General features: G+C 57.6%; 110 protein-coding genes, 1 tRNA gene, 5 pseudogenes and 2 riboswitches (1 of these 118 only partly in view). Of the genes and pseudogenes, 56 read left to right on the top strand and 60 right to left on the bottom strand.

Annotated features, from left to right (window positions below):
• Window positions 1-657, bottom strand: the beginning of a protein-coding gene (locus MGEO_RS03705; RefSeq protein WP_085635370.1) for a primosomal protein N'. 1,542 nt of this gene lie to the left of the window's left edge; only the first 657 of its 2,199 coding nucleotides appear in the window; its start codon is at window positions 655-657; its stop codon lies beyond the left edge, outside the window.
• 79 nt (window positions 658-736) lie between these two features.
• Between MGEO_RS03705 and fsa the strand changes: the two genes are divergently transcribed.
• From fsa to pssA, 7 genes and pseudogenes are all read left to right on the top strand, one after another.
• Complete coding sequence (gene fsa / locus MGEO_RS03700) at window positions 737-1,390, top strand: fructose-6-phosphate aldolase (RefSeq protein ID WP_085635369.1); 654 nt, start codon at window positions 737-739, stop codon at window positions 1,388-1,390.
• Between the two features lie 168 nt (window positions 1,391-1,558).
• Window positions 1,559-2,263, top strand: coding sequence for a DUF484 family protein (locus tag MGEO_RS03695; RefSeq protein ID WP_085635368.1), 705 nt, complete (start codon window positions 1,559-1,561; stop codon window positions 2,261-2,263).
• Window positions 2,260-3,186: a tyrosine recombinase XerC gene (locus MGEO_RS03690; RefSeq protein ID WP_085635367.1), complete on the top strand. Its 927-nt coding sequence runs from the start codon at window positions 2,260-2,262 to the stop codon at window positions 3,184-3,186. The genes MGEO_RS03695 and MGEO_RS03690 overlap by 4 nt, the downstream gene beginning before the upstream one ends.
• Before the next feature lie 85 nt (window positions 3,187-3,271).
• Window positions 3,272-3,891: pseudogene (locus tag MGEO_RS21915) on the top strand (FMN-binding negative transcriptional regulator).
• Window positions 3,892-4,005: 114 nt separating this feature from the next.
• A complete protein-coding gene (locus MGEO_RS03680) occupies window positions 4,006-4,611 on the top strand; it encodes a glutathione S-transferase (RefSeq protein WP_085635366.1) in 606 nt (201 codons plus the stop codon).
• A gap of 88 nt (window positions 4,612-4,699) precedes the next feature.
• Window positions 4,700-5,362, top strand: a complete 663-nt coding sequence (locus MGEO_RS03675) for a phosphatidylserine decarboxylase (protein WP_085635365.1) — start codon at window positions 4,700-4,702, stop codon at window positions 5,360-5,362.
• Window positions 5,359-6,129 carry a CDP-diacylglycerol--serine O-phosphatidyltransferase gene (pssA, locus tag MGEO_RS03670; protein ID WP_085635364.1) on the top strand — a complete coding sequence of 257 codons (771 nt, stop codon included), beginning with the start codon at window positions 5,359-5,361 and terminating at the stop codon, window positions 6,127-6,129. Before MGEO_RS03675 ends, pssA begins: the two co-directional genes overlap by 4 nt.
• An 18-nt stretch (window positions 6,130-6,147) precedes the next feature.
• Here pssA and MGEO_RS03665 read toward each other — a convergent pair whose 3' ends face one another.
• On the bottom strand, window positions 6,148-6,816 hold the full coding sequence (locus tag MGEO_RS03665; RefSeq protein ID WP_085635363.1) for an outer membrane protein: 669 nt from the start codon (window positions 6,814-6,816) through the stop codon (window positions 6,148-6,150).
• 218 nt (window positions 6,817-7,034) lie between these two features.
• Between MGEO_RS03665 and petA the strand changes: the two genes are divergently transcribed.
• From petA to MGEO_RS03650, 3 genes are read left to right on the top strand one after another with little or no spacing between them, the layout of a single operon-like run.
• Complete coding sequence (petA, locus tag MGEO_RS03660) at window positions 7,035-7,613, top strand: ubiquinol-cytochrome c reductase iron-sulfur subunit (protein ID WP_085635362.1); 579 nt, start codon at window positions 7,035-7,037, stop codon at window positions 7,611-7,613.
• Between the two features lie 12 nt (window positions 7,614-7,625).
• Entirely contained in the window at window positions 7,626-8,972 is a 1,347-nt protein-coding gene (gene petB, locus MGEO_RS03655; RefSeq protein ID WP_085635361.1) for a cytochrome b, read from the top strand.
• A 17-nt stretch (window positions 8,973-8,989) separates the two neighbouring features.
• Complete coding sequence (locus MGEO_RS03650) at window positions 8,990-9,778, top strand: cytochrome c1 (RefSeq protein WP_085635360.1); 789 nt, start codon at window positions 8,990-8,992, stop codon at window positions 9,776-9,778.
• A gap of 75 nt (window positions 9,779-9,853) precedes the next feature.
• On the opposite strand, the gene MGEO_RS03645 is transcribed toward MGEO_RS03650, so the two are convergent.
• Genes MGEO_RS03645 through MGEO_RS03635 form a run of 3 tightly spaced genes read right to left on the bottom strand, consistent with a single transcriptional unit; the run spans window position 9,854 to window position 13,027 of the window.
• Window positions 9,854-10,561 (bottom strand): thiamine ABC transporter ATP-binding protein, encoded by a 708-nt coding sequence (locus MGEO_RS03645; protein ID WP_233139619.1) that lies wholly within the window; start codon window positions 10,559-10,561, stop codon window positions 9,854-9,856.
• Window positions 10,545-12,062, bottom strand: coding sequence for a thiamine/thiamine pyrophosphate ABC transporter permease ThiP (locus tag MGEO_RS03640; protein ID WP_085635359.1), 1,518 nt, complete (start codon window positions 12,060-12,062; stop codon window positions 10,545-10,547). The genes MGEO_RS03645 and MGEO_RS03640 overlap by 17 nt, the downstream gene beginning before the upstream one ends.
• Window positions 12,038-13,027, bottom strand: a complete 990-nt coding sequence (locus MGEO_RS03635; protein ID WP_085635358.1) for a thiamine ABC transporter substrate-binding protein — start codon at window positions 13,025-13,027, stop codon at window positions 12,038-12,040. Before MGEO_RS03635 ends, MGEO_RS03640 begins: the two co-directional genes overlap by 25 nt.
• A gap of 35 nt (window positions 13,028-13,062) precedes the next feature.
• A riboswitch (TPP riboswitch) is annotated at window positions 13,063-13,164 on the bottom strand.
• Window positions 13,165-13,349: 185 nt separating this feature from the next.
• On the opposite strand from MGEO_RS03635, the gene aroC reads away from it, so the two are divergent.
• Window positions 13,350-14,453, top strand: a complete 1,104-nt coding sequence (aroC, locus tag MGEO_RS03630; protein WP_085635357.1) for a chorismate synthase — start codon at window positions 13,350-13,352, stop codon at window positions 14,451-14,453.
• Window positions 14,454-14,460: 7 nt separating this feature from the next.
• Here aroC and MGEO_RS03625 read toward each other — a convergent pair whose 3' ends face one another.
• Window positions 14,461-15,333 (bottom strand): DMT family transporter, encoded by an 873-nt coding sequence (locus MGEO_RS03625; protein ID WP_085635356.1) that lies wholly within the window; start codon window positions 15,331-15,333, stop codon window positions 14,461-14,463.
• A 197-nt stretch (window positions 15,334-15,530) separates the two neighbouring features.
• Here MGEO_RS03625 and MGEO_RS03620 point away from each other — a divergent pair, with 197 nt between their 5' ends.
• Window positions 15,531-17,021: a type VI secretion system contractile sheath domain-containing protein gene (locus tag MGEO_RS03620; RefSeq protein ID WP_085635355.1), complete on the top strand. Its 1,491-nt coding sequence runs from the start codon at window positions 15,531-15,533 to the stop codon at window positions 17,019-17,021.
• Window positions 17,022-17,118: 97 nt separating this feature from the next.
• Here MGEO_RS03620 and MGEO_RS03615 read toward each other — a convergent pair whose 3' ends face one another.
• Together MGEO_RS03615 and MGEO_RS03610 are read right to left on the bottom strand one after the other, a co-directional pair.
• The gene (locus tag MGEO_RS03615) at window positions 17,119-18,222 is read right to left on the bottom strand and encodes a site-specific DNA-methyltransferase (RefSeq protein ID WP_085635354.1); all 1,104 of its coding nucleotides are present in this window, start codon (window positions 18,220-18,222) and stop codon (window positions 17,119-17,121) included.
• Between the two features lie 115 nt (window positions 18,223-18,337).
• Window positions 18,338-19,018: a ribonuclease HII gene (locus tag MGEO_RS03610; protein WP_269845874.1), complete on the bottom strand. Its 681-nt coding sequence runs from the start codon at window positions 19,016-19,018 to the stop codon at window positions 18,338-18,340.
• Between the two features lie 99 nt (window positions 19,019-19,117).
• On the opposite strand from MGEO_RS03610, the gene MGEO_RS03605 reads away from it, so the two are divergent.
• A tRNA-Phe gene (locus MGEO_RS03605) sits at window positions 19,118-19,192 on the top strand.
• Window positions 19,193-19,381: 189 nt separating this feature from the next.
• Here MGEO_RS03605 and MGEO_RS03600 read toward each other — a convergent pair.
• Complete coding sequence (locus tag MGEO_RS03600) at window positions 19,382-20,413, bottom strand: endonuclease/exonuclease/phosphatase family protein (RefSeq protein WP_233139611.1); 1,032 nt, start codon at window positions 20,411-20,413, stop codon at window positions 19,382-19,384.
• 26 nt (window positions 20,414-20,439) lie between these two features.
• Window positions 20,440-20,988 (bottom strand): hypothetical protein, encoded by a 549-nt coding sequence (locus MGEO_RS03595; protein WP_085635351.1) that lies wholly within the window; start codon window positions 20,986-20,988, stop codon window positions 20,440-20,442.
• A gap of 78 nt (window positions 20,989-21,066) precedes the next feature.
• Here MGEO_RS03595 and MGEO_RS03590 point away from each other — a divergent pair, with 78 nt between their 5' ends.
• Both MGEO_RS03590 and MGEO_RS03585 read left to right on the top strand, forming a co-directional pair.
• Window positions 21,067-21,639, top strand: a complete 573-nt coding sequence (locus MGEO_RS03590; protein ID WP_085635350.1) for a Crp/Fnr family transcriptional regulator — start codon at window positions 21,067-21,069, stop codon at window positions 21,637-21,639.
• A 147-nt stretch (window positions 21,640-21,786) separates the two neighbouring features.
• Window positions 21,787-22,419: a tyrosine-type recombinase/integrase gene (locus tag MGEO_RS03585; protein ID WP_085635349.1), complete on the top strand. Its 633-nt coding sequence runs from the start codon at window positions 21,787-21,789 to the stop codon at window positions 22,417-22,419.
• Between the two features lie 198 nt (window positions 22,420-22,617).
• On the opposite strand, the gene MGEO_RS03580 is transcribed toward MGEO_RS03585, so the two are convergent.
• Complete coding sequence (locus MGEO_RS03580) at window positions 22,618-22,890, bottom strand: hypothetical protein (RefSeq protein ID WP_085635348.1); 273 nt, start codon at window positions 22,888-22,890, stop codon at window positions 22,618-22,620.
• A 151-nt stretch (window positions 22,891-23,041) separates the two neighbouring features.
• On the opposite strand from MGEO_RS03580, the gene MGEO_RS21115 reads away from it, so the two are divergent.
• The 3 genes from MGEO_RS21115 (at window position 23,042) to MGEO_RS03570 (ending at window position 24,646) form a co-directional block, all read left to right on the top strand.
• Window positions 23,042-23,260, top strand: a complete 219-nt coding sequence (locus MGEO_RS21115) for a hypothetical protein (protein WP_158090972.1) — start codon at window positions 23,042-23,044, stop codon at window positions 23,258-23,260.
• A 233-nt stretch (window positions 23,261-23,493) separates the two neighbouring features.
• Window positions 23,494-23,979 carry a hypothetical protein gene (locus MGEO_RS03575; RefSeq protein ID WP_085635347.1) on the top strand — a complete coding sequence of 162 codons (486 nt, stop codon included), beginning with the start codon at window positions 23,494-23,496 and terminating at the stop codon, window positions 23,977-23,979.
• Between the two features lie 10 nt (window positions 23,980-23,989).
• Complete coding sequence (locus MGEO_RS03570) at window positions 23,990-24,646, top strand: hypothetical protein (protein WP_085635346.1); 657 nt, start codon at window positions 23,990-23,992, stop codon at window positions 24,644-24,646.
• A gap of 363 nt (window positions 24,647-25,009) precedes the next feature.
• Here the strand turns inward: MGEO_RS03570 and MGEO_RS03565 are convergent, their stop codons facing one another.
• Window positions 25,010-26,395 carry an IS1182 family transposase gene (locus tag MGEO_RS03565; RefSeq protein ID WP_085635345.1) on the bottom strand — a complete coding sequence of 462 codons (1,386 nt, stop codon included), beginning with the start codon at window positions 26,393-26,395 and terminating at the stop codon, window positions 25,010-25,012.
• A gap of 208 nt (window positions 26,396-26,603) precedes the next feature.
• Between MGEO_RS03565 and MGEO_RS03560 the strand changes: the two genes are divergently transcribed.
• The 5 genes from MGEO_RS03560 (at window position 26,604) to MGEO_RS03540 (ending at window position 33,195) form a co-directional block, all read left to right on the top strand.
• Window positions 26,604-27,011: a helix-turn-helix domain-containing protein gene (locus MGEO_RS03560; RefSeq protein ID WP_085635344.1), complete on the top strand. Its 408-nt coding sequence runs from the start codon at window positions 26,604-26,606 to the stop codon at window positions 27,009-27,011.
• A 332-nt stretch (window positions 27,012-27,343) separates the two neighbouring features.
• On the top strand, window positions 27,344-28,291 hold the full coding sequence (locus MGEO_RS03555) for a hypothetical protein (RefSeq protein ID WP_085635343.1): 948 nt from the start codon (window positions 27,344-27,346) through the stop codon (window positions 28,289-28,291).
• Complete coding sequence (locus MGEO_RS21110) at window positions 28,292-29,281, top strand: hypothetical protein (protein ID WP_143746231.1); 990 nt, start codon at window positions 28,292-28,294, stop codon at window positions 29,279-29,281.
• A 2,199-nt stretch (window positions 29,282-31,480) separates the two neighbouring features.
• Window positions 31,481-31,993 (top strand): hypothetical protein, encoded by a 513-nt coding sequence (locus MGEO_RS21105; RefSeq protein ID WP_143746230.1) that lies wholly within the window; start codon window positions 31,481-31,483, stop codon window positions 31,991-31,993.
• A gap of 254 nt (window positions 31,994-32,247) precedes the next feature.
• Window positions 32,248-33,195 (top strand): tyrosine-type recombinase/integrase, encoded by a 948-nt coding sequence (locus tag MGEO_RS03540; RefSeq protein WP_085635340.1) that lies wholly within the window; start codon window positions 32,248-32,250, stop codon window positions 33,193-33,195.
• A 304-nt stretch (window positions 33,196-33,499) separates the two neighbouring features.
• Here the strand turns inward: MGEO_RS03540 and MGEO_RS03535 are convergent, their stop codons facing one another.
• The 5 genes from MGEO_RS03535 to MGEO_RS03515 all read right to left on the bottom strand — a co-directional run bounded on the left by MGEO_RS03535 (window position 33,500) and on the right by MGEO_RS03515 (window position 37,174).
• Window positions 33,500-34,123 carry a CoA transferase subunit B gene (locus tag MGEO_RS03535; RefSeq protein ID WP_085635339.1) on the bottom strand — a complete coding sequence of 208 codons (624 nt, stop codon included), beginning with the start codon at window positions 34,121-34,123 and terminating at the stop codon, window positions 33,500-33,502.
• Complete coding sequence (locus MGEO_RS03530; RefSeq protein WP_085635338.1) at window positions 34,123-34,827, bottom strand: CoA transferase subunit A; 705 nt, start codon at window positions 34,825-34,827, stop codon at window positions 34,123-34,125. Before MGEO_RS03530 ends, MGEO_RS03535 begins: the two co-directional genes overlap by 1 nt.
• Complete coding sequence (locus MGEO_RS03525; RefSeq protein WP_085635337.1) at window positions 34,824-35,684, bottom strand: BKACE family enzyme; 861 nt, start codon at window positions 35,682-35,684, stop codon at window positions 34,824-34,826. Before MGEO_RS03525 ends, MGEO_RS03530 begins: the two co-directional genes overlap by 4 nt.
• 234 nt (window positions 35,685-35,918) lie before the next feature.
• Window positions 35,919-36,776, bottom strand: coding sequence for an alpha/beta fold hydrolase (locus MGEO_RS03520; protein ID WP_085635336.1), 858 nt, complete (start codon window positions 36,774-36,776; stop codon window positions 35,919-35,921).
• Window positions 36,773-37,174: a hypothetical protein gene (locus MGEO_RS03515; RefSeq protein ID WP_085635335.1), complete on the bottom strand. Its 402-nt coding sequence runs from the start codon at window positions 37,172-37,174 to the stop codon at window positions 36,773-36,775. The genes MGEO_RS03520 and MGEO_RS03515 overlap by 4 nt, the downstream gene beginning before the upstream one ends.
• 246 nt (window positions 37,175-37,420) lie before the next feature.
• Here MGEO_RS03515 and MGEO_RS03510 point away from each other — a divergent pair, with 246 nt between their 5' ends.
• The gene (locus tag MGEO_RS03510) at window positions 37,421-38,296 is read left to right on the top strand and encodes a dioxygenase family protein (protein ID WP_085635334.1); all 876 of its coding nucleotides are present in this window, start codon (window positions 37,421-37,423) and stop codon (window positions 38,294-38,296) included.
• Between the two features lie 106 nt (window positions 38,297-38,402).
• Complete coding sequence (locus MGEO_RS03505; RefSeq protein ID WP_085635333.1) at window positions 38,403-39,293, top strand: LysR family transcriptional regulator; 891 nt, start codon at window positions 38,403-38,405, stop codon at window positions 39,291-39,293.
• 30 nt (window positions 39,294-39,323) lie between these two features.
• Here MGEO_RS03505 and MGEO_RS03500 read toward each other — a convergent pair whose 3' ends face one another.
• The 12 genes from MGEO_RS03500 to MGEO_RS03445 all read right to left on the bottom strand — a co-directional run bounded on the left by MGEO_RS03500 (window position 39,324) and on the right by MGEO_RS03445 (window position 51,102).
• A complete protein-coding gene (locus MGEO_RS03500; RefSeq protein WP_085635332.1) occupies window positions 39,324-40,022 on the bottom strand; it encodes an ABC transporter ATP-binding protein in 699 nt (232 codons plus the stop codon).
• A complete protein-coding gene (locus MGEO_RS03495; protein ID WP_085635331.1) occupies window positions 40,015-40,758 on the bottom strand; it encodes an ABC transporter ATP-binding protein in 744 nt (247 codons plus the stop codon). The genes MGEO_RS03500 and MGEO_RS03495 overlap by 8 nt, the downstream gene beginning before the upstream one ends.
• The gene (locus MGEO_RS03490; protein WP_085635330.1) at window positions 40,751-41,755 is read right to left on the bottom strand and encodes a branched-chain amino acid ABC transporter permease; all 1,005 of its coding nucleotides are present in this window, start codon (window positions 41,753-41,755) and stop codon (window positions 40,751-40,753) included. Before MGEO_RS03490 ends, MGEO_RS03495 begins: the two co-directional genes overlap by 8 nt.
• 4 nt (window positions 41,756-41,759) lie before the next feature.
• A complete protein-coding gene (locus tag MGEO_RS03485; RefSeq protein ID WP_085635329.1) occupies window positions 41,760-42,629 on the bottom strand; it encodes a branched-chain amino acid ABC transporter permease in 870 nt (289 codons plus the stop codon).
• A gap of 58 nt (window positions 42,630-42,687) precedes the next feature.
• Complete coding sequence (locus MGEO_RS03480; protein WP_085635328.1) at window positions 42,688-43,860, bottom strand: ABC transporter substrate-binding protein; 1,173 nt, start codon at window positions 43,858-43,860, stop codon at window positions 42,688-42,690.
• 42 nt (window positions 43,861-43,902) lie between these two features.
• The gene (gene benD / locus MGEO_RS03475; RefSeq protein WP_085635327.1) at window positions 43,903-44,682 is read right to left on the bottom strand and encodes a benzoate diol dehydrogenase BenD; all 780 of its coding nucleotides are present in this window, start codon (window positions 44,680-44,682) and stop codon (window positions 43,903-43,905) included.
• On the bottom strand, window positions 44,679-45,701 hold the full coding sequence (gene benC / locus MGEO_RS03470; protein WP_085635326.1) for a benzoate 1,2-dioxygenase electron transfer component BenC: 1,023 nt from the start codon (window positions 45,699-45,701) through the stop codon (window positions 44,679-44,681). The genes benD and benC overlap by 4 nt, the downstream gene beginning before the upstream one ends.
• 71 nt (window positions 45,702-45,772) lie before the next feature.
• Window positions 45,773-46,300: a benzoate 1,2-dioxygenase small subunit gene (benB, locus tag MGEO_RS03465; RefSeq protein WP_085635325.1), complete on the bottom strand. Its 528-nt coding sequence runs from the start codon at window positions 46,298-46,300 to the stop codon at window positions 45,773-45,775.
• A gap of 12 nt (window positions 46,301-46,312) precedes the next feature.
• Window positions 46,313-47,701, bottom strand: a complete 1,389-nt coding sequence (gene benA, locus MGEO_RS03460) for a benzoate 1,2-dioxygenase large subunit (RefSeq protein ID WP_085635324.1) — start codon at window positions 47,699-47,701, stop codon at window positions 46,313-46,315.
• Window positions 47,702-47,773: 72 nt separating this feature from the next.
• Complete coding sequence (locus MGEO_RS03455) at window positions 47,774-48,937, bottom strand: muconate/chloromuconate family cycloisomerase (protein ID WP_085635323.1); 1,164 nt, start codon at window positions 48,935-48,937, stop codon at window positions 47,774-47,776.
• 165 nt (window positions 48,938-49,102) lie between these two features.
• A complete protein-coding gene (locus MGEO_RS03450; protein WP_085635322.1) occupies window positions 49,103-50,386 on the bottom strand; it encodes a D-amino acid dehydrogenase in 1,284 nt (427 codons plus the stop codon).
• Window positions 50,387-50,485: 99 nt separating this feature from the next.
• Window positions 50,486-50,571, bottom strand: a riboswitch (glycine riboswitch).
• A 48-nt stretch (window positions 50,572-50,619) separates the two neighbouring features.
• On the bottom strand, window positions 50,620-51,102 hold the full coding sequence (locus MGEO_RS03445; protein WP_085635321.1) for a MarR family winged helix-turn-helix transcriptional regulator: 483 nt from the start codon (window positions 51,100-51,102) through the stop codon (window positions 50,620-50,622).
• A 153-nt stretch (window positions 51,103-51,255) separates the two neighbouring features.
• Here MGEO_RS03445 and MGEO_RS03440 point away from each other — a divergent pair, with 153 nt between their 5' ends.
• Genes MGEO_RS03440 through MGEO_RS03425 form a run of 4 tightly spaced genes read left to right on the top strand, consistent with a single transcriptional unit; the run spans window position 51,256 to window position 55,378 of the window.
• On the top strand, window positions 51,256-52,446 hold the full coding sequence (locus MGEO_RS03440; RefSeq protein WP_085635320.1) for a M20 metallopeptidase family protein: 1,191 nt from the start codon (window positions 51,256-51,258) through the stop codon (window positions 52,444-52,446).
• A gap of 28 nt (window positions 52,447-52,474) precedes the next feature.
• Window positions 52,475-53,533 (top strand): TRAP transporter substrate-binding protein, encoded by a 1,059-nt coding sequence (locus MGEO_RS03435; protein WP_085635319.1) that lies wholly within the window; start codon window positions 52,475-52,477, stop codon window positions 53,531-53,533.
• A 55-nt stretch (window positions 53,534-53,588) separates the two neighbouring features.
• Window positions 53,589-54,089 carry a TRAP transporter small permease gene (locus tag MGEO_RS03430; protein ID WP_085635318.1) on the top strand — a complete coding sequence of 167 codons (501 nt, stop codon included), beginning with the start codon at window positions 53,589-53,591 and terminating at the stop codon, window positions 54,087-54,089.
• Window positions 54,086-55,378, top strand: coding sequence for a TRAP transporter large permease (locus tag MGEO_RS03425; RefSeq protein WP_085635317.1), 1,293 nt, complete (start codon window positions 54,086-54,088; stop codon window positions 55,376-55,378). The genes MGEO_RS03430 and MGEO_RS03425 overlap by 4 nt, the downstream gene beginning before the upstream one ends.
• A gap of 540 nt (window positions 55,379-55,918) precedes the next feature.
• On the opposite strand, the gene MGEO_RS03420 is transcribed toward MGEO_RS03425, so the two are convergent.
• Entirely contained in the window at window positions 55,919-56,713 is a 795-nt protein-coding gene (locus tag MGEO_RS03420; RefSeq protein WP_143746229.1) for a methyltransferase domain-containing protein, read from the bottom strand.
• A 499-nt stretch (window positions 56,714-57,212) separates the two neighbouring features.
• Between MGEO_RS03420 and MGEO_RS03415 the strand changes: the two genes are divergently transcribed.
• Complete coding sequence (locus MGEO_RS03415; RefSeq protein WP_211297963.1) at window positions 57,213-58,082, top strand: LysR substrate-binding domain-containing protein; 870 nt, start codon at window positions 57,213-57,215, stop codon at window positions 58,080-58,082.
• A 535-nt stretch (window positions 58,083-58,617) separates the two neighbouring features.
• Here the strand turns inward: MGEO_RS03415 and MGEO_RS03410 are convergent.
• Window positions 58,618-60,624, bottom strand: coding sequence for a BTAD domain-containing putative transcriptional regulator (locus MGEO_RS03410; RefSeq protein ID WP_085635314.1), 2,007 nt, complete (start codon window positions 60,622-60,624; stop codon window positions 58,618-58,620).
• A 406-nt stretch (window positions 60,625-61,030) separates the two neighbouring features.
• Entirely contained in the window at window positions 61,031-61,915 is an 885-nt protein-coding gene (locus tag MGEO_RS21670; RefSeq protein WP_332908299.1) for a GlxA family transcriptional regulator, read from the bottom strand.
• 275 nt (window positions 61,916-62,190) lie between these two features.
• On the opposite strand from MGEO_RS21670, the gene MGEO_RS03400 reads away from it, so the two are divergent.
• Together MGEO_RS03400 and MGEO_RS03395 are read left to right on the top strand one after the other, a co-directional pair.
• On the top strand, window positions 62,191-63,000 hold the full coding sequence (locus MGEO_RS03400; RefSeq protein WP_085635312.1) for a class I SAM-dependent methyltransferase: 810 nt from the start codon (window positions 62,191-62,193) through the stop codon (window positions 62,998-63,000).
• Between the two features lie 399 nt (window positions 63,001-63,399).
• Window positions 63,400-63,846, top strand: a complete 447-nt coding sequence (locus MGEO_RS03395; protein WP_085635311.1) for a zinc-dependent peptidase — start codon at window positions 63,400-63,402, stop codon at window positions 63,844-63,846.
• Here the strand turns inward: MGEO_RS03395 and MGEO_RS03390 are convergent.
• The 3 genes and pseudogenes from MGEO_RS03390 to MGEO_RS03380 all read right to left on the bottom strand — a co-directional run.
• Window positions 63,765-63,962 (bottom strand): annotated as a pseudogene (locus tag MGEO_RS03390) (CDGSH iron-sulfur domain-containing protein); the annotation flags it as partial. The gene MGEO_RS03395 and the pseudogene MGEO_RS03390 overlap by 82 nt on opposite strands.
• Before the next feature lie 66 nt (window positions 63,963-64,028).
• Window positions 64,029-64,751, bottom strand: a complete 723-nt coding sequence (locus tag MGEO_RS03385; RefSeq protein WP_085635310.1) for a hypothetical protein — start codon at window positions 64,749-64,751, stop codon at window positions 64,029-64,031.
• Between the two features lie 10 nt (window positions 64,752-64,761).
• Complete coding sequence (locus MGEO_RS03380; protein ID WP_085635309.1) at window positions 64,762-65,133, bottom strand: cupin domain-containing protein; 372 nt, start codon at window positions 65,131-65,133, stop codon at window positions 64,762-64,764.
• 243 nt (window positions 65,134-65,376) lie between these two features.
• On the opposite strand from MGEO_RS03380, the gene MGEO_RS03375 reads away from it, so the two are divergent.
• Window positions 65,377-65,568, top strand: a complete 192-nt coding sequence (locus tag MGEO_RS03375) for a DUF1127 domain-containing protein (RefSeq protein ID WP_085635308.1) — start codon at window positions 65,377-65,379, stop codon at window positions 65,566-65,568.
• A 75-nt stretch (window positions 65,569-65,643) separates the two neighbouring features.
• On the opposite strand, the gene MGEO_RS21830 is transcribed toward MGEO_RS03375, so the two are convergent.
• Window positions 65,644-65,778, bottom strand: a complete 135-nt coding sequence (locus MGEO_RS21830) for a hypothetical protein (RefSeq protein WP_269845873.1) — start codon at window positions 65,776-65,778, stop codon at window positions 65,644-65,646.
• A 157-nt stretch (window positions 65,779-65,935) separates the two neighbouring features.
• Window positions 65,936-67,555, bottom strand: a complete 1,620-nt coding sequence (locus MGEO_RS03370) for a tetratricopeptide repeat protein (protein WP_085635307.1) — start codon at window positions 67,553-67,555, stop codon at window positions 65,936-65,938.
• 103 nt (window positions 67,556-67,658) lie between these two features.
• Here MGEO_RS03370 and MGEO_RS03365 point away from each other — a divergent pair, with 103 nt between their 5' ends.
• From MGEO_RS03365 to MGEO_RS03335, 7 genes are all read left to right on the top strand, one after another.
• Window positions 67,659-67,958 (top strand): hypothetical protein, encoded by a 300-nt coding sequence (locus MGEO_RS03365; protein ID WP_085635306.1) that lies wholly within the window; start codon window positions 67,659-67,661, stop codon window positions 67,956-67,958.
• 183 nt (window positions 67,959-68,141) lie between these two features.
• On the top strand, window positions 68,142-69,788 hold the full coding sequence (locus MGEO_RS03360) for a tetratricopeptide repeat protein (protein ID WP_085635305.1): 1,647 nt from the start codon (window positions 68,142-68,144) through the stop codon (window positions 69,786-69,788).
• A gap of 79 nt (window positions 69,789-69,867) precedes the next feature.
• On the top strand, window positions 69,868-70,746 hold the full coding sequence (locus tag MGEO_RS03355; protein WP_085635304.1) for a class I SAM-dependent methyltransferase: 879 nt from the start codon (window positions 69,868-69,870) through the stop codon (window positions 70,744-70,746).
• 236 nt (window positions 70,747-70,982) lie between these two features.
• Window positions 70,983-71,396 (top strand): GFA family protein, encoded by a 414-nt coding sequence (locus tag MGEO_RS03350; protein WP_085635600.1) that lies wholly within the window; start codon window positions 70,983-70,985, stop codon window positions 71,394-71,396.
• Complete coding sequence (locus MGEO_RS03345; RefSeq protein WP_085635303.1) at window positions 71,359-72,168, top strand: methyltransferase domain-containing protein; 810 nt, start codon at window positions 71,359-71,361, stop codon at window positions 72,166-72,168. The genes MGEO_RS03350 and MGEO_RS03345 overlap by 38 nt, the downstream gene beginning before the upstream one ends.
• Window positions 72,169-72,436: 268 nt before the next feature.
• Entirely contained in the window at window positions 72,437-72,724 is a 288-nt protein-coding gene (locus tag MGEO_RS03340; RefSeq protein WP_085635302.1) for a DUF1330 domain-containing protein, read from the top strand.
• 79 nt (window positions 72,725-72,803) lie between these two features.
• Window positions 72,804-73,574, top strand: coding sequence for a DUF6639 family protein (locus tag MGEO_RS03335; protein ID WP_085635301.1), 771 nt, complete (start codon window positions 72,804-72,806; stop codon window positions 73,572-73,574).
• 87 nt (window positions 73,575-73,661) lie between these two features.
• Here MGEO_RS03335 and MGEO_RS03330 read toward each other — a convergent pair.
• Window positions 73,662-74,240: pseudogene (locus tag MGEO_RS03330) on the bottom strand (IS3 family transposase); the annotation flags it as partial.
• 167 nt (window positions 74,241-74,407) lie between these two features.
• Between MGEO_RS03330 and MGEO_RS03325 the strand changes: the two are divergent.
• From MGEO_RS03325 to MGEO_RS03305, 5 genes are all read left to right on the top strand, one after another.
• A complete protein-coding gene (locus tag MGEO_RS03325) occupies window positions 74,408-75,136 on the top strand; it encodes a tyrosine-type recombinase/integrase (RefSeq protein WP_233139595.1) in 729 nt (242 codons plus the stop codon).
• Between the two features lie 145 nt (window positions 75,137-75,281).
• The gene (locus MGEO_RS03320; protein ID WP_085635299.1) at window positions 75,282-75,674 is read left to right on the top strand and encodes a nuclear transport factor 2 family protein; all 393 of its coding nucleotides are present in this window, start codon (window positions 75,282-75,284) and stop codon (window positions 75,672-75,674) included.
• Window positions 75,671-76,687: an NAD(P)H-dependent amine dehydrogenase family protein gene (locus tag MGEO_RS03315; RefSeq protein WP_143746228.1), complete on the top strand. Its 1,017-nt coding sequence runs from the start codon at window positions 75,671-75,673 to the stop codon at window positions 76,685-76,687. The genes MGEO_RS03320 and MGEO_RS03315 overlap by 4 nt, the downstream gene beginning before the upstream one ends.
• A 306-nt stretch (window positions 76,688-76,993) precedes the next feature.
• Window positions 76,994-77,311 (top strand): DMT family transporter, encoded by a 318-nt coding sequence (locus MGEO_RS03310; RefSeq protein ID WP_085635599.1) that lies wholly within the window; start codon window positions 76,994-76,996, stop codon window positions 77,309-77,311.
• An 18-nt stretch (window positions 77,312-77,329) separates the two neighbouring features.
• Window positions 77,330-77,962 (top strand): cysteine hydrolase family protein, encoded by a 633-nt coding sequence (locus tag MGEO_RS03305; RefSeq protein ID WP_085635297.1) that lies wholly within the window; start codon window positions 77,330-77,332, stop codon window positions 77,960-77,962.
• Between the two features lie 561 nt (window positions 77,963-78,523).
• Here the strand turns inward: MGEO_RS03305 and MGEO_RS03300 are convergent.
• From MGEO_RS03300 to MGEO_RS03265, 8 genes and pseudogenes are all read right to left on the bottom strand, one after another.
• Window positions 78,524-78,985, bottom strand: a complete 462-nt coding sequence (locus MGEO_RS03300; RefSeq protein WP_085635296.1) for a hypothetical protein — start codon at window positions 78,983-78,985, stop codon at window positions 78,524-78,526.
• Window positions 78,986-79,185: 200 nt separating this feature from the next.
• Window positions 79,186-79,944, bottom strand: coding sequence for a hypothetical protein (locus MGEO_RS03295; RefSeq protein ID WP_085635295.1), 759 nt, complete (start codon window positions 79,942-79,944; stop codon window positions 79,186-79,188).
• 69 nt (window positions 79,945-80,013) lie between these two features.
• A complete protein-coding gene (locus MGEO_RS03290; RefSeq protein WP_085635294.1) occupies window positions 80,014-80,904 on the bottom strand; it encodes a metallophosphoesterase family protein in 891 nt (296 codons plus the stop codon).
• Entirely contained in the window at window positions 80,894-82,318 is a 1,425-nt protein-coding gene (locus tag MGEO_RS03285; protein ID WP_085635293.1) for a hypothetical protein, read from the bottom strand. The genes MGEO_RS03290 and MGEO_RS03285 overlap by 11 nt, the downstream gene beginning before the upstream one ends.
• An 11-nt stretch (window positions 82,319-82,329) precedes the next feature.
• A complete protein-coding gene (locus tag MGEO_RS03280; protein ID WP_143746227.1) occupies window positions 82,330-82,989 on the bottom strand; it encodes a protein-tyrosine phosphatase family protein in 660 nt (219 codons plus the stop codon).
• A 173-nt stretch (window positions 82,990-83,162) separates the two neighbouring features.
• Window positions 83,163-83,342 (bottom strand): hypothetical protein, encoded by a 180-nt coding sequence (locus MGEO_RS21665; protein ID WP_085635291.1) that lies wholly within the window; start codon window positions 83,340-83,342, stop codon window positions 83,163-83,165.
• Window positions 83,343-83,378: 36 nt separating this feature from the next.
• Window positions 83,379-84,134, bottom strand: coding sequence for a heparan-alpha-glucosaminide N-acetyltransferase (locus MGEO_RS03270; RefSeq protein WP_085635290.1), 756 nt, complete (start codon window positions 84,132-84,134; stop codon window positions 83,379-83,381).
• Window positions 84,135-84,305: 171 nt separating this feature from the next.
• Window positions 84,306-84,931: pseudogene (locus tag MGEO_RS03265) on the bottom strand (IS5 family transposase); the annotation flags it as partial.
• Window positions 84,932-84,986: 55 nt separating this feature from the next.
• Here MGEO_RS03265 and MGEO_RS03260 point away from each other — a divergent pair.
• A complete protein-coding gene (locus tag MGEO_RS03260; RefSeq protein ID WP_143746226.1) occupies window positions 84,987-87,347 on the top strand; it encodes a DUF4214 domain-containing protein in 2,361 nt (786 codons plus the stop codon).
• Between the two features lie 174 nt (window positions 87,348-87,521).
• On the opposite strand, the gene MGEO_RS03255 is transcribed toward MGEO_RS03260, so the two are convergent.
• Window positions 87,522-89,186, bottom strand: coding sequence for a winged helix-turn-helix domain-containing protein (locus tag MGEO_RS03255; protein ID WP_211297964.1), 1,665 nt, complete (start codon window positions 89,184-89,186; stop codon window positions 87,522-87,524).
• 186 nt (window positions 89,187-89,372) lie between these two features.
• Here MGEO_RS03255 and MGEO_RS03250 point away from each other — a divergent pair, with 186 nt between their 5' ends.
• From MGEO_RS03250 to MGEO_RS21100, 3 genes are all read left to right on the top strand, one after another.
• Entirely contained in the window at window positions 89,373-90,851 is a 1,479-nt protein-coding gene (locus MGEO_RS03250; protein WP_085635287.1) for a tetratricopeptide repeat protein, read from the top strand.
• 134 nt (window positions 90,852-90,985) lie between these two features.
• Complete coding sequence (locus MGEO_RS03245; protein WP_085635286.1) at window positions 90,986-91,375, top strand: KH domain-containing protein; 390 nt, start codon at window positions 90,986-90,988, stop codon at window positions 91,373-91,375.
• Window positions 91,372-92,097, top strand: a complete 726-nt coding sequence (locus tag MGEO_RS21100) for a DUF6639 family protein (RefSeq protein ID WP_143746225.1) — start codon at window positions 91,372-91,374, stop codon at window positions 92,095-92,097. The genes MGEO_RS03245 and MGEO_RS21100 overlap by 4 nt, the downstream gene beginning before the upstream one ends.
• A 13-nt stretch (window positions 92,098-92,110) precedes the next feature.
• Here the strand turns inward: MGEO_RS21100 and MGEO_RS03235 are convergent, their stop codons facing one another.
• Window positions 92,111-92,725, bottom strand: coding sequence for a hypothetical protein (locus tag MGEO_RS03235; RefSeq protein WP_143746224.1), 615 nt, complete (start codon window positions 92,723-92,725; stop codon window positions 92,111-92,113).
• Between the two features lie 357 nt (window positions 92,726-93,082).
• On the opposite strand from MGEO_RS03235, the gene MGEO_RS03230 reads away from it, so the two are divergent.
• Window positions 93,083-95,647 carry an ATP-binding protein gene (locus tag MGEO_RS03230; protein WP_085635283.1) on the top strand — a complete coding sequence of 855 codons (2,565 nt, stop codon included), beginning with the start codon at window positions 93,083-93,085 and terminating at the stop codon, window positions 95,645-95,647.
• Window positions 95,648-95,837: 190 nt separating this feature from the next.
• Here the strand turns inward: MGEO_RS03230 and MGEO_RS03225 are convergent, their stop codons facing one another.
• A complete protein-coding gene (locus tag MGEO_RS03225; protein ID WP_085635282.1) occupies window positions 95,838-96,455 on the bottom strand; it encodes a TetR/AcrR family transcriptional regulator in 618 nt (205 codons plus the stop codon).
• 444 nt (window positions 96,456-96,899) lie between these two features.
• On the opposite strand from MGEO_RS03225, the gene MGEO_RS03220 reads away from it, so the two are divergent.
• The gene (locus MGEO_RS03220) at window positions 96,900-97,793 is read left to right on the top strand and encodes a glycerophosphodiester phosphodiesterase (RefSeq protein WP_085635281.1); all 894 of its coding nucleotides are present in this window, start codon (window positions 96,900-96,902) and stop codon (window positions 97,791-97,793) included.
• 320 nt (window positions 97,794-98,113) lie between these two features.
• On the opposite strand, the gene MGEO_RS03215 is transcribed toward MGEO_RS03220, so the two are convergent.
• Together MGEO_RS03215 and MGEO_RS03210 are read right to left on the bottom strand one after the other, a co-directional pair.
• Window positions 98,114-100,300 (bottom strand): xanthine dehydrogenase family protein molybdopterin-binding subunit, encoded by a 2,187-nt coding sequence (locus tag MGEO_RS03215; RefSeq protein WP_085635280.1) that lies wholly within the window; start codon window positions 100,298-100,300, stop codon window positions 98,114-98,116.
• 3 nt (window positions 100,301-100,303) lie between these two features.
• Window positions 100,304-100,768, bottom strand: a complete 465-nt coding sequence (locus tag MGEO_RS03210; RefSeq protein WP_085635279.1) for a (2Fe-2S)-binding protein — start codon at window positions 100,766-100,768, stop codon at window positions 100,304-100,306.
• Window positions 100,769-101,077: 309 nt separating this feature from the next.
• On the opposite strand from MGEO_RS03210, the gene MGEO_RS03205 reads away from it, so the two are divergent.
• Window positions 101,078-101,815, top strand: coding sequence for a dienelactone hydrolase family protein (locus MGEO_RS03205; RefSeq protein WP_085635278.1), 738 nt, complete (start codon window positions 101,078-101,080; stop codon window positions 101,813-101,815).
• A gap of 501 nt (window positions 101,816-102,316) precedes the next feature.
• Window positions 102,317-103,252, top strand: a complete 936-nt coding sequence (locus tag MGEO_RS03200; protein WP_085635277.1) for a PLP-dependent cysteine synthase family protein — start codon at window positions 102,317-102,319, stop codon at window positions 103,250-103,252.
• On the opposite strand, the gene MGEO_RS21325 is transcribed toward MGEO_RS03200, so the two are convergent.
• The 4 genes and pseudogenes from MGEO_RS21325 to MGEO_RS21910 all read right to left on the bottom strand — a co-directional run.
• Entirely contained in the window at window positions 103,234-103,377 is a 144-nt protein-coding gene (locus MGEO_RS21325; protein ID WP_158090970.1) for a hypothetical protein, read from the bottom strand. The genes MGEO_RS03200 and MGEO_RS21325 overlap by 19 nt on opposite strands.
• An 88-nt stretch (window positions 103,378-103,465) precedes the next feature.
• A complete protein-coding gene (locus tag MGEO_RS03195; RefSeq protein ID WP_085635276.1) occupies window positions 103,466-103,948 on the bottom strand; it encodes a hypothetical protein in 483 nt (160 codons plus the stop codon).
• Window positions 103,945-104,508: a hypothetical protein gene (locus MGEO_RS03190; RefSeq protein ID WP_143746223.1), complete on the bottom strand. Its 564-nt coding sequence runs from the start codon at window positions 104,506-104,508 to the stop codon at window positions 103,945-103,947. Before MGEO_RS03190 ends, MGEO_RS03195 begins: the two co-directional genes overlap by 4 nt.
• Window positions 104,509-104,624: 116 nt before the next feature.
• Window positions 104,625-104,752, bottom strand: a pseudogene (locus MGEO_RS21910) (chloramphenicol acetyltransferase); the annotation flags it as partial.
• Window positions 104,753-105,632: 880 nt separating this feature from the next.
• On the opposite strand from MGEO_RS21910, the gene MGEO_RS03175 reads away from it, so the two are divergent.
• Window positions 105,633-106,520: a M48 family metallopeptidase gene (locus MGEO_RS03175; RefSeq protein WP_143746222.1), complete on the top strand. Its 888-nt coding sequence runs from the start codon at window positions 105,633-105,635 to the stop codon at window positions 106,518-106,520.
• A gap of 207 nt (window positions 106,521-106,727) precedes the next feature.
• Here MGEO_RS03175 and MGEO_RS03170 read toward each other — a convergent pair whose 3' ends face one another.
• The 4 genes from MGEO_RS03170 to MGEO_RS03155 all read right to left on the bottom strand — a co-directional run bounded on the left by MGEO_RS03170 (window position 106,728) and on the right by MGEO_RS03155 (window position 108,969).
• Complete coding sequence (locus MGEO_RS03170; RefSeq protein ID WP_085635272.1) at window positions 106,728-107,054, bottom strand: hypothetical protein; 327 nt, start codon at window positions 107,052-107,054, stop codon at window positions 106,728-106,730.
• 5 nt (window positions 107,055-107,059) lie between these two features.
• On the bottom strand, window positions 107,060-107,530 hold the full coding sequence (locus tag MGEO_RS03165) for a hypothetical protein (protein ID WP_198948079.1): 471 nt from the start codon (window positions 107,528-107,530) through the stop codon (window positions 107,060-107,062).
• Window positions 107,531-107,609: 79 nt separating this feature from the next.
• Entirely contained in the window at window positions 107,610-108,380 is a 771-nt protein-coding gene (locus MGEO_RS03160) for a hypothetical protein (protein ID WP_085635270.1), read from the bottom strand.
• A 73-nt stretch (window positions 108,381-108,453) separates the two neighbouring features.
• Complete coding sequence (locus tag MGEO_RS03155) at window positions 108,454-108,969, bottom strand: DUF805 domain-containing protein (protein WP_085635269.1); 516 nt, start codon at window positions 108,967-108,969, stop codon at window positions 108,454-108,456.
• Between the two features lie 820 nt (window positions 108,970-109,789).
• Here MGEO_RS03155 and MGEO_RS03150 point away from each other — a divergent pair.
• Window positions 109,790-111,040 carry a tyrosine-type recombinase/integrase gene (locus MGEO_RS03150; RefSeq protein ID WP_085635268.1) on the top strand — a complete coding sequence of 417 codons (1,251 nt, stop codon included), beginning with the start codon at window positions 109,790-109,792 and terminating at the stop codon, window positions 111,038-111,040.
• Window positions 111,041-111,288: 248 nt separating this feature from the next.
• Here the strand turns inward: MGEO_RS03150 and MGEO_RS03145 are convergent, their stop codons facing one another.
• Window positions 111,289-112,710 (bottom strand): FAD-binding oxidoreductase, encoded by a 1,422-nt coding sequence (locus MGEO_RS03145; RefSeq protein ID WP_085635267.1) that lies wholly within the window; start codon window positions 112,708-112,710, stop codon window positions 111,289-111,291.
• Between the two features lie 130 nt (window positions 112,711-112,840).
• On the opposite strand from MGEO_RS03145, the gene MGEO_RS03140 reads away from it, so the two are divergent.
• Entirely contained in the window at window positions 112,841-113,566 is a 726-nt protein-coding gene (locus MGEO_RS03140; protein ID WP_085635598.1) for a winged helix-turn-helix transcriptional regulator, read from the top strand.
• The last annotated feature ends 308 nt before the right edge of the window (window positions 113,567-113,874 follow it).

Genomic DNA, 113,874 nt, shown 5'->3' with positions numbered 1-113,874 from the left:
GCCGTAGCTGCGCGTGGCGACTGAGGCGCGGAGTGTGGCGGCGGCTACGGTTTGATCTTCGGTCAGGGCTTTCCCGGCATAGTCCGGGTCGAGCGTGGGGAAGGGCATGTCGCGCGGGCTGTCTTCCTCGCGAACGGCTCCCTGTTTGACGAGGCCCTTGACGACCGAGGTGGTCACACCCGCTGCCTCGGCCAGTTCCTTGAGAGTGAGCGACAGACCGCCCATGTCACGCAGCACGTCGAGCACCCGGGTGCGGGCGTCAGTCATGCGGTCCGGGATGCCATCGCCCAAGCTGTAAATCTTGCGCATTGAAGGCGGATCGCCCAACCCCGGCGCACGGGTCGCCAGCCGCAGCATCGCGGGCATTGGCGTGAGCGTGTAGTCGCCTGCGCGGGTCAGAAAGGACATCAGCTCTTCACGCATGGGGGCAGCATCAAGCACGCGGATGACAGACCGGATTTTCGACAGGTCATAATCGCCCCGCCCCGGCCCCCAGACCAAGCCAAGCACCTTGCGCGGGCCAAGCGGCACCTCGACAAATGCGCCCAGATGACAGCCGCCTTCGGGCGCACGATAATCCAGCACCCGGTCCAGAGGCTGGGTGGTCAACACGCCGATCAGCGTGCCTTCATCAAAGAAACTGGATGTTAGCGCCATCACTTCGGGGTTTCAGTCCTCGTTGTCATGGGGTAAAGCCACCGGTAGGAAAGGCCAACCCATCAGAGGAGCGACTGACATGAAATTCTTTGTCGACACTGCGGAAATCGACGCCATCGCGGAACTGAACGATCTGGGTATGGTGGACGGCGTGACCACGAACCCGTCGCTGATCAAGAAATCGGGCCGGGACATTCTGGAAGTCACCAAGGAGATCTGTGACCTTGTGGACGGTCCCGTTTCGGCGGAAGTCGTCGCGCTCAAAGCCGAGGACATGATCGCGGAAGGCCGCAAACTGGCCGAGATCGCCGAAAACATCGCGGTCAAGGTGCCGCTGACCTGGGACGGTCTGAAGGCCTGCAAGACGCTCACCGACGAAGGCAAGATGGTGAACGTCACGCTTTGCTTCTCGGCCAATCAGGCGCTTCTGGCGGCCAAGGCCGGGGCGACGTTCATTTCGCCGTTCATCGGCCGTTTGGACGATCTGAACATGGACGGCTTGGACCTGATCGCGGATATCCGTGAAATCTACGACAATTACGGGTTCGAGACCAACATCCTTGCGGCGTCGATTCGCACCGCCAACCACATGAGCGAATGCGCCAAGATCGGCGCTGACGTGGCGACCGCCCCTCCGGGCGTGATCAAGGCGATGGCGAACCATGTGATGACGGACAAGGGGTTGGACCAGTTCGTCAAGGACGCGCAGGCGGCCAATATCAAGATCGTCTGACGTCTGCTTAGGACGCAGGCGGGTTCGAACCCGCTTGGGAACGCCCTGCGAAGGGCGTTCCTGCGCTTCTGCCACAGTTTTACCGGATGCCCGCATTTGGCCGAAAAAATGCGGGCATCTTTTTGTCTGTGCTGTTAGTGTCCTGCAAAATACAAACACGAGGAAGGCATGAGCAGCCCCCGTATCGACGACGACCTGCGCGAAACCATCATGACGCGCCCCGATGTGATTCTCGAGGATCAGGACCTGATGCGCGCCCTGATCGCCGCGAACGAGCGTGCGATGGGCGGCAATATCGTCGATCTGCGTGGAATTGCCATGGACCGTCTGGAGGCGCGGCTGGACAGGCTGGAGGACACCCACCGGTCCGTTATTGCGGCGGCCTATGAAAACCTTGCGGGAACCAATCAGGTGCATCGCGCCATTCTGCGGCTTCTCGATCCGGTGGATTTCGAGCCGTTCCTGCGCGACCTTGGCGGGGATGTGGCCGAGATCCTGCGTGTGGATGTGATCAAACTGGTTCTGGAGTCGGTGCAGAACGACGAAGATCCGGCCATCAAGCGTCTTGGATCGGTCCTGTCGGTCGCCGCGCCGGGATTTATCGACGATTACCTGACTGCCGGGCGCAATACGAATGTACGGCAGGTCACGTTGCGCCAGATCGAAACCGGCCAGCCCGAGATCTACGGCGACAAGGCGGACTGGATACGGTCGGAAGCCTGCCTGAAGCTGGATTTCGGACCCGGTCGTCTGCCCGGCCTGCTGGTCATGGGGGCCGAGGACCCGCACCAGTTCACGCCACAGCAGGGCACTGATCTTCTGACCTTCTTCACCGGTGTGTTCGAGCGCCAGATGCGGCGCTGGCTTTCGTGAGCGTGTTGATCTCTCCGGCGGCGCGAGACGCGCTGGAGGGGTGGCTCGCATCGAGCCGGGCGCTGAATGGAACCGCCGAAAACACGCTGACCGCCTATCGTGGCGACGTGGTGGATTTCATCGCGTTCCTGACGGACTACAAGGGAGAGGCGCAGGGGCTGGCCCCCCTGGCGCGGATCACCGTGCCTGACATGCGGGCGTGGATGGCGCAGACGCGCAGTGGCGGGGCCAGTGCGCGGTCGCTGGCGCGCAAGCTGTCAGCGGTCAAATCCTTCTATCGCTGGCTGGCCGAGCGCGAGGGCTTCGAACCGACCGCCGTACTGTCGACCCGTGCGCCGAAGTTCCAGAAAAAGCTGCCGCGCCCTTTGAACGAGGACGCCGCACGCGCAATGATCGACACTGTGGGCCAGCGATCGACACAGGACTGGGTCGGGGCGCGGGACATGGCCGTGGTGACATTGCTGTATGGCTGCGGGTTGCGGATTTCCGAAGCGCTGGGGTTGATGGGACGCTACCTGCCCTTGGGCGAAGCGGTGCGGATTGTCGGCAAGGGTGGGAAAGAGCGGGTGGTTCCCGTTCTGCCGATCGCGCGGCAAGCCGTGGCCCGTTACGTCCGGCTCTGCCCGTTCGACATGGAACCGGATGCGCCGATCTTTCGCGGCGTCCGGGGTGGAGCCCTCAACGCGCGGCTGGTTCAGAAGGTCACCGAGCAGGCTCGGATGCAGCTTGGTCTGCCCGCCACGGCGACCCCGCACGCGATGCGGCACAGCTTTGCAACACATCTGCTGTCCGCAGGCGGAGACCTTCGGGCCATACAGGAGCTGCTCGGGCATGCATCGCTTTCGACCACACAAGCCTATACCTCGGTCGACACGGTCCATCTGATGAAGGTCTACGAGGCGACACATCCCAAGGCGGGATGATTGTCACAGGTACAATTAAACTCGGGATTTTCACGCTGACCTGTGCAAGTTCTGCGGTGGTTCACTGCCGTTGCGAGACAGCCTCATGCACCCGAATCCTACCTTTCACAGCCACGATCACGCCAAGGATATCGCCTTTGTCCGCGCACGCGGTTTCGGCACTCTGGTGATGAACGGCGATCCGGTGCCGATGGTGGCGCATGTGCCGGTACTGCTCTCTGAGGACGGGCGCGAGGTTCTGATCCACCTGGTCCGGTCGAACCCGATTGCGCGGTCATTGAAAGCGCCGGGCCGGCACGGATCGCGGTGACGGGCCCGGATGCCTATATCTCGCCGGACTGGTACGGCATCGCGGATCAGGTGCCGACGTGGAACTATGTGGCTGTGCAGCTGACCGGGGTTCTGGAAATTTTACCACATGGTAAAATGCGTGAGGTGCTGGATGTTCAGTCCGCTTTTTACGAATCCCGGCTGGCCGGGAAAGCCCCCTGGACGACAGACAAGATGACGCCCGACGTGTTGGAGCGCATGATGCGGATGATCGTACCCTGCCGGATGGTGGTCGAGGACATCGCGGCGACCTGGAAGCTGGGGCAGAACAAGGATGATGCTGTTCGGGCGCGGGCTGCGGCGCAGGTGCCGGGCGGGATGGGCATGGAGCTTGAGGCCCTGGCGGCGTTGATGGCGGAGCCGCCCGTTTTGTGAGAAGCTCTTCCCGTCTACGGAAAGAAGCGATGCGTCGCCGCATCGCGACGGACGGCTTGGCAATCCTTGCACAACGGGATTAGCTGAAGCGTAACTTCTGCAGGGAGCAGCTTCATGCAACTACTTCGGTCGGGGCCATCCCCCTTTGTGCGCAAGGTACTCGTCACGCTTCACGAGACGAGCCAATATGATGACGTCGAACACATAGATGTGGCCACAACGCCTCTCACTCCGGATTCAAAGCTGATCGCAGCCAACCCGGTGGGCAAGATCCCCGCGCTTGTGCGGTCGGATGGGCCGACGATCTATGACAGCCGGGTGATTTGCCGGTTTCTAGACGCTCGAGCCGGCGGTGGGCTTTACCCCGAGCACCGCATCTGGGACACGCTCACGCTCGAGGCCACGGCTGACGGTATCCTCGATGCAGCGGTCCTGATGGTCTACGAGACCCGGTTCCGCCCGGAAGAAAAAGTCATGATGGAGTGGGTCGAAGGCCAGTGGGGCAAGGTCTCCCGCGCGCTGGATGCGCTCAACACCCGATGGATGAGCCATCTGAACGGGCGCATGGACATGGGGCATATCGCAGTGGCCTGTGCGCTGGGCTATCTTGATCTGCGCCACGACGCGCGGTCCTGGCGCACTGGGCGGGACGGGCTAGCCGCCTGGTTCGACACATTTTCCAAGCGCGACAGCATGGTCGCCAGCCAGCCGGACCCGTGATCCGCGACGCCAAGTCATGACAGCGGCGCTTGCGCGGCGGCGATCCCCGGTTTACCGACGCGCAACGCTTTGAAAGGATACTGCCGCCATGCGGATGACCGACACATTCATCAAGCCGATGCACCCCGAGGGCCGCAAGTTTGTTGCGATCTTCGCGGTGATCACACTCGTACTTTTCGCCATCGAGGATGTGCTGGGCTGGATCGGCGTTGGTCTGACGGTCTGGTGCTATTACTTTTTCCGCGATCCCGAGCGCGTGACGCCTGATGCGCCGGGGCTGGTGATCAGCCCGGCGGACGGGGTTGTGTCGCTGATCGAACCGGCGGTGCCGCCGCGTGAACTGGGCCTGCCGGAAGAAGCACTGACACGGGTCAGCGTGTTCATGTCGGTGTTCAACTGCCATGTGAACCGCGCGCCTGTGGCCGGAAAGGTGGAAAAGATCGCCTATAAGCCCGGCAAGTTCCTGAACGCCTCTTTGGACAAGGCGAGCGAGGACAATGAGCGCAATTCGCTGGTGATCCGGATGGAGGATGACCGCATCCTGACCGTCACGCAGATCGCCGGTCTGGTCGCGCGGCGGATCGTGAGCTTTACCCAGGAGGGAGCGGTTCTGGACCGGGGCGAACGGTTCGGGCTGATCCGGTTCGGCTCGCGTCTGGACATCTATCTGCCCGAGGGTGTCGAGCCGTCGGTGAAGATCGGCCAGACGATGATTGCGGGCGAAACGGTGATTGCGGACCTGTCAAAATGAGTGGCGAGCGCAATGGCGAAAAACTGACCCTGATTCAGCTGTTGCCCAACATGCTGACGGTCACGGCCATTTGCGCGGGTCTGACCGCGATCCGGTTCGGTTTGCAGGGAAACTACGAACTGGCCGTGCAACTGATCCTGCTGGCCGCGATTCTGGATGGCGTCGACGGTCGTCTGGCGCGCGCGCTTGGCAGCGACAGCAAGATGGGCGCGGAACTCGATTCGCTGGCGGATTTTCTGAACTTCGGGGTCGCTCCGGGTCTGCTGCTTTATGTCTGGGCACTCGATGACACGCGGCAGCTCGGCTGGCTGGCCGTTCTGGTTTACGCCGTGTGTGCCGTGACACGGCTTGCGCGGTTCAACGTGGCCCGAAAGGCCGAGAACGGGTCAGCGGAGAACGCGTATTTCATTGGAATTCCATCGCCGGCCGGGGCGATCCTCGTGATGCTGCCGATGTATGCGTCCTTTGCTTTTGACTCGCCGCAGATCATTCCGGACGTTCTGCTCGCCATCTACATCGCCGGTATCGGGTTTCTGATGATCGGGCGATTCCCGGTCTGGTCATTCAAGACCACGCGGATCAGCCAGCGCCGGGTGAAGATGTTCCTCGTCGGATTCGCTGCAATTGGCGCTGCGGTTGCGATCTATACGTGGATCGCGCTTGTCGTTCTGAGCCTGATCTACAGCGCTGCGGTGGTCTGGATGTTGCCAAGCTCACGGCGCGCGCTGGCGCAGGCTCAGGCGCAGACCAGCTCCAAAAACGACTGAAGTCCGTTTAATCTGTGATCAGAACTTGAGCGTCAGACCAACGTTCAGAGCGTTCGTCTTGATGTCGGTCTCAAGCGATCCGCCTTCGGGCAGGTCCACCGTGTTGCTGGAATACGTGAACTGGTATTCCCCGAAAACGGCGAAGCGATCATTCAGGTCATAGCTGACGCCCGCCGTCAGCCGCGCAGCGGGGCCAGTGATCTGAAGCTCGTAAGTATCGAGGCCAGTCGTTGTATCGACATCGACATGCGGCACGGCAATGCCGACGCCACCACCAACATAGGGCGTCACTGCGCCCGCGGCCCAGAGGCCGGGCCAGCGCTGGTAGGCATTGACTGTCAGGATGTTCAGGCCATCGGTGAATTCGAGATCGGAGAACCCGATCGCCTCGCGTTCATCTTCAGGCGCATAGACTTTGGCGTGCGTGAACTCGAGCCCAAAGCCGAGCTTTTCGTTCTTCCACCACGTTCCACGCACGCCGTAATACGGCGGCATCTCGAACGAGCGACCTTCCCAGCCTATCAGCGCGTCGATCTCTGCGCCCGTGCCGGGATAGTCGCCATAGACGCGGCTGTGCGGCGAGGTCTGCCAGCCTGAATAGACGGACAGCTCCATTTCGGCCATCGCCGGGGCCGCAAGGCCCAATGTGCCAATTGCAAGAATTCCTGACAGAATCGTTTTCTGCATGGATCGCCGTCCGTTTCCTTTTCGCGCGTGAGCTAACACGCCAACAGCGCACCGTCAGTGGCAATTGCCGCGACACTTCGGCGCTTATACCTAACGTAGGTGTTCTGGAGGTGGACGGCTAGGGGGTAGCCCGCTAAATAGCGCCTCGGAACGCTGCCCCTTGGGCGGCCTAACCCGTATTGTGGCCAGACGAACGGCCGATAAATGGAGAAAACCTCGTGTCCAACGCAGAACACCACGAAGGCACCCGGAGGGACTTCCTGTACTATGCAACGGCTGGCGCAGGCGCGGTTGCGACCGGTGCCGCGGTATGGCCTCTGGTCAACCAGATGAATCCGTCGGCAGACGTTTTGGCACTGTCCTCGATCCGTGTGGACGTGTCGGGCGTATCGGAAGGCTCCCAGATCACTGTAAAATGGCTTGGCAAACCGGTCTTTATCCGCCGCCGCACAGCCGAAGAGATCGAAGAAGCGCGCAGCGTCGACATTTCCGACCTTGTCGACCCGATTGCCCGCAACGCAAACATCGACGGTTCCGCAGAAGCGACCGATGAAAACCGCGCCCTGGACGAAACCGGCGAGTGGCTGGTTCAGATGGGCGTCTGCACGCACCTTGGCTGCGTTCCGCTCGGCAATGCCGGCGATTACGCGCTGGATGGCGGCGTTGGCGGCTGGTTCTGCCCGTGCCACGGGTCGCACTACGACACCTCGGGCCGGATCCGCAAAGGGCCAGCCCCGGAGAACCTTCCGGTGCCTCCTGCCGAGTTCGTCGACGAAACAACCATCCTGCTGGGATAAGGAGACGCGCGAATGTCTGGAATTCCTCACGACCATTACGAGCCGTCGACCGGCGGAGAAAAGTGGCTGCACAAGCGCCTTCCGATCGTCGGCTTGATGTATGACACCCTGATGATCCCCACACCCAAGAACCTGAACTGGATGTGGATCTGGGGCATCGTCCTGACCTTCTGTCTGGCGCTGCAGATCATCACCGGGATCGTTCTGGTGATGCACTACACACCGCATGTCGATCTGGCCTTCGGCTCGATCGAGCACATCATGCGCAACGTGAACGGCGGCGCGATGCTGCGCTACCTGCATATGAACGGCGCGTCGCTGTTCTTTATCGCGGTATACGCACACATCTTCCGCGGTCTCTACTACGGGTCGTACAAGGCCCCGCGCGAGATCACGTGGATCATCGGCATGCTGATCTACCTTCTGATGATGGGCACCGCCTTCATGGGTTATGTGCTGCCCTGGGGTCAGATGTCCTTCTGGGGTGCAACCGTAATCACCGGCCTTTTTGGTGCGATCCCGTTCATCGGTGAATCGATCCAGACATGGCTGCTGGGCGGACCGGCTGTGGACAATGCCACGCTGAACCGCTTCTTCTCGCTGCACTACCTCCTGCCCTTCGTGATTGCCGGTCTCGTGATCGTGCACATCTGGGCCTTCCACACCACGGGCAACAACAACCCCACCGGTGTTGAAGTGCGCCGCACGTCGAAGGCAGACGCCGAGAAAGATACCCTGCCCTTCTGGCCGTATTTCGTAATCAAGGACCTGTTCGCGCTCGCCGTGATCCTGGTGGTGTTCTTTGCCGTGGTCGGTTTCATGCCGAACTACCTTGGCCACCCGGACAACTACATCGAAGCGAACCCGCTGGTGACACCGGCGCACATCGTTCCGGAATGGTACTTCCTGCCGTTCTACGCGATCCTGCGCGCCTTCGACTCCGAAGTATGGGTCGTGATCGCGGCCAACTTCCTGACCGGCGGTATCGTCGACGCGAAGTTCTTCGGTGTTCTGGCGATGTTTGGCGCGATCATCGTGATGGCGCTGGTGCCGTGGCTTGATACATCCTCGGTGCGCTCCGGTCGCTACCGCCCGATGTTCAAGTGGTGGTTCTGGCTCTTCGTGGTGAACTTCTTCGTGCTGATGTGGGTTGGCGCAATGCCGGCAGAAGGCATCTACCCCTACATCGCCCTTCTGGGGTCCACCTACTGGTTCGCCTACTTCCTCGTGATCCTGCCGCTGCTTGGTGTGCTTGAGAAGCCGCTGCCGCAACCGGACACGATCGAAGACGACTTCAAGGCGCACTATGGCAAGTCCTCGACCAATGACGGCGCTGCTGCAGCGACCCCGGCCGAGTAAGAAAGGACAAGCGAACAATGCTTAAGAAACTTGCCCTCGCAGCCACATTGGCTCTGGCTCCCGTCTCCGGCGCATTTGCCGCCGGAGCATCGGGCCACGTCGAAAACTTCGACTTCTCGTTCGAAGGCCCGTTCGGCACCTTCGATCAGGCGCAGCTTCAGCGTGGACTGCAGGTCTACACTCAGGTGTGTTCCTCGTGCCACGGCATGCAGTACGTCCCGCTGCGGACCCTGCACGCGGAAGACGGCCCCGGCATGCCGGAAGATCAGGTCCGCGCCTATGCGGAGCAGTTCTTTGAAGTCTACGACGACGAGCTGGAGGACTTCCGTCCGGCACGTCCGACAGACAACTTCCCGGCCAACACTGCAGCTGGCGCACCGGACCTCAGCCTGATGGCCAAGGCCCGCGCCGGATTCCACGGCCCGTACGGCCTGGGCATCAACCAGTTCTTCAAAGGCATGGGTGGCCCCGAGTACATCGCATCGCTCCTGCACGGGTATACCGGTGAGGAAAAGGAAGAAGCCGGAACCATCCTCTACGAGAACACCGCGTTCCCGGGTGGCTGGATTTCGATGGCACCGCCGCTTTACGGCGATGACGTGGAATACTCCGACGGCACCGAAGCGACCATCGAGCAGCAGGCTCAGGACGTTGCGGCCTTCCTGATGTGGGCGGCTGAACCCAAGCTGATGGCCCGTAAGCAGGCCGGTTTTGTCGGGGTTCTCTTCCTGACGGTTCTGTCGGTTCTGCTCTACCTGACCAACAAGCGCCTCTGGGCGCCGGTCAAAGCCCGCGCGAAGGACTGATCCTCGCGGACAGACACACGAAAGCCCCGCCAATCCGGCGGGGCTTTTTTTGTGGATGGGATTTTCGGGTTCGGCCTAACCGGCCCCACCGAGATAGGCGCGCAGCCCGGGCGGCGGGTTGTCCAGAAGATGTCCTGTCGCCTCCGGAGCGCTGACGCGGCCTTCCTCGACAACGATGGTCTGCTCTGCGAACCGGCGCGCATCCTGCGGATCATGCGACACCAGCAAAACGGTCAAACCTTCCGCCTCTGCCACCTCGGAAACGAGGTCCAGCATCTCGGCCTTGAGCGACGGCCCAAGCGCCGCAAAAGGCTCATCCAAGAGCAATACAGGCCGTCCCTGCAACAGAACCCGGGCAAACGCAGCCCGGCTTTGCTGACCGCCTGACATCTCGGAGAGGCGACGCTCGGCGAACCCGGCCAGACCTACGCGCGCCAAAGACCCGTCGATACGCGCGGCATCCCCATCGCGCATCCGCCCAGTCGCGGGGTTTAGCGCCAGTGCAAGGTTTTGCCCGATGGTCAGATGCGGAAAGAGATTGGTGTCCTGAAACAGAATGCTGACCGGCCGTTCTGCCGGGGACAGTCGCGTGATGTCCCTGCCCTTCCAGCGCAAGGCACCAGACTGCACCGGCAGGAAACCAGCAATCACGTCGAGCAACGTGGACTTCCCCGACCCCGACGCACCGATGATCGCCACCCGCGCGCCTGCGTCGACCGTGAGATCAGCGGTGAGAGCAAACGTGCCGGATCGGGCTTCGATATGATCAAGCTGCAGAGCCAACGCGCCCTCCCCTGTCGAACATCCAGAACAGGCCCAAGCTGAGCAGCAGAAGCAACAGCGCGCCTCCAGCAGCCTGTTCCATGCGGTAGGCCCCCATCAACTGGTAGACCTTCAGAGGCAGTGTTGCACGGTCCGGGTCGGCAAAAAGCGCAATCACGCCAAGGTCGCCCATAGACAGAGCCGCCGTCAGGCCTGCGGCAAACCCCAATGGCCGCTTCAGGCGGGGCAGAAAGACCCAGCGGAGCCAGGCCCAGCCCGACAGCCCCAGAGCTGCCCGCAAGCGGGCGTAGTCGGCGCGGATCGCCTCTGCCTCGGGGCGCAGGATGCGCAGCACGAAGGGCAGGCTGACAAAGGCGTTGACCGTGGCGGTCACGTAGAGTGCGAGGTCGAACGGATTCGCGAAGGGGCGTACAATCAGGAACAGACCGATGCCCAGCACTAGGGGCGACAAAGCGATCCCGGCAAGGCCAAGCCATTCGCCCCAGCGGGTGGCCAAGGGCAGCGCCCAAAGCAGGCAGAGCGCGGTCGAGCCGAGCGCCACGAGGATCGAATGCCCCGCCGCCTGCCAGACTGATGCGCCCAGCGTCGTGATCCCGGCAAGGCCGTTGAGTGTGACCATTGCCAGCGGCGTCAGCAGGAACAGCGCCGCGAGGCCGATCCAGAACGCATCCGTACAGATTGCGCTCCGATCCGTACGGTCCCAGCGCGGAACACGACGGTCCAGCCCCTTGGCGGCAACCGGCACTGCGGTCACGCGCAACGCGATCAAACCGGCAGAGAGCGCGAGGCCCAATTGCAGAAGGCCGAGCATCGCCGCGCGGGCGAGATCGAAGTCAAACCGCATCGACTGGTAGATCGCCAGTTCCAGCGTCGTCGCCCGAGGCCCACCTCCCAGAGTGAGGGCAACAGCGAAGGACGAGAGACAGATCACGAAGATCACCGCGAACGCCCCAGGCACGATCCGGCGCAGCATCGGATATTCGATGGATCGCCACATGGCGCGGCGTCCCATGCCCAGTGTTGCCGCCAGGCGGAATTGCTCGGCCGGAATGGCCAGCCAACCCTGTAGGATCAGCCGTGTCGCCAAGGGCAGGTTGAAGAACACATGCGCAAGAAGCACCCCCTGCAGGCCGTAGATCTGCAATTCGGGCAGACCGAAAGGTTCCAACACGCGATTGAGAAGGCCGGATTGGCCGAACACGGCAAGCAGCCCCAGCACTGCCACGATCACCGGCAGGATGAACGGCGCGCCCAGTAGCGCCACCAACATCCCGCGCCCCGGGAAACTCCGCCGCGCCAGCGCGCGTGCAACAGGGATGGCGAAGAGCACACTGAGCAATGCCGACAGTGTGGCCTGCACCAACGTGAACCGCAGCGCCTGCCAGTCTGCCGGGCGGAACCCGCCGAACGCCTCGGCCCGCAGGATCACCGCCGTGACCGGGCCGATCACAAGACCGGCCACGGTCAATGCCGCGATTATTGAGACAGGGCGCGACGCCATTCCTCGACCGTTTCATCGCGCAACGCGGCGGCTTCGTCTTCTGAGTAGAAGAGCACCTTTTCCGGCAGGTTCAGTTCCTTGAACCCGTCCGGCCATTTCGAAGCATCGAGCTTGGCCGGGAAGGACCAGTTGCCGGTGGCGATCATGGTCTGGAACTCTTCGGAGAGCTGGAATTCCAGAAATTGATCCGCCAGTTCCGGCACATCTGTGCCTGCGACCTTGGCCGAGAGTTCGACCATGAAGTAATGCCCTTCCGGGAAGATCGCCGCTTTCTTGGTGCGGTCCTCTTCGGCGATGATGTGATAGGCGGGCGAGGTGGTGTAGCTCAGCACCATGTCCGCCTCCCCATCGGTGAAGAGACCATAGCTTTCCGACCAGCCCTTGGTGACGGTCAGGATCTTCGGGGCGAGCTTTTCCCAGACCTTTTCCGCCTCATCGCCATAGATCGCCTTGACCCAGAGAACGAGGGCGAGGCCGGAAATCGACGAGCGCGGGTCCTGGATCACGATCTTCAGGTCATCCGGAGCGTCCAGCAGCGCGTCAAAGCTGGCGGGAACGTCCGAGATCCGCTCTTCATTGTAGATGAAAGCGGTGTGGCCGTAATTGTAGGGCAGGAACACGTCATCGGTCCATTCGACCGGCAGGGTCAGGCTCGAGGTGTCCTGCCCATGAGGTGCGAAGAGACCGCTTTCGCGGGCGCGTTTGGTGACGTCGGTATTGAGGCCAAAGACGATATCCGCATCGGTCTGCGCGCCTTCAAGCAGGATCCGGGGCAAGAGATCACCAGGCTTGAACTGCAGATCGCAGGCGCATTGCGCCTCGAACATCTCTTCGATCCTCGGGCCGGGTCCCCACTCTGACACGATATAGTCACCTGCATAAACGGTCAGAACGGGTGTGTCCTGTGCGGCCACCAGAGTGGTCGAGGCAAGAAGTCCCGCAGCAAATGAAAGGGCCTGTTTCATGGCATCCTCCTGTTTTGCGGCGAGAGGGCAAAGCAGGAGCGTATCCAGACCTTCCCTCCGCCAGTGTTAACTGGTTCAGGTTCAACGGGTTCGCATCACGCATCTCAGCCGGCTGTCCGGCACCCCGAGGTACGGCAAGAGGTAGCCTTGCGCAGAGAAGTCTTCAAGGACAAACAGGTCCGATCTTCTCTGTTTCAAAAATACCTCGGGGAGCGCGAGGGGCAGAGCCCCTCGCACATGTCGGATGGGCGCAGCCCATTCGAAACACCTTGAGACCGGCCCCGCCCTGCCCTAGGACACGGTCCAAGCCAAGGAGACCGCCATGAGCCTGAACACATTCGGACATCTCTTCCGTGTCACCACATGGGGCGAAAGCCATGGGCCTGCGCTTGGCGCGACGGTGGATGGGTGTCCTCCGGGGGTGCCGATCGACGCGGGTATGATCCAGCACTGGCTCGACCGCCGGAAACCGGGGCAGAACAAGTTCACCACGCAACGGCGGGAGCCGGATGAGGTCAAGATCCTGTCTGGCGTATTCGAAGGCCAGACCACCGGCACGCCGGTGCAGCTGATGATCGAAAACACCGACCAGCGGTCCAAGGACTATTCCGACATCATGGAAAAATTCCGCCCCGGCCATGCGGATATAACCTACTGGCAGAAATACGGTATCCGCGACTATCGCGGGGGTGGGCGGTCCTCGGCGCGGGAAACGGCGGCACGGGTGGCGGCGGGCGGTCTGGCGCGCGAGGCGATCAAGGCGCTGCTGCCCGGCGTGCAGATCACCGGCTACATGACACAGATGGGCCCGCACCAGATCGACCGGGACCGGTTCGATTGGGACGAGATCGAGAACAACCCCTTCTGGGTGCCCGATGCCAAGGCGGCAGCGGAGTGGGCCGACTACCTAGACGGGCTGCGCAAGTCGGGCGAAAGCGTTGGCGCAATCATCGAAGTGGTGGCGCGCGGCGTGCCTGCGGGTCTGGGCGCGCCGATCTATGGCAAACTGGACACTGATCTTGCCGCAGCCATGATGAGCATCAACGCGGTGAAGGGTGTGGAAATCGGCGAAGGCATGGCCTCGGCCATGTTGACCGGGACGGAAAACGCCGACGAGATCTACATGGGGAATGACGGGAAGCCGAAGTTTTCCTCGAACCACGCAGGCGGCATTCTGGGCGGGATTTCCACCGGGCAGGACATCGTCGTGCGCTTTGCCGTGAAACCGACCTCGTCGATCCTGTCGACGCGCAAGACGATCACCAAGTCGGGTCAGGAAACCGAAATCATCACCAAGGGTCGTCACGACCCCTGTGTCGGCATTCGGGCAGTACCCGTGGGCGAGGCGATGATGGCCTGCGTGATCCTTGACCACCTGCTGCTGCACCGGGGTCAGATCGGCGAGAACCGGGGCAAGATCGGCTGAGCGCGGCTCAGGTCTTGACCGTCTGGCGGGATATCTGAACCGCCAGGATTCCGAAGGTGATGATGATCACACCGAGGATGTCCATGGTTCCCAGGCCTTCGGACAGGATCAGTGCGGCAATGGCGACACCGAGAAACGGGTTCAGGAAGTGGAAGGTCGCGGCTTTGACGGCTCCGATCCGGTTGACCAGCCAGAACCAGACCAGAGTTGCAGCCAGGCCGGGAACAAGCGTCGTGTAAATGAAGGCCAGCACGAGCTTTGCTGAAAGTGTTACGTCTGCGATCTCGAGCGCAAGGCCGAATGGCCAGAGTACCGCGCTGCCCACCAACATCTGCAGGCCGACGACCATCATGAAATTACCGCCGGAACTCGCGTTGCGCAGGGCCATCGTGGCGACCGTCAATGAGATCACGCCAATGATGCAGAGGCCGATCCCGTAGAGGTCGGCGCCCGAATTCAGCCGCGCGCCCATGATCAGCACAACCCCACAGAACCCTGCCACCAGCCCGACGATACCCAAAGGTGAAATGCGCTGACCAGCAAAGAGCCACCCTGCCACGCCAACCAGAAGCGGCATTGATGACGCGATAATCGCAGCAAGAGAAGCTTCGATCCGCTGCATGGCGACGAAGTTCAACCCCAGATACAAGGCATTCTGGCAGATGCCGAAGATGATTGTTGCCTTCCACTGACTGCGCGTGAGGCGCCAGCTTTGTCCCATCCACAGGGCAATCAGCACAGCCAGCGCGCCTGAGATCGCAAAGCGCAGGGCAAGTGCGATCAGCGGCGGCGCATCCGCCACGATGATCCGTGCCGAAGTGAAGGCTGAGGACCACATGACCGCAAAGGCCAGTCCCATCAGGATTGCGCGAATGTCCACCAGTCTCTCCGGGTGAGTTCTTGGCCCGTGATAGCGAGATCGCGGCAGAGGGTGAAGACACCCTTTGCGTTTTCACATCCACGCCGCTGATCGAGGGGCGCGGTTTCTGTTGGACAGGCAGTGTCCGCGTTTTTTCTGGATCGGTGCGCGCCAAGCGGTAGACTTGGACCATAGTTTAAACGCACTGGAATTTTCAGATGACCAACCCTTTGCAGTTTTCCATGGAACTTGGAGGCCCCGCCGAAAAGAAGCACGCGTCCGGCCGTGATCCCCTGCGCATTCTTTTGCTCAGCGACCTGGGCAGCACCTGCCGATCCCGAAGCGAGCATGCGCTGGAGCAGCGGCCAATGAAGACGCTCGATATCGACGCATTGGATGACCTTCTCGCAACGGAAGCGCCAACAGTCGACCTTTCGGCGGGGACATTCTCTCCCAAGGAGATCGACGATTTTCACGCAGACCATGTGCTGACGCAGTTTGAGATTTTTCAAACCCTGAAGGACCTGCGAAGCCGGTTGAAGGTGCCGTCGATGTTCGACGCTGCTGCGGCAGAGGTCCGAGCGCTCTTGAAAACCGGCACACCTGAACTCTCCGTGTCTGGGGACTCCGCCACGCCCGATGAAAGTGACACCGATACATTGGCGCGATTGTTTGGGCAGTCGCCGGAGGCCACGGCAGAGCGCGCGCCGCAATCTGGTTCCAGTTATCTGGATACGCTCCTGAGGGACGCAGTGGCCTCCCACATCGTGCATGAGGGCCCGCCAGAGGCTGATCATTATATCGCGGCAGTCGATGCGGCGGCGGCGGCACATCTGCGCGCCATTCTCCGTGATCCGGGCTTTCAACAGCTTGAGAGGGCGTGGCGTGGCGTGTCGCTCCTGGCCTCCGGGATCGAAACGGATGAGGACATTTCCATCCACCTGTGGAACGTGTCCGCTATGGAATTGATCGATGCGCTCGGACCGCAGGATCATCCTTTGGATCAAACCGTCCTGCACCGTCGGATCATTGACCAGAGACAGGATGAGCCTTTCACGCTTATCGTGCCTGATCTGATCTTCGACCCGTCGCCAGAACATCTGCGGCTCCTGGCCTCGTTGGGCGCAATGGCGGGACGCAGCGGCGCGCTGGTTCTTGCCGGGATTGAGCCGCACATGATCGGTGCGCCGTCCTGGAGCACAATCGCCAATGCGCCGGAAGCATTGGGCGAAGCCGATACAAACTGGGCGGCGCTGTGCAGCAGCCCGATGGGACAGCACATCGTCGCGCTTGGCCCGCGGTTTCTGATGCGGAGCCCGTACGGCAAACGCCGCGATCCGGTGGATGCTTTTTTCGATTTCGATGAAATGCCCAATCCCGGAACTGATCCGGACGCCATCCTCTGGGGATCGTCCGCTTTGATAGCGACAATGCTGATTGCGCAGTGCTTCGATACCGGTGGGTGGTCAGCCAAGCTGACAAACAACCTTGGATACGACGACCTGCCGTTGGTGAGCTACGAGGCCGATGGCGAACAGATGCTTCTGCCATGCGCCGAGGTTCTGCTGGCGGATCGGGTCGCCGAAGCGATACTGGCCGCTGGCCCGGTGCCCGTGGTTGCCGTGCGCAATCAGAACGCCGTTCGGTTGCCGTGGCTTCAGCCCATCTCGGGAACTGGTTCCGGTACTCTGGGCCCGTTTTCCCTGTAACCCAGTCGATCACCAAAAAACCCCGCCGTTGACCGGCGGGGCAAGGTGTAGTGCCGCGGGATCATGACCGCAGGCACCGGCGGTGTTCAGGTAGGTCTCAGGACATTTCCGAGCGGATTTGCTGGCGCAGCACGTCGATCGGGACTGTTTTTCCATCGCGCTTGAAACACCAGTAGGTCCAGCCATTGCAGCTTGGCGCGCCCTCAAGATGCGCCCCGACCTGATGAATCGAGCCTTTGATGTCATTACCGATCAGGGTGCCGTCAGCCCGGACTTTGGCCTTGTGGCGGCCGTTCATGCTCAAAAGCTCTTCACCCGGCCGCAGCATGCCGCGCTCGACCAGTTGACCGAAGGGCACACGCGGTTCGGCACGTTTGCTGGCCGACACCTCGAGCGAGGCCTTGTCGAGCCGTCGCACGGAGGCGATGCGCTTTTCAGCGACCTCGCGGTATTTTTCTTCGCGCTCGATCCCGATCCAGTCCCGGCCCAGCATCTTGGCCACGGCACCTGTCGTCCCGGTCCCGAAGAACGGGTCAAGCACCACATCGCCCGGCTTTGTCGAACCGACGAGCACCCGGTGCAGAAGAGCCTGGGGTTTCTGCGTCGGGTGCGCCTTGTCGCCCGCCGCATCCTTGAGCCGCTCGCCACCATTGCAGATCGGCAGAACCCAGTCCGAGCGCATCTGGATGCCTTCATTCAGCGCTTTCAGCGCTTCGTAATTGAAGGTGTATTTCGCGCCTTCCGATTTCGACGCCCAGATCATCGTTTCATGCGCGTTGGTAAAGCGCTTGCCCCGGAAATTCGGCATCGGGTTCGATTTCCGCCAGACCACGTCATTCAGAATCCAGTAGCCTTCGTCCTGAAGCGCTGCGCCCACGCGGAAGATGTTGTGATACGAACCGATGACCCAGATCGCACCATCCGGCTTCAGCAACCGGCGTGCCGCCTTGAGCCAGCCACGGGTAAACTCATCATAGGCGCGGAAGCTGGAGAACTGGTCCCACTCATCATCCACCGCGTCCACGCGCGAATTATCCGGGCGGTGCAATTCGCCCTTGAGCTGCAGGTTATATGGCGGATCCGCAAAGATCAGATCGACCGACGCGGCGGGCAATCCATTCATGATCTCGATGCAGTCCCCTGCAAGAATCGTGTTGATCGGCAGCGCCTCGGCGCTGTTCGGCTTGGTCATCTTTGTCATTCTCTGCCTATCGTCCCGGCGCGATTTCTGCGCTCTGTGATTGGTTCAAAAGATGAGTCAAAGCCGATTCGCGGTCAAATTCTTTTTTGAATCAAGTGCTTACGTTTTTATCTTGTCACAAGATATTGTGGACGGGTTTGAAAGAACGTCTATGGTGTGGGGTCACACCAAGATTTCGAAGGGCTTCTTTGTGACACTTGGTCGGGTATCCCATGTTGGTTTCCCAGCCATAGCCCGGACACTGTTGCGCCAAATCCCACATGATCGCGTCGCGCCTTGTTTTGGCCACAATTGACGCCGCTGCGATGCTGAGCGACAGGGTGTCTCCCTTCACGATGGGCGTGGCCGGCAGCGCGAGGTCGCGTGGAATCATGTTTCCATCGATCAGCACATGATCGGGGCGTTTCGGCAAAGCCTCGATAGCACGGCACATCGCAAGGTGGCTGGCGCGCAGTATGTTGATCTCGTCGATTTCCTCGACCGAGGCTTCGCCAATACCCACCTCTGCCTGCTGGGTGATCAGCTTCAGAAGGCCATCCCGTTTCCGCCGGGTCAGCTGCTTTGAATCCTGCACACCCTCTGGGATCAAGCCGGGCGACAGGATCACCGCCGCCGCAATCACCGGCCCGGCCAACGGCCCCCGCCCCGCTTCATCCACGCCCGCAACACGCGCCATTCCGCGGGCCATAAGTTCAGTCTCAAAACGAAAGCTCGGCATCATGCGCGCAGCTTGCCGATATGTTCTGAGATGGCAAGTGGGTGGAGTTACGCAAAGCCCACAGGCGTACAGCGACACCGCCAGGATCGCTTTTTGTATTTTCGCACCAAAACCCACTGGACACGCCCTAAACCGTCACATAGAACGCCGCCACCCGAACGATAATCGTTCACCCGTGCCCGGGTAGCTCAGGGGTAGAGCAGTGGATTGAAAATCCTCGTGTCGGTGGTTCGATTCCGCCCCCGGGCACCACTTTTCCGAGTTCGACGTACACGCGTAATCGGCCCACTCCTGATCCTCATTCCGGCCGCAAGCGCTGCGTCGCAGCCTCACCAACCAGCCATTCGCTGTGGGGCTCGATTTCAGTCGTATCCGAAGTCAGGTGTGCGGACCAAACTGCCGTTCGAACTGCCAACGCCAACGGCATCTATAGGATTTGGGCTACACTTTCAGAACAAGTGGGCAGTGATCTGAAACCTCAGGATCATGGATCACGTCAAAACTGTTCACCGCATCTTCACAGTCGATGAGCATATAGTCGGCAAAGCGTCCTGGCTTCTTGTATTGCGTATTGCGTGTGCTGTCGAAGCCGCGCTCCGTTACCAGTTCGGTCAGTCCGGCACTACTGAGGATCGAAAGCGTTTCGCTGTCCGGCTCGACGTTGAAATCGCCACAGATCACCGTGAGATCGTCTGGTTCTGCAAGACTGCGCGACATGTCGAGCAGCTTCCGAGCTTGTTTCTCACGCTCTGGCGTATCCATTTTCCCATTCAAGTCGCGCAGACCATGCATATGGGTAATGCTGACGGCTCGGTTGGCGTCATAGTCCCATATCCTGACACCATGCGCGCTTCGGGAGCGCGGGTGATCGCCATAACCGACAGGGGAAAAATCCTTGTGAACGAAGCCCTGCACCTGTCCAATGATCGGGAAGGACCGGTGTACGAAGGTCGCAAGGCCCCATTGCGATGGGATTGAGGTATCATCGTCCCAAAGCACCCCTTGCGCAGCCGGACAAAAGATCGCGACATGCTCCGGCAAAGCAGCGCTGACGTCGCGAAACAAGTTGGCGCGTTGAGGCAGGATGTGATCGCCGTCACGATACGTCAGCCAGTCTTTTTGAGACGCGGGGCTGTGGATGACCTCCTGCAAACACAGAATATCTGGAGCCTTACTGGCGAGGTAAGGCAGTAGTGCCTCATGGAGCTTTCCACCCCAGCCATTAAGACACATGATTTCCATTGCCTGCTTCCTTTTCTTGGAGCGGACATTTGCTGCAACGAAGAAAAGATGCAAGTTGGGGCTCATCGCCGCCGTCGGATGCTGCGCAGCATCTGTGCTGTCGAGAGCTCGGCTGGCGACGTGTGCGGCCCATTGCTGCCGTTCACCACCACATCTCGCTGCTGCGGTCGCAGCCCGCTTTGCGGTCATTCGCTGCAGGCGCAAACTCCGGGCTTCGTCGAACTCACACATCGCGGGACCAAGCCGCCGTTGTCCAATTATCGACGAACGTCCGCTACAGAGAGACGTGTCCGGTTGAACCCCACCAGAAGCGTCAGCAGCACAGCCAGGGTTGTTAAAGCGGATTTGAGAATTGTGGCTGAACTCGTGGCATAAACCAGTGGCACGGAAGTCTCTGGCCAGCTCCAAATCATGGCGGCGATACCAAGGTTCTCGACATAATCGAACAGAGCACTGCCAACCGAAAAGGTAATGCCAAAGCGGACAAGTATTCTGTTTGGCATGCGTTGCCCAAACCAGCAGATCGTGGCGATCAAAGTCAACGCGAGCATGAATGGATAAACTGTGTCCAAAGCGATCTGGTGACTGAGATAATACGCGCGCCCTTCCACTCCTAACGCTTCGAGAAGCGTCTCCGCTTCTATGGGGTCATAGCCGAAAGGACGCATGTCGAATGGGACGTGCCCTGAGACCGCTTCGATATGGGCGAGCGTGACATTGATCATCAGAAAATAGACTGATGCACCTATCAGCCCTGAGACAACCGCAACTTTTCCAATATGTTTTGACAGATTTCTGTTCGTCATTTTGTAAACTCCTTGATCCGTGCCACACATGCCCTCAGACGCGGTTACCCGCATTATCATTTGATAAGGCACGCTCGGATGGATTTACGGACGTTTCTGATGCAGTCTCCCGACCTGTCAGATATGGCTTGCGCGGAGGATTTTGCGTCCGATTGGAAACGAAAGCGTTTGGACAAGGGGGCGCACCTTACCCGGCAGGAACAACCCGAAACAGACGAATTCGTTCTGTTGGAAGGGTGCTTGGTGAGCAGTATTTGTAACCAAGACGGCAAAGAAGTCTGCGTCGGGTTTTTTGTGGGTCCCTGCGTTATCACCCCGAATATCGCTCGAACGCGCGACGGTGTCTCGCTCGTGTCCATTGCGGCAACGACCGATGCCCTGCTTGCAAGGATCGACAGTGATCTGCTTTCAAATCGGATGATTTCATCTGAACCGATCCGAAACTGGGCCAATGGCGTTCTGCGGGACGCGCTAGGTCGCAAGGTAGATCGCGAGTGGTGCCTCGCCGCTCTTAAAGGGGCTGAGCGGCTCACTTGGTTTCGCCAGGCATTCCCCGGCTATGAAGACATCTTTCCCCATATGTTGATTGCATCCTTTTTGGGGATCACACCTGTCACAATGAGCCGTTTACGCACCAGCGACAAACACTGACAGAAAGCAGCCAATCGTGCGTCTTGCAGCGTCGGTCAAAGAGGGCTCCAAGCCGACCTCGGATGCGACGCAGCATCCTGTGATATGGTGGCATCGTCAACGTCGGGTTGTCGTTGTGGGAGGGTGTGGCGGATCGGAGGATCAGTCATGCAAACACCAAACCTACCAGCCATTCGCGCACTCCGTCCCGCTTGGAACAAGGGGCGGATCGTCGGGCAGAAACGGCCATTGAAACCAAAACACGTTTGGGCAATCCGTGTTCGACTTGAACTGGCCGAGAACCATCGAGACCTCGCGCTGTTCAATATGGCCATCGACAGCAAGCTGCGCGGCTGCGACCTTGTGAAGATGAAAGTCGTCGACGTCATGGCGTCTGGTCAGATCAAGGAACGGGCATCGGTTCTGCAAAGCAAGACACAGAAACCTGTGCGTTTTGAGATGTCCGAGGGCACACGCGCCTCGGTAGAAAAGTGGATGGAAGATGAGCTCATGGTTAGCTCGGAGTACCTATGGCCGGGGCGGTTCCATGAACGTCTGCACATCTCGACACGCCAGTACGCCCGGATCGTCCGCGATTGGGTCACGTCGATTGGTCTGGAGGCCAGCGCATACGGAACGCATTCGATGCGGAGGACAAAAGTCACACAAATCTACAAGAAGACCGTCAATCTGAGGGCGGTCCAGCTGCTACTTGGGCACACCAAAATGGACAGCACCGTCAGGTATCTCGGCGTTGAACTGGAAGATGCCCTTGCGATTGCAGAGGCCATTGAAATCTAACAACTTGGGCCGTCTTCGCGGACGGCCCAAAGCCGCCGTGCGACCTCTAACCGAGGTGCTGCGACAGCAGCCCGCTTTGCAGCCTTTCGCCGCAAGCGCAAGCTTCGGGCTTCATCGAACTCACAGATCGCGGGACAAAGCCATCGGACGTTTGCTTCAACCAGCGTCCAATCTTTGCACTTTTGTCAAAAAGACATTTCACTTTAGGAATTTGCGCCAAATAGCGTGCCAAGCCTGAGCTCGCATGTGGCAGATCATTCCTAAGTGTGCCTGCCGCTTGGCGGTATCTGCAGCCAACCAGTAGTCATGCAACTCATCTGTTCCGGCGGTGTCAGCCCAATCGACCCCCTCGGCCTTCAAATTCAGCTCATCAAGAGCTTCGACTTCTGCCCTGAAAAGGGCGTCGCAGCCATCAGATTCTTCAACCAACGTTAGATACGACTGGACCTCGGGTAGCTCAACCGGCTTCATGCTGATCCTTCCAGTTTCTTTTTTGGCACTGATCCCGCAGCGCTTGCAGCCTAACAAGTAGCGCCTTGAATCAAGAAGGCACCTGTCGCCACCGGCCAAATGGTTCGCGCGTCGCCCAAATACGTTGTTCACGCCGCTCAGCTTCGGGTGATTGCAGAATGACTATGTCGGGGCCGCGGGATTGCACAACCTCGCTCTGATGCCCTGTGGCAATATCGCGTTTTATGAAGAAGACGGTCAGTCTTACCTGTCGATGGTCGATGTCGGATACATAACGACCCTGTCGCCGCATCCATCGCTGGAAGAGGGCGTAGCCCTTGCGCGGGCGGCCTATGCCGAATTGTTCAGAGGTGTCCTCGGCGTCGAATAGGGCGTGTCGTCAGAGGAAAACGATACCCGAATGTGGGGCGCAAAGCCCCTTCCCACCCAGTCCTCGGACCGGGTGGGCATACTGAAGTGCGCCGCTAAGCTGCGCAAACTCAATGCATCCTAGGTTGCAAAGTGGCGGCTCCGACCCAATCCAATTGATACCAGAGGATTCTGCGTGGTATCGTATCGACACGATTTCCCAAAACCAGTCTCCATTCTCATTCAGAGGTTGCCATGCCCCAGATCGTTCAAGTTGCTGCTATAGCCGTCGCGACGCTTGGAACCGGCGCGGCCACGATGTCGGTCATGAACGAAGACATCCCCGACCTGCAAGTGCCAGAAGGTGCCTGGGTGTCGTCCGGCGCGCTGGATGGCCGAGCATTCGAAGTTTACGGCCACGACGTAAACAGTGGTGCCGTTCTGGAAGACGAAATCATATTCCGGGATGGGACCTTTCAGTCGGTTGACTGCCAGAATTACTGCGATTTCGGCTGGTCCGACTATCAAACCAAAGAGATCGGTGGCGTGATCCATTTTACCGCCACGACCGTTTGCCCGGATGCGCCGCACACTGTGGTGTTTTACGGTCAGGTTGATGGCGACGCTGTTACGATTCAAGGGACATGGACCACGCGCCGCTGGTATTGGACCAATCAGATCGTCATGGAAGTGGCTGGCACGGCCACCGATTTCGACGCCGCACTCGCCACCTCCGGCTGAGAACCGCGCCATGCGAACGCCTGGTCCCTCGCTGGGCAGTATTGTCCTGCGCGTCGCCATCCTGATCGTGGTGCTGCTGCTGGCCACTTGGGGCGCGCACATGGTCCGCGATGCACTGAATCTGCAGATCCGGCCCGACAACGAACAGCAGGTTCACCGCATGATCATGCTTGGCGCGGTGGCTTATATCGGCTTACTCGCGCTGCCTTTCGTGCCCGGGGCCGAAATCGGTCTGGCGATGCTCGCGGCCTTCGGTCCGGCCATCGCACCGTTGATCTATGTCTGCACCGTGGCGTCGATGATCCTCGCCTACACGGCAGGGCGGTTTCTACCCATTGATGTCTTGCGGCGGGTTTTGTCGGTCTTGCGGATGCACAGGGCCGCAGACCTCGTTGCCCGGGCAGCACCCCTGTCTGGTGAGGACCGGGTTGCCATGCTGCTGGACGGGCAGTCGGCGCGCGCGCTGCGGCTCGCGATCCGCTATCGCTATGTCGCGCTGGCCGTGGCGGTGAACACGCCCGGAAACTCGGTCATCGGCGGCGGCGGCGGCATCATGTTGATGGCGGGTCTCAGCGGTATCTTTTCACCACTTGCCACAATCGCAACCATCGCGCTTGCCGTTTCACCGGTACCTTTGGCGATGGTGTTTTTTGGCTTGCGACTCTAACGCAAAAGGCTTGCCCCATCAGAGAGCGAGGGCAAAGGCTTAATAGAGTTTCAAGACGGGTGGTCGGATTCCGAGGCTGCACCGGCCCGTGGGAAATGGCTTCGCTGCTCGATAGCGACCGAAGACATTGGCCGCTTTCAGCTCATCATCTTCAATGCGTACGATGGCTCTGAGCCGGGAGCGCCTTTGCGGCAATGCAAGAAAATTCCCGAGCGCAAGGTCACATTAATGTCGGCTTTCGCTGGAGCCACTTGGTATGTTCGCGGCTGTAGCGAATGTCGGCTTCCCGCCGATTCTGTGGAAAAACAGACGATTGCGAGCGCAGAAATAGCCGTTCCAAATCGGGCGCATGCGCCTTTCCTGTCAGGCCTTTCGCATTTGCTGCGGTGCAGGAAAGATCTTGGCAAGTTTTCGGAGGTTCTGGGCGGTTGCGGCGAGGAGGAATTCGTCATTTGCGCCGCATGGGCCACGTAATCGGAGCCTCCCCAAGCCGAGGATGCGTTTGAGGTGCGCGAAGAGCATCTCGACCTTCTTTCGGAGCTTCATCGAGATGTCGTATTGCTTGGTTTTGGCGATGTCGCGCGCAACTTGACGGGCGTCTTCGTGTTCCTCGCGGGTGATGGACCGGAAGTCCATGTTCGGGCAGCAGCGTGACTTCGAGGGGCAGGCTTGGCAGGTAAGCTTCAGGCCGCGGTATTTGGCGACGCCCTTGCCGGTCGGCCCTCGGTTCGGATCGGAATAATTGCGGCGGAACTGCTTCAGTTCGTGACCCTCCGGGCAGATATATTGGTCGTTATTGGCGTCCCACTCGAAGTCCGCCCGCGTCCAGGTGCCGTCGTTGCGCCCGGAATGATCGAGCACCGGGATGTGGGGCGCGACTTTGCGATCAACCAGCCAGCCCAGCAGTGGCCCCGTGCCATAGGCAGTGTCCGCAATCAGCCGTTCGGGATGCAGGTCGAACCTAGTCTTCACCCGATCCAGCATGGTCTTGGTCGAGCCTACCTCGGCCTGCCGGATCGACCTGGTGGCTTCCACATCGATAATCACGCCATGATCCCTGTCGATCAGGTAGTTGTCGGAATAGCTGAAGAAAGCGGGCCCCTTGCGCGCGGCGGTCCACTGGCTGGCCGGGTCGGAATGGGAGGTGAACTTTGGCTGCACCTCGCTGGCCGCACCGAATGCTGCCTCGTCCAGCGTTTCGAGATACTCGCGCACGGCGCGGGGTGCATCCGCCGGATCGATGATCGCTGCGTCCCAGTCTTCCTTCGGCGTCGAGTTCTGTTTGTTGGCATCCGCTTCGATCAGGCTGGCATCGATGGCCATGCGCTGACCGCTGACAAGACCTTCCGCGATGCAACGCGCGACGGTCGTCTCAAATAAATGCCGTAGCAACTCGCTGTCGCGGAAACGCCCATGTCGGTTCTTTGAGAACGTCGAATGATCCGGGACCCGGTCACTCAGGTCGAGCCGGCAGAACCAGCGATACGCCAGGTTCAAATGCACCTCTTCGCACAACCGCCGCTCGGATCGGATGCCGAAGCAATAGCCGACCAGCAGCATCCGGATCAGCAGTTCGGGATCGACTGACGGGCGGCCTGTGTGGCTGTAGAAACCGGCAAGATGGGTGCGGATGCTGCTGAGGTCGACAAACCGGTCGATGGATCGAAGCAGGTGATCTTGGGGAACGTGTCCTTCTAGACAGAAGTCGTAGAATAGCGCTGGTTGAGCTTCCTGCCGCGGTCCCATCATCGCCGATCCTCCCGTCAGTTACAGGAATTGAATCAGCGCGATGTCCTTCGATCAAGGCGAGTTTTTCAACAAAATACGCCCGCTTTGTAGTCTCTCAGGTGAGATGCGTGAAGTTTGCAACTGCCTCCTGTGGCCCCACCCATCGCCTTCTAACATCTGCATCTAAGCGCTGAGACCCCTCAGCACCCCCTAAGACAGGATGCAGAATATGAGCCCCGCAACGTCCCCGACGACAAACTTCCTTCGCGACGCGATTCAGAACAGTGACAAGACACAACGCGAGATCGCCAAAGCTGCCGGTTTCGCCCACCCCAACGCCCTGTCGATGATGAAGACCGGCGAAACCAAGGTTCCGATCAGCCGCATTCCAGCTCTATCGGCAGTTTTGGAAGTCGACACCCGCAGGTTTCTGCAAATTGCACTACGCGAATACCACCCGGAAATCTGGATGACGCTCGACGAGTTCATGCGGCCTAATCTGTCGCAGATGGAAGAGGATATCTTGGAAACATACCACCTGGCTTTAGTGGATTATGACATCCCTTGGACTGAAGAGTTGAAGCGCACGCTGATCTCTGTCTTCGAGCTTGCTGCCGACAAGTCCGAGGAAATCTAAGGCTTCAGAACACTATACGGTCGGGCGGGCCACTCTGCCCGACCGCCTATCCTCTCTACAAGGATTAGCTCTCTCCAAGGACGGGCGTTTTCCGTGTCGCGGACACTGAACAACGCCCCCTATAGAGCGCCCATCCCACCTAAGGGTTCCTGCAACCAGGCGTCCATGGCGTCGTAGGCAAATAGGCAAAGACCCCGCCTTTCCCAAACTGGATCAACACCACCGCACGGCGCTGGAGACGTGCGAAAAGTTGTGCGCGCGGACTTGAAAGCAAAGCGCCGGTCCTTATTTCTGGTACGCTAATTTACCCATCGCACTGGATACGGAGGCGCATGATAGACCATCACGTCGAAATCGCAGAACGCGCAAGCGAGTTTCGCGAGCTCTTTGGAGGGCAAGAGTTCCTCGAAGACAGCATCATCGAAGCGACAGAACAGATCGGGCGGATAGCAGCGCTCCTCTACGGAGAGGCTGCGGCAGACACTGCACTTGATGCACTTGTCGGTGCCTGTCTGAGCGTGACCCGGAAAGGCGGCTGGCGCGACGCGCTTCAGGAAGAAGCCAATGGCATCTACTCGGAAACCCCTGCAGGCGCATTGCTCCACGACCTCACCGCCTACGCGGATTACGGCATTGTCCTCAACCTGTGTCGAACGGTTGAGCAACGGGAACAGGTTCTCCGGGAACAAGTCATGCTGGGCCGCGAGCTGCTCCACCTCGTCGGCGCATTGCTGCAGGAGGCAGAGAAATCCCCCCTCTGGCGGATCGTCACCAAGGCCCATGCGCGCTGGAAACTTGATCAGGGAGAGCCTTTGACCCGGGACGACCTTGTGCTGCTGTCTGGGCTGGCCGAGCAGAGCGTGCGCAATAGAATGGCCGAAAAGAACAGCGGCATAGACGGCACCAGCGACCACATAGAAGCCGACTCCGCGCTGCGATGGCTCAGCAAGCAGAAGAAGTTCGTAAGCTCCCTGTGGCGCTATCAGGACGACACAGATGTGATTGCTGACCTCGAGACCTATGTCGCCGAGCCTCTCTTTGTCCCCGTGGCCCCCGACAAGTCCGTCTTCCACCCCGGGCTCAAGAAAGACGGCGCCTATGTCGTTGGCGAGACTGGGTCCGAGCGGGAGTTTACCGACTTCGATGAGGCCCTTCGAGCCTTGCAAGCGATGCTGGTCCCGACCTGGCGGCGCCCAACCGAGAAAGGTCGATGGACGCAGGTCCGGGGCATCGATTGGCGGCGTGTCGATCGCGAGGAGCTTTGCGAAGTCAATGCTTAGTTGGCGCTGAACTACCAAGTAATTGCCGAAACCAAGCAAAGCCAATCGCTCAATGCGTCGAAAAATCCCCTCAGCAACCATCTACCGCCACCAAGCAGGCAACGGCGCACACTACAAATGGTGATAGACATGAACAAACGCGGACGACCAAACTACAATATCTTCAGTAAGCGCAAGAACCCTCCAAATAAGGTGAGAACGTTCCGCCAGTCTTTTCCGATACAGTCGCTTGTTATTGATGTTCGTCAAAACGCATGGCGCCGCGACTTCCCCAAAACATACAACGCGAAATACGTGGCGTGGTCAAATACGGTTGAACCAGGGGACGACTTTCGCACACCATTCTATCACGCAGAAAGAGCAATGCTTCTTTGCGGCAGAAAACTCCCAGAAAAACGTTACAACAGCGAAGGGATACCTGTTCGAGATCCATCTTTTTACGACACTTTCTTGTGGTTTCGGGACTTTTGCCATGAAGTCGTGAATGGGACTACCAAGACTGCGGTTGCTTGGGAGCGCCGCGGTCAAAAGCCGGATCCTGAGAAAATCTACCGAACCGCAGTCTCCGTTTTAACTGCACGTCGACTCATCAAGCACTCGGGAGGCGATCCTTGGTTCATACCCACATCAATCGCTATTTCACAGGTCTGGGAAGTCCTCTTCAACGAGCAAGAGGACCCAGACAGCATCAGGAAGCGTATGCCTGCGGTTACGTGGTTTTGCTATAAGTTTGCACGAGAACCTCGATTCAATTTCCCCGACGACAAGAATCCCATTTACAAACTATCGAGAACTCTTGAAAAGCAATACCCAGAATTCATGCCTAAAAAGCTCACCCGAGAAGAAATCGCGGCTTTGGACGAGGCAGAAGAAATCGCGTTCAACGACTTTCTCGCGGTGTTATTCAAGGTATATGGCGTGCCAGACGACGAGCTAATCGACACGACCGAAATCCCTTACCGGGAGGATTTGTACATACCGCGAAAGTGAGTGGCCCAACATTTGCACTGTGCTAGGTGTCGCAGCCCATGCGCGCGTTTACTCTATGTGTATGGCGTTGGTAATATCTGCCCCTGTCCGTAGCTATATGCAAAGGACAGGGGTGGTATATGCAATTTGAAACCTTGAATGAAACGCGGCGCTTGAGATTGAGCATTAAAGCAGGGTGCGTATTTGGGTTTGGCAGATGACCAGAACAGTTCAAGCGCTGTTCGCATCTGGACTTAGCCTTTGAGATGAATGGCCGCCTTCACGAACACGATGTGATGCCGCGAAACGTTGAGAACACACTGGCAGCACGACTGTCTTCGAGAGGCGGGCACCGCGTGATCTCCAGAAAAAGCCGATTCCGTGTCAACTTTTGTCAACTTGGCGTTAAATTAGCTGCCAAGACACGGGCGCACCGCTCAAATTGGCGCATCCAGCAAGCAACTTGGTCTCTACAAGCATGAGGCTTCAGGTGGCGGCAAATGAAGAAACACCACGCCGTGACAAACATGATCCTTGCAGGAAGCACAGCTTCAAACAGAGGTCCTCAAGGGGGCACTCTTATCGCTCGATTGCCGCGACATCGGCAGCGCCTCAAGTCTCTGCAAGTGGCTTCTCGCAAATCCGAAACTCGGGTCAAAACCACTGGCCGTCGGCAAAGGAGAGCCTCTCGATCGCCACATGCCTCCACGAGCGCCTGAGCGCCCCGTAGAACGGCCTCCAAGGCTCTCCGCACACCCTGACATCATGGAGCACAGAGACGCGCTGTACGGGCAACTGAACGACCCCAGCACTTTCAATCCGAGAGTGTCTTAGGTTTCGCTTCTCCGCGTCCCGGGAGCCACCTCAGTGGACATCGTTTCATGTGCTTGGAGGTTGAGTTGCCCATCCGTTTGTTGCTTCCCAGGCTCACCCCGGAGGTTGATACCTGCGGGTGAACCCTCCCTTTTCAATATACTTCCTACTTCAGGAATAATGGAGATGAAGTGAATGAATGAGACTTGATTGTATCTGGAGTAAGATAAAGGAAGGGAGGGTAGAGCACTGCCCCGCGGGATGGGACACGCCGTATCTTGTATTCCTGAAAACCATTTCCTCAAGATGTTGAATAAATCGGTAATGCCGATAGGCGCACAAACTCTCCGATAAAACCCGTCAGACCCCAGAATAATCGCCGATTTTCGCGGAGAGTTTTTCAGGGCGTTTGCAGCCTTTGAGACGCGTTCACGAGCGTCACAATCCGACGAAGAACTGCCTCTCCGTAGAGGTCTGCTTCTCACCAAAAAACACCTGCCGCAACGGTATCGCTGACTCTCTGTATGACCATAGCTGTCCCGGGGTGTTCAGGAGTTCGTCCGAGGCACTGATTCCATCCAAGGCATCGCTGTCAATGGCCTCCCTCACCACAGAAGGAGTCTCCGGCCTCAGAGAGCCCCTGAGAGCCGCGGAGCGGCTCACTGAGCGCCCGTTCAGCGCTCTGGCACCCCTCTTCCCTCGAAAAACCGCGCGGAACCCCTCCTCGGTCGCCTGAGCGCCCCCGTGATCTAACCCCGGAACGGATGCAGCACGGAACCTCGTCGCTTTCCGTGGCTGCCCTATGTGTCATTGCTTCATAGCCCGGGAGGTTAGCTGGTGCCGGTTGTCGCTTTTGAAGCCCACCCCGGAGGTCAGCTGGTGCCGGTTATCGCTTTTGAAGCCCACCCCGGAGGTCAGCTGCAGGGCACCCCCCCTTCTCTATGTCTTTCTATCTCGAAGAAGAAGCTGAAGAAGACTGGGGAAGGAATTCTATCTGGAGTAAGTATAAAGAAAGGAGGGTAAAGCGCTGCTCCGCGGGACGTTTTGCCTACATATTGGATGCCGCACCCATTTCGGAACAGTATATTGTGGTGGTTGGGCCTGATCAAGGGCACCAGAACTCTCCGTGAAAAAACCTCCAAAACCAAGTTTCACTCCTGAATACCCACATTCCAGGCTGATTTTCCCGGAGAGTTATTCAGGCTGATTTCAGCCCTTTCCAAACCTTTGATAACCCCAAACTGCGACCCAGTTGATCCCGTCCGGTCAGATCTGGTCTTTGCCAACAGACACCTGCCGCAATGCTCTCGCTGCCCCTCGGTAAGACCACGGCTTACCCCAGGAGTTCACCACTTCATTTGAGGCGTCGCTTTCAATGAACGCCTTGAGGCTGCCTCCGGGTGTTCGTTGCTGAAACTGCAAATAGGCGGCCTGCAATCGAACCGCGGCATCCCTTGCGGCTTTGCCTCGTGCCTTGATGGACGTTTCCCGCGCAGCACTCGTTTGCTGCTGGCGCATTGCCTCGGATCGCTGCACGGGTTTCTTCCCCAAGCCCAACGGCGCCAGGCGCTCAGAAATGAGCCGGTATCGGAAGCGCTCAGAGAGATCATTAAAGGGCTGTCCGGTTCGCACATCCCGCAACACATCCGCATGCTGCCAGAGCAACTGGACGACATCCCGTCTTGCTTGGGACGTCGTTGCGCGAAACAAGCGATTGTAGTCGTCCAGAACAAGGTGCGGTTGAGAGACGGATGTCCCGGCATTCCCCGCACGTCTTTTCAGAAGATCTACGAGGCACGGAATGTCATCAAGCGACCTGATCTTACGCGCGTAATCCCAGCCCACAATGTCGACCTGCGCTCGGTGTCGGTCTGCGGCATATCGCAGAGTATTCATTTGCGCACGGGCTGCAGGTTCTGACGTGATGTCTGCGACATGTCGCGGACCGGATGTGATCAAGAGATACCCTTGGAGGAACCCCATGCTTTTGCGCTCCATGTCTCGGAATTGACTGCTCTCGAACCGGCGCAGGGAAATCCCGGACAGGCCCACGCGCGCGCCCCACAATAACCCACAAATATTAGCAAATACAGTGTCTTGGACGCATTTTTGGGCCGACATCCGACTATGAATATGAGATAATGTAGCTCAGAGAATTCAGCGAGGTTTCATATATGCCCATATCCACGAAGACCGTCTCCGATGCCTGCCAAAGCTGGCTCAAGACCAGCGAGCGGAACGAACTCGAGCGGTCTACACTCAAGGCGTATCGCAGCCACGTGAACATCCACATTGACCCGAGGATAGGTCATCTTCTGCTCGAAGCCCTCTCCCGAAGCGATGTCCGCGACTTCATGTATGACATGCTCGATGACGGCGTGTCCCGGGCTCATGTAAAGAAGGTCATGGTCAGCCTGCGATCGATCCTCTCAGAGGCTGTCGACCGGGAATGGATCACCCACAATGTGGCATTGGATGTGAAGCTGCGTCGTAAGTCTCGAACTGCGGAAGATGAGAAGATTATCCCGACCAAAGACGAGATCAGGCTGATCATCGAAAACGCTCCCGCAAGCCATCGCGCGATGTTCATCACCGCAATCTTCACAGGCATGCGGATCTCTGAACTGCGCGGGCTGACATGGGACTGCGTCTACTTCGATCGTCGGGTCATCAAGGTCTCGAAGCGGGCGGACGAATTCGGGGCGATGGGAGCGCCCAAGAGCCGCGCTGGGCTGCGCGATATCCCTATGGCCCCAATTGTTCATCAGACGCTCTCAGCGTGGCGCTCAGAGGCTCTGGAGAACGATTTGGAGCTCGTCTTCCCGAATGGCGCTGGGCGGGTGCAGAACTACTCCAACATCTACAATCGTATCTTCAAGCCGATGCTGGTCGCAAACGGCATCGTGAACGATCGCGGGGAGGCGAAGTTCGGCATCCATGCTCTTCGGCATGCGGCGGCGTCGCTCTTTATCGAGCAGGGCTGGAACCCCAAGAAGATCCAGACACTGCTCGGACATGCCTCTATCACCATGACGATGGACACCTACGGGCATCTGTTCGAAAGCCCCGAGGAAGATGTCTCGTTGTTTGAGAAGCTGGAGAGCGATCTGTTGGCGGCATAGGCGCTCAATTGGGCTTAATGGATGGTATTTTCGCCCAGTAACTGACCTACTCTTCCATTCTTCAACAAATCATGTTTGCGGCGGCACGCGTCGCCGCAGTTTCTCAAGAGAGATATTCTCGCATGCTGGCGACGGAAGACCCTCTCAAACAACTGGGAAATTGCATCTTGAGAGCCTAGGATTGCCTGTCAAAGCGTCGATTGCATACCCCTTTGATCAATGCCTGATGGTGGCCGGAGATCATTGTGAACCGGCCATTTCACTTCTTACAGTCAGCCCGGACAACGCGTCCCGGCGAATTTGGTCAGATAATCTTCGCCTCAGTCGCCGACAGAATGTCGTCCCGTGCTACGCCTTTGGCACATTCCACAAGACGCAATCCACCCGGTGTAACGTCAAGCACACCGAGATTGGTGATGATGCGATCGACCACGCCCTTGCCGGTTAACGGCAACGTGCATTCCTTCAAGACCTTGCTTTCGCCGTGCTTGTTGGTGTGATCCATGACCACTATGACCCGGCCGACACCCGCAACAAGGTCCATCGCACCGCCCATACCTTTGACAAGCTTCCCGGGGATCATCCAATTGGCGAGATCCCCCTGTTCAGACACCTCCATCGCACCCAGAACTGCTGCGGCGATCTTGCCGCCCCTAATCATCCCGAAAGAAGTTGCACTGTCGAAGTAGCTGGTGCGCGCCAGCTCCGTGATCGTCTGCTTGCCGGCATTGATCAGGTCGGGATCCTCTTCGCCTTCGAATGGGAACGGACCCATTCCCAGCATACCGTTTTCGGACTGCAAGGTTATGTCCTTGTCGCCCACGTAATTGGCAACAAGCGTCGGGATGCCGATCCCAAGGTTCACATACATGCCGTCTTCGAGTTCCTCTGCGGCACGCGCCGCCATCTGATTGCGATCCCAAGGCATTATGCTTCCTCCCGCTTGCGCACGGTCCGCTGTTCGATGCGTTTCTCGTGGTTGCCCTGGATCAGACGGTGCACGTAGATCCCCGGAAGGTGGATGTGATCCGGGTCGATGGAGCCGCGCGGCACGATCTCCTCGACCTCGGCCACGCAGACCTTGCCGCACATGGCGGCGGGCGGATTGAAATTGCGGGCGGTCTTGCGGAAAACAAGGTTGCCGGTGTCATCGGCTTTCCACGCCTTGACGATGGATAGGTCGGCAAAGATGCCCTCTTCAAGGATGTAGTCCTTGCCGTTGAACTGCTTGACCTCCTTGCCCTCGGCAATCTGGGTGCCGACACCGGTCTGGGTGTAGAATCCGGGGATGCCTGCACCGCCAGCCCGCATGCGCTCGGCCAGTGTGCCTTGCGGGTTGAATTCTAGCTCCAGTTCTCCGCTCAGATACTGACGCATGAACTCGGCATTCTCGCCTACGTAGGACGACATCATCTTCTTGATCTGGCGTGTGGCGAGCAACTTGCCGAGACCGAAGTCATCGACGCCTGCGTTATTGGAGGCAACGGTCAGATTCCTGACCCCGCTTGCCACCAGTGCGTCGATCAGGAGCTCAGGGATTCCGCACAAGCCAAAGCCCCCGGCGGCGATCAGCATGCCATCTTTCAAGAGACCGTCCAGCGCCTCAGAAGCCGTTTTAAAGACCTTTTTCATGCGGCTCGTCCTATTGTTGCAGCTTTTGGCACCGGCAATCCAAGAATACGACGCGCCTCCTGCCATGTTGCGACGGGGCGGTTATTCTTGTCACAGATATCGACAGCGCGGCGCACCAGTGCTGCATTGCTAGAGGCCAGCGTGTCGCGGTTTAGACGCACATTGTCTTCAAGCCCGGTGCGGGCATGTCCACCAGCGGCAATGGCCCATTCGTTCAGCGTCAATTGGTTCGCCCCGATTCCAGCCGCACACCACGGGGCGTCGTCCCCGAACAGCCGCCGCACCGTGTGGATGTAGTAGTCGAACACGTCCCGATCGACCGGCATGGCGTTCTTCACGCCCATTACGAATTGGATATACGGCGTTCCGGCAAGTTGACCTTTGTCGGCCATTTCCTTGGCTTTGAGAATGTGGCTCAGATCGAAAGCCTCAATCTCGGGTTTGACTCCGTAGGTCAGCATTTCGGAGGCCAGCCAATGGACGAGGTCCGGCGGGTTCTCATAAACGCGGGTCGGAAAATTGTTCGAGCCAACCGAGAGCGAGGCCATGTCAGGCCGCAAAGGCAACATCCCACCGCGTGTCTGCCCCGCGCCGGAACGGCCCCCGGTCGAGAACTGAATGATCATGCCAGGACAGTGCTTTTCAATCCCGTCTTTAAGCGCCGCGAACTTTTCCTGGTCCGAAGACGGGGTTTCATCGTCGTTGCGCACATGGGCATGCACGATGGTGGCACCGGCCTCAAACGCTTCGTGCGTCGACTCCACCTGTTCCGACACGGTGATCGGCACAGCCGGATTATTCGTCTTGGTCGGCAGACTGCCGGTAATCGCGACGCAGATGATGCAGGGGTTTGTCATATTGTCTTTCCGCTGTGCCAAACCGAACGGGCCGGCTTGGTGTGATCAATGATCTGTCAGGATGCCGCGACTGCGCGGACAGGCGCTTTTGTCTGGCTTATAGCGTCAAGTGCGAGACGCTCTTCTTCGGTGAAAAACATCCACGCCGCATCGGACGACTTGTGCTTCTCGCATCCCGGACAGGGGTTTCCTTCGTTCTTGCACATGGCTCCTCCTCCCGTGCTGTGATTTCGATTAGGCAGCTTCGGCCGTTGAGATCGACATCCTGCCGAGCGCATCGATAAAGAACGGGCGGAAGCCTTCGGGATGTTCGCTCATCGGGAAATGACCCAGCTCGTCCATCACGGCGAGCGTCGCACCCGGAATGGCGTTTGCCGTACGTTTCGCGTCCTCCGGCGTACAGGTCAGGTCATAGGCACCGACAATGATGTGGACCGGGGTCTTGCCCGTGTCGATGGTGGGAAGACGCGGGATAAGGCTTTCATCCTTGGTGTAGAAGCTCAGATCGCCCCGGAACACACCTGGCCCGCTCTGCATGAACATCCAAAGGGTGTTCCAACGCTCTGCATTTGGTGCGAAGGGCGAGATATTCGCTGACACAAGAGCGGCACCCATTTCGCCACCATGGGCGTCAGGGCGGTGGAACCAGTCGATGTCGTACCACGCGGGCTGGAAGTCGGAGGCTTCGATCGCAATGAAGCCGCTGAACTTGTGGCCATGCCGCGCGGCGAGTTGCAGTGCGATACGTCCGCCCATCGAACAGCCCGCCAGAACGGGTCGGTCCAGACCCAATCCATCGATCACCGCCAGTACGGTTTCGATATAGGCGTCGGTGGTCAGAAGGTATTCTTCGGTCTCAAACCCTTCGGGCGGCAGGGATTTGCCGTGCCACGGCATGTCGAACGCAATCAGACGGTTCGCAGCGGTGATCTCGGCGTCGTTCATCAGGTGCCGCCACTGGCGGGTGTCGGCCCCGGCTGTGTGCAGGCAAAGAACAGGACGCCCCTGCCCGGCTTCCTCGAAGTAGATGCGGCGCTGAGTGCCTTGGACAGTGACGGTCAGATAGCGACCCGTGATCGGTTCGATGCTCATGCTGCCACCTCCTCTGATGCGCGAGCGAGGCCCATGACCTCTTTGAAGAACCGCAGGTTCTTGACGAGGCTCAGGATGTCCCCGTCGATGCGACCACGACCGATCTTCACCAGCCCGAAAATATCGTGAAAGCCCGGTGCGGGGCGGGCCTTCCAGAACTGTGCCAGCGCTTCGCCATCGGTGCGCAGCGCAAAACGCCACGGTGTCTTGCGGCTTGGGCCTTCCACAATCGACGTGATCCGGCCCTTTTCGAAGGTCAGGTAGTATTCGTCGCCCTCTACATCGATCAGGACGGTCTCGGAGAACAGCCGCCCAAGGCGCAGCAGATGCGGCGCGCCGTCAAGGCGGGTCTGGATATGTGTGAAGGTGTCGATCACCTGCGCCTCCCATGTGGTCATGTGCTGGGGGCTTTGGTGACATGCGCCAGCGCCCCCACGCCATGCCGGTCAGGGTATGGGTCAATACTCTGCGTCCGGTATGCGCCGAGGCACCGTTGTTTTCCTGATTTGCGCGGTTTGTGGTATTACTCGATACCGCCCGAGGCATTGGGTGAAGGCTCGGTTTCGATGAAGTCTGGATGGCGACGGGAGGCAGATTTGCCCACCGACATCGACCCACAGACTGCCAGGAGGAGGAATTAACCCATGGGCATCGTCAACCAAGACAACATCACAGACGTCGTGATCAACAGCCTCGGAAAACACGGCACCATCACCGACCGCGAGCGTGAAATAGCGACCTCGCTGATCAAGCACCTGCATGGCTTCATCAAAGACGTGAAGCTCCAGCACAGCGAATTCCTAGCTGCATGCGATTACCTCGCCCGCGCTGGCAAACTCTGTAATGACAACCGCCAGGAATTCATCCTGCTGGGCGATATCCTTGGCGTCGAAGTTCTGGTCGACATGATGACCAACCCCATCGAAGGTGGCGAAAGCGAATCCACTGTGCTCGGCCCGTTCTACCGCGAGAACCCGCCGGTACTGCCCAAAGGTGGCTCCACCATCCAGAAGCACTACGACAACGAGGAAACCGCTTATTTCGAAGGCTACATCAAGGACGAAAACGGCAACGGAATCGCCGGTGTGACGCTCGACGTCTGGGAAGATGCACCGAACGGCATCTACGAAAACCTTGACCCGGATCAGCCGGAATACAACCTGCGCGGCCGCTTCGAGACCGACGAGAACGGCCACTACGCCTTTGTCGCCGTGCGTCCTGTTCCTTACCCGATCCCGGACGATGAAACGGCGGGCGAACTGCTGCGCTTTATGGGTCACCACCCGAACCGCCCGGGCCACATGCACTTCATCATCTCGAAGGACGGCTACCGTCCGCTGATCAGTCAGATTTACGACGCAGACAGCGCATGGCTCGAAGAGGACTCCGTCTTTGCAGTCAAGGAAAGCCTGATCGGCAAGTTCAAGCCTGCGCCTGAAGGCCTTGGCACCGACTTGCATTTCGAATTCGACTTCGTGCTCAAGACTGAAGCCGCAGTTCAGGCTGTCGCGGCCGAGTGATCTCCCATCACCTCCCTGTATACTGGCCCCCGTTAGATCGGGGGCCTTTTTTCGTTTGTGAGATCAGCAGGATCGCATAACGTCTCACTTTGGGGAGAGGCGCTATATGAACTTCAAACAACTGACCTATTTCATTGCAGTGGCCGAAGAACTGCATTTCGGCCGTGCCGCCGAACGCCTGGACATGGCGCAACCCCCGCTCAGCCGTCAGATCAAACAGCTCGAGGAAGACCTGGGCGCGATCCTCTTCAACCGGGGCCGGAGCGCGATTTCTTTGACGCAGGCGGGCGAACGGTTGCTCGCGCGGGGCAAGTCGATCTTGGCGCAGCTTGAGGACACGCAGCTTGAGGTCCGCCGCTTGGGGCAAGGAGCCGAAGGACGTCTGCGGATCGGGTTCGTCGGCTCGGCCACCTTTGGCATCCTGCCCAACATCATTCGATCGTACCGGGCGAATTACCCAGAGGTGAACCTCAGCCTTATTCCCATGAACAATGCCGATCTGCACCGGGCTTTGGTCTCGCGCGAGTTGGATGTCGTCTTTGCCCGCCCGACTTTGAAAGACCCCGAATTCCTGTCAAAGCATCTGGTCGAGGAAAAACTGATCCTCGCCCTTCCCGACATCGTGGACACGGGCACGCGGACGGTAGCCAAACTCGAACGGCTTATGACGCATCACCTGATCCTTTATCCGGAACGCCCCCGGCCAAGCTATGCGGACATGGTGCTTAAGGCTATTGAAGATGCCGGTTTCGAAGCGCCTTTGCGGATCTGGTGTATGGACCTGCAAACGGCACTGAGCCTTGTTGCGGTTGGTGAAGGCGTGTGCGTGGTCCCTGAATCGGTCGCAAATGCGCCACGCAAAGGAATGAAATTCCTAAACATCGAACCGGAGATCGCGCGGACTGAATTATCTGTGAATTATCGCGTCGATGAACAGGGCGTACACGTCAAGAATTTCGTCAATATTGCACAGAAGGTGGCGCGCAAGATGTTCTAGGCCGATCGGCCCGGCGAGCGGGCCGATCGTTTACACACCCAGCCAAGTGTGCTGCGCGTCTTCGTCGGCCTTGATGTCGTTGGCGCTGCCGGTCCAGACGATCTGGCCCTTACCGACGATCACAACGTCATCGGCGAGCGACGTGGCAAAGCCGAAGTTCTGCTCGACGATGATCATCGACAGGCCCGCCGCTTTCAGGTCTTGCAGCTTGTCGTGGATCAGCTTCACGATGATCGGTGCAAGCCCCTCGGTCGGCTCGTCAAGGATCAGTAGCTTTGGATTCATCAACAGACCGCGGGCGATGGCGAGCATCTGCTGTTCCCCGCCGGAGAGTTGCGTGCCGCCATTGTCCATCCGCTCGCCCAGACGCGGGAAAAGATCGAGCACCCGCTCCATCGTCCAGTCCGCCCCGGCACCGCCAAACCGCTTGGCCGCGATCTCGAGGTTCTCCCGCACCGTCAGCGACGGGAAGATGTCCCGCGTTTCGGGGACATAGGCGATCCCGCTCTTGGCGATGCCAAAGGGCTGGCCGGCCATCGGTTTGCCCTCGAACAGGATTTCCCCGGACTTGAGCGGCAACAGCCCCATGATGGCCTTTAGCGTCGTGGATTTTCCAGCGCCGTTACGACCAAGGATGGCAAGCACCCGGCCCGCCTGCGCCTCAAGCGACAGGCCATAAAGCACTTGCGTTTCGCCATAACCGGACTCGATTGCGTTCAGGTTAAGCATCTTCCCAGTTCCCCAGATAAATGTCCTTAAGCAGTTTAGATCCCCGTGCCGCTTCGGGCAGGCCATCAAACACAACCTCTCCGTAGTTCAGGACGGTGATCGTGTCGGCCACATCAAAGGCGAGATCCATGTCATGCTCGATGATCAGCATGGTCAGATCGCGCGGCAGGTTGTTGAGTAGGTCGTGAAACCCTTTCGACATTTCCGGCCCGACGCCACTGGTAGGTTCGTCCATCAGCAACACCAGGGGCCGCGTGGCAAGTGCCACACCAACCTCAAGCTGGCGGCGCACGCCGTAGCTGATTTCAGACACCTTAGCGTGGATGTAGGGCATCAGGTTCACCTGTTCCGCCACCTCGTTCACGATCTCGCGCACCTCGGGTTTGGCAAGGCTGTCAGACCATAGCTGGGTCGCGTTGCCGGTGTGAACTGCGGTGGCCAGACCGAGGTTTTCCTCCACCGTTAGCCCGTCGAACAGCGTATTCTTCTGATAGCTACGCGACAGACCGCGACGGGCGCGTTTGGCAACTGGCAGAGCAGTAACGTCTTCTCCCGCCAGATGCACCGATCCGCTGTCCGGTGTAAGTTCGCCGACAAGCTGGTTGAACAGCGTCGTCTTGCCCGCACCGTTCGGTCCAAGTATGATCCGGCGTTCGCCACGTTCGAGTTTGAGCGATACGTTGCGTGTGACATGGACGGCGCCAAAGCTCTTGTCCAGATTGCGAGTCTCAAGCATCTCCAAGCACCTCCTTGGCTTCGGGTTTGCGGGTCGTGTCAGACAGACGGCGTTCGATCCGGTCGCCCCAGCGGGCCTCGATCCAGCCAAAGATCCCGTTGGCACGGCTCATGACGACGGCGATCAGGATGACGCCTACGACAAGGTGCCAATAGGTTGTGACAGCGCTCAGTTCGTGCTTGAGCACGACAAAGGCTGCAGCACCAACCAGCGGGCCGACAAGCGTGCCCAAGCCGCCAAGGATAACGACAACCAGCGCCTCGCCCGAGACAGTCCAGCTCAGAAGACCAGGCGAGATATACATGATGTGCTGTGCGGCCAGGACGCCGGCGAGCCCCGCGATCATACCCGACAGGCCGAACACATCCGCCTTCACGCGCCAAACAGTCAGGCCCAAAGCGCGCATGCGCTGCTCGTTGTGCATGACGCCTGTCAGCGACCGGCCCAGACCAGAGCGCAGGATCAAAACCGACACCCCGTAGATCGCCCCGAGGACAACAAGACAGAACAGAGCAAAGCTGCGGCTGTCGTTGAGGTCGATGCCGACAAAGCTCAGATCAAGCCGTGCGATCCCGCCCAGCCCGTCATCACCGCCAAAGATCGGCGCTTCGAATACGTAGGAATAGGCCATCTGCCCGAAAGCGAGCGTCGCCATGATGAAGTAGATGCCATGGCTGCGCGAACAGATCGCACCGATGGCCCAGGCAATGGCACCAGTCAGGGCCACCGCCCCTACCATCGCCACCGGAGGCGCGATGCCAGCCGTAGTTGACAGAAGGGCATAGGCATATGCCCCCACCCCCATCAGCGCGCCGTGGCAGAGCGAGACCATGCCGCCAAAGCCCGCGACGATGTCCAAAGCCAGAACCAGCATGGCAAGGATCAGGATCTCTGTCAGGATTTCCAGACCGAAATACTCGGCCGTGAACGCCTGGAACAGTGCAGCCGAGGCCAGCAGCACCAGAACGGCATAGCGAAGTGTGTTGTGACGAAACATGCGCTTATCCTTTCGCCGGAAAGAGGCCCACAGGCTTGATCACAAGGACTGCAGCCAACAGGGCGTAGATGAGAACAGATGCCAATTGCGGCGCAAGAACAGCGCCGAAGGTCTGTACGAAGCCGTAGATCAGCGACCCGGCAACCGCGCCTTTCAGTGACCCAAGCCCGCCGATCACGATGACGATCAGCGTCGGGATCAGGATTTGCAGGCCCATATCCGGCGTCACGCTCAACAGCGGTGCCGCGACCGCGCCCGCCAGACCCGCCAGCGCACAGCCAAAGCAAAAAACCATGAAGAACAGGCGTTCCACGTTGATGCCCAGACAGGCTGCCATGGCATCGTTATCGACACCCGCGCGGATCATCGCGCCTATCTGTGTACGTCCCAGGACAAACGCCAAAGCGCCAAAGATCGCGAGGCCCATAACGATGATAAACAGCCGGTAGGTCGGGTATTCGACGCCCAGAAACGCCAGCCGGCCATCCAGCAAAGCAGGCACTTCGATGGCCAGCGCAAGATCACCCCAGAAGATGCGCGTCAGGTCGAGCATCGCAAAAATCAGCCCGAAAGTGACCAGAACCTGCGCCATCGGGCCGGACTTGCGCATCCGTTTGATCAGACCGGAATACAGCAGGATTCCAATACCGGCCACCACTACGGGAGCCAGAAAGAACCCCATCCAGTAGCCGCCCACGGCGGTCAAGGAAGCAGCGAAATATGCACCCAACGCGTAGAGTGAGCCATGCGCGAGGTTCACGAAATGCATCAACCCGAAGATGACCGTCAGGCCGATGGAAAGCAGAAACAGAAGCATGGACAGTTGCAGCGCGTTCAACGCCTGAAGTGTCCAGAAGCCAAGATCATGTGCCATGAGAGGTCCTCCTCGGACAGTGCGACCCGGCCGCTGGCAAGCGACCGGGCTGTACGGGTCAGTTGGAAACCGGAGCCATCTCGCAGCCGTTGACCGGGTCAGCCTCTGCCGAAAGCTGGGCCAGAACCTTTTGGGTCAGGCTGTCTTCGCCCGCGACCGTTTCGTAGACATAGATCGGCTGAATGACATTGTTCGTCGACGGATCGATCGACAGCGGCCCGCGCGGGCCTTCGAACTTGACGCTGCGCAGCGCGTTGGCCAGAGACGCGCGATCCGATGCACCGGTCTTGGTGGCTTCAATCAGCGCGCGGGCTGCATCATAGCCTTGAACGGCAAATTCCGACGGCACGCGACCGTTTGCAGCTTCGAAGGCATCCGCAAAGGCGGCATTTGCCGGGCTGTCGATAGTCGGCACGTAATGCAGCGCGGTTATCACGCCTTCGGCCGCTGGGCCTTCGGCATTTACATAAAGCGGCGATGTCAGGAAGCCGGAGCCATACAGCGGCAATTCTGCTTTCAGGCCAAAGCTGTCATATTGTTTGACAAACGAAATTGCTTCGCCGCCTGCGTAAAACACATAGACCGCATCTGCGCCGCTTGCCTTGGCCTGGGCAAGGTAGGGGCCGAAATCCTGCGTTTTCTGAAACGGGGTGAACTCCTGTCCAACCACTTCGCCACCGGCAGCGGTAAAGCTTGCGGTGAAGGCGTCAATCATCTGGCGACCCGCTGCATAGTCGGGGGCAAGCGTATAAACCTTGCCGATGCCCTGTTCGTGCATCCACATGCCCATCGGGCGGTTGACCTGGCTGTTTGAGAACGACATGCGCGTGATGAAGGGCGAACAATCGGCTCCGGTCGCTTCGTCGTTGCCCGCGTTGGCCACAATCAGCGGTACGCCCGCACCGTGCACCATGTCACGTACTGCTCCAAGAACACCCGAGCTGACGATCCCGGCGATGACATCGACATCGTCCTGAAGGATCATTTTCTTGGCCTTGCCCAGAGCGACCGGCGGTTTCACTTCGGTGTCTTCACGAACGATTTCGAACGTAGCGTCGGTCTCGCCGCCGAACTGTTCAAGAGCCAGATTGAAGCCTGCCTCGATCTCGTTACCAAGGGCGGCGTAAACGCCAGAGAAAGGAAGCAGCAGTCCGACTTTGATGTCTTCGGCAGCAGCAGGCATAGCAATGCTGGTGGCAAGCCCGAGGGCCGCCAGTGTCGCGCGTTTCATTGTGGTATTCCTCCAGTTGTGTTGCAGACCCCTCCTCAGGGCCTATCCAAGATCGCCCCCACCTACCGGCACTGTGACACCGGTGATGTAGGAGGCATCGTCCGACGCAAGAAACAGGATCGGTCCTGCCTGCTCGTCGAGCGTTCCGTATCGTTTCATGAATGAGGACTGGATCGTCTGATCGACGATGGTCTTGTACCAGTCTTCGCGTTGTTCCTCGGCTGCATTCGGGTTGCGCGGCACAACGCGCGGCGGTGCTTCGGTGCCGCCCGGGGCGGTTGCCACCACCCGGATGCCGCGTTCTGCCACTTCCCAGGCAAGGCTTGCGGTGATCGCATTCACGCCGCCTTTTGCCGCAGCATAGGGCACGCGGTTGAGGCCCCGTGTGGCGATGGACGAGACATTGACGATCACACCGCTTTCGCGTGGAAGCATCCGCTGGATCGCAGCCCGGCAGCAGTAGAGCGTCGGGAAGAGAGACCGGCGCACTTCCGCGTCGATCTGCTGCGGTTCATAATGCTCAAACGGTTTGGCCCAGATCGTGCCACCCACGTTGTTCACAAGAATGTCGATGCCGCCCCACAGGTCCACCGCCTTCTGCATGGCCTTGTCGCAGCCCACCCAGGTCTCGAGGTTGACTGAGATCGCATCTGCCGTCCCACCCGCCGCGCGGATCGCCTTCACGACCTCCTTGCGCGCGGGCGAGCGGTCGACGATCAGCACCTTGGCCCCATCGACCGCGGCGCGCTCGGCGACACGGCGGCCGATGCCTTGCGCGGCACCGGTCACGACCATGACCTTGTCCTCAAACCGGCGTGTCATGCCGCTTCGGCCTTCTCTTCGGTCGGGTTGAACTTCTCGTAGTAGAAATTCGCAGGTTCCACGCCCAGCTTGCCGAAATGCGCGCGCACCGCGTCCACCATCGGGGGCGGACCGCAGAGATAGACGTCGCAATCACCGTCGTTGAGATCTTCGCCTGTGACGTGATCCGTAACAAAGCCCTTACGCTCGTGCGCGTCGTCCTCGGCGGCAAGGATCGTGATGACCGTCACGTTGCCGATTGCCTCCGCCAGGGCGTTCACGCGGTCCAGTTCCACAAGGTCGGCGGCGCGGGTCACAGCGTAGTAGAGCGTGATCGGATGATCCGACCCCTGCTCCGCCACCTGTTCCAGCATCGACAGGAACGGGGCGAGGCCCGTGCCGCCAGCCAGCCAAAGCTGCGAGCGTTCGATAGGGCGCAGGTAGAACGCGCCCATCGGTCCGGTCAGGGTCACTGCGTCGCCCGGTTGGGAGCGGTCGCCCAGATAACTGCTCATCACGCCACCTGGCAGGTTACGGATGAGAAAGGTCGCCTCGTCTGCACCAGGGGCGGACGAGAAGGAATAGGAGCGGTGCGATGCGGTACCGGGAACGGTGACGTTCACGTACTGCCCCGGCAGGAAACCCATCGGCTTGGCGAGTTTGACGCGGAGGCCAAAGGACGTCTCGGACAAGCGATTCACGCCCAGCACTTCGCCCTCGACAGCTTCGGGTGCGGTCTTGCAGACAGCCGACGATGCCGGAACCCGAAGAACGCAGTCGCTTTCGGGGATCATCTGGCAGGTGAGGACATAGCCTGCTTCGGCTTCCTCATCGCTCATGGACTCGTCCATGTAGAATTCCAGCTCGTACTCGCCCTTTTCTGCAAAACACTTGCAGGTGCCGCAGACGCCGTCACGGCAATCCATCGGCAGGTTGATCTTCTGGCGGAAGGCGGCATCTGTCACCTTCTCGTCGTCATCGCACTGGATGACGCGGGTGACGCCATCTTCGAAATTCAGGGCAACGTTGTAGGTCGTCATGGCATGCTCCTTCCTTGGCCGCGCACCTGACACGGTGCGCGGAGGTCTTCAGGTTCCCGATATGACGGGGATCAGATGTGGTAGACGTCGATCACGTGGTGGATGTGATCGTTCTTAAGGACCACCTTCTTGTCGGTGATCAGCGGCTTCGGACCACTGGTGTCGACCGTGTAGAACGACGTGCCCCAGTGCTGGTCTGTCTTGCCATAGCGATAGCTCAGCGTCTGCCAGTTGAAGCGAAGCTTGATCTCGCTGCCTTCGCGGCTCAGCACTTCAATGCCAGACAGGTAGTGGTTGGTGCGCGGTTCGGGCAGCGATGTGGCGGAGGACCGGTCAGTCTTGATTCGGAACACGCGGTCCTCAATCCCCTGCTTGTTCGGGTAGAACATCAGGGACATCTCGTTCTGCGGGTCTTCGGTCAGGGTGTCGTAATCATCCCAGGCTGGCATCCAGAACGGGCAGTCCTTGTGATAGAAGGTCAGCCATGTGTCCCAGTCGCGGTCGTCCAGAGCACGGGCTTCGGCGAAAAGAAACGCCTGGATCTCGTCGTAGCTCATAGCTGCAAATGTGGCCGGTCGTTCAAGTGTAGCGATGCTCATTGTAATTCCTCCTCATTCGGCCGCGACAGCCGCGCCCGGCGCGGTTTCGCGTTCCTTGGCGATGGCCGCGCCCATGCGCTCGGACCAGTTTGAATGTTGGATGACGAACAGGCCTTCATCCTCGGTTCGAGCCCCAGACAGGACCGGGTTGATACCCAGCGCTTTGGCATCTTCGTCCGGGCCATCGATCCACTGGGTCGCGCCACGGGTCAGGTCGTTCCACTTGGCGTGAGCGGCACCGGCATAGCCGCGCTGTGTTGCCCGGAATTCCTCGGTGTCGTCCGGGGTCGCCATGCCGGAGGCGTTGAAGAAGTCCTCGTACTGGCGGATGCGGCGGGCACGAGCTTCCTGGCTCTCGCCTTTGGGGGCGATGCAGTAGATCGTCACTTCGGTCTCATCGACGCTGATTGGACGGAAGACGCGGATCTGGCTCGAGAACTGGTCCATCAGGAATACGTTCGGGTAGAGGCAGAGGTTGCGCAGAACGCCCACCATCCAATCGGCCTTGGTCTTGCCATACTGCTCGCTCCATTCAGCGAGGCGCGGATAGTTCGGGCGGTTGGTCGGGTCTGCCCATTCGGTCCAGAGCAGAATGTGGCCGTTCTCGTAAGCGTGGAACCCGCCGCGCTGCTTGGCCCATTTGGATGCGTCGGTCGCCTTGATGTTGTCTTCCTTACCATCATCGGTGCGGTGCGCGGTGGTGGCGACATAGTTCCAATGCACAGCGGACACGTGATAGCCATCGGCGCCATTCTCTGCCTGAAGCTTCCAATTGCCGTCATAGGTGTAGGTCGACGATCCGCGCAGCACTTCAAGGCCTTCATCGGCCTGATCGACAATCATGTCGATCATCTTGCGCGCCTCGCCAAGGTATTCCTCAAGCGGTTTCACATCGGCGTTGAGCGAGCCGAACAGGAACCCGCGATAGTTTTCGAAACGGGCGACCTTGGTCAGATCGTGGGAGCCGTCCTTGTTGAACTGCTCGGGGTAACCCGCACCCTTGGGATCCTTGACCTTGAGGAGCTTACCGGTGTTCGAGAAGGTCCAGCCGTGGAACGGGCAGGTAAAAGTCTTCTGGTTGCGGCGCTTGAAGCGGCACAGCTGTGCACCGCGATGCGAGCACGCATTGACCAGCGCATGCAACTCGCCATCCTTGTCGCGGGTGATGACAACCGGCGTGCGTCCCATGGTCAACGTGAAGTAATCGCCCGGCTCGGGGATCTGGCTTTCATGCGCCATGTAGATCCAGTTGCCCTCGAAGATGTGCTTGATTTCAAGCTCGAACAGTTCTTCGTCGGTGAAGATATCCCGGCGACAGCGGAACACTCCGTTTTCCGGGTCGTCCTGTATCGCGCCGTCGAGGCGGGCCTCGAACTCATCGAGATTAGATTGGGTGAACATCAGTCGTCCTCCTCCTGACTGCCGCGACGTGTTCTTTTAGCGTCTCGGCTGGGTTAGTTTTGGTGTCGTGGGTTATTCGCCCGCGACGGCTGTGATGGTTCTTCCGACATCGCGGCGGAAGAATGCGATCTTGTCGGGGTCGAGCGTGACCCCGATGCCCACGCCTTTGGGAATTTCGACGCAGAAATCGCGATATACGATCGGCTTCGCGAGGATTTCGTCGGTGAGGAGAAGGGGTCCGAACAGTTCGGTACCCCAGCTCAGGTGTTCCGTGGTTGCGAAGAGCTGCAGTGCGGCGGCAGTACCCAGCCCGGTTTCGAGCATCGTGCCGCCGTACAGGCCAAGACCCGCCGCCTGCCCGATCGCGATCACTTCGGAGGCGCGCTTCAGACCGCCCGATTGCGCCACTTTCACGGCAAACACATCGGCTGCGTTCGCGCTGACCACGGCCAACGCATCTTCAGGGCCGTTCAGCGCCTCATCCGCCATAACGGCGATCTCGTAGCCGCTGGAGAGTTCGGCCATTGCCCGGCGGTAACGCGCGGGGACGGGCTGTTCGACCAGCTCGCACCCTGCATCCTGAAGCCCTTTCAGACCCCAACGCGCGTCCTGGAGAGACCACGCAGTGTTCACGTCGACGCGAACGCTGGCGGCGTCCCCCACCGCCTGCTTGATCCGTGCTACATGGGCCACGTCATCGCGCACCGACCTCTTGCCAATCTTCAACTTGAAGATGTTGTGGCGGCGGGTTTCGATCATCTCATGGGCTTCGGCAATGTCGGTTTCCGAGTTGCCGGATGCCAGAGTCCAGGCCACGGGCAAACGCTCGTGCACGGCACCACCGAACAACTGCGCCACAGATACGCCGAGCCGCTTGCCCAGCCCGTCCCAAAGCGCGATTTCCACAGCGGTCTTTGCGATACGGTTGCCTTTGACCAGCTTGTCGATCAAATGAACCGCAGCATTCACACTATCGGCGTCCCGCCCGATCAAGGCAGGCGCGATATAGGTGTCGATGGCCGACTTGATGCCTTCGGGACTTTCCGGCCCATAGCTCAGACCTCCAATCGTGGTGCCCTCGCCGATCCCTTCCGAGCCGTCGGAAAAGCGGACAACGACCACAACGGCTGTTTGCGTCCGCATTGTCGCCATGGACAACACATGTCCCCGGATGGTCGGGATATCGAGGATCATGGTTTCGATCTGGTCGATCTTGGTCACGAGGGTGTTCCACATCTTGTCGTTTCGTTGCGATGCAGATTGCTCATGTGGGCCTGTTTCTGTCGATGATGGCCCGGGTCTCGGGTGATACCCTGACGCGGTATCAACGGAACCAGTCCGACAAAAAAGGCGCCGCGGTATGCGACGCCGTTTTTCAAAGCGGAAAAACCCGTTGTGAGGCTACGCCACTTTCGTCGCGCGTACCGCCGAAGGTTGGATCACCCGCAACCCCGAGCGACTGTTGACCACCTTTGATGCAAAAACCTTATCGCTCACCATTTCGGCCGTCACGGCCGATAAGGTCCAGCCCAGATGGCCGTGCCCGGTGTTGTAGAACACCCTATCCCGCCCCCCCTGCCCGACCTTTGGCATCATGTTCGGCATCATCGGGCGCAGACCCGCCCACGGAATCGCATGTTCGGTGCTGACACCGGGGAAAAACCGTTCGCACCATTTGACCAGCGGACGGATCCGATCATCGCGGATATCGAGGTTGTAGCCGTTGAACTCCGCCGTGCCGGCGATGCGGAAGCGATCTTTGCCCAGGCGGCTGGTCACAACCTTGGCCTCATCATCCAGAAGGCTGATCCAAGGGGCTGCGCGCTGGCTGTCCTCGTCATCCAGGCGGACGGTGATCGAATAGCCTTTGACCGGATAGACATTCACCCGGTCTCCGAGTTGCGCACCGATCCGTCGGCTTTCGACACCGGCACAAACGACAATCGCGTCAAACGCTTCGGTCTGGCTTTCGTTGTTCCGGCTCCAAGTGATGCGGACGCCGTTGTCATCAACGTCGATCGCATCGACATCGGTGCCGAACCGCAGGACCGCGCCACCGGCTTCGATGGATTTGGCGAGGCCCGTCGTATAGCGATGAATGTCCCCAGTGAAATCGCTCTCGGTGTAGTAACCGCCATAGAAGTCGCCGCTCAGCGTCGGTTCAATCTGACGGACTTCTTCCGGCGCCACCGCGCGACGGTCCAATCCTCCCTCGGCGAGCAGCTTGTTCACCTCGGTCGCGTGGTCGAACTCGGCCTTGTTGGTGTAGATGTGCAGGATGCCGCGGTCTTCGCAGTCGAAGTCGAACCCGTGCCGCTCTGCCTTTTCCCGCAATAGCCCCCGCGCGGCGATGGCCATGCGTGTGGTCTCAATGGTGTTCGCCCGGTATTGCGGGATCGACGCCACGAATTCCGCCATCCAACTGTATTTGTGCCAGCTTGGCTTGGGATTGACGAGCAAGGGCGCGCCGCGTGTCATCATCCACTTCATGCCTTTGAACACGGTGGACCAGCGGTTCCACGTTTCGGCATTCGAAGCCGAGAGTTGCCCGCCATTGGCGAAGGAGGTCTGCATCGCGGCATAGCGGTTGCGGTCGAACAGAGTCACATCATAGCCTCGGTCCATGAGGCTGGATGCGGTTGTCACGCCGGTGACCCCGGCGCCGATTACGGCAAGTCTGGTCATGGTATCCTCCCGCGACCCAAGGTTTCGTCCTGCCGGATGGCAGGTCCAATCCCCTCTGTCGCGGGTCGCGAACAGGGTCGCAGCGCGCTTCAGACGCCCTTGCCGATCACAGTCCTTTTGCCTGAGAGGTTCCGGGGGGTTGCTCCTTCGGCGCCGATGCGATCGGCCTCTCCTGTGTCAGCTTGGTAGGCGCTATCAGGTAAGCCGGATGATATTCTCAAGTCAAGACTATTTTAACCTGATGCCTTATTGACTTCCCGATCAAGAGCCTGACTATAGTCTTCCGAAGTGACCCAGTTTCCCAGACGCTCGAGAATCTCGTTTAAGGCCCGCAGCTCCTGAGAGGATAGTGGATCGGTCAGAATTACCTCCAGCCGGTCAGACAGGCGCCGCGCCACCTGGCGTACCTCTTTGCCTTTCCCGGTTGTGAAAAGCAGAAACACCCGCGCATCCTCGGTCGAGTTTTCGCGAGTGATCAGCCTTGACCCGATCAGGTTCTGAAGAATACGCGACGTCAAACTCCTCTCGAAACCGGTTATTTTGGCGATTTCCGCAAAGGTCGTCCCCGGTGTGTCGTCGATCAGGCGCAGCACGCGCAGGTCGCGGATGTGGCAACCGGTTTCCTGAAAGAAGATCGCGTCATTTGCCGTGATCGCCTGCTGGGCCACGATGTTCAGCTTGTAGGTCAACCGCTCGTTCTTGAAGGGTTTGTCCATCTGCGCCTCGCCGTTTCACGTCTGGTCGATACCGAAAAGGTATCAACCGTTACCCAAATCCAAGCACGAAATAGTCTTAACAAACAACTATTCCGGGGTACAAGCATCAACACCAGATAATCTCAAATTGCAACTAAATGAGGCGACTCACGGATGTTTACCAAATGGTACAATTCGCAGCAGGCGACCTCTCATGACTGGTTGCACGATCTGCACCGACACCCGGAAACCGGGTTCGAGGAAATTCGCACCGCCGCCTTTGTCGCAGAACGGCTGACCAAGTTCGGCTACGACGTGACAACCAGGATCGGTGGCACCGGCGTGGTTGGCACGCTTCACGGCGCCAAGGCGTCGCGGAACGCCCCGGGCCGCATCGTTGCCTTTCGGGCAGAGTTGGACGCACTGCCGATGCAGGAAGCGACCAAGCTAGCTTATGCCTCGACAGACCCGGCACGATTTCATGGCTGTGGACACGACGGACACATGGTCACCGCACTGACCGCCGCCGCCTATCTGGCCGAGCACCGCGATTTCGACGGCACGGTCCGTTTCATCTTTCAGCCTGCTGAAGAGCTTCTGACAGGTGCCCGCGCGATGATCGCCGATGGCCTCTTCGACAGTTTCCCCTGCGACGAGATTTTCGCCCTGCACAATTCGCCTGACCTGCCAGCCGGGCAGATCGGCGTGCCGACAACTGCCGCGCTGTCTTCGGCCGACAATATCGACATCACCATTCGCGCAAACGGCGCGCATGGCTCCATGCCGCATACGGGCGAGGATGCCATTGCCGCTGCCGCGCATCTGATTACATCGGTGCAGCAGGCCGCCACACGGCTGGTCGATGCACGCGCCGCTGGGGTGATTTCCTTTGGCCTGCTGCACGGTGGAACCGCCCGGAACATCCTGCCCGACACCGTACGGCTCGAGGGCACGATGCGTACGACTGCGGAGGCAGTGCGCAATCGTCTGGCGGACATGTTGCAAGACGCGGTGCGCGCAACTGAACTGCTGTTCGGTGTCCTGATCGAGATCGACATCGAAACCGTCACCCCTGTCACCGTAAACAGCCCGTCCTGTGTTGCCGCCGCAGTATCTGCCGCGACACGCGTGGTTGGTGTCGACCGCGTGACCGAGAACGCCCGCAGCCTGATGGCTTCCGAGGATTTCGCGGAACTCTCGGCCCGTGTGCCGGGGGCCTATTTCTTTATCGGGCAGTCCGGCCCTGCCCCGCACCATCCCGAATTTGTCTTCGACACGGACATCATTCCTGTCGGAGCCGCCATCTTTGCCGATCTGGCAAAGCACCGCACGAGCGTTTCGCTCAACTCTCACCACCTGACCTGACACAGACATCATCCGAGGGAGGATACCCATGTCGTTCTGTTCCACCACTATGCTGAAAAGCGCCGTTGCCGCCAGCGCCCTGATCGCCGCCTCAGCCCAACTGGCCAGCGCCGAAATGCTGACCATGTCGTCCTGGGTGCCGCCGACCCATTTCGTGCACACCGATTTCCTTGTGCCCTTCACTGAAAAGGTCGCGGAAGTGACCGAAGGCCGTGTGACCGTGACGATCCTGCCCGCGCCTCTTGCCAGCCCGCCCCAGCATTGGGAACTGGCCCGCAATGGCGTGGCCGACATCACATGGGGCAACTTCACCTACGAGCCCGAGCGCTTTGTGTCGCTGTGGTTCGCGGAATTCCCGAACGCGGGCACAAATGCCGAAGCGCAAAGCCGTGCGCTGTGGCAGACATATGAAGCCTATCTCACCGACAACGCAGCGTTCGACGGTGTGAAGATGCTGGGCGTCGGCATGTTTGGTGGTGGCCAGTTGCACCACGGAACCAAAGCCGTGACCACGCCCGAGGACATGGCGAACACCAAGTTCCGTATGGGTGGCCCGATCCAGGAAAAACTGCTGACCTCTCTAGGAGCGGTTCCTGTCGCCGCTCCGGCCACCAAGGCCTATGAAATGCTGGAAAGCGGCGTCATCGACGGGTCTCTGCACACAATGGAGTCGGTGGTGAACTTCCGCCTCGAAGACAGCCTGAAGCGTCACACGATCTTCCCGAACGGCTTTTATGACGCGACCTTCTTCGTCGTCATGAACGGTGCCAAGTGGGACGGTCTGAGTGCCGAGGACAAGGCCGCCATCGAAAGCATCAGCGGTGAGACACTGTCTGCTGCCTGGGGCCGCAACTTTGACGCACAGAACCCCGCTGCCGTCGAAAAACTCAGCGCAGCCGGTCACGAGATTGTCGAAGCCTCGCCCGAACTGATCGCCGCCGTCGATGTCATCTATGGCGAGATGGTTGGCGAGTGGGTCGATGCGGCCAAGGCGGCTGGTGTCGAAGACCCGCAGGCGATGCTGGATTTCTACGGCGAAACCTACCAGGCACTTGCCGCGCAGGCCGCAGCACCGGTGTCTCAGTAAGCAATATCGCGGGGGCCGCACACCGGCCCCCGTTTTCTTGGGGAGGAGACCCGTCATGCTGCCTTTGGCATGGAAAATACGCCGTGGCGTCGAAACGGTGATGGCGCTGTTTCTACTGGCCATGGTGGCACTGACATTTGCCGACGTGATCGGACGGCGCTTGGTCGGCAAACCGATCTATGGCGCGAATGACATCACCGAACATCTGATGGCACTTGTGGTCTTTGCCGGTCTGCCATTGGTGACTGCCGCCGGGGCGCATCTGACCATCGACCTTGCCGACAAGCTGGTGAGCAAGCCGTGGATGGCATGGTGGCGGGGTTTGGTGGCCCTTCTGGTGACGGTGGTTCTGGCTGTCATCGCATGGCTGTTCGTCAAACACGGTCTGAACGCCTCGCGGATTTCCGAAGTGAGCCAGGCGCTCCGCGTGCCACGCGGCCCGCTTTATTTCTTCATGGCGCTGAGCTGCGCCCTGTCGGCCCTTGCCGCCCTGATCGTCGCGGTCACCGGCCCGATGATCGATCCCGAAGACACCCACGAGGAGGAAGCGTTATGATCGTCGGATCAATTGCCATGATCACGGCCATCCTTCTGGCCTTTCTGCGCGTCCCTCTGGCGATTTCTCTGCTGTCGGTGTCTGTCGCCGGCATCGGGTTCGCCATCAACTGGAACATCGCCTTCCAACTCCTGCCGCTGACGATCTCGGACGCGGTGTTGTCCTATGATCTGGCCGTGGTGCCGATGTTCATCCTGATGGGCAACGTCATCTCGAAGACCGGCATCGCGCATGATCTATTCCGCGCAGCCTATGCCTTTGTCGGCCATGTACGCGGTGGTCTGTCGCTGTCGACCATGGTGGCCTGTTCTGGCTTTTCCGCAGTTTGCGGATCAAGCTATGCGACGGCCGCGACGATGGCCAAGGTCGCCTATCCGAGCATGAAGAAGTACAACTACTCGGACGAGTTGGCCTCGGGCACCATCGCGGCGGGTGGCACATTGGGTATCCTGATCCCGCCGTCGATCATCATGGTGGTCTATGGCATCCTAACCCAGACCAATATCGGCGATCTGTTCATCGCAGGCGTTGTTCCCGGCCTGATCGGGCTGGCGCTTTACATGCTGGCGATCCGGGTCGTGGCGGCCCGCAATCCCGAACATGCGCCGCAGGGCGAGACAAGTGACTGGTCCGAACGGATCAAGGCGCTGTCCGGGATCTGGCCGTTTGTCCTGCTGTTCGGCCTGATCATCGGCGGGCTTTATGCCAAGCTCTTCACCCCGACCGAGGCGGCCGGCATGGGCGCGGGTCTCGCCATTCTGATCGCGACCTTTCACGGCCGCCTAACGTGGAAGGTTCTGCGGGCGGTGATCATCGACACGGCCTACACCTCGGTCTCGCTCTACGCGGTACTGTTCGGTGCGCTGATGCTGTCGAAGCTGCTCACGCTGTCAGGCCTTGCTGCAGGAGTTCTGGCACTGGTGCAATCGACCGGGCTGGAAGGCTACGCGCTGATCTTCGCAATCATGCTGGTGTTTCTGGTGCTGGGCTGCGTCATGGACTCCATGGCGATCATCCTGATCTTCGTGCCGCTCTTTGCGCCCATTGTGGTGACACAGGGATTTGATCTGGTCTGGTTTGGTATCATCGTGATCGTCGTGACCGAGATCGCATTGGTGACGCCGCCCGTTGGCATGAACGTATTCGTCTTGAAAGCGGTTTTGCCCGAGGTCCCGGTTGTGCGCATTTTCAAAGGACTTGTGCCCTTTATCGCCGTTGATGTCGTTCGGTTGGCGCTGCTGGTGGCATTCCCAGCCATCACTCTCTGGCTGGGGTCTACAGTAGGATAGGCATTCGTTTCAGGATCGCCTCCAGAGAGCGCTGCAGGTTGCAAAGACGGAGTGCATATTGATCGGCACTTCGTTGAGCACCCCTCTGTACGTACAACAGAAATGATCCCTTGTATTTGTTCAATTGAAGACAGCGGGGATCATTCAAGTTCCTTTCTCTCTGGGCAGATTTAATGAAACGCGAAGCGAAGATGTGGTCGGATTGAAAATCCTCGTGTCGGTGGTTCGATTCCGCCCCCGGGCACCACTTTAGTAATAAAAACAAGCCACTTGCGCATCGCACAGTTTTCACTTCATGCGTTGCACACTCATCGCACAGTTTTTCGTGCGTTGAAGTGGCGCTGGGCGGGCTGAAACACTGTGTTGAACACCGTGTTTGGAATCGCTGTGTTGGACACACTGTTCGCAACACAGTGTTTGCCCCACACCAACTTGAACACAGTTCGCAACCACAGTGTTTTGGAACGCAGTCGAAAATAGCGTGTTGGTGTAATTTCCAGCTGCGCAGACGAAATCGAACGTGAGCGACAGCCTCCATCTCTAACCCGGATTTCGTCCTGTCACGATGAATTGCGGAGACACTAGCAAATAGGTGCCGGAAGCTAGGGCCTGCTCAACTTGTTCTACAACTCCTCTGATTATTGTTGCGTCAAGCGTTCCGCTCTTGTGAGCATATTTAGCCATGTTGCGGACCATTCCCAAAAGACGACCGTTCGCATCTGCATTCGCAATAATCGAAACTTGAATGTCTTTAAAACCGGCATCTACGAATGTGCGGTAGAGCTTTCGACCCATGTCAGAGTTTCGGCAAGCATGTGATGCGGCCTTGACGAACTCACGCCAAGCGTCGTGCTCGACGGGTTCAGCAACCATCATGTACCAATCGCCATCAATGGCATGCGCCAAGCCACCTGGTCGAAGAACTCTTCGAAATTCGCGCAACGTCTGGACTGGATTGTCGACGTACATAATCGTGTTGCGAGCAGAAATCCGATCCAGCAAGCCGTCTGAAAGCGGAAGCGAACCACCGTCGCTTTGATGCGTACTTAGTCGTTCGGAAACAGCCGCATCAGCTGCGTTCTGCTTGGCAAATGCAAGGAATTGAGAATTGATGTCGATGGCATGAACGTGCCCTCGCTCGCCCACCCGTTTGGCGAACTCCACAGCAACTCTTCCCGGGCCGCACCCAAAGTCCGCAACAGTTTGTCCTAACGAAATCTTCGCTGGTTCGTACAGCGCTTCAGCCGCGTCGTCCCATCGGAACCCGTCCTTGTATGCTGACATGCGATCTGGATCGATGTCGCGCCAGTTTGCCTTGTAGAATGGTTCGTCCACCAAGTCTCAGCCTTCCAGACTTTCTAGTTATACCTACTAGCACAATTGGAAGATAACGTCTGCCATAGGGCAAATGCAGGGTTGGGAACACACTGTTTGCCCATAGCCCTGCAACACAGTTCTCAGCCACAGTGTTTGGTTTATCGCTCTAATATCACCCGTAGGCTTCGGCTCGCTGCTCGAACCAATGGCCAATCCTCAGCATCCGGTTCGCGAGGAACTTACACGTTTTACAGCGGAATGACCGCGGAGTTCGAAGTGGTCGTAGTGTTGGCGCATCGCGTACCGCTGCGGGACTTCCAATCTTGAGAAGTTCCATTTTGAGTTGGCTATCTTGGATGGGACGCATGGAATTATGTGACATCTGTTCAGCTCCTCAGATTGGGTGTCTTGTGATCCTACCTCCGTGATAGCTGCGTTAGTTTTATTGACACAAACGATCATATTTCACACAGTGCATTAGAAAAAGTATGGCAAGATGGTTCGACGACTTCCGAATTTGAAACAACTTCGCGCGTTTGAGGCCGCTGCTCGACACGGCAGTTTCAAGGTTGCCGCCAAAGAGTTGAATGTGACACAGGCGGCTGTCAGCCATCAGGTCAAGGCGTTGGAAGAGGCGCTCAATATCAAGCTGTTTCACCGACGAACGCGCCGTATCGACCCAACGCCAGAGGCCGTTGCCTATGCAGATGCCTTGGGAAAAGCTTTGGACTTGATCGAACGCGCCACCGCCGACTTGGGTAATCGCCGCATGGATGGAACCCTGAAAATATCCTGCGCGCCATACTACGGGAACCGTATGCTTTTACCGCGGTTGGCCCGGTTTCACGCAGCCCACCCCGGGCTTAAGATCATGCCCGAGATGGATTCTACTGTCATTGACTTCGGCAAGTCCGACTTGGACGCCGGCTTGCGGTATGGTGCGGGCAGTTGGGCAGGGCTGGGTGAGGTCGAATTACACAGCGACCTTCTGATACCCGTAGCTGCACCCGTGATGCTGGAAGGTCGAAAACCGCCGTTGGATCCAAGTGAAATTGCCACGATGAACCTTGGTTACGTTGGCGGTCAAGAATCTCGGTGGGAGCGATGGTTTGCGACAGTTGGGTACACCGGGGTCATTCCGGCGACCTTTCTTCAATACGGAAACCGTGCCCGCGTGATCGATCTCGCTTTTTCTGGTCATGGAGTTGCGCTTGGAGACAAACGATTGTTGCAGGAGGATTTGGACTCTGGCCGATTGGTTCAGCTTCACCCACACGCAATCAACGGAACTGAAGCGATGTATGTGGTTTTCCCGAAAACCCCTGCACCGGACCCAAGAGTGATCGCATTTGCCGAATGGTTGCGAGACGATCTCACAAGGGAATAAGTGCGAACGGCGGCATTGCCCTGCAAGATCTTCGCTCTTCTGTTCACCAGCCACAGCATACTATGGCCACTTCGGTCAGTGCCTTTAACTTGGTAGGTTAGCAGATTATCATGGATATCATTGGCATGCGAGTAGTTTGGTATGCAACATTAAGTTCCAAACTACTCAGACATGGCTGTCTCCCGGCAGCGCAGTTTTTTTCGGTGATAGGTCAGAACCTCTGTCTTGCATTTACCGCTGACATTCGGAGGATCAGCAATGATGTACACTCCTCTAGCTACATCACCAGAACGAAGAGATCTGTGGGCTAACCTGGGACCCTCTTCCTGCACGCAGGTCTCTTCATCCCCTCATCCCTATCCAAGAGCTTTACCTCTACCATCGCAGAGGCCGTCAGCGCCCTCTCTAGGCTGACTATGCCCATCTCTAGGCTGCCTATCAGGTTCCATAGGAAGGCCATATCAGTCTCTGGAGGGAATAGCGGACTTCCGGGCAGGTAGCGGTGAATGGCTGGGGAGAGCCTACCGTGGGAGAGCTATAAACGGGCAAGGCCTTCTCTCAGCAAATCGTCGAGCTTTGGATCAAGAAAGATGTCAATGCAACCTGCTCGAAAGTCGGACACGAACTTCGGAGCGAACGCGTTCAAAGCCTCAAGATGCTCGCGCGCCTCATCGTGCCGATCCAGCAGTCCGTAGCATGCAGCCACCAACAAGCGGCGATAAGGCACTTTGGGCTGCGTTTCTATTGCGAGTTCACCCCAGTGAATGGCATCTTTAAGCTTATCCTCGGAAAAGCTTGCCAAAGCCATTGCCAAATAGGCACCTGCGATACCTGTGTCCCGGCTCTTTGGACTCAGCATGAGCCCTCGCTTGGCATGCGCGCGTGCCTCATCCGGCCTACCCACAAGAGCTTCACAAATGGACATGAAGAATAGCGTCCAGGTGAAATTTGGGTTGATGTCCAAAGCTTTTCGGTGGTCCCGAAGTGCCGCTTCATATTGCCCAAGAGAGGCACGTAGCTCGCCGCGAACCGTCAGCGCATGAACATTGTTTGGCTCTAAACCCAAGAGTCTTTCAGCGGCGTCCAGCGCCTGTTCCTTCGCCAAATCTGGATCAGGAGGCCACCGGCAAAGAAAGCTGTAGAAGTGCCCCCAAGCCAAAACCAACAACGCTTGGGGCATGTCTGGCTGTTCTTGCAATATATCCTCCGCTGCGCTGATTGCGCGCGCAACGTGTTCAGGGCCCGAATTTCGCTTTCCAATATTCAGGTCATGATGAGCTCTCAGCGCTCGATCGTAGAGCGACATAGACGTGATTTCCGCACGGCTTGCCCTAAGTCCCTCTGTGATCTCGATTTGTGGCGCAACGGCACCTACCACACTTGCCGTTATGTCGTCCTGAAGGTCGAACAACTCGGACAGTTCGCGATCAAAACGCTCAGCCCATACCAAGTGGTTGTTGTTTGCATCGAGCAGCTGTGCCGAGACGCGCAGACGTTTCGATGTTCGCCTCACGGTGCACGTCAAAATATATCGGACGCCAATTTCCTGCGCGATCTCCTGTGCACCAACCGACGTGTCCCGATACGCGAAGCCAGTTTCGGGTGCCATCACTCTTAGACCGGGAAACCGCCCCAGTTCGATCGTAACATCTTCGGTCAGTCCGTCCGTGAAATACGTGTCCGACTGGTCGGCTGACAGATCACGGAACGGCCGCACCAGGATTGTTGGCGGCGTTCCTACCTCTGGCACATCTGCAGGGATTGGTGTTTCCTCAGTCCGTGCCGCACCCGAATGCCCAGACCTCTGCGCCATCGCATGCCTAAACATGTCCTGTGTTTCTGGTTCCGGTCGTATACCCAATTCTTTATCGAGAAAGGACTCAAAACGGCGATAGCGCTGCACCGCCGCGTTTGGTTGCGCGACAAGTATTTGACTGCGCATCAGCCGTCGCACGGCATTTTCGTTCAGCGGGTCGAGCGAACTGAGTTGAGATAGATACGACACTGCTCGAGCAAAGTTTTGTGTCGCTTCGGCTTCTTCGGCGAGAGAGATAAGAGACTTGGCCACCACGGCGGACAACCGCGATTGTTCTGTCGCTCGCCAGGTGTCGTATTCGGAAGAAATACCGCTGAGATCGTCCAGGAACATCTCGCCATTTGCGATTGGCGCGACCTCGCTTTCGCTAACCTTGAGGTCTCCAATTCCCAGCCGGGCTATATCGGTTCTGATAGGCCCGGCATTCAGCATTATCGTGTCACGATCAACCGTCAGGATGCTCTCATGGGCGAGCGCTTTGCGTATCGTGCTCAGCGATTGGCGAAGACTGGCGCGTCCAGCACCTTCAAGAGAGCCTGGCCACACCAATTCGACGAGCCTGTCCCTCGCAACTGGATGGCCCGAGTGTGCGGCAAGAAAAGCAAGAACCGCACGGTCTTTACGGCCTGGTAAAGGGCAATTTTTGCCAAACGCGTCGGTCACGGAAAACGCACCGATCAATCGGAAACAGTACAAATAGTCGTCCGGATTCTCACGATTTTGCATTTCTTTGACGATCGCCTCCCGCCTTAGCTGACGCGGTCATCTCAAAACTAAAGCCAGCAACCTACAGAATCGAGGAGAAAAGAGATGAGCCTTTATGAAGGACCGCGAGACGTAACCCAGCATCTGAAGCAATTGGAAACGAAATATGGATTAGGCCAGACCCTTCATGGCCCGCAACAGTATCACGGTTGGAGAGCGGAGCGTGACTGGATTCAAAGAGAGGAACCCTGCTGCCAGAGACCTGCTGAGAAGTCCGGCCGTGCGATTGCTGCAAAAGTTGGGAAAAGGCTCTTGGGCTGGACGCGACCTTTCGGGAAATCAATCTGAAACTGTTATTGGTTTGATAAGGCGTCGGTCATGTTTACGATTGCTTCCAGCCCAGAGTGGTCAAGGGGCAAAAGCCCCATCAACGCGCCGAAAGGAAGCCTCTGCTTGAAAAGCGCCGCCGGTATTCTGCTGGACTGAGCCCGGTCATCTTCTTGAAAAGCCTACGAAACGCTCTTGGGTCCGCATAACCCACCGCATCTGCGATCGCATCAACACTCAATCCGTCCATCTCGAGAAATTGTTTGGCCTCCTCGACCCGCAGAGACTTAACGTAGTCTTTCGGGCTATATCCCGTGGCCGCACGGAACCTCCGGTCGAAAGTTCGTCTCGGAAGGCCAGAGCGTGAGATCATGCGCCCGACCGCATCACGCTTACTGTAGGCCTCGGCTAGCCATGCCTGGCATTCATGGATGACGGCATCCTCGCTTTGCAACCGTCTCATGGGTGCCGCATAGTGCCGCTGACCATCGGGCTTTGGGTCCACACAATAAAACCGGGCAGACTTGGCTGCGTGCTCGGGGCCGATGTACCGCGCAATCAAATACAGAGCGAGGTCCTGCCAAGATGCCATACCGCCCGACATGACGATGGAGTCTCCTTCACCGGCGAAGGTAAGCGTACGATCCGGACAGAAGTCCACTTTTGGATAACGCTTTTGAAAGACCTCGCTCATGGACCAATGTGCTGTTGCCTCTTCCCCATCCAAGAGGCCGGCATCGGCCAATAGCGCTGAACCTGAACACGCGGTCGCGAGGCGCGCTCCGGATGCGTGTCGGTCCACTACCCAGTCAATCTCAGGCCCAAGAACGTCCCGGGGTGGAGTTAAAATGCCGATCCTGAAATTGGGCAGACAAATGATCTCTGCGTCATCCGCTTCATCGAGACTCGCGTCCGGCATAACGGGCACACCGCTGATACAGCGAAATGGTTCCTTGCCTCTAGCGACGACCCTAACTCGTGTCATGGGGGGTGTAGGTGTACCCTCCGTGAGATAGGACCATGCCGACCCGACAGATGTCAGCAAGTCGTAGAGGCCGTAAAGTATGGCGCCTCGGCAGCTCTCTGCTGCGAGCACGTCAATCCTAAGCGGATCGACGGTGAAATCCCTCGCATTCATTTTCCATCACCTCCCTGGCGAACTCATGGCTGAATTGGCCCTGTTGTGGCCAGACTGACCCTAACGCGACGCATCTTTACGCAGCAATTTGGAGAAGCCTACGAAACATTGTGAGGGAAATCATGACTTTTGAAGCATTCAAATCCGCAGAGAAGGAAGGGTGGGATGCGCGTGCGGCTGCCTACGACAAATTTACAGGCCGTGTGACAACCGGAGCCATTCCAACGCTTTTAGCGATGGCTGAAACAGCCCCCGGTAACCGTATTCTCGATCTTTGCTGTGGTACCGGGCGTGCTGCAGGCGCCGCCAGCGCATTGGGTGCAATTGCCGAAGGGCTCGATGTCTCCCCTGAAATGGTGCGTGCGGCGAAGGCGGCCTTTCCTGCAGTGTCGTTCAGTGTGGGAGATGCGGAAACCATTCCGAAGGATGACGATCTCTATGACGCGGTGATTTGCTCATTCGGGGTCATGCATGTTGGTAGTCCCGAGGCGATGTTCAAAGAGATTGCTCGGGTTTTGAAACCCGGCGGCCGCGTCGCGCTTAGCCATTGGGTTGGGCCTCCGGACTCTCCGCTTTTTCGGATCGTCTTTGGAACGATGCAGCGTCTTGCAGATATGTCAGTCGTACCACCTTCACCGCCTCCGTTCGCGCTTTCGTCAGAAGATGCCATGCGAGAAGCCTTGCAGAGTTCTGGTTTTGGCGAGGTCTCGTGCAGCCTTTTGCCGCTAGTCTTTAAGGCCCCCCAAGGGAAATTTGCCGAACACTTCAGAGCCTTCGCCGCCAGGGCAGCCGTCATACTCGACAAGCAGACCGACGATACATTGAATGAAATCTACGCCGCTTGGGAGAACCAGCTAGAGAGCTTTTTGGTTGAAGGGGAATATCGCGTTCCAATGCCCGCCCTAGCCGTGACTTCTACCCGTCGAGAGTAGGTTGGAGCGGGAAACCTAGCACGCGTTCGTAGCGTAGCTATCAAACCTGGGTGAACCAACGCGTTTGACCTTTGTGATGGCTCCGCAGTCTGCGACGCGCTCCTCCCAACCACGGAGACAGCGGAGCCTGGCAACGTTACGGGAAAACGCTGCGATCTTGATAGATAGCGAAAGCCTGTTCTGAACACAAACCGCTCTCGATACGCCCAAATTGTTAGCGAACACATCACTTTCTCAGAATGCATAACTGCATTGCAGCATTGGCAATTGAAAAGCGCGGCCACAGCGCTCACTTGTTCCTCAGCGCTGACCCATCTCCTCCTCCCTTGGGTCAACGGACATTTCTAGGCGGCGCACTCTCCTCCCTTGTGCGTCGCCTTTTTTTGACCTGACCCTCATATGCGTCTGCGCCATTCCGAGTTTCTACGGCTGGGAATGAGGCGCCGCCTGTCCTGCGGCGCTGTGATTAGCTATACCTACAAAAGCGAGGCACTTAGGTACGAAGCAATGACCCTTTTCCTAGTCACTTTGCTTATTGTGTCGGGTGCATGGGTTTACTGGTCCTGGTCGAGAAAAGAGACCCACAAACGACTTCTCACTACGCCGCTGTCCAAGCACCAGCATGCCATTCTCGCTGAACAGGTTCCATTGATTGAAAAGTTACCGCCGCAACTGCGCAAAAAGCTAGACGGCAAGATTAACCTGTTCTTGAACCAGGTCGAGTTCAGCGGGTGCAACGGCCTGGATGTCACAGAGGAGATGAAGCTCTCGATTGCCGCACAGAAGAACACGCGCTTGCTGGCATCAGCTGTGTACTTGATCGGCGTAACGCCGGTATCCTTGTGACTCCCATCGCAAAACGGCTGCTTGCTACTCTTGCCACAGGCACACCAGAAGTAGTTTTTGCCTTCTTCAACTTCGACGGCGTAAGGCGATTTTTGTGCGATGATGGGTGCTGTCATTTTGGCCATTCCTCTTGTGGTTCTCGCGAGGAATTAGACCGGCCAACCGACAAGTGAAGCTTGTCGCTATTGCACTGACAAAGGATTCAACAAGTCATCCGTGTCGAGGACGAGAACTTGCCGCCACAACGGACTTTTGAAGTAGTGGCGCTCTCTTTGGCCATCGCGTTCCGTGTCCTGAGAAAAGATCAAGCCTGACCATTCTAAAGGACGCAACACGAACGATTTGAACACCGATCGCTCGCGCCAAGTGCCGACGTCGCTATTTGCGTCATCCCCATAAAATGCACGGAAGAGATCTTCCTCTGACGCGCCGTGGTCAATCTCGACATTGATCACGTTCATCCAAACATCCCAGTTGCCTAAGGGCTGTTCATCGAAACGCCCGTAGCTGCTGTGATCAACGTTGAGGACGTAGAACGGGACTAGAGTATCCAAGAGCCGCGCGGGATGCTTGGCGATCTCTTTGCCCCGCTTGGTCAACCTGAATGCACCCTTGTAATGCCGACCCAGCTTGAGTTCGACGAGCAGGAAGTGAAGCAGTTCAAGCGGAGGGAAGTCGTACTCGTTCAAAACCTTGTTGTAACGAAGCAGCTCGTCCGCGCTCATTCCTGGCCAGTCAAAGTGCTCGGCTGCCCATTTGACAAACGTTCGCTTGAAAGCCTTTGTCTGTGTCAATCCAATCGCCCCATAATCTTCCACATGCTGCAGGGTCAGTGACGCTGCGCGCAACAAGGGCGAATACGCAAGTTCGGGATGATCGTCAGACAGCTGGCGGAATTCGATCATCGATTTTGCTCTAGAACCCATCGGCCTTGAAGCCAAAGAAGGCCTTGGTGACATCCTCAAAGATGTCCCACGTCACACGGCTGCCATCACGAATGAAGAGGCTGTCGCCCGTGCTGAGCTCAGTGCTCTCTCCGCTGATCATATCGGTTAACCGACAGCAACCAGACAGGATCGTCATGAGTTCGTCGCCTTGCTCGGTGCATTCGAACATGCCCTTCGTACAGCGCCAGATACCGGTGCGGGTGGTATGTCCGGGTCCGCCAGCATCTAGGCGCCCAGACGCCTTGGGATCACCATTTTTGATCTGATAGTTGCTCAGTGGGTTGTCGAACGGCCAGTCTTCGAGTTCGCCGACATCATCACCGGGTCTGTATTTGAACATCGCGCAATCCTTTCGCTCAACAGGAATGCTTCACGGAACTGCTTGGAGACACAAGCCGTCATAACGCCGACAGCCAAGCCAATGCGGCAGCAGGAATACTCAGTCAGAGTTTTCAAACTGCCCGATAATTATGCGCTGGCCGCAAATCAGCCTTGCGAAACGAGCAGTTGTGAGTCTTAGCCCCCCAAACTACCTGCCTTCATCAATGGGCACAGCTTCGGCTGCTTTTTAGGGACATACAAAATGACACTTGCCGTCACTCACCCCGCTGCGCCTATGGGCGCGATTACAGTTCTCCGTGTCGTCGACAGCATTCTGAGCCTCAAAGCGGCAGTTGTCGCGTGGAATGAGATGCGCATCACACGCAAACAGCTGCTTAACTTGAGTGAAGATCAACTCAATGACATCGGCCTGACGCTGTCTGATCTGCGCTGAGCACAAAGCACTCAATTGACAAGAAAGCTGTCGTGTTCGCGGCAGCTTTTTTTGTTGAGCTATCTTGGTTAAGGTTCAGTACCCGTCAGCCAGCATCACAGCCAGCGCCCGTGCCGTCACTGCGAGATCACTTGGGTCCAGCGCGAGTGCATTGAGCAATTGCTCTTTGCGTGTGTTTGGGCGGCAATACAGCCGGTTGATGCAGGTCAATTCACAGCCCCCTGACACACCAACGCGACTGATTGCGGAACCAGAATCTTTACGCCGGTGTCAGACATTTGTGGTTCCTGAAGCGAACGCCAGCTTAGAGACCTTTCCGGGAAATCCCATTTCCCGGGCCTCTGTGTTTGGCACTTGGTTGGACCGCCTATTCCGGCAGACCGGCTAGCCTCAGCCCGTCAATGACCGCCTCTCGGTAGGGAGGGTGCTCAATGTTGACCAGCTGCATGATCTCGGTGATCGCGGCGGGGCCGCCCAAGGCCTCGTATTCCATGGTCAGCCACTCTGCGTCGTCCAGCCGTCCCATATGACCATAAGTTGCGATCAGGAGTCGCAAGGCATTCTGGAGGTTCGGGTTGCGCTGGAGAAGCTCTGTGAGCGCGGCCTCAGCTGCTTCGTAGTTGCCGAGGTGGAAGTTGGCCGCGCCAACCGACATGAAGTACCAATACGGGGGCACGGGATTGCGCGCAAACGCTTCCGAAATGGTATTCAGCGCGTCCTCTGCCCGCCCATCGGACACCTGCACGATCGCGTAAAAAGCGTAGGCGTCAGTGTAATTCGGGTCGAGTTCGATGGCCTTCTCGAACTCGGCGCTCGCCTCCGCAAGATCCGAGATGAAACTTCTAGACAAAAGCCGTCCGAGCGCGAAATGCGCAAAGGGCAGATCGGGTGACAGGGAGACGGCCCGTTCTGCATGCCATACCGCCCTCGCCAAAGTGTTCGTCATATCGTTGGTCCAGCCGTACTCGACCCGCATGCTAAGTACGATCGAAAGTTGCGCGTGGGCTGCGGCATAATCTGGATCACGTCGGATGGCCTCGGCAAAGGCCTCTTCCGCTTGTTCATTATGGCTCGCAGTCAGGAAGCCGGCCAATTCTCTGCCCCGCAGGTAGTTGTCAAAGGCATCGACATCGCGCGTGCCACGGACCCCCAGACGTTCACGCTCTTGCCGGGACAGACGGACCGACATCACGCGCACGAGTTCGGTGAGGACCGTTTCCTGCAAAGCGAACACATCCGCTTCAGCCCCCGAATAGCTGTCAGCCCAGATGTTTTCGCCGTTCGCACCGTCGATGAGTGCTGCCGTAATCCGTAAAGTCTGGCCCTCGCGACGCACGCTCCCGTCCACAAGGTAGGACACGCGCAATTCCCGAGCGACTTGTCGCGGATCGCTTGCGCTTTCGGCCACCGAGAAAGACGCTGCACGCGACACGACCCTCAGATCTGCGATCCTCGAGAGGTTGACGATCAGTTCCTCGGCGAGGCCGTTGGAATAATAGGCCTGCTCGGCATTGCCGCTGAGGTTCTCGAAAGGCAGAACGGCGATCGACTGAACCTCCGATGCGGTTTGCAGGCGAGGCGCAAGCAATAGCGCCGAAAGTGCGAGAGCAGCTGAGACGAGCACCAGAGCGGCGATCCGAACGGTGCTGAACAAGGGAAGGCGACGTGCCGAAGCGTGCGACGCATCCAGACAGTACCCCTGTTTCGGCACAGTGCGCAGGAGAGCGCTCGCCTCCGAACCAAGTGCTTTCCGGATCTCCGAGATGCACTGGACGAGGCTGTCATCTGTCACGTGGGTGTCCGCCCAGACCCGTTCCATAAGGCTGTCCTTAGAAACGAGCTCCCCTGCCTGTTCGCTCAGAATTGACAAAACGCGGAGCGATTGCGGGCGCAAGGGCACCACATTCCCGTCAGGATCCCGCAGCTCAAGTGATCGCTGATCAAAACGAAAACCATTAATATCAACAGTTTGATCCGATTTCGGCATTTTTCGTGGCCGCTTTCGTGACTTTCGCCGTCGCTTTGAGGCCCCACTGGAGGCAGGCGCTCGATCTCGAAGGGCCCTGCGAACTCAACCAACGGAGGACATCATGACAAGTATTGCAAAATCCACAGCGTTTGTCGCCACTTTCGCACTGTCGGTGACAGTCGGCATTAGTGAGTTACAGGCAGCCCCCAAAAACTGCCCGGCGATCACCTTTGTAGACGTGAACGGTGAGCAGATTGAACTACCGGCTGATACTGCCGCGCAAGTGACGATGCTGCAGCAGTATGGTACTCGGTATGTACGGGTGATCGACTTGATCATCGAAGAGAATGCCAAGCCCGAATGGACCTTCCTGGAGGATTGCGGCCCACAAGGTGCTGACGCGCTTGCAATGACCGAGTGAAATAAGCCTGGCGGGCGAAACGAGTTACCCGGTGGAGCCTGCCAGCCTTGATGTGAGTTCTGCGATCCGGGTTTCCAACCACACAGTGACTGCATCGTCCGCAACCTACTCATTTGTTGGGTGCAAGTTTGGAATAACACTATTCCATGGTATCTTTCGATATTGTGTTGGGAGGAGCGCGCGATGGAATACTATGATCTCGGTAAATACACCCGGACGATCACAACGCCGTCGGGAGACGCCCAACTGTGGTTTGATCGCGGATTGGCGTGGACGTATGGCTACAATCACGAAGAGGCAATTGTATGCTTTGAAAGAGCCTTAGCCGCAGACGCTAACTGCGCAATGGCGTATTGGGGTATCGCCTATTGCATTGGGCCAAATTACAACAAACCGTGGGAAGCCTTCGAGGAAGACGAGAAGCCCGATTGCATAAAACTTGCCACCTCTTCGATTGAAGCAGCAACAGCATTGCTCGATCAAGTGACACCCGTTGAACGCGCACTGATTGAAGCAATCGGTACCCGTTATCCTTCGTCACCAGAGATTGAGGATTTTGGTCCTTGGAATGATGCCTTCGCGAATGCGATGCGCAAAGTACATTCTGAGTTTGGCCAGGACCTTGAGGTCTGCGCGATCTTCGCGGAGGCTCTCATGAACCGGACACCTTGGCAACTTTGGGACCTTCGCACTGGGCAGCCTTCAGAGGGTGCTGATACGCTGGAAGCGCTAGAGGTTCTCGAAAATGCCTTCGAAGCCCTGCCCGGCGCTTGGGCGCATGCAGGCCTTCTTCACATGTACATTCATCTGATGGAAATGTCGCCACACCCTGAACGAGCACTTCGACATGGCGATGTGCTGAGTAATCTGGTGCCTGACGCTGGGCACCTTCTTCATATGTCGACCCACATTGATGTGCTGTGTGGAGACTACGTCAATGTTGTGTCACGCAACCACGCGGGCATTGTGGCAGATCGGAAATTCCTGAGTCGCGAAGGGCCGGACAACTTTTACTCGGTATATCGGTGCCACAACTACCATTTCAAAATCTACGGAGCCATGTTCCTCGGCCAACCCACTCCAGCACTCGAAGCGGCCGACGAACTGATCGACACGTTACCGTCGGAAATCCTGCGGCCACTGGCGGATTGGTTCGAAGGATTTGTCCCTATGAAGCAACATGCCCTGATCCGCTTTGGCATGTGGCGGGAAATCCTTGCTCAAGAAATGCCCAAGGATGAAGAGCTGTACTGCGTAACAATCGCCATGATGCGATATGCGCGAACAGTTGCCATGGCGAACCTGCACAGGGTTGCGGACGCTGAGATAGAAAAGTCCAAGTTCTACGAAGCGTTGGCGCGGGTGCCAGAAAGCAGAATGCTATTCAACAACACTTGTCGGGACGTCCTTATGGTGGCCGAGCAAATGATGCTTGGCGAACTCGCATATCATAAAGGAGAGCCTGGCGACGCATTCAACCATCTTCGCAAGTCGGTCGAGATCGACGACAACCTCCCATACGATGAACCTTGGGGGTGGATGCAACCCACGCGCCATGCACTGGGCGCACTATTGCTTGAGCAAGGTCAAATGGAAGAGGCCGAGGCGGTATACCGTGCAGACCTTGGTTTAGATGAAACACTTAGCCGAGCGTGCCAACACCCTGGCAACGTCTGGAGCCTGCACGGCCTGCATGAATGTCTAACGAAACGTGGTGAAACGGTCGAAGCAGCACACATCAAGCTACAGCTGGATAAAGCATTGGCACGAGCCGAAGTCCCGATCAAAGCGTCGTGTTATTGTCGGCAGAAGGAATTAGCCGCCGAATAATACTAGAAGCTACCGTAGGTTTACCGCGCAGCCGTAGGCGGATCTTGGTCCAGTGCAAGAGTTGCCGCCTCAAACTCGAATGCCTGTCAGGCACAATGAAAGAGGGTGGCAGTTCATGGATGCAAACAGGGCGCAGGCTGACTACTGGGCTTCTCCCGCAGGCCTGAAGTGGATTGAACACGAACACGCCCTGGATACCGCGATGGCCGGTATGTTGGACATGATGCTCGATACGGCTGACATTGCCTCGACTGACCGCATCATCGACATTGGATGTGGAACGGGCGCAAGCACGATCGAAGCCGCACGACGCGCTCCGATTGGCAAAGTTTTAGGCGTGGATATTTCTGACCCGCTTCTTGCACGCGCCGCCAAAAGGGCTGAAGCAGTGGGCGCTCGAAACGCGGCGTTCTTGTTGGCCGACGCTCAATCACATAACTTTTCTGCCCAACCCTTCGATCTCCTGGTGTCGCGATTGGGTATGAGCTTCTTCTCCGACACAATCGCTGCTCTGCAGAACCTGTCCAATGCGCTGCACGATAATGGTAGGATGGTCTTCGTTTGCTGGGCCTCGGTGGCAAAGAACCCTTGGTTTGATATTCCCAAACAAGCTGCAGAGGAACGGCTGGGAACGCAACCGAAAGGGGATCCTAACGCACCCGGCCCAACGGCCTTTCAGGATTGTGATCGTGTGGCCGATCTGATGTCTCAGGCGGGCCTATCGAATATTGAAGCGCATCCGGTAGACATTGTACTGACGCCGTCTGGTGGAGTAGCAGGTGCTGCACGCGCTGCCAGCAAGGTTGGCCCTGCGGCTCGCATCATGAAAGCCTATGCTGGGAAGGAAGCTGATGAAGCGGCGATTGAACGTGCTGTTTTGGCATCCTTCGAGAAGTTCTCCGAGGGAAATGTCGTACGGATTCCGGCAGTGGTGAACATATTCTCTTGTTCACCATGAAATGGTTGTCGAAGCTCTTCGCATAGAAAGGTGATTTCGTCTGTTCGAATTAGACGACTTAATTGTCCGATCGGCAGATCTGAATACCGAGCGCATCTAATGACCGGGCGCGCCCAATTTACCCAGTGCTACAGCACGCACAGATGTCAGGTTTCAGGGCAAGTGCTCAGATATGTGACAACACCTCCTTACAATCCTGCTACTCTACCGAAAATCAGAAGGTGTGGGAGAGCGTCATGAAGATCGATGGAGCGTGCCATTGTGGGGCAATCACCTACCACGCGGAGCTAGAGCCGACGTCGGTTGGGATATGTCATTGTACCGATTGTCAGGCGCTTTCCGCTTCGGCCTTTCGATCGCTTGCCATCGTCCAAAGCGACAACTTCCAGATTTTGACGGGCAAGCCGAAGCATTACGTGAAAGTCGGAGACAGTGGTAATCCGCGTGTTCAGGCTTTCTGCTCCGACTGCGGCTCCGCGCTCTACTCTTGCGGCGTCGAAGATAACCCACCGGCATATAACCTTCGTACCGGGACGATGAAACAACGCGCCAAACTTGTTCCGCGCTTCGAATGCTGGACACAATCCCGCCTGGCGTGGGTCGCGGAGATTCATGGCGCTACGCAATTTGAGGGAAATCCTATTGCTTGAGTTTAATGCAGAAATTACCAGGATATTAAACAACGCCTACCAAGGCGCCGACCTCACGCGCAGGCGGCAAGCATCCTTTGATGCGCTCAATCCAAGCCCAGGCGACACGATAATTGACATTGGATGCGGGAATGGCTTGCTGACAGCCGAACTTGCCAGAGCGGTCGGGCCTACTGGCAAAATCATAGGCGTTGATCCCAGCGAGGCTATGCTGAAGGCGGGGATAGATCGCTGTAGCGACTACGAAAATGTGGCATTCTCCAAGGGTTTTGCGAACAGCCTCCCGATTGCGGATGGCACAGCAGAAAAGGCCATATCGGTGCAGGTCTTCGAATACATCGAAGACGTAGGCGGCGCTATAGATGAAGCGTTACGTTGCCTGAGACCGGGCGGACGCATGGTGATCAGCGACCTGCACTTTGGCAGCCTTATCTGGTATTCTGACCGTCCCGAACGCATGTCCAAGATGGTCTCATCTTGGGACCAGCATTTCGTCAGTGGCACGCTCCCGGAACGGCTTCCCGGTATTCTCAAAGCGAAAGGCCAACACGTTGAAGTCCTGTTGCACGTTACCCTGTCTGACCACGAGCTTAGGCCTGACGGGATTGCAATCATGATGATGCACCTCATGAGGCAATACGCGATTGCAAATCAACACGTCGAAGAGCAAGAGGCGCAGTCTTGGTTTGCTGAGCAGCAAACGCTCTCGGATGAGGGGCGGTTCTTTTTCTCAATCACGCAATTCATCGTCGTTGCTCGCAAATCGGCGTGATCTCGTTCTTGAATCTAGTCCCACGCCAAAAAGCCGACACTGGTTCACAACCACGCAATGCTCGCTTTGTCCCGCAACTACACCTTTGGCCCACAGTCACCAAATTTCAGCTTCTCTCGGTGGCGCTCCTTGCCGTGCTCACCTATTTTTTGGTCTCGTTAGAGGTGCTCTGTTTCGATCTCTAGCTTAGCGAGGAACAGCTGTAGACACAGTCTTTGAACCGCAGCTACCATTTCTTCTCAGGGAATAACGATTTGGGAGGACAACAATGCCGAAAGGATATCTGGTCGCGCACATCCGTATTCACGACAAGGACGCATTTGAGGAGTTCAAGCAGCTGTCGGGTGCTGCGATCAAAGCGCACAACGGCAAAGTTTTGGTCAGGAACCCTTCGCCGGATCATCGCGAAGGCGGCGCACAGGGCCTTGCCATCGTCATTGAGTTCGAGAGCATTGATGCGGCCCGGGCTTTCTACGAATCCGACGCGTACACAGAGGCACGTGCCATCAGAGAGAAGATTTCAGACACCGACCTCATCCTCGTTGAGGGCCTCTAAGAACACAATCAAAGGTTTGCCGACGGGCTAGGGGCACTGCTGCGACCTCCTGCTGCTCAGAGGATCTGCACATAGACGCATGGAAATTGACCGCTGCAAAGTACCACCAGTCTTCGAACCAAGTGGTTCGCCTCCGCTCTGCCAAAAGGAAACCGTCTTTCGGCAAAAAGCGTTGATTGCAGCAATTGTCGCTACGGCAACTCAGTGGATGCCGTTGGCTACAGTTGCAGACGAGCTCGAATGCTCGGACCCACTGTTGTCAGTGGAGAGCAAAACAAATGCGGATGGGCTTAGGGTATGTGAAGCTGCTGTCAAAGCCAAGTCTTTCCTTGCGAACTGTGGGATTGAGCAGACTCAACCAATCACCATAGAACTTAGAGACAAGATTGTAGGGGTTTCCGATCACTGCGCAGGTGTATACTTCCCGGGAACCAACCATGTCGCCTTGGTAGCACCGTCACTAGTGAGCGGTATGATGCCTTTGGACAGTGCCTTCTCCACCCTCGAAGCTGACGTATTCTTTGACAGTCTGCTCGTTCACGAGCTCGCGCACGCCTTTACAGAACAGCGAAACGCAAACGCGCTGAAGTGTTCGGCAGACAGTGAGTACATCGCCTACGCACTTCAGATAGAAAGCCTTCCCCATTCCGATCGTGAGACGGTGCTTTCCTTTCGAGAAGTGAAACGGCCGGTACCAGAACAGAAACTGAATGATTTTGTGCTTGGCTTTTCACCCGACATGTTTGGCGTCTTGGCTTGGTCTCATTTCTCCAGTCCGGACAATGGCTGTCGCTTCATTAATGAACTGATCAATGGCAATGTCACATTGGCATTACCGGACTTGGAGTGAAGCAAGTGCCGCGACATTCGCGACGCCAGAGATCGCTAATCCCTATCCGCGCCTGAGCAGCCTGATCTGACCGGTCCAGTTTGATTGTTAGTGCATTGTCGGCCTGGGTTCCATCGAGACAATGGTTTCTGGCGCCGGTGGTCGGTATCCTAGAGCGCTGTGTGACCGCTTCGTGTTGTAGTGTTTCCTCCAACCCTCAATGATGATCTGGGCTTCTCTGAGCGAGTAGAAGATCTCCCTGTTCAGCAGTTCGTCCCGGAACCGAGCGTTGAAGCTCTCAATATAGCCGTTTTCCCAAGGACTGCCTGGCTCAATGAAGGCGGTCTTGGCGCCAACGGCTTCGATCCAAGCTCTGACATCCCTGGCAACGAACTCAGGACCATTGTCGCTGCGGACAAATGCTGGCGGCCCGCGCAGGTTGAACAGGTCGGTGAGGGCATCAATCACGTCGGTCGAGTTCAGCTTTCGCTTCACGCGTATCGCCAGGCAATTTCGACTGAACTCGTCCAGGATGTTCAATGTTCGGAACGCCTTGCCGTCGTCTGTGCGGCAATGGACGAAGTCATAGCTCCAAACATGGTTCTGATACTCCGGGCGCAGTCTGATGCAGGATCCGTCGTTCAGCCACAGCCTGGATCTCTTCGGCTGTTTAGGTGGCACCTGAACCGCGCCGGGTTTTCCGGAGGCTCCAACTCCTGAGTAGGATGGAGCATCATGAGCAAGACGACGAACAAATATTCCCCAGAAGTGCGCGAACGTGCCGTACGGATGGTTTTGGACAACGCGGGGCAGCATGAGAGCCGCTGGTCGGCGAGGGCGTCTCCCGGGCACATGTGAAGAAGGTCATGGTCAGCCTGCGGTCGATCCTCTCCGAGGCCGTCGAACGGGAATGGATCACCCACAATGTGGCATTGGATGTGAAGCTGCGTCGCAAGTCTCGGACTGCGGAAGATGAGAAGATCATCCCGACCAAAGACGAGATCAGGCTGATCATCGAAAACGCTCCCGCAAGCCATCGCGCGATGTTCATCACGGCGATCTTCACAGGCATGCGGATCTCTGAACTGCGCGGGCTGACATGGGACTGCGTCGATCTCACCCGTCGGGTGATCAAAGTCACGAAACGCGCCGACGAGTTCGGGGCGATGGGAGCGCCCAAGAGCCGCGCTGGGCTGCGCGATATCCCTATGGCCCCAATTGTTCATCAGACGCTCTCAGCGTGGCGCTCAGAGGCTCTGGAGAACGATTTGGAGCTCGTCTTCCCGAATGGCGCTGGGCGGGTGCAGAACTACTCCAACATCTACAATCGTATCTTCAAGCCGATGCTGGTCGCAAACGGCATCGTGAACGATCGCGGGGAGGCGAAGTTCGGCATCCATGCTCTTCGGCATGCGGCGGCGTCGCTCTTTATCGAGCAGGGCTGGAACCCCAAGAAGATCCAGACACTGCTCGGACATGCCTCTATCACCATGACGATGGACACCTACGGGCATCTGTTCGAAAGCCCCGAGGAAGATGTCTCGTTGTTTGAGAAGCTGGAGAGCGATCTGTTGGCGGCTTGAGATTTGAGAGCAGGCGCTGAGACCTTGCATTTTCAATGAACAGGTCGCGGGACAAAGCTGTCGCTCGTCTCTTCAAGCCAAGGTCTGCTTGTTGCCTCGGAAGCGAAGTGAAAGTACCGTTCCCAAAGTTGATTGGGAGGGAAAAATGGCATTTGCAAAAAGTGAATTGGACGACCTTGCGCGCCGCTATACACAGGCGTGGAATTCAAAAGTGCCGGAAAACGTCGCGGCCTTTCATACTTCGGGCAGCAGCATCGTTATCAATCAGGGCGAACCGTCGTTAGGTCACGAAGGCCTTACAGCCATGGCCGCAGGGTTCCACGCCGATGTCCCTGACTTGCGTTTGGTGTGCGATGGCATTCGGTCTGCGGGCAGCCACGTTATCTACCTGTGGACATTTTCCGGGCATCACGCCGAGACCGGTAACCCGCTCGATGTGTGCGGCTGGGAGGAGTGGAACCTGAACGACGAGATGAAGATCACGTCTTCGCTTGGCTGGTTCGACGGCGATGATTATGACCGACAAGTCGCCGGATGACCCTCAAGCCATTTTCCGGAATGCGCGTTGTTGTCTACGGTGTCGGCACGATGGGAGCCATCGCGACGCGTCTACTTGTTGACAAAGGCGCCGAAATCGTCGGCGCAATCGGGCGCAGTCCTTCCAAGGTCGGCCGGGACCTTGGCGATGTCGCCCGACTCGGTATCAGTCTCGGCATCCCTGTCGAAAACGATGCAAACGCAGTGCTTTCCCGCGGTGCCGATATCGCGGTGGTCTGCGTGGGCAGCTACCTTTCCACGATGCGCCCGCACTTCGAAATCTGTCTCGGGAATGGCGCCAATGTCGTCACGATCGAGGAAGAAACCATCTTCCCTTGGACGACCGCTCCCGATCACGCCAAGGCTTTGGACGCGCTCGCCAAATCCAACGGCGTGACGCTGGCCGCCTCCGGCGCGCAGGATGTGTTCTGGGTGAACCTGGTCACAACTCTGCTCGGAGCGGTACATAAGGTGGATCGCGTGACGGGACATTGCCGATGGAATGTTGACGATTACGGACCCGAAGTCGCCGATCATTTGATGGTCTGCCAACCCAAGGCTGCGTTCGAAAAAGTTATCACGTCTGATGGCTGGCCTGAATTCGTGGCCCGTCAAACGCTCGAAGCGCTGGTGGCGCGCCTCGGGCTCACCGTATCGGCGATCTCATCTGACGTGACAGCGGTGACCCTGGACGAACCGATTCACAGCACAAGTATGAGTACCGATATCCCTCCGGGCGGCATGATCGGCACCGTGGACCGCACGCGCATCACGACGAACGAAGGGCCGGTATTCTCATTTGCGATGGAAGGGCGCGTGTACCGCCCTGGTGAAACCGACACTAACGCGTGGAAGATTGACGGCGAGCCTGATCTGGAACTGAACTGCAACAACGCGAATTATCGATTTACAACCTGCTCGTCGCTTATCAATCGCATTCCGGACATAATCGCCGCTGCGCCCGGAGTATGTTCGCTGAACATGTTGGGCCCTCCAACCTATCGGCATCATTGAACCCATTAGCCACAAATCAGCGTGCGAGCGCCTCAGCTACGTAAGCCGCCATTCGTTGTAGGCGCAGCATTCGGTAGGTACGGGCTCGTTCCAGCCGTCAGCTGCGTTCAGCGCTAAGGTCGGCTTGGCGGGACGAAGCGGACCTTGGAAGTCAGGCTCCGAAGGTCCGCTTTCAAGTCGTCATGCGGTCAGCTGGCGGATTGACAATAAGTGATCCCACATTTAGCGAATAGTCGATAGCCTGCCGGGACGACCCGGCTATGAACGGGTATTTGCCAGGACGACCTGCGTAAAGTGGAGGTCGAAATGGCTTGGGTTTTTCTTTTGACAGCAGGTGCTTTGGAAGTCGCTTGGGCGACCGGGCTGAAGAAGCTCGGCTTTGGTTTCACTTGGACACTTGGCGCTCTGACCCTCATCGCAATGATTGCAAGCATCGTCGCCCTCTATGCCGCGATGACCCGGCTCCCCCTTGGGATCGCCTATCCGATCTGGACCGGAATCGGCTCTGTCGGATCGGTCCTGGTTGGAGTGATGTCCTTCAATCAAAACCTCAGCATGTCCGGAATCGCTGGTCTGACACTTCTCATTGCGGGGATGTTTCTGCTCGGTTCAGATGCGCACTAAGACGAAAGGACACGGAAAATGACGACAAAGACGAAAACAGCAAGAAACCTGATCGAAGGTCGGTCCGCGCTCATCGTGATCGACATTCAAAAAAGCACCTTCATTGACAACAGCGAAGTGCGGTCCATCGACAATATGCCGGGTTACAAGGATCGCATGATCGCTGCGCGCGATCTGGTCGATGCGGCTCATGAGAACGATATACCCGTGATCTTCATCCAAGAAGTCCATCGTCCCGATCTGATCGATTTCGGTCGAGAATTGGACGGAGACGAGGACGTCCATTGCCTTGAGGGCGATCCGCGCACCGAGGTCGCCAAAGAGGAAATGGGATATCGCAAAGGCGACTACATCATCCCAAAGCGGCGTTATTCGGCATTCTTCGGAACTGACCTTGAAATCCTACTGCGCGGCCTGAAAGTCGACACGTTGCTCCTGTGCGGTGGTCTGACAGATGTTTGTGTTCACTACACGTTCGTGGATGGGCACCAGTCCGACTACTTCTGCCGGGTCGCTGAAGATTGTACAGGCGGCTCATCGGTGGAGGCACATGAGGCGGCGCTCAAAGCTATGGAGTATCTGCAAACGGGCGCGGTTCAGGACCGGACCACAATGATCGAAGCAATGTCATCACACGAATACACGAATTGACTGTGCTGCGCCTCAGTTCCGCGCGAGAGCTGAACCGGCCATTCGCGGCGTTGCAGCAAGCACGTAGGATGGGCTCGTTCCAGCCATTGGCTCCAGTCAGGATCATTGCCGGTTTCGTTTGGAAACCCGACATTCCGTGATTTCCCCCGGGGCATGGTTGTGTATCAACAACACAAATGCACCAATGATGTGTTTCAGCCCACGAAACCAAAACCCACTCATTTGGCTACACTTGTTCGACACCAGGTCAAGCTGAACAGCGACAGACGTGGTCGGATTGAAAATCCTCGTGTCGGTGGTTCGATTCCGCCCCCGGGCACCACTTTAGTCATAAAAACAAGCCACTTGCGCATCGCACAGTTTTTAGTTCGTGCGTTGCACACTCATCGCACAGTTTTTCGTGCGTTGAAATGGCGCTGGGCTGGCTGAAAGACTGTGTTGACCACAGTGTTTGGAATCGCTGTGTTGACCATACTGTTCGCAACACAGTGTTTGCCCACAGTAACTGGAACACAGTTCTCGACCACAGCGTTTTGGAGCACAGTCAATGACAACGCCTGTTCACTCAGGTGCTGGACCGACGGTCAATATCCTGTCGTTGCTCCAAACCAGTGCTTCATAGCACACCTCTGCGCCAGCACCGCCACACCAGCCTCCGTCGCGTCCAATAAGGAGTATGCGATCAGGACCCCAATCAAGCAGGCGCCAGCCTGTTGTCTGCCATGCCATCGTCTCGCCGTTGACGACCAAATTGAGCATACACCCACCTGTCCCGCAGTAGAGCGACGCGGCCGACGAGCATGCGTACTGGCTCTCGTCCACCAGCTCTGCGTTTACCGTTCCAAATTGAGAGCGCAGTTCGATCTCCGTAACCGCGTCGCCTTGATTAAACTCACCTTTCTCAAAGGCTTGGCAGTCTGCAGCTGCACGGTCGATGAGTTGTTGTGCTTCGGGGGAAACCGCCATTGCCGAGCCCGCGCTCAAAGCGAGCATCGTCAAAAAGGCCAAAACCCTGTGGATCATTTTCAATTCCTTTCAAAACCTAAAGAGTATTAAGCGGGCGTTTGGCAAAGCTGGCAACAAGGAAGCCATCAATTTCGCGGACCGATAATCCCTACGGTCCGGCGAGGCTTGCCTCGCGATGACGCAGGCGGGTGCTATCGATGGAACTCAGGCTCGACAGCGCTTCCTGTGCTCGCGCTGGTGAGCAACTGTGTGTGCCGCTATTCGATGTGCCAATCTTCAATGCCGCTATCTGGCTTAGCCTGGTGCTTTGTAAGGGTAGCTGCCAAGGCTTCACTTGGGCTCTCCTCAGAAGTCGAAAGCACGATCTCAGCAAACGGTTTGAACTTCGACTTCGTGACCGTGCGCGTCGCGAAGCCCTCGGCCGACAGAGCATCGCGTAGCCGCGCGACCTTTCCGGTGAAATCTTCCGTGTTGTCAAACTTGATCTCGATCGAGATATGCAACTGCCGGGAAAAGACAGAAAGAACAACGGCCGCAGCAATCGTCAGGAGCAGGGCCATAACCGGCAAATCCAGACCGATCGACAGACCGATCAGCGCCACGAAGATCATCAGCGCAGTGTCCGAAGCGCTGAGCGTCTCCATTCTGAACCGGAATAGTCCACCGATTCCGAAGACCACGAATCCTATCAGTACGCCGTGGTGAATGACGAGGAAACCGACGACCAAGCCGATCAATGCGTATAGAAACATCGACCGCGGCAGGTCCCAGTCGTTGCTGCCCCGGCGGCGCGCGACGATGCGCGGATGAAAGGCAATGGCTGCGGTCATTGCCATCGCCTCGACAAGGGCAAACAGGAACTCACTCACCTCTTCAAGGTCACGCAACTGCGCCCAGCCGCGATCATGGATATCGAACTCGCTAGGAATCGTTATTGCACCCTCGATCGTCTGGGCGGCTAAGGGTGCCGTAAGTGCGATGAGACCGAGCAGAAGATAAGATAGCGTCTTGGTCACTCGCGGGGCTCCAAATGAACGGATGGCAGATTAGCCAGATCAATCCGGATCAGACTCGCTTCGAAACCTTCAAGACGAGGCGGAAGCGTGGTCATATCGATTGGTGAAATCGGGAGACGCCCGGAAATCAATAACAATGTCTCCGGTGTCAACGTCGATGTCGAGAAGGGTAAATCCGCGCGGCGCACGGTCTGACGCCCCCATGAGCCTACGCGGGCTGGCACCAAGGCAGGCCTGACCGACATAGGCGATGCCCTCCGACGCTCCCGGATAGAAAGCATGGTGATGCCCGGAGAGATGCAGATCGATGCCCAGCGTCTCGAAGACCGAAGCCAGTTCTGGGTCACCGATAATCTCGGTTTCGCGACCCTGTGCAAATTCCCACAACGGAAGATGACTGAAGACGATGCGGGTCTCGCCGGCGCCCTCAAATACGCTCTCAAGTTTCACGACCTGGTCGGCCGACAACGGACCGACTGTCGTCACATCTAGCGATACGAAACGCACCCCATCGACGTCGAAGGCATAGGAGAAAGGGTATTCTTCGTCCGAACTGAAGGACACGTCAGGTCGCCTGTCGCGCCATTCTTTCGCATAGACGTTCCGCTCTGCCCTGAAAGCGTCGTAGGCCGACGCGTCATGGTTCCCGGGGGTAACGGCCACAGCGATGCCGGCAGACGTTAGTGGCTCGGTGACGATCGCGTGAAAAGCATCCCACATTGCCTTGACTTCGCTTGTGGCGAGGACCGGTCTACGCTGGCCCGCGACCATGTCACCTGTCACGAGAACCAAGTCAGGATGGAGTTCCAATATCGCGGATACCGCGTCCGCGACTTGGCTCCCGTAGTCTGTAGAGCCATATGATCCATTAAGGTCCGATATTACGGCAACTTGCAATGCGACCGCAGGCGACGCAACGACGATTGCAATGCCGCCCGCGATTAACGTATCAGTCAGCATCGCAATCCACGTCGTCCGGGGTCGTGTCGCCGGTCAGGAAGAACTCTTTCGGGTTAAGGTCGAAGATCAGGTCTCCGCGTCGGCAGCTGTCCTGCAATATCCGGGTCGCCAACTCAGTGTTCTTGACGATCTGTGATACCTCTCCTTCGCTAAGGCCAAGGCTGTTTGCTGTCCACTGGTAGATAGGTCCCTGAGACTGCAGGTCCGCATCGAGTGCTACGAGCTTTCGATACACGCCGGCATCGAAATGACGAAGCTTTCCCAACATCTGTGTTGATTTAGCAAAGTTTGCATATTGGACACGTCCGCCTGCGTCATTGTCATTGAGGTTCGTCCGGCGGATCAGCTGCGCGCCTTCCGGGACGGTTCCGTCACCCGCTTCGTGGTGCTTGGCCTTCTTGTGTTCAAGGTCGCCCCCTTCTGCCCAGTAGTAGTAGGGCGTGAAGTCAATATTTCCGACCCTGTCCTGCTGGCTGAAGATGAAATCCAGCAGGACAATTTCGGACAGCTCGCGCATCCAGTAAGCCATTTGTTCCTCGCTTACATCTGGCCCGAGATCCTTGGAAATCGTGCTGTCTTTGCGCCCTTCGGCCAGTCCACGTGCAATTGCGTCACGCAGGGGCGCCTCGGTCCGGAGTGCGAGGAAGGCCGGGGTTTCCTGAAAATCAAGGTTTTGTCCTTTGCCCCAGCCGGATTTCCTCGTTCCGTTGATTTCGGCCCCATACCGGTGACCCGGACTTAGAACCATTACGCCGTATATGTTCTTGCGGTCTGTCGTGAAAAGATCATCGGTCGGCGAATAAAGTGAGGGATTTGCTTCACTTTCGACCAGCCAACGCCAGCCTTCATGGTTCATCCGTGCGTGTGTACCCGAGATCGCTAGTCCGGGCTTGGCGACCTCAGTTGCATGACGTTCCTTGTCCATTGAACGCCAGACTGACACGGGAACATGGACGATCATGTCAAAGTAGCGGGAGAAGTGGTAGTAGAGCAGGGATGACGGTGCAAAGGTGCCGCTGGTTCCCTTCTGGTTCATCGTTACCTTGAACTTGGCGAGATCGTCTTTTGCCAGATCCTTGGCCGATTTCCCTTCCTTGCAGGCATTCCGTTCGAACGCGGCACGGTCATTTGCATAAGGCCCTGCGCTGATGTCGTAGACCATCATTCCAGGGCTTGTGCTCCATGTTTTCGGGCAAAGCGCCACGTCAGAGGCATAGAAGTTGATGGCGCAGAAAGCTGCCTCATCTTCCAGATCATCTTTCGAGTATTCTGCGCCGGGGAGCGGTTTGATGCGGACGCAGCGTTCGGCCACTCCGTTCGGGCTTTCGAAAACAGTGACGTCACCTTCAACCGCATCCGATGCGCAAAGGGCAGTCGGCAAAAGCAGGGCTGCAACAGAAAGAACAAGGCGCATCTTCGAACATCCTATTTGGGGCAAATCGCGGCGCGCTCGGCGTCACTGATCGACAGGCTCTGATCTACTGAGAAGCGGTCGAACTTTGCGTCGATCCATTTGTCGCAACCACCTGAGCATGGGGCGCCGTTGCGTGCGTCGTTCCAGTATTCCTTGGCACGCTCCTCGGACCAGCCGCAGAACTGGACCAGCGCCATAGCCGAAAGGGCGCCCGAGGAGTGAACGCCCCACATGCAATGGACGTAGACCGGTCCGTCACCATTCTTGATGACGTCGTGGATCGCCTTCATCACGTTTGCAGGTCTTGAGGAACGTGCGGCCTGATAGTCGAAATTGCCATCACCGCAAGATGTTACACCGTAATCAGTGTTCTTTCCGAAATCGGCATAGAAGCCACGAGAGAAGCCTTCGGAACAGAGAGCCTCCCGCTGTGACGAGGAGAGGCCGGTGCGGCCTTTGTCTCCGCCTGAGAAACCTCCGCGATATAAGACCCCGTCAAGGACCGGACGGAAGAAGGCGCTGCCGTCGGGCGCGCCCGTGTTGCTTCGTGCGAGCATTTCCGAACGCGACGGGCCACCGTCTCGGGCGTTTACATCGGCTTTGCCCGTGCCTGCAACACTCAGAGAGGCAATCACGGCCAACACCGCTGCCTTGAAGATTCTAGGTTCCACTTGCATTCTTCTCCCTTTCAAGGGTGCCCCGCCATTTGTGCGGCTGGGCACCGGCTTCACAAAAAGCCCTCGTTCGTCAAAGACATCGGACGTATGGTCGAGCCGTCGCTATAGGCAATGCACTGCCATGGTGCTTGCTGGGGTCCCACGCCGACGATGACTTCCGTCCCAGCCTAGGAAAAGCTAGACCTTAGCACAGACACATCTGCATTCTTGGTCTCGATTGACACGCGCTGCAGGCACGCCTGCTCCGCCGCCGATGAGGAAGATGTCACCACGCCGCCCGTATCCTCAACGCAGCCCGCCAGAACAAACGCAGCAGACAGCGCTGCCGTGATCTTGATCTTCTTCATCTTCTTCCTCCTTGTTGAAAGTCGATTACGTCAAATCTACCGCAGAACCCAAGAAAACGCGGCGAGAATGGCGATCAGAATCGGTTGATGAACGAGGTAGATGAGAAGACTGTGTTGCCCGGGTAGCGTCAGGGCAAGCGGTGGCGGTGTCTTCCAGCGAGGTTCCAACCGAGCGGGATCGACGGCCTGTGCAAGAGCCATGCCGATCAGGAATAGGGCAAGCCAAGGTACGAGCGGGATGTAGTCGAGCGATGGCGGCACTGCCGCGCCGAGACCCGTCCAGACCATCCACGAGGGTAGATCGAGGCTACGCCCCAGCACAAACGATAATCCCAGGACCGCGCTTGCTGCAGCCGCTGTTACGAGTGCTGGCGCGCGAAGCAATATCACACCGAGAAGGCTTGCTGCGGCAATCGCGTGAAGGATTCCGAACTGAATCCACGCATGCGGCATGACCAGGCGGGTTACGAGTGAAACGAGGACCGCGGCACCGGCGATGACAGCTATTCGTTTTGCCCACGCTTTCAGCCGAAGGCCATCACCATGGGCTAGAACAAAGCTGACCCCCGACAGGAGTAGGAAAGAGCCCGCGACTAGTCGGGCGAAGACCGCCCAGAAGCCGCCAAGCGTCGTTCCCGGAGGCATGAATTCGAACATCTCCATGTCGCGGACGAAGTGGAAGGCGATCATGCCGCAGAGCGCCGCCGTCCGCGCGACGTCAAGCCAATGGAGTCGGGAGCGATTATCATGCGCCATACCAGCGTAGTCGCGGCTGTCAGCAGGCATAGCCATTAAGTGTCTCCCTATCCCTTAGTCTTCGCTGGCGGTACAAAATTGCTCCAGCACAGCTTGGCAATCCAACGTAATTCCCACAAGAGCGCGTCAGACGCAGTCTCGCCGGACATCTGAGCAAGGTCGGTTGTTGCGCGAATAAGAACCTGGTCCACCTGCTAGGGTCAGGATTCATAACCAGTAGATCACGACAGCAGCGAGTGCGATGGCTGAGAGGAAGACCTTGGGACAGCGGTCATAGCGTGTCGCCACGCGTCGCCAATCCTTGAGCCTGCCAAACATAATCTCGATGCGGTTGCGCCGTTTATATCGGCGCTTGTCGTATTTGATCGTCGTCTTTCTCTGCTTTCGACCGGGGATACAGGCGCGTATCCCTTTGTCTTTCAACGCTTCTCTGAACCAATCTGCGTCATAGCCGCGATCTCCGAGTAACCTGTCAACATCAGGAATACTGCTCAGCAAAGCTCGCGCTCCGATGTAGTCGCTGACCTGACCTGCGGTGACAAACAGGTTGAGCGGGCGGCCCTGGCTGTCGCAGATGGCGTGCAGCTTGGTGTTCATACCACCCTTTGTCCGACCGATCAGGCGGCCGCGCCCCCCTTTTTGACGCCCAAACTGGTCGCTGTGTGGTGTGCCTTTAGGTATGTGGCGTCGATCATAACAGTCTTCTTTTCTCCGTGATCTGCGGCCAAACCTGTCATCATTCGAGCGAAGATACCCTTGTCGCTCCACCGCTTCCAACGGTTGTACAGCGTCTTGTGCGGACCATAATCCGCAGGCGCGTCGCGCCACCGTAACTCCACACTGGGAACATTTGCCAATGGTGGCGGGCTGCATACCCGCTTTGGCAACGTGACGCTGACCAATAGCACCGTCACCGGGAACTCTACGACGGGTGCAACTGCTGAAGGTGGCGGTCTGTACGCTCGTAATAGTGCCATAACCCTGACCAACAGCCTTGTGGTCGGCAACCTGTCGGCGCAGACGGCAGACGATGAGTTGAGCATTCATCCCGGCGCGACACTCGCGCTCACGGGCGGCAACATCGTCGGCGACAGCTTCAGCATCGACGGGGTCGAGCAGGCCACCGGGATTTCGGCGGACGAGGTGTTTGCGCAGACGCAGACGTTGACCGTGGGCGGCGCAAGCACCACGGCGGGTGTTCTGGCGGATAATGGCGGGCCGGTCGAGACCGTCGCGCTGCTGGCCGACGCGGCCAACCCCGCGCTTGACCAGGTATCTCCTGTTTCAGGTCTCACAACGGACGCGCAAGGGTTTCCACGCGCGGTCGATCTGCCGGGCGTGGGCAATGATGGCGCAGGTTTTGTCGATCTGGGTGCGGTCGAGTTGCAGCGCCTCGGCAACCTGACGGTTGAGCTGCTGCCCACCAGCATCGCGGAAACCGGGGGCGTGGCGACGGGAACCGTAACCCGGTCCGGAGATACATCGACCGCGTTGACGGTCTACCTGACCTCAAGTGATCTCACCGAGGCGACTGTGCCCGGCTCTGTGGTGATCGGTGTCGGAAATGACTCCGCCAGCTTCACGGTGGCTGCGGTGAACGATGGCATCCTCGATGGCAGTCAGTCCGTGACCATTACCGCAACCGCCAATGCGATCAATGGCGGGTCTGCCGATCTCACTGTCTTTGAAAATGTCCCCAGCAATCTTCCTCCGACTCTGACGCTGTCCGGCACGACCGCTTCGTTGCCCGAGGACACGGCCCTGTCCAACCGGTTGAAAGTCGCGGATCTGATGATTGCAGACGACGGCCTGGGAACAAATCTTCTGTCCATCACCGGACCGGACGCGGGCCTGTTCGAAATCGATGGCATGTCGCTGTTCCTCAGGGCGGGGACTGCTCTGGACCACGAGACCAATGCGACACTCGACCTGACAGTGACGGTGAGCGACCCAACCCTTGGGGGAGCCGGCAACAGCGTTCCGCTGAGCGTCACCATAACGGATGTCAACGAGGCCCCGGAACTGTCGGTTTCCCAGATATTCTCTGCGCTTCCCGAAGGGGTATCGGGTCCGGACCGCCTCAAGGTGGCCTCCGTTACCATCCTCGACGACGGCACTGGAAGCAACCTGCTGAGCCTCACGGGGTCGGATGCGACGGTGTTCGAGCTTGATGCAGGTGCGCTCTACCTCAAGCCGGGGATCGCACTGGACCCGGTGTCGACACCGCAGCTCGATCTGGTGATCGAGCTTGACGATCCCACTCTTGGCTCCGGCCCCGAGGACAGCGTGGCGCTGAGCTTTGTCGTTCCCGACACCGATCAGGGCGGCGGCGATACCGACGACCTGCTCATCGGCACACAGATTTCCGACCATTTGCGGGGCCTCGGCGGTAATGACACGCTGGTCGGTCTCGCAGGTGATGACTTGCTCGACGGCGGCCCCGGGGATGCGGATGTTGCGGTGTTCAGGGGACCGGCGGGCTACTATACGATCGCCATCACGCCGGAAGGGGTTATCGTCACCGACCGCCGTGCAGACGGTGACGGGTCGGATCTGCTGATCGGTATCGAAACGCTTCGCTTCGGCGACGACCCGGCAGGAGCGCCGGACTCGGGCACGACGTTCGACCTGGATGGGTATGCGGGTGTCCTTGGCCTGACAGAAGCGCAACTGGAGGTGATCACCCAGTTCTACGTGGGTCTCTTCAACCGGGCTCCGGATGCACTTGGCCTCTTCTTCTGGGCAACGCAGCTGGCCAACGGGCTCGAGGAGGCGACGATTGCTCAGGCCTTCATCAACAGCCCTGAAGCGATTGCTCTGTACGGTGCTGCCCCCAGCTCGGAAGAGATCGTAGAAGCCGCATTCCAGAACTTCTTCGATCGCGAGGTCGATCTTGCAGGCAAGGTCTTCTGGACCGGGCTTCTGGAGCTGGGCGTGATCTCGGTGCCCGAGTTCTTCACCCTGATCGACGAAGGGGCCCGGGCACCAACCGGTTCCGCCGTCGATGTGCAGACACTGCAGGACCAGGTCGATCTCGGTCTCTACTTCGCGGCCATCAACGGGCTGTCGGACGTCCCCGATGCCACCACCGCATTGGCGACTTATGACCTACTCGACCGCATCACCAGCCTGCGAGAGGCAAAGGACCTGATCGACGGATGGGCAACTGAGGCCGGAGAGCCGGACTCAGACACCTTCATCATTCAGCTCGCGGGTGTGATCGACAATCCGTTCGACGGATTCGCCTGATAGATGACGGGGAGCATGCACAGGTTGTCGCTATCCGACATTGTCGGTGAATAAGCCGTGGTTGTCACTATTTGGCAACCACGGCCCAAAGCTCGATTGGACTCGGTCGCTGAATGCAGGGCCACACAATAGGGCAGCCCGGCGCAATCCGTGCAACTCGTCAAGCGCGAAGGTTTATTCGATACCGGCGAGCTCGTACGATTCCCGTAGGTATTCTTTCATCCGGACATCGGTTTCGAGTGCGCTCTTCATCATCGCCTCAAGGCTGACATCGTGTCCGAGAATGGCATATTCAGCAATTGCCCATTCAGCGTCGTCCAGCCGCCCCAGACGAGCCAGGATAGCGATCTGAAGCCTTAAGCAATATGGGCTGTTCGGCATCTGCTCAAGGCATCTCAGGATCGCGGTTTCTGCTTCCACGTTGCGGCCAAGATGCTGGAGGATATTCGCCTGTCCGAGATGATACCAGAATGGCGGTTGCGGATGCGTTGCCATAATGCCATCGAAGATCGCCAATCCATCTTCCAGATCGCCCGACATCGCAAGGACAATTGCGAAATACGCTCTTGGATCATCGTTATCCGGCTGAAGTGACATTGCCTCCCGAAGGTGCGTCAGAGCCGCTTCAGTGTCACCGCCCGGTGCCACCGAATGCAGTCGGCCAAGGGCGTAGTGGGCGAACCACAGCCCGGGGTCCAGCTCGAGCGCACGCTCGGCGAAGAAGAACGCCTTCTCGCTGTCTGCGTCGGAGATCACGGACCAATCGTTCTCGAGTCGAATGGCATACGCCGATGCGAGTTCAGCGTAGGCACGCGCGTAGGCTGGATCCCCTGCAACCGCTCGCAGAAGATGTCGCTCTGCTGCAAGGCTGCCCTCGTAGGTGAAGGTGCTGATCTCTCTGCGGGCATGCATCACTTCTTCGAAGGCTTCGGGGTCTTCGGTGTCGGTCAGCGCAAGGCGTTGACGATCGCGTTCGCTAAGCGTGACTGACATGGCGGCGAGGAGAGCCTCGGGTAAGTCGTCCCGGAACGTCATCAGCCCGGCGCGTGACCCTTCATGGCGGTCGGCCCAGATCGTAGAGCCGTCAATCCCATCGATTAATCGAACTGAGAGGGAGACGTTGTCCTCGAGCTGTCTCACAGAGCCATGCACGAGATAACGTGCGTCAAGCAAACGCGCCGTATCCAAGAGGTTTGGCGTAGTGTTTTCGACCCCATCGGATTGCACTTGTGCAACGATCTTGATGCCGGACATTTCAGCCAAATGTATTTCGAGATCGTCGGAAAGGCCTGCAGCAAGAAACCGGTCTGTTTCGTTGCTGGCTGAGAATGGAATGATGGCCACCGCTTCTCGAAGCTCTGTCGGTGTCACACCAGCGATTTCAGAACCCGCCTCTTGGGGGCGTGCATTGAAAACATACACCGCCAGAAGCACCAATGCGGCCAGCGCACCGACTGACGCCAGAACCGCCATGCGACGAGGCGCTGGCGACGCTTTGACCGCCGCTTCGGACCTCGTGACGTTTATACGGTAGCCTTGCTTGGGAAAGGTCTGCACGATGTCGTGGCCGTCATCTCCTAGGGCCTTGCGGATATCAGAGATGCATCGCGCGATGCTTTCATCCGTCGCGACCGTATCCGGCCAAATAAGGTCGGACAGCCGATCCTTTGACAGAATGCGCCCTTGTTCGGCTAGCAGGACAGCCAGCATCTTTTGTGATTTTGCCCGAAGAGGGAGTTCCACACCGTCGGGACCAAGCAGGCACCCGTCCCGCCACCGAAAGCCCGCTTCACCAAGGCGGATATCTTGGGGCTGGAAGTTCGGATCGTGCTGGGTCACTGGACGCTGGCTCCCTGATCGGATGATACGCCATCTTTGACTGTCGGGCGAGTTTTTGTGTTCCGCGGAAAGAATTCAGACCGATTTCAGGGTTTCTTCAAGCCTTTCATTCTCCGGCATCCCCCAATGACACCTGCGCAAACAGCGCATGAGAACAAGTCACACAGCACCCAAGGGAGATTTCTTATGCAGATTTTCAGAACGCGGTCAGTCGGCCTGCTCGCTACACTCATAGCATCCGTAGCAATTCCGAACATGGGCTTGGCGCAGGGCATCGATTTTCCGACGACCTGTCTTGCCGAAGCCGACGACCTCATCAATGACGGTCTGACCGACCTGCACAACATGATGTACATTGAGGCCGAGGCCGACTTTACCCGCGCGGCCGAAGCTGACGCGAACTGCGCGATGGCCTTCTGGGGCGTAGCCATGGCGAATTTCCATCCGTTGTGGCCAGGCGGGCCGACCCCTGACGAAACCGAAAGAGGCATCGCGGCCGCAGCGGCTTTGGCAAAGATGTCACCGGAAAGCGCACTGGAACAGGCTTTTTCTGACGCGGCACTCGCCTTCTATGCGCCCGGGCACGACGGTTACCGCGCCCGGATAAACGCCTGGGCAGACGCGCAAGTCTCTGCATACGAGGCAAACGGCGACAGCATTGACGCTGCTGCCTTTGCTGCACTTGCCCGGCTTGCCACAGCACCAGGCGGGCCGGACCGTGTGAAAATCAATGCAGAGGTTGGTGACCTTCTCGACAGTCTGCATCTGATTGCACCTGATCATCCGGGCGTGATTCACTACGCAATCCATGCCTACGACAATCCCCCACTGAAAGGGCGTGGGCTGCGGTATGCGGAAATCTATGACAAGACTGCTCCTGACGCGGCCCATGCACTCCACATGCCAGCGCATATCTTCACACGTACCGGCGACTGGCCCACATCGATCGACCTGAATCGGCGTTCTGCAGAGGCGGCGCTGAAGGTGTCGGGCGATATCGTGCAGACGCATTATGTCCACGCCATCGACTACATGGTTTATGGACATCTCCAGATCGGTGAGCCTGAGAAAGCTGCTGAGCTTGTGGCGGAAATGATGGCGATCCCGAACCATCAGCCATCCTTCGGGGGCGCTTATGCACTGGCTGCATCTCCACTCCGCTTGCTTCTCGAGGAGGACAAGTGGGCCGAGGCTGCGGCATTGTCGAAGGACATGCATTCTGCCATCCCGTGGGAGAATTTTCCCCAAACGGTCGCAATGCATTCGTTCGCCAGAGGGTTAGGCGCGGCGCGCTCCGGCGACACGGAATCCGCGCAAGGGGCTGTTGAAGAGTTGGACGCACTTCACAAGACCATGACCGACCGGGGACAGAACTATTGGGCGCGGCTGACTGAAGGCCAGATCCTGAGCGTGAAGGCGTGGATCGAACGCGCCAAAGGGAACGATGACCTTGCAATCAGCCTTCAGACAGAAGCCGCCGACCTCGAGGACGAAATTGGCAAGAGTCCGGTCACGCCGGGCCATGTTCTGCCTGCGCGCGAGCTTCTGGGCGATCTCCTGCGCGAGACCGGTCAGCCGGAAGCAGCAGCAGAGGCATATCGCAAGACGCTTGCGCTTTCCCCCAACCGCGCCCGCAGCATTGCAGCGCTGGGACAGCTTGGTTGAAATACTTTGGCACCCGTCCGGTTCGGGCGGGTGCCAATGCGGATCAGCGATCGCTTTGATCTGCCTCAAAGCATCACATTCAGAATGCCGCACATTTTATCCACTCACCCGCGAACGCAGAGAGGAATTCTAGAATGGCTCATCAGAATTTATGCGTAGTTGTCTTTCATGGTCTTACCGGAGCATTGATTGCAACCGCAGTTGCGGCGGAAGACATGGCAGTTGATCTCAACAAATTCGATTGCGGTGTGGTCCGAAAGAATGGCGAAAGCCTGGAACTTGATCGAAGAACAACTGCTGGACCTGTCACGACAAGGTTCTTCTGCACAGGTCGGTCCTGTCTCAATCGAGAACAGATCGAAGCTGCCGATGGGTCAATCTCGGAAGTCTTTCGGCACATCTATCTTCCAAGGGATCGCAATGAATACGTTTCGACATGGGCAATGTACAAAGCGGGTGAAGACGCCCCATCCGTTCATCGGTCCAAGGTGTATCCGTTTGTGAACTGTATGGATCCAGAGTGAAGTCGCTCGCCACATTCTGCGCTTTGGCAATATCTTTCAGCACGGTTTCAGCCTCGGGTGAGTTACTGTGCCGCCGCTCACCAATTGAAGTATCCATCGTCTCAGACAACGAATCCATTCAAGAAGCTGCGTGTAATGCTGTTCATGAGGCTCTTGCGACGCTCGAAGGATGCGGGCTCTCCCAATCTGAGCCCATCGCGATCGAAATCGGTGCTGGACCTCTCCTGGATCATCAGAACTGTCTCGGAGTCTATCATTGCGAGAGCAATCAAGTTTACGTCCTTGAACCCAACGTCATGTCAAAGCTGCTGGGAGATCAGAGCCCACTGATTGCAATACCGATCGAGAGCCTCTTCTCCAGCATTATCGCACATGAATTGGCCCATGCATTGTTGTTTCAAATGAGAAACGGAGCAGGAGAAACCATCGCGGAAGATGAATATGTCGCCTACGCTATGCAATACTTGTCCCTGACAGCGCCAGAACGCGAGTCTTTACTCAGGGCTATGCCCGGGCAGGAGAGTTACGTGACCCGCGACATGCTCAACGATTTCTTCTTAACAATGTCGCCCATTACTTTCGGCAGTTGGGCGTGGCGTCACTTCGAAAAACAGGAGGATGGTTGTGGGTTCATTTCAGGCATCGTCTCCGGAGAAATTGACTTCACACTCGACGCGGCTTCGCGGTGCCTCAATCCACCCGAGTGCACAATAAACAGATAGCAGAGTGGCCTCGCTATTTATCCCAAAGCACTTCGAGTAGTTGGTCCGGTATGGTTGTCCAATAGACCATCGCTCCACTATCCAGCGTCTCTAGCCAAGCAGACTGATCTCCTTTGTCACCCAGCGCGATATCCTCCTTGCCATATCCGGAGACCGACAGCTTGACGCCAAGTTGCTCCGCGCGTTCCAGAAGTTCAGGAGTTATGTGCCGGACTCGTTTGACATGCGCGAGTACCAATTCGTCGCCGATCACTTCAGACCAAGTTTCGAGGATTTGAAGTGGTGTTTCCGTCTCGAACAAGCGCGTTTGGCTAATATTTGCATATCCGGCGATGCCGGTCGCATCTACTACCTCATCTACGACCTCTGGATCCACGCCATATGCCAAGAGGTTGCCTTTTGGCTGCTTCGCCAGCACGGCCTTCAGACCCTCCAAGTCAAACTCTTGAAGGTTCAACACAACGAGACACGTGTCGCCGATTAGACTGAGCGCTTCATCGAGTGTCGGAATCTGATGCCCGGTTTCCAACACCAGCCCCCATGCCAAGCACCATGGACCAGAACAAAAGTGATCTCTTTCTTGGCCATGATACCCTTCTTGCAGATTTCCAACCATCTCATGTTGCATGAAAACAAACTCTCTTGGCCACTCGATCCAGGGCTTTACCACCCTCCGAGCGATCGAAGCAGCGTATGATTATGCCGGATACCGGCTGGTTTATCATTCGGCCCTCTCCTGAGAAAGCGTTCAGCTTCAGCAGTTTCGACTATCGACGAAGCACGGGGAAGGTTGCGGAATTTGCGGAAGAGTCCCATCGTTTTATTCTCCTGTTTGCGGGGCATCTCGTTAGTTTCTGAAGCCAGCATTGCACCTCCAGAAGATCAGCGCTTCGGGAGCATTCCCCATTTTTGAGCCGCAAGTTCCCCATTTTATCTCCCTATGAAAATGATCTCGCGCTAGGTTTTGCCTAGGGAGAACCTTTGGATGCGTTTGTTAGACAGGGAGAAAGAGCTCGAAGCGCTCTTACGAAGCCTCGCACCCGCAACCTCGGGCGAAGGTCGTGTCACGCTTGTCTCCGGGGAAGCGGGTGTGGGAAAGACGAGCCTTCTAAGGGTCTTTACATCGCAAGTCAGCCCCAACATTCGCATCCTGCGCGGCGCATGCGAAGATCTTCGCGTGGCAGAACCGTTGGGTCCTTGGCGTGACCTTCTTGTCGATGTCGACCTGCATCTTGCCGACAGGCTCGCCGATTCTGAACGCACTTTCTCCGTGTTTTCTCATGTCTTATCGGCCTTGGCAGACCACCCGGGCGGCACGCTCGTCGTTTTGGAAGACCTCCATTGGGCAGATGACGCTACAATTGATCTCGTGCGTTTCATCGCTAGACGGATCGTTGACCATCCTATCTGCTTGGTCGTCAGCTCAAGGGCGGAACGCGTCGAAGAGCGCCGGATGATCCGCCGAGCCTTCGTTGACCTACCGACGAATATCATGAACCGGGTCGAGCTTTCTCGACTGTCCGAAGCTGCGGTCTCTGAGCTTTGTCGAGAGAGTTTGAAAGACCCGTCGAAGGTATTCGCCGCGAGCGGAGGCAACGCCTTCTACGTCTCCGAACTGCTGAGCAATGCTGGAAAAAAGATTCCCCTAAGCATCAGGGACGCTGTTCTCGCGCGCATTGATCAGCTTCCTGGCGATGCGAAGTCAATTATCCAGGCTGCTTCCATCATGCCGCGCCGGGCGGAGGTCGAGCATGTGATGGCCATAGCGGACTGCACTGACGCGGAGGCGGCGATCGAAATCTGTCTGGAAGAAGGGCTTTTGACAATGTCCGAAACGGCTCTTTCGTTCCGCCATGAGATTGCGCGGGAAGCCGTGTCTTCATCCATTTCAACTATCAAACGACAGGCACTGCACAAGCGTCTCTTTCAAAGACTTGGAAACTCAAAAGATGCCGGTCTTCCACGAATACTCCATCACGCACAAGCTGCGGGAGACAAGTCGGCCGTTGCTGAACTCGCACCAAAAGCCGCGCGCGCAGCCGAAGCGGTAGGGTCAAGGCGCGAGGCGGCCGAGTTCTATCTTATGGCTGTCGACGCGCTCGCGGACGCGTCTGACGCAAGTCTTCTCGAGGCAGCAGCAGCAGCCTGCTATCTTGTTGGCAATCACCCCGCTGCGGCGGGCCTCCAAACAAGGGCGCTTGAAAAGATTGGTGAGTCAGACCCGATCAGGCGCGGAGATGCCCTGCGGAAACTATCAAGATATCGTTGGATAAGAAGCGACTTCTCGGGAGCTTTCGAAGCGGTTCGCGAAGCCATTGCAGTTCTAGCCGATCATCGGGGGCCGGAATTGGCGCAGGCCTATTCTTCTCTGTCGCAGCTCTTGATGACAGGATTTCACACTCCCGAGGTCGAAGCGCCAGCAACACGTGCCATAGAGCTTGCCCGAGAGTTCAATCGTCCCGACATCATTTCACACGCTCTCAACAACCTTGGCATGTCAAAGACGCACTCTGACCCCGAACTTGGACGTAAGCTGTTGTCGGAAAGCATTGAGATTGGGTTGAAACTCGACGATCCGGACCATGCAGCGCGGGCAATGAGCAACTGGATGCACTTTGAGTATCACCGTTGCGAGTTCAAGAACGCGTTGGAGCGTGCGGAGATTGCGGCCCAGTTCACCCTCGAGAACGAGTTGGACGCCTATCATCGTTATGCGCTCGGCATGATTGGACGCACCAAAATGGACCTCGGACAATGGGACGAAGTCGTCCACTTTGCATCTCGAGGCTTCGATCCAGAAGACCGCGTTCCAGAGAACTATCACTTCAATGGCGCCATCGCCCTGCTCATCTATCAGGTACGAACCGGAGCCGAACGAAACGACGATGTCGGAGAATACCTAGCGTTGTTCGATCATGAGACGTCTGAGGCGCAAAGGATAGGACCCTATTCGGAAATAGTTGCCGAACGCGCGTGGTTGTCTGGACAAGGAATGGCAGAAGCAATTGAGCGTCTGAGACTGGTTGCGGCCAAGTCTACGGACATAGAGGCGGTTGCTGGAGTTCCCGTCTGGCTGAATCGGCTTGGTGCGGAGGTTTCTGATCTCGACATTGCGCGCTTTCCAAAACCTTATCTACTAGAGCTCAAGGGCGACATTGCGGGAGCGGCGAGCGCATGGGCAGACATGGGCGCACCCTATAATCGTGCCCTGGCTTTGGCATTCGGCTCTCCCGAACAGCAAAAAGAGGCTCAGTCGACATTTGAAGTTTTGCAGGCCTTTCCCGCAATCGGGCGCATGAATGAAATCCTCGGGAACCCCAAAAACAGATCGAGGGGCCGTCCCCGGGCCGAAGGCCCTTACGGCTTAACAAACCGACAAATTGACGTGCTCCGGTTAATCGATGAAGGGCTAACCAATGAGCAGATTGGAGCAAGGCTCTTTATCTCGCCCAAAACCGTAGATCATCATGTATCTGCTATTCTCTCGCGCCTCGAGGCCTCTTCCAGAGGCGAAGCTGCGGCAAAGGCGCGAAATGAAGGATTGCTATAGTTCTTGCGTCCTGGTGCCGCCGTTGCCCAAAATCCCTTTGCCGTTGACCGTGGGCAGCTCATCGGAAGTCAGTACCCAGGCCACCTTCGAAATACTCCGCTTGCAACTCCTAGTGGACAGCGTAGTCGCCTATCACGGCCCCGCCCGTCGCCTTCTGCCTTCGATATTGGGAAGCATTGCGCGCATTGTCTTATCCTTCCGTTGAACGTTCCTCAATCGCCGCCATTACGTCGCCCACACGGCGGAGCGCCGTACGGATCGGGTGGTCCTTGTCATCGTATCCGAGCAGGATGAACGCCTCCGCCCCAATGAACGCAGAGCTGACAAGCGCAGCAAGTTCTGACGGATTAAACGGGGCGAAGTTGCCGTACTTATCCTGAAACTCTCGTCCGAGACCTTCGATCAGATCATGCCAATGCCTCAGCCCCGAGCGGACAACCCCTGCAATCCTGGGGTTGGACCAACCGGCCGCAATCAGCTCCTGAAGGACTTGCACATAACCCGATGCCAGATCCTCCTCGAGATAATCACACGCGAGGAACCACTTCTGCGATACTGTCAGGTCAGGATTTTCGAATGTTTCACGCTGCCGGTGCACGAGCCGCGTGTTCATGTCTTCGAACAGCGCGAGGATCAGCCCCTCCTTCGATCCGAAATGATACTGGATCTGGCTCATTTGCGTTCCGGCCGCTTGGGCCACGGCGCGGGTAGATAGATTGGCAAATCCATCGCGAGTCAAAACAAGCCGCGCCGAATCCAGCAGCTCCCGCTTTGTTTGAAGAACGCGTTCTGCGGTGACCCGAGCCATGTGATCCTCCCAAGACTTTATTAGATCGTTCGAACGAATAAATCAACGATCAAGTGTGGGCTTGATCCTCAGTAGGTTTGAACGCCTTCTTCTAACAATGGGAGTGGGGCAATCGAGGGCGCTCGGTTCGTCAGCAACTCGGACATCGGGCTAGACAAAGCCGCCGCGCTTTACGCGAACCTCTTTTGCCTCTGCGTTGCTACCGATTGCTGGAGCAGTCTCAATGCAGAAATTATCAACACGAAGAACCGAGCACTTCTGCTTGGGCTCGTTCCAGCCATGAGCCGCGCTTGGCTTTAGGGTCCGCTGAGCGAGGCGCATCTCCGGATTTCAGCGGCATTGCGCGAGATCAAGGCAACAGCCAAGCCTGTCGCACAGACTGAGAATCGGAACTCACCTCAGCAGTAAAGTTAGACGCAAGAATGGTTCTTCCCGGGGATCGACATGTTAATGAAATACGTACTCACATTGGTGACAGCAGCCATGCTGTACGCACCCGACTTCAGTCTCGCTCAGATGAGCGTGACCGAAAGGCTCTCCCCTGACCGGACACCGGCTGTCGTGGCAGGCAGTAAGGCGGTGGACACTGGTTATCCTGAGCAATCGCTTGCCAGTTTCGAGTGGGCAATAAATCGCGGCGTAGACATAATAATTATCGGCGTCCAGAAAACCGCCGACGATCAATATATCGTAATGAAGGACCCAACCTTTACCCGAACAACGAACGTTCGCGAGGTCTATCCTGATGGTCCCCCGCGTCGCAATTCTGGGGAAATGGCTGCTGCTTGGCATTTGGTTAACGACTACACGCTCGAGGAGATTGGAAAGCTTCGACTGCGCGATCCCAGCGGGGACGACCATCCGGTGCCTTTACTCAAGGAGGTGCTCGAACTGATTGCCGGTCGAATGCTGGCCGTGCTCAGACTTGACGTCTACGATCCAGACAGCCTCACAGCCCTGCTTGAAGCACAGGAACCAAAGAACATCTTGCTGTTCAGTTGGGAAGACAAGGCAAAACTGCACGAGATCATGACCGCCACCGGGATCGGTGCATGGGACAGTTTGACAGATGTGCGTGATACAACGGCAACGCTGGAAAAGCTAGTAGACGCGTACGGCTCAGCCTTGAAGATCGTTGACGTCTACACCACCCAACTCAGTCAGGATCTGATTGCACGAGCGGCAGAACTCGAAGTGCGTCTTTGTATCGTCAGTTCGGTTGAGGACGTAGCATTGACGAGTGGCGATACTGCCCCGTGGCTGGATGCACTGAACAAGCCGGTCGCCGCTTTTACTACGGACTACCCTGACGCCGTTCTTGGGCTTCTGGGCAGGTGAACGCTCACTTGGTTTTCCACGAACTGGAAACGATCGTAATAACTGTGGGGGCCTCGGTTTTTTCGAATTGAAACCGGTGGAGGTCTACGGACCCAACATAGTAGGTGTCGATCTAAGATCGCTCAAGCTTCTGAATGTGACCGGGACGGTCCAATGTGGGCTCCGTTCCGCCATCTGCTGCACCAAGACCCTTATTGCGCTTCGCCGATTGAAGCAGTCCAACTAAACAGACCTGAAGACACGTGCGTAGCCGACAGTTTTCGTTAATCACAAAACCCGAGGCCAAAAGTGCGGCGCCCAAATGAGCGCCGCTATAGACGTCACGCAAATTCCACATCTGATGATGTCATAGGGAGATGCGTAACACGCTTACCACTCGCAGCCGCGATTGCGTTAGCCAATGCAGGGCCCGCCGGCGGCGTTCCAGGCTCACCGACACCGGTGGGTGCTTCGGTCGAAGGCACGATGTACACTTTGACTTCCGCGATATCCCGCATCCGAAGAGGCTCGTAATCCGGGAAGTTCTGTTCATAGACCGCCCCGTCTTCAAGCGTAATCTGATCGCGCATGACGTGCCCCATACCATAGCCTATACCCCCCTCGATCTGTGCTCGGACGACGTCCGGCGTAACCGCGATACCGCAATCGATGGCAGCGGTCACATTTTCGATCTTCACGACTCCGTCTGCATCGGTGGAGATTTCACACACCATCGCACAATAGCTACCGAACGACTTATGGGCCGCGATGCCTCGTGCGCGCCCTTGTGGCAGGTCGTTTCCCCAACCTGCTTTCTCAGCCGCCAAACGCAGGGTCGTCGCCATCCGTGCTCCGTCGGGATTCGTTTCATCGAGATAACGGAGACGATACTCCACTGGATCTGCACCTGCAGCTTCCGCGAGAAGGTCCATCATAACCTCCATGACATACCCAGTGTGGCTGTGACCAACAGAACGCCACCAGTTGACTGTGGTTGCCGGTACAGCATCGGTCAGGCCAACATGCTGCGTCGGGATTGTGTAGGCACCGTCGGCAATACCCTCAACCGAGGAATGATCCACTCCGTTTCGAACAATCATCGGCTCGAATGCGGTGCCTTTGAAGATCGACTGGCCGGCGACCCGGTGATCCCAGCCAACAATTGCGCCATTGGCGTCAAGGCCAACGCGGACGCGATGTGCCATCGCAGGTCGGTAATACCCGCCCGTGATGTCATCTTCACGCGACCAGACCAATTTCACGGGTCGAGTGCGATCCGTAGTGGCAAACGCAAGCGCCGCCTCGACCACGTAGTCGGAATTGGGCGTTGCCCGCCGCCCAAAGAACCCACCGGCGTAGAGCGTGTTCACCTGGATCTTCTCAGGAGGCAGTTCAAGGACCTGACCAAGGACCATATTGTTTGCAGTCGGGAACTGCGCCCCGTCGTGCATGATCACGCCGCCATCGGCTGTCGGTTCGATCGTCGCACCCATCGGTTCCATAGGCGCGTGGGCGAGCATCGGGAAATAGAATTCTCGTTCGACCACTTTGGCCGATCCGTCGATCGCTTTCGAAGCAGTCGCAAGGTCCGTGGCGCTGCCGGTAAACTGCGGTTCGGTTCGGACCATCCCCAGAAGCTCTTCCTTAATGGCGGCCGAATTCCTGGTCTCGGCGTTTGCCATGTCCCATTCTATCTCCAGTGCATCCCGTGCCTGAAACGCGGCCCATGTTGTTTGCGCATAGGCCATGACTGCATCACCCGTGGGCAGAGTATGCGCCATGATAAATCCAGGCACTTCTCTTGCAGCGCTGTCGTCGAAGGACGCGACCTTGGCACCGTATTTTGGAGCACGCTTCAAAGCGACGACCATCTGGCCCTCAAGCTGCACGTCCATCGCATACTTCGCCTGGCCATTGATCTTATCGGCGGTGTCCCGTCGGGCCCGGATCTCTTTGCCAATGATGCGGAACTCAGATGGATCTTTGAGCGTCGGGGCCTCCGGCACCTGCATGGCGCCTGCTGCGGCCACGAAATCCCCAATTCCGGCCTGCTGCTCAGCCCCCAATATCAAGCCTTCTGACAGGGACAAAGTGGACGCATCCACACCCCACGCTTCTGCTGCTGCGGCAAGCAGCATCTCCTTGGCGGCTGCAGCGGCAGTGCGGTATTGTATGAACGAATTGGCCATCGCGGTCGATCCACCAGTGCCTTGGAAACCACCAAAGAACAGGTTGGCGTATCGTGATGGATCAGACGGCGCATGTTCCCACTGGATGTCTTCCAGTGCCATATTCATCTCTTCAGCAATCAGTGCGGACAGGCCTGTGGATACACCTTGCCCGCCCTCGAAATGCTTGATGATCGCGGTCACAGTACCGTCCTCGGCAATAGTGAGGAACGGGGTAATGTTGCCTCCCGAAGCCGACGTCGTCGCCAGTACTCCTTTCGGGTTCAAGCCAATCACAAAAACGGACAGCGCGGCGCCAGCACCGCTCAGAAACTTCCGCCTGGTTGTGTTCAAGGTCATTGTTCAACCCTCCATGATATCCGCTGCGCGATGGATCGCAGCCCGGATACGGACATAGGTGGCACAGCGGCAGGCGTTGCCGTCCATGTAGTCGTCAATGTCCTGGTCGGTTGGATTTGCGATATCGTTGAGCAGCTTTACGGCCGACATGATCTGACCAGACTGGCAATATCCGCATTGGACCACATCCAGCTCGGTCCATGCTTTTTGGACCGCCGCACCTGCGGGTGAGGAACCAATCGCTTCAATCGTGGTAATTTCGGATCCTTCAAGATCCTCTGCGAGAGCTTGACAGGAACGTTCTGCAACGCCGTCAATGTGAACCGTGCATGCTCCGCAAGCCGCCACGCCACAACCGAACTTGGTCCCGGTCATTGCAAGCTCTTCTCGCAGCACCCAAAGAAGTGGTGTACCCGGGGCCGGATCAACTTCCTTGAGGGCACCATTGATTTTCAAAGATATCGTCATCCAATATTCCTCTTCGGCTTCAAGCGCTTTGCAACAAAGTAGAGACTAGGGCACTACATCGATCCAACAATCACAAATCGGGGCATGCTCAGGAGACAGGCTATCTCCCGCCCGCCAATTCGTGGATCTAAGCGGGTCGGTCCGCTGGGCTTGCAAGAATGTGTAAATGGAAACCGCTCCCAGGTTAGTGCTCCTGAAAGCTGAGATTGAACTGTGCGTTGCAGACAATCAATCCAAGCGCACCACTCTCCCAACTTGCCTTATGTCCTTTGTGGAATAGCTCCCAGCGCAGATAAACTGGAGGTCAAAATGCGTTTTATATCAACACTTGCAACAGCACTTCTTCTCGCCACCCCCGCTTTCGCTAACGACGTCTCTTACAACGTCGATGGCGAAGCCTTTACCGGCTATTGGGCGCAAGCGGACGACCCGAAGGGCCTGGTTCTGATTGTTCATGACTGGGATGGTATGACCGATTACGAACGCAAACGCGCAGATATGCTTGCGGAAATGGGCTACAATGCGTTCGCATTGGATATGTTCGGTGATAAAACACCAACAGAGACCATGGATCACCGGCGCGCTGCAACGGGAGCGCTGTATCAAGACCGTGAACGCATGCGTACGCTAATCAAAGCTGGGGTAGATCAAGCGCTTTCACGCTCGGAAACTGACGCAATGGTCGTGACCGGCTATTGCTTTGGCGGCGCAGTGGCTTTGGAAATGGCGCGGAGCGAAATGGCGGAAATGGTCAGTGGCTTTGCGACATTCCACGGGGGGCTAGGTACGCCAGTGGGTCAAGCTTGGGACGGGAACGAACCGCCCGTTCTGGTATTCCACGGAGGAGCCGACACATCCATCACAATGCAAGATGTTGCAACCTTCGCGACCGAACTCGAAGCGTCGGGCAACGTCTATTCCATCAAGGTTTACTCGAACGCCCCCCACGCTTTTACCGTCTTCGGCTCGAGCCGCTACCAAGAGCGCGCGGATCAAGCCAGCTGGGACGCCTTTTCCACCTTCCTAAGCGAGCAACTCGAGAGTTGATCTTTATGGAGCGCACCATGCACAACAAACGTGGTGCGCTCGCTTCTACTGAGCTGAATTTGGCACTCTTTCTCGCTTAGCCCATCGACTGTTAGGCGTCACTGCCATCGTGTTCATTTCCGATGCTCAAGATCCAGCCGTGCCTTTCAATACAGCTTAATTTACCTGAATTGGGTTCAAGCGGTCCTTCATACCGGTGGTTACCTACTTGGCACCAACCTCAGTCCGCACGAGCGCACAAACGAACAGCTTCACGTTCTTTCGTATCCCCTACGGCGGACGCGCTTATTCGAAAGCCCCGAGGAAGATGTCTCGTTGTTTGAGAAGCTGGAGAGCGATCTCTTGGCGGCTTAGCGTCTGAATGCGGCCTTTTGGAGGGCTCTCGTTGAATGATTTAGAAGCGGCCGAAGCTGGCCCCTACGAAATGCTCAATTGCCCGTTGATGGGACGACAATGAGCGATAACAATTGGCTTCGATCTCTGACCTAGATAGAGGGCGATATGCGGACAAAAGACGCCTTGGGGGCGATCGGCAACACTCCTCTTGTCAGGCTCAAGCAGTTCGAGCCGGAAAACGGCGCCGAAATATGGATCAAACTGGAGGGCGGCAACCCTACGGGGTCCTATAAGGACCGAATGGCTGTCTCGGTTCTCGGTCGCGCAATGGCGAGAGGGGAATTGAAAGCAGGTGACCGGGTCGTAGAATATACGGGCGGGAGCACAGGGACGGCCCTTGCGTTCGTCTCGGCCGTCCTGGGTTTGAAGTTTACAGCGGTTTTCTCTGACGCGTTTTCCGAAAGCAAACGTCAAGCCATGCAGGCCTTCGGTGCTGAGGTTCTCGTAGAAAAGAGTGAAGACGGCACCATTACTCCAGATCTCATCCAGCGTATGAAAGCGCGCGCACACGCGTTGGCAGAGGAACCCGGCAGTCACTACGCGGACCAGTTCGGGTCACCGGACGTTCGCGCAGGTTATGAGCCCATGGGGCAAGAAATCGCAGCGGATCTTGGCGAGGGGATCGACGTACTGGTAGCCGCTGTGGGCACCGGAGCTGCCTTGATGGGAACGGCTGACGGTCTTGCAAGAACTGGGCTTAAGCCGAAGATTGTTGCACTCGAACCCTTGCAGTCGCCGCTTCTGACAACCGGCAAGGGTGGCCCGCATCGGGTCGAGGGGATCGGTGTTGGATTCGAGCCGCCATTTCTAGATCGAGACAAAGTGGACGAGTGCCGTGCAATCGATCAAGAATTGGCGTTCGACATGTGTCGGAAACTGTCGCGCGACGCAGGCGTGTTTGGAGGCGGATCCACCGGGCTCAACGTTGTTGCGGCCATAGAGATCGCACGCGAACTTGGGCCGTCAAAACGCGTGGTCACCTTGTGCTGCGATACAGGCTCGAAATATCTGGGAGGCCATATCTACGCAGACGGCACTTGAATCGGAAATGCGACTTCACTAGCGCGGCCACGCTCGCTCGCGCAGTATGAGACATAGGCGTCGAGATGCTCCAGCGCCGGAGGCATCAGGATCAGACGTTCGGTTTCGATCTGACTGTCAGGCATGCAGACAGGCTCCTGTCAGAGGTCAAGTCGGGACGCAACTGGTCGCATCAACCACACCAGCGCGAGCAGCGAATCGACACGGTTGCGCTCAGAATACATGCGCAGCGCCGGCAATCACGAAGGGCACTGGCAGACACAAGATCAACCGACGCAAGGCCAATTGGCGGCCCATCAGCGGCAGTTCATAGGCCAGAAAGCGTGACGCGGAATAAAGAGACCACGCCGTGACATAGGTCACGACGAGGCTCGATGTGGCCCCCGCCTTGAGTGCAGCCGCCCCCACCGCAAAAGCCACGAAGGCCCCGCCCGGCGTGATCGGACCCAAGGCAATCGCCAGAAGAACACCCGACACGCCTGCTCCTTCTCCGAATAATGCGCGCACCTTCTCGGGAGGCAATAGCTCGGCAAAGAATCCGGCCCCCAGAAGTGCGACAATGATCCGGGGGGCGGTGAACTGCGCCATGCGCCAGGCGTTCGCCATCCCGGCGGCGCGCCATTCGGCATTGGGCAGGCGCAAGTAAAGCCACAGCGCCACGGCTCCCAGCAGGACTGTTCCAATGAGAATGTTCACTCGGAACTCCGCCCAAAAACCGCCCGCGCGGCCATCCCGACCAGGATCGGCACCGGAAGGCACAGAAGAATGCGCCACGAGACCAAATCGACCGGCAGGAACGAGAATTCCCAGATCAGAGTGCGGTTCAGGCTGAGCAGCGCCCAGCTGCTGACGAAGGTCATGATCGCGCCGACATCCGCGCCTACGAGACCGAAACTCGCCGCCAGGGGAAAGGTCATCGCCGGACCGCCAGGAATCGCGGCTCCCGCTAAAGCTGCCAGAAGCAGCCCACGAAGACCACTTTCCCGTCCGATCCAGATCGCCACCTTATCGCGGGGCAGTAGCAGCGGCAGCGTAGCCGCGATGAACATGCCCGCGGCTATCTTTGGGGCCAGAACGGTCATGAACCACAGCTCGGACAACGCGATTTCAACCGCTCGCTCCCACCCCTTTAGCACGACAACCAACACACCAGCCAGAAGCGCAGACAGCGCCAGGAACAGGAACCCAGTGTCGAAGATACGGCGCGCGGGTTGCTCGGGCGGTGAGTCAGCGGCGATATTCTTCAATGAAGGCATCAATGTCGAGCGCCCGTATGTCCGGCAATGCCGCTTTGTATGTCTCTCTCGGCCAGTCCCAGACGGCGATCTCCAGCAGCGCCTCGGCCTGTGCCTCGGTAAATCGGCGTTTGTTTGATGGGACGCGCGGGAATGCCTCCCACAACCGTATAGGGCGCAACATCGCGTGTCTCAACTGCCCCGCACCGATCACGGCCCCTGTTCCGATGGTCACCTCGTGCCCGATCCAGACGTCATGGCCGATGGTCACCCTCACGATAGCAACGCGATATGCGCCTTCTTCAGTCACAATAATATGGATTCCGGACCTTCGAGCAAAACTCTTTCATCGTGAGACGGGAGGAGAAATCTAGCCTCCTGCAACGCACGGTCGGGAACAGTGTAGACTGTGTAGTGAAAACACAGATGTACTCTGTATGGAGCTCAAACTATCGCGAACTCGTCACCGCAGATTAAGAGTATCGCCATTCTGGTCGCAGGAAAGATTGCGCAACGAAGTGGTCGGATTGAAAATCCTCGTGTCGGTGGTTCGATTCCGCCCCCGGGCACCACTTTAGTCATAAAAACAAGCCACTTGCGCATCGCACAGTTTTTAGTTCGTGCGTTGCACACTCATCGCACAGTTTTTCGTGCGTTGAAATGGCGCTGGGCTGGCTGAAAGACTGTGTTGACCACAGTGTTTGGAATCGCTGTGTTGACCATACTGTTCGCAACACAGTGTTTGCCCACAGTAACTGGAACACAGTAACTGAACCCACTCTTGAAACACAGAAACTCGGCGAAATCTCCAAACACATCAACTCCACACAAGCCTGGACGACGCTGGATGCGCCGAGAGCAGGCTTTCGTGTTATGTGCTGCGAAAGGCCGGATCGAGCCCAATCTTGCCTGTCGACGGCTGGATCGACTGCCCGCTTCTCTTGCGCGGCTCCTGGCCAAGGTGAATTATGGTGCGGACCAGAAGCGCGGCCTCGTCTTGGATCTGGACTTTATGAAGAGTGCAGCACTGAGCACAAGTTTCATACTGGGCGCCGCCAAAGCCTACGGACACAAGTAACTAGCGCTCCAAGAAATCGTCAAAGCCCCGTAGAGTAATGTCACAAAAGCTCTAAAGGGAATTTCCAGTGGCAGACACCTCCGCTATTCGCCCCGAAGCCGCAGCTTTCGCCAACCCACAAACCAGCCCCGAACGCTACCGCCACAGGTGGGAGATGCCGCTAGTCACCGTGGCCTATATCATCTCGATCCTCGTGCTGATCCTCGGCCTCGCCAGCTTCTTGGCGCAAGAGGACTCGGGCGCGGTGACAGATGCAGCCACTGAGGATGCCAGCGACTTCGGCCAGTACGCACTTCTTCTTCTTGCCGCGCCAGTCATCATCTTCCTCACGCGGTTCTACCGGATCGCCATGGACAAGGCGAATGCGGTGCGGGTCGGCCCGAACCAGTTCCCCGAGATCTGGACGCTCTATCAAGACGTCGCACAGCGCATGGGTATGGAAAACCCGCCCCGGCTATACGTGAAGAACGGTAATGGCGTGGTGAACGCCTATGCTTTGTCCTGCAACGCGCGCTACAAGTACGTCGTCATCTTCGCCGAGATCGCGCTCTTGATGGACCGGTCCCCCGAAACGGTCGAATTCGTAATCGCCCACGAACTTTCCCACCACCGCCTGCGCCACGTGTCACTCTGGCGCCTGATCATCACCTTCCTCCCGAACCTCATCCCTGTTTTGGGTGTCAGCACGATCCGCGCACAAGAGTATTCGGCAGACCGGCTGGCTCACTCGGTCTGCGACCACCACCGCGAGACGATATCACTGCTGATGGCCGGCCCTTGGATTAACCACAAGGTCAACCACGACGAACTGAAGGTGCAGTCAGAAGATGAACGTAACGAATGGTTCATCCGCGCCGCCAATATCATGTCGAACCATGCGGTCGGGGTGAAACGCTACCATGCGCTGCAGTCTATCGACGAAAGGGGCTATAAGGCGCACGGCGGAATGTTCTGAGGGCGGGCGCTACGCCGACATCGTGGTTTTGGCGGCTGCGGGCCAACTCATCCATGCGCGGGACGACTGGCCGTGTGAAATCTAGCGGTGACGGCCGCACAGCACGCTCGGCTATGAACCTAAGGCCCCGAACCTGTCATCCCGATGGATCAGAGGCCGGTCATGCACTAGCTCTCTACTTGGACCGATCGAATGGGGCCGCTCAGTTCAGCGGTAGGGAATGCTGAAGAACGAGAAGCTGTTGGTTTGGGTGATTACGGGCGCTCCCGTTTCCGCCATCAGGCTTGCCATTGCAGCACTTCCCGTCGGACAGGCCACAAGATCGGCCGCATCGTCGAGGAAATCGACAGTGAACGCGGTTTCGCCGACAAGCCGGCACTCGTCCGCAACGCTTCGGTAACCGCGAACGAAGTTCAGTTGCGGGTCAGGTTCGCTGATCGCGAACTCTGGAGCGGTTTCGACGCATCCCGTCACCGTCAGCGCCAGAGCGCAGGCACAGATAGCACGCATGACCTTTTCGAGGCGCCTTTCCATGTTTTCTACTCCCACTCTGCACCCGTGCTGCGCCAGACCATTTCATCTGAATCCCAAACACTGGCCACGACGCAGGGCGTTGGGTTGATCCCACCACATTGCGAGCCATGCACATCCGCTAATAGCACACGGAATGGTCCAATGTTCGCCATGTCCCATCCCTGATTGAGAAGCGAAAACATACGATCCTCGATCAGGAAGTGAGACACGCAACCGCCTGTCCCGCAATAGAGCGACACAGCGGTGGAACAGGCAAAACCCGCCTCGTCCAGAACCCAGTCCCGCTGGTTGTCCCCATCGAGATCGACGCGGTGAATGGCTCCCAATTCAAGGGCGAACTGTCCATTTTCGAAATTCGAGCATGCCTGCTGCGCGGCTTCGACTTTCTCAAGCAACTGTGTGGGCAACCCGGACAAGTCCTGCGCATGAGCCGAAGCAGTGTTAATAGCTGCGGAGATCGCACAGAAGACAGCCAATCTTGTGCCGGCACCAGCGCGTTTTCCCTTTTCAGATGGTCGGCTCACCATGTCTGTATTTCCGGCCTTCTCATGCGGCTCAATTACACTGATCGTAGGTGTAATCGCCAAACTCGATCCAGTTCCGGCCACCATCGCTGAAGACGAGGAACTCTGACCGATCTTCACCCAGCAGCGCCATCTGGAAGCCTGCCGGTGGTTCGGAGTTTCCGAAGAAGCTATATGAGGTCATGGCGCGAATGGTCTCACCATTGACGGTCACAGCAGCATCCCACTGGTCGCCTGATTGACCTACTATTGCGTATTCGATGACCCTTTGCACAGCACCGCCACCGCAATACACAATGCCTTCTGGCGCCTCCATGCTCTGTGATGTCGACGCGTTGGAGGTGCAGGAAGCGCGCAGGGATCTGACCGCCGCAGATGAGCCTTTGAGCGTAAAAATGCCATAAGAGACATCCTGATCAGCCATCGAAAGGTTCAGAACTGCGTTCTGCGCGATCTGATCCAAAACGAAATCATAGTCGCCCTGATCGAAGAAACGGACCTCAACAGGATAGTTGTCGACGAGCGATATATCCGCATTCACCGATCCGGCCTGAAACGCACCTACCTCGGTCGAACCATCCTTCATGAACCGAAAGGAAAGGCCCTGCTTGGAAACGATGTCTTGCGAGTCCTCGTAACCTGCTGGCGCAAAACGGACCCGATCGCATTGTAACTCCAGCGTCATGTTGCCCGTCTGAATGAAGGCGTTGGCATTGGGCGGTCCACTGAAGTTCCAGTCAGCCATGGCCGGTGATGACATCATGATTGTGAAGACCGAGCCGGCAACAAGATGTCGCTTCATAGATAACCCCCTGGTCAGTTTGGCCGTGGTTCGTCATTTCGCCGCGAAGGCGCTGATGATCTACGTCATAAGTTCAAGCTGCGGGTGGACCATATTCATTTGTACCTTCCTGTGATGGTCGGCTGAGCCACCAGATCATCAACACCGAGAGTATCAGTTGAAGAACTCCCACAACCATCAAACCAGTTACACCAAGTAGTGCCGCTGGGCCTCTCAACGCTTCAGGGTCGTCAGCCCCTTGCTCGAGGACTGAAAATACAGCGATGCCACTGAACAGCATGAACATGGTTGCGATGCTCAGTGCTGCAGGCAAAAGCAAGTACCAGCCTGGTCTTCCGGTGTCGTGCAGTCGACGCCATCCAGCGGCAAGCATGGGTACGACAACGGCAAGTTGGAATATCGGAGTGAGGACTTGGCTGCTCTCTCCAGTTTCCGGGTCCGTGCCAAACAGGGAGGCGTCGACAACTGCCAAGACAACGCTGACGACAACCACGAACAACACGAACCACCAGTACTCGGGCCGCGCCGCGCGCCCGGAAAAAACGAAGTATTTTGTAAGGCATGTCTTGGTGGCTTCAACAAAACCCATATTTGCAACCTCCCTGAATAGGTTGACAGGTACTTTCTGACAGGAGGAGACATCTTGCAAGCTTTGGTCGATCTAATCAGATGCCGCAACTGCAACAGTCTGCTTCGTCCGCATCTCGGGAATAGAGCTCGATCTCGGGAATGTCGGCTATCTGATTAGGCTACCTTTCCGGTCCGGCGTCGCAATATACTCAGGCGTGATGTTAAGTCGACCGGCGATATCAAAATGGGCGGACCAGAAAGCCCGCCCCGCGCCGAAAAATATTCCGCTAGCTCACATACGATTGAATGCGATAATCTGGTCGTCCGAGTTCACCGAGCAACGGAAAGTGGTTCCTCCAGCGTATACGGAGTAGTTCCGTGTTCCGAAGGCATCGAAATTGATCGGACTTGCCGACGTCTGATCATAGCCAACCCGCATCAGAGACGCTCCTCTCTCGCGGCACTCAAATGCTCCCGGGTCCTCAATTGCATCTCCGACTTCCACACATCCCGCAAGCCCTAAAGCAACAATTCCGGCTGACAGCAATTTTATGTTCATCCCTCTTCCCTTCTGAACCGTTTGGTTTTGCGTTTCTCTAACTTGCATGGATTTATAGGTTAGTCAGCGGACTCGAGCTTGGAAAGTCTTTTCGCTTGAAACAATGGCCTCTTCGTCCGCAGCTACGCCAATGGCCCACTGCCACCCAACTTCTGCATCTCACTACAGCGGTCCTTGCCGCACTCACCAAACTATCAGTCCTCGGCACAAAGTTGTCGATTTTCGGCTGACATCACCAACACACGAACTTAGTGTGTGATGAGGTTACCGAGGAGCAGGAATGGCCAAGCTGGGCGCAGATACGCATGTGCTGCTGGATGGGGAGGTGAAGGTCTACAAGCGCCCCAAAAGCAAGCGCTGGCAGGCCACGTTCAAAATCGACGAACACTGGGTGCGCATCAGCACGGGCAAGCGCGATCTTGAAGAAGCAAAGACGGTCGCCCGTGAGCAGTACCTCGACTACAAATTCCGCGCCAAGCACGACCTGCCCGTTGTCACTAAGCGATTTGAGGATGTCGCACGATTGGCAATTGCGGACATGCAGCGGCAGCTGGATGCGGGTGCCGGGCGCAAGGTGTTCAAGGATTACATCAAGGCTCTCAACCTCTACTTCATTCCTTTCTTCGGAAAGACGTTCATTACCAACGTTGACCACGAAAAAATCCAAGCCTTCAACGCGTGGCGCGCGGAGCAGATTGGTAGGGAGCCAAAGGCATCAACGCTGAATACACACAACTCAGCTATGAACAAAGTTTACGCTGAGGCGGTCGCTCGTGGTTTCATCACGCAAGGCAAAGTGCCGATCCTGTCCAACAAAGGTGAAGGTGCCACTAGGCGTCCTGATTTCAGCTTGGAAGACTATCGCACGATGATCCGCAAGCTGCCGCATTGGATCGACAAGGGCAAAGGCGGCAAGTCACGGGACATGCGCTACCTGCTCCGCGACTACGTATTGATCCTCGCCAATACCGGCATGCGTCACGGCACTGAGGCGCAGAACCTACGATGGAAGCACGTTACAGTCTTTACTGAGAATGGCTTGGAGTACGTTGAACTCTATCTGCACGGAAAGACCAAGCCGCACGAAGCCATCGGTCGCGCGGGCACCATCGACTATCTCAAGCGCATTCACTCCCGCACGGACGCGATCAAAGACATCGACTTCTACGACATGCTCAAGCAGAAGCTGGACCTGCCAGTGTTCTGCTTGCCCGATGGCACTGTGACAGAGCACCTTCGGCAAACCTTCAAGGCGTTCCTCAAAGACGCTGGTTTGCTCAAGTGCCCCAAGACCGGGCAGGATCGTACACTCTACAGCCTGCGACACACATACGCGACCTTTGCACTCGTGAACGACGGTATGGATGTGCACGCATTGGCCAAGCAGATGGGGACGTCGATTGGCATGATCGAACGACACTACAGCCATCTGACCCCGCGCATGAAGAAGGATATGTTCACCGGCAAGCGATACGAGCTGTCAGCGGAGGAATATGCAGAGCAGAAGGCGAAAGAAAACGGGCGAGTCTGAGCACTCCGCGCGGGAAGCCGACCTTCTTCGCGCCTGCAAACCGATTTGGTCGCATAGCAAACAGCTGCCATTCAAGCGACGATTGAAGCGGTGTTTATGCTGCGTCACCACATGACGGCTTCGAGCCCAAAGTACCGGATGCTGCAGTTTTTTGCGAACGACTGCTTCTGGCAACTGAAAAGAGGCACGCCATCGGCATAAAAGCCGGGCGCACCCCCCTCAGATTTAGCTCCCTCCGCTTGCAAGGTTCACGGATTGGGCTGGATCATGACATTGGCGCGGAACAGGTTTGCAGGATCGACCTTAGCTTTGATGTTCTCCAGCCGCGTCTGATTGGTTCCGAACGCGCCTTTGCTCCGCTCTTCCCCGGCTTCAGGAACGAAATTGATATAGACACTGCCTTCAGCGAGCGGTGCGGCCTTGTCGAACAACGCGCGCGCCCATGTCTTGCAGACCTCATCCTGATTTTCATTGCTCCATCGGGCGTGAATGTTCATGACATAGCGAGTTTTCCGATGAGCGTAAGCCATCGCTTCCTCGTCTACACGACCAGCTGCCCCTCCCAACTGTGCGACGAAAATCTCGCACTCGTCGGTCGGCAGATCGCTCGCTGCCTCGATCATCAGGCCGATCACATCGTCAGTTAGTTCCCTGAAGTCGTGCGATTTCCAATAGTTTCTGGCGCCCTCAGTAAGCAGGGGATCAAAGGCCGCTTGCCATCCGGTGTAGGGATGCGGTGAAACGCCATCGGCAATGGGGTTGCCAATAGACCGCAGCGGAGCGAGAGCCGCCTCGCTCCCGTCAAGTGGGCCGGCAAATGCCATGGGCATCAGCAGGACAGTCTTGCCATGATGCTCTGGCGCAAGAAAAGGCAACGGCGGTGCCTTGCGAAGCACGAACCAGCATGTGGCTTCGTCAGGCAACTGGGCCGCGACGTCGCGATACGCTTTCAATGTGGACGCGGCATCCTCCAGCGAATGAACGACAGGACCCGTCATCATCGATGTCTCGACAGGATGGAGTGCAAATTCGAACTCCGTCACGATACCGAAATTGCCGCTGCCACCGCGGATCGCCCAGAACAGCTCGGAGTTAACATTTTCAGAAGCCTTTATCAGAACGCCGTCGGCGGTTACGATCTGCACTGACACAAGATTGTCGACCGTGTGACCATGCTTTCGCGACAGCCATCCGTAGCCACCACCTAAAGCCAGTCCTGCGATGCCGGTGGTTGAGTTGATTCCGGTAGGCACAGCTAGTCCGAAGGCCTGGGTTTCGTGATCGACATCGCCCAGCAATGCCCCGGGCTGGACGAATGCCCGACGCGCCTCGGGATCGACGCGAACGGCCCGCAAAAGCGACAGGTCGATCATGAGCCCGTCGTCGCAAACCGCGCTTCCGGCGATATTGTGACCGCCGCCGCGCACCGACGTCAGCAGGCCATGTGCGGCGGCGAACCTGACAGCGGAGATAATGTCCGCGGTGCCGCTGCACTCGGCGATCAGGGCTGGCCGCTTGTCGATCATGCCGTTCCAGATGCGCCGGGCATTGTCGTAGTCAGGGTGATCCTTGGAAAGGAGCCGACCCCTCATTGCCGATTCGAGACCGTTGATCGCTTCTTCGCCAATGCTCTTTGTTTGTCCATTCAGCGTTTGAAATTCCGTGCCCATCTGGTCCTCCGGGGTTCTGTGTGGTTTCGATGATCACGTTGCCGGGTCGCGACGCTTCCAACCAGTCCACGGATTGGACTGGTTTGCGAGCCGTGCCGCGATTATTTTAGCATAGACGGAGGTGATGCAGATGGGCTCTGAAAAAGGCTACGGTCAGTATTGTCCGCTTGCGATGGCCAGCGAAATGCTCGGGAACAAGTGGACGTTGCTTGTTATCCGCGAGCTTCTCGACGGATCGACCAGCTTCAACGATATCGCACGGGGCCTACCGCTTGCCTCTCGATCGTTGCTTGCGCGACGGCTGCGCGACCTGGAAGAAAACGGTCTCGTCAAACACCGAGCTGGGACGCGAGGAAAGTTCGGCGACTACCGGCTTACAGAGGCTGGCAAAGCCTTGTCGAGCGTGGTTCGCGCGATGGCGATCTGGGGACAGGAATGGATCGGCGAAGAGCCTTCCCTCAAGGACATCGACGTCAGGTTTTTGATGTGGGACATGCGACGGAATGTCAAACCCGCGAGCTTCCTCCCCGACCCGTTCACCGTGCAATTCATCTTTTCGGATGCGCCCGAGGGATTGACGGATCATTGGCTCGTCTTCGAGAACAACGATGTCGACTTGTGTTATGTCGATCCCGGGCGTGAGATCGACGTTTTTGTCGAGACAGACTTACGCACCATGACCCGCGTCTGGATGGGATGGCGCGATCTCGATGACGCGGTCAGGGATGGTTCCTTGGATATCACCGGTCGAGACGGAATCGTCAAAAGGTCACGTGATTGGCTGGGCCTCAGCGGCTTATCCGGAATTTCTAAGCGACCTTTAGAAAATCGCGTGGGTAAAGCAGGCTCGACATAGGATCACTGACAGGGAAGCGGTCATTCGTATTTCTGCCATGGATGGCAGAAAAGTCCCGCTCTGCTGACCTTCGACTTCTCAAAATGCTGCACGATAGACGAATGTCCGGTCTGGCGAAGCTGCGCTGCACCTAATCGCATGGTGGGCGGACGCAAATCTCTGTGCCTGACGTGAAGTCCACCTTACCCTCGGCAACACGACCAACAAAATCACACCCATCTTCCAATCCGTCAAAATACTGCCAAGATCGGATGGCGAACTGCATCGGTGCCGCCCAAAGAATGGTGTCGTTTAGGCTAGGGTCAGGA

Source organism: Marivita geojedonensis (assembly GCF_002115805.1).
In the GTDB taxonomy this organism is placed as follows: domain Bacteria; phylum Pseudomonadota; class Alphaproteobacteria; order Rhodobacterales; family Rhodobacteraceae; genus Marivita; species Marivita geojedonensis.
Note: the sequence above shows the minus strand (reverse complement) of the source record. Positions and strands in the feature narration are given on the sequence as shown.

Coding starts and splice junctions, on each gene's coding strand:
- MGEO_RS03145 (WP_085635267.1), bottom strand. CDS start 112,710: ATGGGCACGGAATTTCAAACGCTGAATGGACAAACAAAGAGCATTGGC.
- MGEO_RS03650 (WP_085635360.1), top strand. CDS start 8,990: ATGCTTAAGAAACTTGCCCTCGCAGCCACATTGGCTCTGGCTCCCGTC.
- MGEO_RS03540 (WP_085635340.1), top strand. CDS start 32,248: ATGCCCATATCCACGAAGACCGTCTCCGATGCCTGCCAAAGCTGGCTC.
- MGEO_RS03270 (WP_085635290.1), bottom strand. CDS start 84,134: ATGGCTATGCCTGCTGACAGCCGCGACTACGCTGGTATGGCGCATGAT.
- MGEO_RS03680 (WP_085635366.1), top strand. CDS start 4,006: ATGCAACTACTTCGGTCGGGGCCATCCCCCTTTGTGCGCAAGGTACTC.
- fsa (WP_085635369.1), top strand. CDS start 737: ATGAAATTCTTTGTCGACACTGCGGAAATCGACGCCATCGCGGAACTG.
- MGEO_RS03430 (WP_085635318.1), top strand. CDS start 53,589: ATGCTGCCTTTGGCATGGAAAATACGCCGTGGCGTCGAAACGGTGATG.
- MGEO_RS03140 (WP_085635598.1), top strand. CDS start 112,841: ATGGGCTCTGAAAAAGGCTACGGTCAGTATTGTCCGCTTGCGATGGCC.
- MGEO_RS03170 (WP_085635272.1), bottom strand. CDS start 107,054: ATGGAAAGGCGCCTCGAAAAGGTCATGCGTGCTATCTGTGCCTGCGCT.
- benB (WP_085635325.1), bottom strand. CDS start 46,300: ATGAGCATCGCTACACTTGAACGACCGGCCACATTTGCAGCTATGAGC.
- MGEO_RS03675 (WP_085635365.1), top strand. CDS start 4,700: ATGCGGATGACCGACACATTCATCAAGCCGATGCACCCCGAGGGCCGC.
- MGEO_RS03350 (WP_085635600.1), top strand. CDS start 70,983: ATGAAGATCGATGGAGCGTGCCATTGTGGGGCAATCACCTACCACGCG.
- MGEO_RS03525 (WP_085635337.1), bottom strand. CDS start 35,684: ATGACAAACCCCTGCATCATCTGCGTCGCGATTACCGGCAGTCTGCCG.
- MGEO_RS03555 (WP_085635343.1), top strand. CDS start 27,344: ATGATAGACCATCACGTCGAAATCGCAGAACGCGCAAGCGAGTTTCGC.
- MGEO_RS03695 (WP_085635368.1), top strand. CDS start 1,559: ATGAGCAGCCCCCGTATCGACGACGACCTGCGCGAAACCATCATGACG.
- MGEO_RS03490 (WP_085635330.1), bottom strand. CDS start 41,755: ATGTTTCGTCACAACACACTTCGCTATGCCGTTCTGGTGCTGCTGGCC.
- MGEO_RS03380 (WP_085635309.1), bottom strand. CDS start 65,133: ATGTTCAAATACAGACCCGGTGATGATGTCGGCGAACTCGAAGACTGG.
- benD (WP_085635327.1), bottom strand. CDS start 44,682: ATGACACGCCGGTTTGAGGACAAGGTCATGGTCGTGACCGGTGCCGCG.
- MGEO_RS03570 (WP_085635346.1), top strand. CDS start 23,990: ATGCGAACGCCTGGTCCCTCGCTGGGCAGTATTGTCCTGCGCGTCGCC.
- MGEO_RS03315 (WP_143746228.1), top strand. CDS start 75,671: ATGACCCTCAAGCCATTTTCCGGAATGCGCGTTGTTGTCTACGGTGTC.
- MGEO_RS03395 (WP_085635311.1), top strand. CDS start 63,400: ATGCGTCTGCGCCATTCCGAGTTTCTACGGCTGGGAATGAGGCGCCGC.
- MGEO_RS03300 (WP_085635296.1), bottom strand. CDS start 78,985: ATGATCCACAGGGTTTTGGCCTTTTTGACGATGCTCGCTTTGAGCGCG.
- MGEO_RS03635 (WP_085635358.1), bottom strand. CDS start 13,027: ATGAAACAGGCCCTTTCATTTGCTGCGGGACTTCTTGCCTCGACCACT.
- MGEO_RS03215 (WP_085635280.1), bottom strand. CDS start 100,300: ATGACCTTGAACACAACCAGGCGGAAGTTTCTGAGCGGTGCTGGCGCC.
- MGEO_RS03305 (WP_085635297.1), top strand. CDS start 77,330: ATGACGACAAAGACGAAAACAGCAAGAAACCTGATCGAAGGTCGGTCC.
- MGEO_RS03515 (WP_085635335.1), bottom strand. CDS start 37,174: ATGACCACATGGGAGGCGCAGGTGATCGACACCTTCACACATATCCAG.
- MGEO_RS03595 (WP_085635351.1), bottom strand. CDS start 20,988: ATGACGAACAGAAATCTGTCAAAACATATTGGAAAAGTTGCGGTTGTC.
- MGEO_RS03235 (WP_143746224.1), bottom strand. CDS start 92,725: ATGCAACATGAGATGGTTGGAAATCTGCAAGAAGGGTATCATGGCCAA.
- MGEO_RS21325 (WP_158090970.1), bottom strand. CDS start 103,377: ATGCCTGACAGTCAGATCGAAACCGAACGTCTGATCCTGATGCCTCCG.
- MGEO_RS03620 (WP_085635355.1), top strand. CDS start 15,531: ATGACCAACCCTTTGCAGTTTTCCATGGAACTTGGAGGCCCCGCCGAA.
- MGEO_RS03225 (WP_085635282.1), bottom strand. CDS start 96,455: ATGGCTCGGGTCACCGCAGAACGCGTTCTTCAAACAAAGCGGGAGCTG.
- MGEO_RS03385 (WP_085635310.1), bottom strand. CDS start 64,751: ATGATCGAATTCCGCCAGCTGTCTGACGATCATCCCGAACTTGCGTAT.
- MGEO_RS03450 (WP_085635322.1), bottom strand. CDS start 50,386: ATGACCAGACTTGCCGTAATCGGCGCCGGGGTCACCGGCGTGACAACC.
- MGEO_RS03640 (WP_085635359.1), bottom strand. CDS start 12,062: ATGGCGTCGCGCCCTGTCTCAATAATCGCGGCATTGACCGTGGCCGGT.
- MGEO_RS03155 (WP_085635269.1), bottom strand. CDS start 108,969: ATGGGTTTTGTTGAAGCCACCAAGACATGCCTTACAAAATACTTCGTT.
- MGEO_RS03205 (WP_085635278.1), top strand. CDS start 101,078: ATGCGTTTTATATCAACACTTGCAACAGCACTTCTTCTCGCCACCCCC.
- MGEO_RS03535 (WP_085635339.1), bottom strand. CDS start 34,123: ATGCCTTGGGATCGCAATCAGATGGCGGCGCGTGCCGCAGAGGAACTC.
- MGEO_RS03160 (WP_085635270.1), bottom strand. CDS start 108,380: ATGAAGCGACATCTTGTTGCCGGCTCGGTCTTCACAATCATGATGTCA.
- MGEO_RS03505 (WP_085635333.1), top strand. CDS start 38,403: ATGAACTTCAAACAACTGACCTATTTCATTGCAGTGGCCGAAGAACTG.
- MGEO_RS03250 (WP_085635287.1), top strand. CDS start 89,373: ATGCAGATTTTCAGAACGCGGTCAGTCGGCCTGCTCGCTACACTCATA.
- MGEO_RS03365 (WP_085635306.1), top strand. CDS start 67,659: ATGACAAGTATTGCAAAATCCACAGCGTTTGTCGCCACTTTCGCACTG.
- pssA (WP_085635364.1), top strand. CDS start 5,359: ATGAGTGGCGAGCGCAATGGCGAAAAACTGACCCTGATTCAGCTGTTG.
- MGEO_RS03335 (WP_085635301.1), top strand. CDS start 72,804: ATGGAAATTGACCGCTGCAAAGTACCACCAGTCTTCGAACCAAGTGGT.
- MGEO_RS03455 (WP_085635323.1), bottom strand. CDS start 48,937: ATGTGGAACACCCTCGTGACCAAGATCGACCAGATCGAAACCATGATC.
- MGEO_RS03190 (WP_143746223.1), bottom strand. CDS start 104,508: ATGCCTTCATTGAAGAATATCGCCGCTGACTCACCGCCCGAGCAACCC.
- MGEO_RS03560 (WP_085635344.1), top strand. CDS start 26,604: ATGAGCCCCGCAACGTCCCCGACGACAAACTTCCTTCGCGACGCGATT.
- petB (WP_085635361.1), top strand. CDS start 7,626: ATGTCTGGAATTCCTCACGACCATTACGAGCCGTCGACCGGCGGAGAA.
- MGEO_RS03590 (WP_085635350.1), top strand. CDS start 21,067: ATGGATTTACGGACGTTTCTGATGCAGTCTCCCGACCTGTCAGATATG.
- MGEO_RS03345 (WP_085635303.1), top strand. CDS start 71,359: ATGGCGCTACGCAATTTGAGGGAAATCCTATTGCTTGAGTTTAATGCA.
- MGEO_RS03480 (WP_085635328.1), bottom strand. CDS start 43,860: ATGAAACGCGCGACACTGGCGGCCCTCGGGCTTGCCACCAGCATTGCT.
- MGEO_RS03580 (WP_085635348.1), bottom strand. CDS start 22,890: ATGAAGCCGGTTGAGCTACCCGAGGTCCAGTCGTATCTAACGTTGGTT.
- MGEO_RS03440 (WP_085635320.1), top strand. CDS start 51,256: ATGTTTACCAAATGGTACAATTCGCAGCAGGCGACCTCTCATGACTGG.
- MGEO_RS03565 (WP_085635345.1), bottom strand. CDS start 26,395: ATGATGGGACCGCGGCAGGAAGCTCAACCAGCGCTATTCTACGACTTC.
- MGEO_RS03210 (WP_085635279.1), bottom strand. CDS start 100,768: ATGACGATATCTTTGAAAATCAATGGTGCCCTCAAGGAAGTTGATCCG.
- MGEO_RS03600 (WP_233139611.1), bottom strand. CDS start 20,413: ATGTGTGAGTTCGACGAAGCCCGGAGTTTGCGCCTGCAGCGAATGACC.
- MGEO_RS03485 (WP_085635329.1), bottom strand. CDS start 42,629: ATGGCACATGATCTTGGCTTCTGGACACTTCAGGCGTTGAACGCGCTG.
- MGEO_RS03290 (WP_085635294.1), bottom strand. CDS start 80,904: ATGCTGACTGATACGTTAATCGCGGGCGGCATTGCAATCGTCGTTGCG.
- aroC (WP_085635357.1), top strand. CDS start 13,350: ATGAGCCTGAACACATTCGGACATCTCTTCCGTGTCACCACATGGGGC.
- MGEO_RS03425 (WP_085635317.1), top strand. CDS start 54,086: ATGATCGTCGGATCAATTGCCATGATCACGGCCATCCTTCTGGCCTTT.
- MGEO_RS03310 (WP_085635599.1), top strand. CDS start 76,994: ATGGCTTGGGTTTTTCTTTTGACAGCAGGTGCTTTGGAAGTCGCTTGG.
- MGEO_RS03530 (WP_085635338.1), bottom strand. CDS start 34,827: ATGAAAAAGGTCTTTAAAACGGCTTCTGAGGCGCTGGACGGTCTCTTG.
- benC (WP_085635326.1), bottom strand. CDS start 45,701: ATGACGACCTACAACGTTGCCCTGAATTTCGAAGATGGCGTCACCCGC.
- MGEO_RS03285 (WP_085635293.1), bottom strand. CDS start 82,318: ATGCGCCTTGTTCTTTCTGTTGCAGCCCTGCTTTTGCCGACTGCCCTT.
- MGEO_RS03400 (WP_085635312.1), top strand. CDS start 62,191: ATGACTTTTGAAGCATTCAAATCCGCAGAGAAGGAAGGGTGGGATGCG.
- MGEO_RS03200 (WP_085635277.1), top strand. CDS start 102,317: ATGCGGACAAAAGACGCCTTGGGGGCGATCGGCAACACTCCTCTTGTC.
- MGEO_RS03495 (WP_085635331.1), bottom strand. CDS start 40,758: ATGCTTGAGACTCGCAATCTGGACAAGAGCTTTGGCGCCGTCCATGTC.
- MGEO_RS03575 (WP_085635347.1), top strand. CDS start 23,494: ATGCCCCAGATCGTTCAAGTTGCTGCTATAGCCGTCGCGACGCTTGGA.
- MGEO_RS03230 (WP_085635283.1), top strand. CDS start 93,083: ATGCGTTTGTTAGACAGGGAGAAAGAGCTCGAAGCGCTCTTACGAAGC.
- MGEO_RS03615 (WP_085635354.1), bottom strand. CDS start 18,222: ATGACAAAGATGACCAAGCCGAACAGCGCCGAGGCGCTGCCGATCAAC.
- MGEO_RS03245 (WP_085635286.1), top strand. CDS start 90,986: ATGGCTCATCAGAATTTATGCGTAGTTGTCTTTCATGGTCTTACCGGA.
- MGEO_RS03360 (WP_085635305.1), top strand. CDS start 68,142: ATGGAATACTATGATCTCGGTAAATACACCCGGACGATCACAACGCCG.
- MGEO_RS03375 (WP_085635308.1), top strand. CDS start 65,377: ATGACACTTGCCGTCACTCACCCCGCTGCGCCTATGGGCGCGATTACA.
- MGEO_RS03585 (WP_085635349.1), top strand. CDS start 21,787: ATGCAAACACCAAACCTACCAGCCATTCGCGCACTCCGTCCCGCTTGG.
- MGEO_RS03220 (WP_085635281.1), top strand. CDS start 96,900: ATGTTAATGAAATACGTACTCACATTGGTGACAGCAGCCATGCTGTAC.
- MGEO_RS03510 (WP_085635334.1), top strand. CDS start 37,421: ATGGGCATCGTCAACCAAGACAACATCACAGACGTCGTGATCAACAGC.
- MGEO_RS03340 (WP_085635302.1), top strand. CDS start 72,437: ATGCCGAAAGGATATCTGGTCGCGCACATCCGTATTCACGACAAGGAC.
- MGEO_RS03520 (WP_085635336.1), bottom strand. CDS start 36,776: ATGAGCATCGAACCGATCACGGGTCGCTATCTGACCGTCACTGTCCAA.
- MGEO_RS03665 (WP_085635363.1), bottom strand. CDS start 6,816: ATGCAGAAAACGATTCTGTCAGGAATTCTTGCAATTGGCACATTGGGC.
- MGEO_RS03150 (WP_085635268.1), top strand. CDS start 109,790: ATGGCCAAGCTGGGCGCAGATACGCATGTGCTGCTGGATGGGGAGGTG.
- MGEO_RS03435 (WP_085635319.1), top strand. CDS start 52,475: ATGTCGTTCTGTTCCACCACTATGCTGAAAAGCGCCGTTGCCGCCAGC.
- MGEO_RS03500 (WP_085635332.1), bottom strand. CDS start 40,022: ATGCTTAACCTGAACGCAATCGAGTCCGGTTATGGCGAAACGCAAGTG.
- benA (WP_085635324.1), bottom strand. CDS start 47,701: ATGTTCACCCAATCTAATCTCGATGAGTTCGAGGCCCGCCTCGACGGC.
- MGEO_RS03370 (WP_085635307.1), bottom strand. CDS start 67,555: ATGCCGAAATCGGATCAAACTGTTGATATTAATGGTTTTCGTTTTGAT.
- MGEO_RS03410 (WP_085635314.1), bottom strand. CDS start 60,624: ATGCAAAATCGTGAGAATCCGGACGACTATTTGTACTGTTTCCGATTG.
- MGEO_RS03355 (WP_085635304.1), top strand. CDS start 69,868: ATGCCTGTCAGGCACAATGAAAGAGGGTGGCAGTTCATGGATGCAAAC.
- MGEO_RS03320 (WP_085635299.1), top strand. CDS start 75,282: ATGGCATTTGCAAAAAGTGAATTGGACGACCTTGCGCGCCGCTATACA.
- MGEO_RS21670 (WP_332908299.1), bottom strand. CDS start 61,915: ATGACACGAGTTAGGGTCGTCGCTAGAGGCAAGGAACCATTTCGCTGT.
- MGEO_RS21665 (WP_085635291.1), bottom strand. CDS start 83,342: ATGAAGAAGATCAAGATCACGGCAGCGCTGTCTGCTGCGTTTGTTCTG.
- MGEO_RS03445 (WP_085635321.1), bottom strand. CDS start 51,102: ATGGACAAACCCTTCAAGAACGAGCGGTTGACCTACAAGCTGAACATC.